General features: G+C 53.3%; 125 protein-coding genes and 1 other annotated feature (2 of these 126 running past the window's edge). Of the genes, 35 read left to right on the top strand and 90 right to left on the bottom strand.

All coding sequences use genetic code 11. The features are described from left to right. The 4 genes from KB235_RS12190 to KB235_RS12205 form a co-directional block, all read left to right on the top strand. Window positions 1-72 carry the 3' portion of a protein adenylyltransferase SelO gene (locus KB235_RS12190; protein ID WP_211779770.1) on the top strand. It extends 1368 nt beyond the left edge of the window, so 72 of the gene's 1440 nt are visible here — the last part of the coding sequence; the start codon falls outside the window, past its left edge; it ends in the stop codon at window positions 70-72. Window positions 73-162: 90 nt separating this feature from the next. After that, window positions 163-339: a hypothetical protein gene (locus KB235_RS12195; protein WP_211779771.1), complete on the top strand. Its 177-nt coding sequence runs from the start codon at window positions 163-165 to the stop codon at window positions 337-339. Further along, complete coding sequence (locus KB235_RS12200) at window positions 336-530, top strand: hypothetical protein (RefSeq protein WP_211779772.1); 195 nt, start codon at window positions 336-338, stop codon at window positions 528-530. Before KB235_RS12195 ends, KB235_RS12200 begins: the two co-directional genes overlap by 4 nt. After that, window positions 527-703, top strand: a complete 177-nt coding sequence (locus KB235_RS12205; RefSeq protein ID WP_156028796.1) for a hypothetical protein — start codon at window positions 527-529, stop codon at window positions 701-703. Before KB235_RS12200 ends, KB235_RS12205 begins: the two co-directional genes overlap by 4 nt. Window positions 704-723: 20 nt before the next feature. Here KB235_RS12205 and KB235_RS12210 read toward each other — a convergent pair whose 3' ends face one another. The 23 genes from KB235_RS12210 to KB235_RS12320 all read right to left on the bottom strand — a co-directional run bounded on the left by KB235_RS12210 (window position 724) and on the right by KB235_RS12320 (window position 25645). Next, window positions 724-933 (bottom strand): hypothetical protein, encoded by a 210-nt coding sequence (locus KB235_RS12210; protein WP_051690303.1) that lies wholly within the window; start codon window positions 931-933, stop codon window positions 724-726. 156 nt (window positions 934-1089) lie between these two features. Next, a complete protein-coding gene (locus KB235_RS12215; protein WP_211779773.1) occupies window positions 1090-1845 on the bottom strand; it encodes a hypothetical protein in 756 nt (251 codons plus the stop codon). Between the two features lie 86 nt (window positions 1846-1931). Continuing rightward, window positions 1932-4583, bottom strand: coding sequence for a valine--tRNA ligase (locus KB235_RS12220; RefSeq protein ID WP_211779774.1), 2652 nt, complete (start codon window positions 4581-4583; stop codon window positions 1932-1934). Window positions 4584-4639: 56 nt separating this feature from the next. Continuing rightward, window positions 4640-4863, bottom strand: a binding site (T-box leader). A 47-nt stretch (window positions 4864-4910) separates the two neighbouring features. Next, window positions 4911-6215 carry a glutamate-1-semialdehyde 2,1-aminomutase gene (hemL, locus tag KB235_RS12225; protein ID WP_034816347.1) on the bottom strand — a complete coding sequence of 435 codons (1305 nt, stop codon included), beginning with the start codon at window positions 6213-6215 and terminating at the stop codon, window positions 4911-4913. Next, on the bottom strand, window positions 6212-7192 hold the full coding sequence (gene hemB, locus KB235_RS12230; protein WP_211779775.1) for a porphobilinogen synthase: 981 nt from the start codon (window positions 7190-7192) through the stop codon (window positions 6212-6214). Before hemB ends, hemL begins: the two co-directional genes overlap by 4 nt. Beyond that, window positions 7189-7875, bottom strand: a complete 687-nt coding sequence (locus KB235_RS12235) for a uroporphyrinogen-III synthase (RefSeq protein ID WP_246514206.1) — start codon at window positions 7873-7875, stop codon at window positions 7189-7191. Before KB235_RS12235 ends, hemB begins: the two co-directional genes overlap by 4 nt. Then, complete coding sequence (gene hemC, locus KB235_RS12240; RefSeq protein ID WP_211779776.1) at window positions 7847-8764, bottom strand: hydroxymethylbilane synthase; 918 nt, start codon at window positions 8762-8764, stop codon at window positions 7847-7849. Before hemC ends, KB235_RS12235 begins: the two co-directional genes overlap by 29 nt. Before the next feature lie 56 nt (window positions 8765-8820). Continuing rightward, window positions 8821-10164: a glutamyl-tRNA reductase gene (hemA, locus tag KB235_RS12245; protein WP_034809755.1), complete on the bottom strand. Its 1344-nt coding sequence runs from the start codon at window positions 10162-10164 to the stop codon at window positions 8821-8823. Window positions 10165-10348: 184 nt separating this feature from the next. Then, complete coding sequence (locus KB235_RS12250) at window positions 10349-11518, bottom strand: AI-2E family transporter (RefSeq protein ID WP_246514208.1); 1170 nt, start codon at window positions 11516-11518, stop codon at window positions 10349-10351. A 116-nt stretch (window positions 11519-11634) separates the two neighbouring features. Then, window positions 11635-12231 (bottom strand): ribosome biogenesis GTP-binding protein YihA/YsxC, encoded by a 597-nt coding sequence (gene yihA / locus KB235_RS12255; protein ID WP_034809760.1) that lies wholly within the window; start codon window positions 12229-12231, stop codon window positions 11635-11637. After that, the gene (gene lon, locus KB235_RS12260; protein WP_211779777.1) at window positions 12231-14531 is read right to left on the bottom strand and encodes an endopeptidase La; all 2301 of its coding nucleotides are present in this window, start codon (window positions 14529-14531) and stop codon (window positions 12231-12233) included. The genes yihA and lon overlap by 1 nt, the downstream gene beginning before the upstream one ends. Window positions 14532-14601: 70 nt before the next feature. Then, window positions 14602-15870, bottom strand: a complete 1269-nt coding sequence (gene clpX / locus KB235_RS12265; RefSeq protein ID WP_034809764.1) for an ATP-dependent protease ATP-binding subunit ClpX — start codon at window positions 15868-15870, stop codon at window positions 14602-14604. A gap of 208 nt (window positions 15871-16078) precedes the next feature. Next, entirely contained in the window at window positions 16079-17371 is a 1293-nt protein-coding gene (gene tig, locus KB235_RS12270) for a trigger factor (protein WP_034809766.1), read from the bottom strand. 88 nt (window positions 17372-17459) lie between these two features. Next, entirely contained in the window at window positions 17460-18362 is a 903-nt protein-coding gene (locus KB235_RS12275; protein WP_211779778.1) for a hypothetical protein, read from the bottom strand. A 543-nt stretch (window positions 18363-18905) separates the two neighbouring features. Then, complete coding sequence (locus KB235_RS12280) at window positions 18906-19418, bottom strand: metallophosphoesterase family protein (RefSeq protein WP_211779779.1); 513 nt, start codon at window positions 19416-19418, stop codon at window positions 18906-18908. Window positions 19419-19423: 5 nt separating this feature from the next. Beyond that, window positions 19424-20014, bottom strand: coding sequence for an XTP/dITP diphosphatase (locus tag KB235_RS12285; protein ID WP_034809770.1), 591 nt, complete (start codon window positions 20012-20014; stop codon window positions 19424-19426). Then, window positions 20011-20760 carry a ribonuclease PH gene (gene rph, locus KB235_RS12290; RefSeq protein ID WP_211779780.1) on the bottom strand — a complete coding sequence of 250 codons (750 nt, stop codon included), beginning with the start codon at window positions 20758-20760 and terminating at the stop codon, window positions 20011-20013. The genes KB235_RS12285 and rph overlap by 4 nt, the downstream gene beginning before the upstream one ends. After that, window positions 20753-21556: a glutamate racemase gene (gene racE, locus KB235_RS12295; RefSeq protein ID WP_211779781.1), complete on the bottom strand. Its 804-nt coding sequence runs from the start codon at window positions 21554-21556 to the stop codon at window positions 20753-20755. Before racE ends, rph begins: the two co-directional genes overlap by 8 nt. Window positions 21557-21672: 116 nt before the next feature. Further along, a complete protein-coding gene (locus tag KB235_RS12300; protein WP_021066838.1) occupies window positions 21673-21936 on the bottom strand; it encodes a phosphocarrier protein HPr in 264 nt (87 codons plus the stop codon). An 89-nt stretch (window positions 21937-22025) separates the two neighbouring features. Next, window positions 22026-22448 carry an acyl-CoA thioesterase gene (locus tag KB235_RS12305; protein ID WP_211779782.1) on the bottom strand — a complete coding sequence of 141 codons (423 nt, stop codon included), beginning with the start codon at window positions 22446-22448 and terminating at the stop codon, window positions 22026-22028. A 9-nt stretch (window positions 22449-22457) separates the two neighbouring features. Continuing rightward, entirely contained in the window at window positions 22458-23246 is a 789-nt protein-coding gene (sdhB, locus tag KB235_RS12310) for a succinate dehydrogenase iron-sulfur subunit (RefSeq protein WP_200871127.1), read from the bottom strand. A gap of 8 nt (window positions 23247-23254) precedes the next feature. Then, complete coding sequence (sdhA, locus tag KB235_RS12315; RefSeq protein WP_034816358.1) at window positions 23255-25012, bottom strand: succinate dehydrogenase flavoprotein subunit; 1758 nt, start codon at window positions 25010-25012, stop codon at window positions 23255-23257. A 15-nt stretch (window positions 25013-25027) separates the two neighbouring features. Continuing rightward, complete coding sequence (locus tag KB235_RS12320) at window positions 25028-25645, bottom strand: succinate dehydrogenase cytochrome b558 subunit (RefSeq protein WP_034816360.1); 618 nt, start codon at window positions 25643-25645, stop codon at window positions 25028-25030. 223 nt (window positions 25646-25868) lie between these two features. On the opposite strand from KB235_RS12320, the gene KB235_RS12325 reads away from it, so the two are divergent. Then, the gene (locus tag KB235_RS12325) at window positions 25869-26258 is read left to right on the top strand and encodes a YslB family protein (RefSeq protein WP_246514209.1); all 390 of its coding nucleotides are present in this window, start codon (window positions 25869-25871) and stop codon (window positions 26256-26258) included. A 39-nt stretch (window positions 26259-26297) separates the two neighbouring features. Here KB235_RS12325 and uvrC read toward each other — a convergent pair whose 3' ends face one another. Beyond that, complete coding sequence (gene uvrC, locus KB235_RS12330; RefSeq protein WP_211779784.1) at window positions 26298-28082, bottom strand: excinuclease ABC subunit UvrC; 1785 nt, start codon at window positions 28080-28082, stop codon at window positions 26298-26300. Between the two features lie 72 nt (window positions 28083-28154). Between uvrC and KB235_RS12335 the strand changes: the two genes are divergently transcribed. Beyond that, window positions 28155-29468, top strand: a complete 1314-nt coding sequence (locus tag KB235_RS12335; protein ID WP_211779785.1) for a dihydrolipoyl dehydrogenase family protein — start codon at window positions 28155-28157, stop codon at window positions 29466-29468. Between the two features lie 262 nt (window positions 29469-29730). On the opposite strand, the gene mnhG is transcribed toward KB235_RS12335, so the two are convergent. From mnhG to KB235_RS12415, 16 genes are all read right to left on the bottom strand, one after another. After that, the gene (gene mnhG, locus KB235_RS12340) at window positions 29731-30090 is read right to left on the bottom strand and encodes a monovalent cation/H(+) antiporter subunit G (RefSeq protein ID WP_034816371.1); all 360 of its coding nucleotides are present in this window, start codon (window positions 30088-30090) and stop codon (window positions 29731-29733) included. Beyond that, the gene (locus tag KB235_RS12345) at window positions 30068-30367 is read right to left on the bottom strand and encodes a Na(+)/H(+) antiporter subunit F1 (protein WP_081825915.1); all 300 of its coding nucleotides are present in this window, start codon (window positions 30365-30367) and stop codon (window positions 30068-30070) included. The genes mnhG and KB235_RS12345 overlap by 23 nt, the downstream gene beginning before the upstream one ends. Continuing rightward, a complete protein-coding gene (locus tag KB235_RS12350) occupies window positions 30364-30849 on the bottom strand; it encodes a Na+/H+ antiporter subunit E (protein WP_211779786.1) in 486 nt (161 codons plus the stop codon). Before KB235_RS12350 ends, KB235_RS12345 begins: the two co-directional genes overlap by 4 nt. A 7-nt stretch (window positions 30850-30856) precedes the next feature. Then, a complete protein-coding gene (locus tag KB235_RS12355) occupies window positions 30857-32341 on the bottom strand; it encodes a Na+/H+ antiporter subunit D (RefSeq protein WP_211779787.1) in 1485 nt (494 codons plus the stop codon). After that, window positions 32334-32675 (bottom strand): Na(+)/H(+) antiporter subunit C, encoded by a 342-nt coding sequence (locus tag KB235_RS12360; protein WP_034816376.1) that lies wholly within the window; start codon window positions 32673-32675, stop codon window positions 32334-32336. The genes KB235_RS12355 and KB235_RS12360 overlap by 8 nt, the downstream gene beginning before the upstream one ends. Then, the gene (locus KB235_RS12365; protein ID WP_034809885.1) at window positions 32675-33115 is read right to left on the bottom strand and encodes a Na(+)/H(+) antiporter subunit B; all 441 of its coding nucleotides are present in this window, start codon (window positions 33113-33115) and stop codon (window positions 32675-32677) included. Before KB235_RS12365 ends, KB235_RS12360 begins: the two co-directional genes overlap by 1 nt. Next, entirely contained in the window at window positions 33099-35537 is a 2439-nt protein-coding gene (locus KB235_RS12370) for a Na+/H+ antiporter subunit A (RefSeq protein ID WP_034816378.1), read from the bottom strand. Before KB235_RS12370 ends, KB235_RS12365 begins: the two co-directional genes overlap by 17 nt. Before the next feature lie 278 nt (window positions 35538-35815). Continuing rightward, the gene (trxA, locus tag KB235_RS12375) at window positions 35816-36130 is read right to left on the bottom strand and encodes a thioredoxin (protein ID WP_211779788.1); all 315 of its coding nucleotides are present in this window, start codon (window positions 36128-36130) and stop codon (window positions 35816-35818) included. A 107-nt stretch (window positions 36131-36237) separates the two neighbouring features. Then, on the bottom strand, window positions 36238-37203 hold the full coding sequence (locus tag KB235_RS12380; RefSeq protein ID WP_034816380.1) for an electron transfer flavoprotein subunit alpha/FixB family protein: 966 nt from the start codon (window positions 37201-37203) through the stop codon (window positions 36238-36240). Window positions 37204-37216: 13 nt separating this feature from the next. Further along, the gene (locus KB235_RS12385) at window positions 37217-37990 is read right to left on the bottom strand and encodes an electron transfer flavoprotein subunit beta/FixA family protein (protein ID WP_034809796.1); all 774 of its coding nucleotides are present in this window, start codon (window positions 37988-37990) and stop codon (window positions 37217-37219) included. A 79-nt stretch (window positions 37991-38069) separates the two neighbouring features. After that, window positions 38070-38648, bottom strand: a complete 579-nt coding sequence (locus KB235_RS12390) for a fatty acid metabolism transcriptional regulator FadR (protein ID WP_211779789.1) — start codon at window positions 38646-38648, stop codon at window positions 38070-38072. Window positions 38649-38727: 79 nt separating this feature from the next. Continuing rightward, complete coding sequence (locus tag KB235_RS12395) at window positions 38728-40401, bottom strand: AMP-binding protein (protein ID WP_211779790.1); 1674 nt, start codon at window positions 40399-40401, stop codon at window positions 38728-38730. Between the two features lie 137 nt (window positions 40402-40538). Beyond that, complete coding sequence (locus KB235_RS12400) at window positions 40539-41012, bottom strand: DUF4825 domain-containing protein (protein ID WP_211779791.1); 474 nt, start codon at window positions 41010-41012, stop codon at window positions 40539-40541. A gap of 12 nt (window positions 41013-41024) precedes the next feature. After that, window positions 41025-42152, bottom strand: coding sequence for an ABC transporter permease subunit (locus KB235_RS12405; RefSeq protein ID WP_211779792.1), 1128 nt, complete (start codon window positions 42150-42152; stop codon window positions 41025-41027). Next, entirely contained in the window at window positions 42142-43023 is an 882-nt protein-coding gene (locus KB235_RS12410) for an ABC transporter ATP-binding protein (RefSeq protein WP_211779793.1), read from the bottom strand. The genes KB235_RS12405 and KB235_RS12410 overlap by 11 nt, the downstream gene beginning before the upstream one ends. Beyond that, window positions 42989-43399 carry a GntR family transcriptional regulator gene (locus KB235_RS12415; protein ID WP_034816390.1) on the bottom strand — a complete coding sequence of 137 codons (411 nt, stop codon included), beginning with the start codon at window positions 43397-43399 and terminating at the stop codon, window positions 42989-42991. The genes KB235_RS12410 and KB235_RS12415 overlap by 35 nt, the downstream gene beginning before the upstream one ends. A 180-nt stretch (window positions 43400-43579) precedes the next feature. On the opposite strand from KB235_RS12415, the gene KB235_RS12420 reads away from it, so the two are divergent. The 4 genes from KB235_RS12420 (at window position 43580) to KB235_RS12435 (ending at window position 45807) form a co-directional block, all read left to right on the top strand. Further along, window positions 43580-44314, top strand: a complete 735-nt coding sequence (locus KB235_RS12420; RefSeq protein ID WP_211779794.1) for a hypothetical protein — start codon at window positions 43580-43582, stop codon at window positions 44312-44314. A gap of 120 nt (window positions 44315-44434) precedes the next feature. Continuing rightward, window positions 44435-44845, top strand: coding sequence for a MarR family winged helix-turn-helix transcriptional regulator (locus tag KB235_RS12425; protein WP_138859783.1), 411 nt, complete (start codon window positions 44435-44437; stop codon window positions 44843-44845). Between the two features lie 23 nt (window positions 44846-44868). Then, on the top strand, window positions 44869-45507 hold the full coding sequence (locus KB235_RS12430) for a nitroreductase family protein (protein WP_211779795.1): 639 nt from the start codon (window positions 44869-44871) through the stop codon (window positions 45505-45507). Window positions 45508-45522: 15 nt separating this feature from the next. Next, on the top strand, window positions 45523-45807 hold the full coding sequence (locus tag KB235_RS12435; RefSeq protein WP_034816396.1) for a putative quinol monooxygenase: 285 nt from the start codon (window positions 45523-45525) through the stop codon (window positions 45805-45807). 42 nt (window positions 45808-45849) lie between these two features. Here KB235_RS12435 and KB235_RS12440 read toward each other — a convergent pair whose 3' ends face one another. From KB235_RS12440 to KB235_RS12460, 5 genes are all read right to left on the bottom strand, one after another. Then, the gene (locus KB235_RS12440) at window positions 45850-47388 is read right to left on the bottom strand and encodes a hypothetical protein (RefSeq protein WP_211779796.1); all 1539 of its coding nucleotides are present in this window, start codon (window positions 47386-47388) and stop codon (window positions 45850-45852) included. Window positions 47389-47515: 127 nt separating this feature from the next. Continuing rightward, window positions 47516-47773, bottom strand: a complete 258-nt coding sequence (locus KB235_RS12445; protein ID WP_211779797.1) for a hypothetical protein — start codon at window positions 47771-47773, stop codon at window positions 47516-47518. Window positions 47774-47781: 8 nt separating this feature from the next. After that, window positions 47782-48225, bottom strand: coding sequence for a hypothetical protein (locus KB235_RS12450; protein ID WP_211779798.1), 444 nt, complete (start codon window positions 48223-48225; stop codon window positions 47782-47784). Window positions 48226-48238: 13 nt separating this feature from the next. Beyond that, window positions 48239-50596 carry a DEAD/DEAH box helicase family protein gene (locus KB235_RS12455; protein WP_211779799.1) on the bottom strand — a complete coding sequence of 786 codons (2358 nt, stop codon included), beginning with the start codon at window positions 50594-50596 and terminating at the stop codon, window positions 48239-48241. Continuing rightward, on the bottom strand, window positions 50589-50918 hold the full coding sequence (locus tag KB235_RS12460; protein WP_211779800.1) for a nucleoside triphosphate pyrophosphohydrolase: 330 nt from the start codon (window positions 50916-50918) through the stop codon (window positions 50589-50591). The genes KB235_RS12455 and KB235_RS12460 overlap by 8 nt, the downstream gene beginning before the upstream one ends. A gap of 113 nt (window positions 50919-51031) precedes the next feature. Here KB235_RS12460 and KB235_RS12465 point away from each other — a divergent pair, with 113 nt between their 5' ends. Beyond that, entirely contained in the window at window positions 51032-52879 is a 1848-nt protein-coding gene (locus tag KB235_RS12465) for a DUF262 domain-containing protein (protein ID WP_211779801.1), read from the top strand. A gap of 48 nt (window positions 52880-52927) precedes the next feature. Here the strand turns inward: KB235_RS12465 and KB235_RS12470 are convergent, their stop codons facing one another. From KB235_RS12470 to zapA, 8 genes are all read right to left on the bottom strand, one after another. Beyond that, window positions 52928-53134, bottom strand: a complete 207-nt coding sequence (locus KB235_RS12470) for a hypothetical protein (protein WP_246514423.1) — start codon at window positions 53132-53134, stop codon at window positions 52928-52930. 66 nt (window positions 53135-53200) lie between these two features. Then, window positions 53201-54139, bottom strand: coding sequence for a sensor domain-containing diguanylate cyclase (locus KB235_RS12475; protein ID WP_211779802.1), 939 nt, complete (start codon window positions 54137-54139; stop codon window positions 53201-53203). 143 nt (window positions 54140-54282) lie between these two features. Next, window positions 54283-54744 (bottom strand): hypothetical protein, encoded by a 462-nt coding sequence (locus tag KB235_RS12480; protein WP_211779803.1) that lies wholly within the window; start codon window positions 54742-54744, stop codon window positions 54283-54285. A gap of 140 nt (window positions 54745-54884) precedes the next feature. Further along, a complete protein-coding gene (locus tag KB235_RS12485; RefSeq protein WP_211779804.1) occupies window positions 54885-55301 on the bottom strand; it encodes a DUF350 domain-containing protein in 417 nt (138 codons plus the stop codon). 7 nt (window positions 55302-55308) lie between these two features. Further along, complete coding sequence (locus tag KB235_RS12490) at window positions 55309-57663, bottom strand: endonuclease MutS2 (RefSeq protein WP_211779805.1); 2355 nt, start codon at window positions 57661-57663, stop codon at window positions 55309-55311. Further along, window positions 57664-59373, bottom strand: a complete 1710-nt coding sequence (gene polX, locus KB235_RS12495; RefSeq protein ID WP_211779806.1) for a DNA polymerase/3'-5' exonuclease PolX — start codon at window positions 59371-59373, stop codon at window positions 57664-57666. It abuts the gene before it with no gap. A 69-nt stretch (window positions 59374-59442) separates the two neighbouring features. Then, the gene (locus KB235_RS12500; RefSeq protein WP_034809848.1) at window positions 59443-59979 is read right to left on the bottom strand and encodes a CvpA family protein; all 537 of its coding nucleotides are present in this window, start codon (window positions 59977-59979) and stop codon (window positions 59443-59445) included. A gap of 8 nt (window positions 59980-59987) precedes the next feature. Next, window positions 59988-60209, bottom strand: coding sequence for a cell division protein ZapA (gene zapA / locus KB235_RS12505; RefSeq protein ID WP_034809849.1), 222 nt, complete (start codon window positions 60207-60209; stop codon window positions 59988-59990). 210 nt (window positions 60210-60419) lie between these two features. Here zapA and KB235_RS12510 point away from each other — a divergent pair, with 210 nt between their 5' ends. The 3 genes from KB235_RS12510 (at window position 60420) to KB235_RS12520 (ending at window position 62782) form a co-directional block, all read left to right on the top strand. Continuing rightward, on the top strand, window positions 60420-61634 hold the full coding sequence (locus KB235_RS12510) for a dicarboxylate/amino acid:cation symporter (RefSeq protein WP_211779807.1): 1215 nt from the start codon (window positions 60420-60422) through the stop codon (window positions 61632-61634). A gap of 62 nt (window positions 61635-61696) precedes the next feature. Continuing rightward, entirely contained in the window at window positions 61697-62542 is an 846-nt protein-coding gene (locus KB235_RS12515; RefSeq protein ID WP_211779808.1) for a GNAT family N-acetyltransferase, read from the top strand. A gap of 42 nt (window positions 62543-62584) precedes the next feature. Beyond that, the gene (locus tag KB235_RS12520) at window positions 62585-62782 is read left to right on the top strand and encodes a hypothetical protein (RefSeq protein ID WP_246514211.1); all 198 of its coding nucleotides are present in this window, start codon (window positions 62585-62587) and stop codon (window positions 62780-62782) included. Window positions 62783-62813: 31 nt separating this feature from the next. Here KB235_RS12520 and KB235_RS12525 read toward each other — a convergent pair whose 3' ends face one another. Both KB235_RS12525 and KB235_RS12530 read right to left on the bottom strand, forming a co-directional pair. Further along, window positions 62814-64109, bottom strand: coding sequence for a murein hydrolase activator EnvC family protein (locus tag KB235_RS12525; RefSeq protein WP_211779810.1), 1296 nt, complete (start codon window positions 64107-64109; stop codon window positions 62814-62816). A gap of 292 nt (window positions 64110-64401) precedes the next feature. Further along, window positions 64402-64917, bottom strand: coding sequence for a VanZ family protein (locus KB235_RS12530; RefSeq protein ID WP_211779811.1), 516 nt, complete (start codon window positions 64915-64917; stop codon window positions 64402-64404). Window positions 64918-65075: 158 nt separating this feature from the next. Here KB235_RS12530 and KB235_RS12535 point away from each other — a divergent pair, with 158 nt between their 5' ends. Both KB235_RS12535 and KB235_RS12540 read left to right on the top strand, forming a co-directional pair. Then, the gene (locus KB235_RS12535; protein ID WP_034816514.1) at window positions 65076-65552 is read left to right on the top strand and encodes a glutathione peroxidase; all 477 of its coding nucleotides are present in this window, start codon (window positions 65076-65078) and stop codon (window positions 65550-65552) included. A 53-nt stretch (window positions 65553-65605) separates the two neighbouring features. Continuing rightward, window positions 65606-66043, top strand: coding sequence for a hypothetical protein (locus tag KB235_RS12540; RefSeq protein WP_211779812.1), 438 nt, complete (start codon window positions 65606-65608; stop codon window positions 66041-66043). A gap of 86 nt (window positions 66044-66129) precedes the next feature. Here the strand turns inward: KB235_RS12540 and tnpB are convergent, their stop codons facing one another. The 4 genes from tnpB to KB235_RS12560 all read right to left on the bottom strand — a co-directional run bounded on the left by tnpB (window position 66130) and on the right by KB235_RS12560 (window position 69237). Next, the gene (gene tnpB / locus KB235_RS12545) at window positions 66130-67221 is read right to left on the bottom strand and encodes an IS200/IS605 family element RNA-guided endonuclease TnpB (RefSeq protein ID WP_211779813.1); all 1092 of its coding nucleotides are present in this window, start codon (window positions 67219-67221) and stop codon (window positions 66130-66132) included. 5 nt (window positions 67222-67226) lie between these two features. After that, complete coding sequence (gene tnpA / locus KB235_RS12550) at window positions 67227-67625, bottom strand: IS200/IS605 family transposase (RefSeq protein ID WP_211779814.1); 399 nt, start codon at window positions 67623-67625, stop codon at window positions 67227-67229. A 201-nt stretch (window positions 67626-67826) separates the two neighbouring features. Continuing rightward, window positions 67827-68768: a CAP domain-containing protein gene (locus KB235_RS12555; protein ID WP_211779815.1), complete on the bottom strand. Its 942-nt coding sequence runs from the start codon at window positions 68766-68768 to the stop codon at window positions 67827-67829. A gap of 22 nt (window positions 68769-68790) precedes the next feature. Further along, window positions 68791-69237 carry a MarR family winged helix-turn-helix transcriptional regulator gene (locus KB235_RS12560; RefSeq protein WP_034816446.1) on the bottom strand — a complete coding sequence of 149 codons (447 nt, stop codon included), beginning with the start codon at window positions 69235-69237 and terminating at the stop codon, window positions 68791-68793. Between the two features lie 117 nt (window positions 69238-69354). Here KB235_RS12560 and KB235_RS12565 point away from each other — a divergent pair, with 117 nt between their 5' ends. The 3 genes from KB235_RS12565 (at window position 69355) to KB235_RS12575 (ending at window position 72007) form a co-directional block, all read left to right on the top strand. After that, window positions 69355-69771 carry an organic hydroperoxide resistance protein gene (locus KB235_RS12565; RefSeq protein ID WP_211779816.1) on the top strand — a complete coding sequence of 139 codons (417 nt, stop codon included), beginning with the start codon at window positions 69355-69357 and terminating at the stop codon, window positions 69769-69771. A 132-nt stretch (window positions 69772-69903) separates the two neighbouring features. Beyond that, entirely contained in the window at window positions 69904-70761 is an 858-nt protein-coding gene (locus KB235_RS12570; protein ID WP_211779817.1) for a metallophosphoesterase, read from the top strand. A 106-nt stretch (window positions 70762-70867) separates the two neighbouring features. Next, window positions 70868-72007, top strand: coding sequence for an alcohol dehydrogenase catalytic domain-containing protein (locus tag KB235_RS12575; protein WP_211779818.1), 1140 nt, complete (start codon window positions 70868-70870; stop codon window positions 72005-72007). A 36-nt stretch (window positions 72008-72043) separates the two neighbouring features. Here KB235_RS12575 and KB235_RS12580 read toward each other — a convergent pair whose 3' ends face one another. From KB235_RS12580 to abc-f, 3 genes are all read right to left on the bottom strand, one after another. Further along, window positions 72044-72952 carry a cation diffusion facilitator family transporter gene (locus tag KB235_RS12580; RefSeq protein ID WP_211779819.1) on the bottom strand — a complete coding sequence of 303 codons (909 nt, stop codon included), beginning with the start codon at window positions 72950-72952 and terminating at the stop codon, window positions 72044-72046. A 111-nt stretch (window positions 72953-73063) separates the two neighbouring features. Then, complete coding sequence (locus tag KB235_RS12585) at window positions 73064-73828, bottom strand: hypothetical protein (RefSeq protein ID WP_246514214.1); 765 nt, start codon at window positions 73826-73828, stop codon at window positions 73064-73066. Between the two features lie 11 nt (window positions 73829-73839). Next, on the bottom strand, window positions 73840-75531 hold the full coding sequence (abc-f, locus tag KB235_RS12590) for a ribosomal protection-like ABC-F family protein (protein WP_211779820.1): 1692 nt from the start codon (window positions 75529-75531) through the stop codon (window positions 73840-73842). A 362-nt stretch (window positions 75532-75893) separates the two neighbouring features. Here abc-f and KB235_RS12595 point away from each other — a divergent pair, with 362 nt between their 5' ends. The 4 genes from KB235_RS12595 (at window position 75894) to KB235_RS12610 (ending at window position 78620) form a co-directional block, all read left to right on the top strand. Continuing rightward, window positions 75894-76805, top strand: a complete 912-nt coding sequence (locus KB235_RS12595) for an MBL fold metallo-hydrolase (protein WP_211779821.1) — start codon at window positions 75894-75896, stop codon at window positions 76803-76805. Window positions 76806-76866: 61 nt separating this feature from the next. After that, window positions 76867-77700: an aldo/keto reductase gene (locus tag KB235_RS12600; protein ID WP_211779822.1), complete on the top strand. Its 834-nt coding sequence runs from the start codon at window positions 76867-76869 to the stop codon at window positions 77698-77700. Between the two features lie 13 nt (window positions 77701-77713). After that, window positions 77714-78328 (top strand): PH domain-containing protein, encoded by a 615-nt coding sequence (locus KB235_RS12605; RefSeq protein ID WP_211779823.1) that lies wholly within the window; start codon window positions 77714-77716, stop codon window positions 78326-78328. A gap of 13 nt (window positions 78329-78341) precedes the next feature. Then, window positions 78342-78620 (top strand): hypothetical protein, encoded by a 279-nt coding sequence (locus KB235_RS12610; RefSeq protein WP_211779824.1) that lies wholly within the window; start codon window positions 78342-78344, stop codon window positions 78618-78620. Window positions 78621-78662: 42 nt separating this feature from the next. On the opposite strand, the gene KB235_RS12615 is transcribed toward KB235_RS12610, so the two are convergent. Beyond that, entirely contained in the window at window positions 78663-79184 is a 522-nt protein-coding gene (locus tag KB235_RS12615; protein ID WP_034816469.1) for a DUF1836 domain-containing protein, read from the bottom strand. Window positions 79185-79310: 126 nt separating this feature from the next. Here KB235_RS12615 and trhA point away from each other — a divergent pair, with 126 nt between their 5' ends. From trhA to KB235_RS12630, 3 genes are all read left to right on the top strand, one after another. After that, on the top strand, window positions 79311-79955 hold the full coding sequence (trhA, locus tag KB235_RS12620; RefSeq protein WP_211779825.1) for a PAQR family membrane homeostasis protein TrhA: 645 nt from the start codon (window positions 79311-79313) through the stop codon (window positions 79953-79955). A gap of 86 nt (window positions 79956-80041) precedes the next feature. Beyond that, the gene (locus KB235_RS12625; RefSeq protein ID WP_211779826.1) at window positions 80042-80737 is read left to right on the top strand and encodes a DsbA family oxidoreductase; all 696 of its coding nucleotides are present in this window, start codon (window positions 80042-80044) and stop codon (window positions 80735-80737) included. A 97-nt stretch (window positions 80738-80834) separates the two neighbouring features. Further along, entirely contained in the window at window positions 80835-82049 is a 1215-nt protein-coding gene (locus tag KB235_RS12630; RefSeq protein WP_211779827.1) for an MFS transporter, read from the top strand. A gap of 21 nt (window positions 82050-82070) precedes the next feature. Here KB235_RS12630 and KB235_RS12635 read toward each other — a convergent pair whose 3' ends face one another. The 7 genes from KB235_RS12635 to KB235_RS12665 all read right to left on the bottom strand — a co-directional run bounded on the left by KB235_RS12635 (window position 82071) and on the right by KB235_RS12665 (window position 89900). Beyond that, the gene (locus tag KB235_RS12635) at window positions 82071-83165 is read right to left on the bottom strand and encodes an MBL fold metallo-hydrolase (protein WP_246514216.1); all 1095 of its coding nucleotides are present in this window, start codon (window positions 83163-83165) and stop codon (window positions 82071-82073) included. Between the two features lie 98 nt (window positions 83166-83263). Next, complete coding sequence (locus KB235_RS12640; RefSeq protein ID WP_211779828.1) at window positions 83264-83824, bottom strand: VanZ family protein; 561 nt, start codon at window positions 83822-83824, stop codon at window positions 83264-83266. 123 nt (window positions 83825-83947) lie between these two features. Next, entirely contained in the window at window positions 83948-84499 is a 552-nt protein-coding gene (locus tag KB235_RS12645) for an SCO family protein (RefSeq protein WP_211780972.1), read from the bottom strand. A gap of 40 nt (window positions 84500-84539) precedes the next feature. Then, window positions 84540-84956 (bottom strand): disulfide oxidoreductase, encoded by a 417-nt coding sequence (locus tag KB235_RS12650; RefSeq protein ID WP_034804358.1) that lies wholly within the window; start codon window positions 84954-84956, stop codon window positions 84540-84542. Further along, window positions 84953-85615 (bottom strand): DsbA family protein, encoded by a 663-nt coding sequence (locus KB235_RS12655; protein ID WP_211779829.1) that lies wholly within the window; start codon window positions 85613-85615, stop codon window positions 84953-84955. Before KB235_RS12655 ends, KB235_RS12650 begins: the two co-directional genes overlap by 4 nt. A gap of 142 nt (window positions 85616-85757) precedes the next feature. Next, entirely contained in the window at window positions 85758-87035 is a 1278-nt protein-coding gene (odhB, locus tag KB235_RS12660; RefSeq protein ID WP_211779830.1) for a 2-oxoglutarate dehydrogenase complex dihydrolipoyllysine-residue succinyltransferase, read from the bottom strand. A gap of 18 nt (window positions 87036-87053) precedes the next feature. Beyond that, on the bottom strand, window positions 87054-89900 hold the full coding sequence (locus KB235_RS12665) for a 2-oxoglutarate dehydrogenase E1 component (RefSeq protein ID WP_211779831.1): 2847 nt from the start codon (window positions 89898-89900) through the stop codon (window positions 87054-87056). Window positions 89901-90237: 337 nt separating this feature from the next. Between KB235_RS12665 and KB235_RS12670 the strand changes: the two genes are divergently transcribed. The 4 genes from KB235_RS12670 to KB235_RS12685 all read left to right on the top strand — a co-directional run bounded on the left by KB235_RS12670 (window position 90238) and on the right by KB235_RS12685 (window position 92797). Next, window positions 90238-91176 (top strand): ABC transporter ATP-binding protein, encoded by a 939-nt coding sequence (locus KB235_RS12670; protein ID WP_034804367.1) that lies wholly within the window; start codon window positions 90238-90240, stop codon window positions 91174-91176. After that, entirely contained in the window at window positions 91154-91882 is a 729-nt protein-coding gene (locus tag KB235_RS12675) for an ABC transporter permease (RefSeq protein ID WP_211779832.1), read from the top strand. The genes KB235_RS12670 and KB235_RS12675 overlap by 23 nt, the downstream gene beginning before the upstream one ends. A 65-nt stretch (window positions 91883-91947) precedes the next feature. Continuing rightward, complete coding sequence (locus KB235_RS12680; RefSeq protein WP_034816492.1) at window positions 91948-92496, top strand: cysteine hydrolase family protein; 549 nt, start codon at window positions 91948-91950, stop codon at window positions 92494-92496. A 106-nt stretch (window positions 92497-92602) separates the two neighbouring features. Beyond that, complete coding sequence (locus KB235_RS12685; RefSeq protein ID WP_211779833.1) at window positions 92603-92797, top strand: hypothetical protein; 195 nt, start codon at window positions 92603-92605, stop codon at window positions 92795-92797. A 25-nt stretch (window positions 92798-92822) separates the two neighbouring features. Here KB235_RS12685 and KB235_RS12690 read toward each other — a convergent pair whose 3' ends face one another. Together KB235_RS12690 and KB235_RS12695 are read right to left on the bottom strand one after the other, a co-directional pair. After that, entirely contained in the window at window positions 92823-93431 is a 609-nt protein-coding gene (locus KB235_RS12690; RefSeq protein ID WP_211779834.1) for a class I SAM-dependent methyltransferase, read from the bottom strand. 100 nt (window positions 93432-93531) lie between these two features. Beyond that, window positions 93532-95442, bottom strand: coding sequence for an LTA synthase family protein (locus tag KB235_RS12695; RefSeq protein WP_211779835.1), 1911 nt, complete (start codon window positions 95440-95442; stop codon window positions 93532-93534). Between the two features lie 354 nt (window positions 95443-95796). On the opposite strand from KB235_RS12695, the gene KB235_RS15780 reads away from it, so the two are divergent. Continuing rightward, window positions 95797-96135 carry a transposase gene (locus tag KB235_RS15780; protein ID WP_276514432.1) on the top strand — a complete coding sequence of 113 codons (339 nt, stop codon included), beginning with the start codon at window positions 95797-95799 and terminating at the stop codon, window positions 96133-96135. Window positions 96136-96562: 427 nt separating this feature from the next. Here KB235_RS15780 and KB235_RS12705 read toward each other — a convergent pair whose 3' ends face one another. Together KB235_RS12705 and KB235_RS12710 are read right to left on the bottom strand one after the other, a co-directional pair. Then, on the bottom strand, window positions 96563-97342 hold the full coding sequence (locus KB235_RS12705; RefSeq protein ID WP_211779836.1) for a sulfite exporter TauE/SafE family protein: 780 nt from the start codon (window positions 97340-97342) through the stop codon (window positions 96563-96565). Between the two features lie 39 nt (window positions 97343-97381). After that, on the bottom strand, window positions 97382-97753 hold the full coding sequence (locus tag KB235_RS12710; RefSeq protein ID WP_246514218.1) for a rhodanese-like domain-containing protein: 372 nt from the start codon (window positions 97751-97753) through the stop codon (window positions 97382-97384). A 112-nt stretch (window positions 97754-97865) separates the two neighbouring features. On the opposite strand from KB235_RS12710, the gene KB235_RS12715 reads away from it, so the two are divergent. From KB235_RS12715 to KB235_RS12725, 3 genes are all read left to right on the top strand, one after another. Then, on the top strand, window positions 97866-98162 hold the full coding sequence (locus KB235_RS12715; protein WP_034804381.1) for a rhodanese-like domain-containing protein: 297 nt from the start codon (window positions 97866-97868) through the stop codon (window positions 98160-98162). 67 nt (window positions 98163-98229) lie between these two features. Next, window positions 98230-99630, top strand: a complete 1401-nt coding sequence (locus KB235_RS12720) for an MBL fold metallo-hydrolase (protein WP_211779837.1) — start codon at window positions 98230-98232, stop codon at window positions 99628-99630. 63 nt (window positions 99631-99693) lie between these two features. Continuing rightward, window positions 99694-100812 (top strand): TlpA family protein disulfide reductase, encoded by a 1119-nt coding sequence (locus tag KB235_RS12725; protein WP_211779838.1) that lies wholly within the window; start codon window positions 99694-99696, stop codon window positions 100810-100812. A 436-nt stretch (window positions 100813-101248) separates the two neighbouring features. Here KB235_RS12725 and nfsA read toward each other — a convergent pair whose 3' ends face one another. From nfsA to KB235_RS12800, 15 genes are all read right to left on the bottom strand, one after another. Then, on the bottom strand, window positions 101249-101998 hold the full coding sequence (gene nfsA, locus KB235_RS12730) for an oxygen-insensitive NADPH nitroreductase (RefSeq protein ID WP_211779839.1): 750 nt from the start codon (window positions 101996-101998) through the stop codon (window positions 101249-101251). A 61-nt stretch (window positions 101999-102059) separates the two neighbouring features. Next, entirely contained in the window at window positions 102060-102746 is a 687-nt protein-coding gene (locus tag KB235_RS12735) for a hypothetical protein (RefSeq protein WP_211779840.1), read from the bottom strand. A gap of 65 nt (window positions 102747-102811) precedes the next feature. Beyond that, a complete protein-coding gene (locus KB235_RS12740; protein WP_034817708.1) occupies window positions 102812-104281 on the bottom strand; it encodes a catalase in 1470 nt (489 codons plus the stop codon). A gap of 110 nt (window positions 104282-104391) precedes the next feature. After that, window positions 104392-104973 carry a DUF2238 domain-containing protein gene (locus KB235_RS12745; protein ID WP_246514219.1) on the bottom strand — a complete coding sequence of 194 codons (582 nt, stop codon included), beginning with the start codon at window positions 104971-104973 and terminating at the stop codon, window positions 104392-104394. A gap of 137 nt (window positions 104974-105110) precedes the next feature. Then, window positions 105111-105836: a class I SAM-dependent DNA methyltransferase gene (locus KB235_RS12750; RefSeq protein ID WP_211779841.1), complete on the bottom strand. Its 726-nt coding sequence runs from the start codon at window positions 105834-105836 to the stop codon at window positions 105111-105113. Then, window positions 105836-106183, bottom strand: a complete 348-nt coding sequence (gene rsfS, locus KB235_RS12755; protein ID WP_211779842.1) for a ribosome silencing factor — start codon at window positions 106181-106183, stop codon at window positions 105836-105838. The genes KB235_RS12750 and rsfS overlap by 1 nt, the downstream gene beginning before the upstream one ends. 10 nt (window positions 106184-106193) lie before the next feature. Then, entirely contained in the window at window positions 106194-106751 is a 558-nt protein-coding gene (gene yqeK / locus KB235_RS12760) for a bis(5'-nucleosyl)-tetraphosphatase (symmetrical) YqeK (RefSeq protein WP_211779843.1), read from the bottom strand. Next, window positions 106741-107310, bottom strand: a complete 570-nt coding sequence (locus tag KB235_RS12765) for a nicotinate-nucleotide adenylyltransferase (RefSeq protein WP_034817717.1) — start codon at window positions 107308-107310, stop codon at window positions 106741-106743. Before KB235_RS12765 ends, yqeK begins: the two co-directional genes overlap by 11 nt. Further along, window positions 107307-107603, bottom strand: a complete 297-nt coding sequence (gene yhbY / locus KB235_RS12770) for a ribosome assembly RNA-binding protein YhbY (protein ID WP_034776635.1) — start codon at window positions 107601-107603, stop codon at window positions 107307-107309. Before yhbY ends, KB235_RS12765 begins: the two co-directional genes overlap by 4 nt. Before the next feature lie 5 nt (window positions 107604-107608). After that, window positions 107609-108394, bottom strand: coding sequence for a shikimate dehydrogenase (gene aroE / locus KB235_RS12775; protein WP_034817720.1), 786 nt, complete (start codon window positions 108392-108394; stop codon window positions 107609-107611). Further along, window positions 108391-109503 (bottom strand): ribosome biogenesis GTPase YqeH, encoded by a 1113-nt coding sequence (yqeH, locus tag KB235_RS12780; RefSeq protein ID WP_034804410.1) that lies wholly within the window; start codon window positions 109501-109503, stop codon window positions 108391-108393. The genes aroE and yqeH overlap by 4 nt, the downstream gene beginning before the upstream one ends. Window positions 109504-109637: 134 nt before the next feature. After that, the gene (locus KB235_RS12785) at window positions 109638-110264 is read right to left on the bottom strand and encodes a YqeG family HAD IIIA-type phosphatase (protein ID WP_024371850.1); all 627 of its coding nucleotides are present in this window, start codon (window positions 110262-110264) and stop codon (window positions 109638-109640) included. A gap of 129 nt (window positions 110265-110393) precedes the next feature. Continuing rightward, a complete protein-coding gene (locus KB235_RS12790; protein WP_211779844.1) occupies window positions 110394-111170 on the bottom strand; it encodes a phosphatidylserine decarboxylase in 777 nt (258 codons plus the stop codon). Further along, window positions 111167-111586, bottom strand: a complete 420-nt coding sequence (locus KB235_RS12795) for a thioredoxin family protein (RefSeq protein WP_034804415.1) — start codon at window positions 111584-111586, stop codon at window positions 111167-111169. The genes KB235_RS12790 and KB235_RS12795 overlap by 4 nt, the downstream gene beginning before the upstream one ends. 68 nt (window positions 111587-111654) lie before the next feature. After that, complete coding sequence (locus tag KB235_RS12800) at window positions 111655-111849, bottom strand: YjzD family protein (protein ID WP_034804417.1); 195 nt, start codon at window positions 111847-111849, stop codon at window positions 111655-111657. Window positions 111850-112012: 163 nt separating this feature from the next. Here KB235_RS12800 and KB235_RS12805 point away from each other — a divergent pair, with 163 nt between their 5' ends. Next, complete coding sequence (locus KB235_RS12805; RefSeq protein WP_211779845.1) at window positions 112013-112825, top strand: Cof-type HAD-IIB family hydrolase; 813 nt, start codon at window positions 112013-112015, stop codon at window positions 112823-112825. Between the two features lie 333 nt (window positions 112826-113158). Here KB235_RS12805 and KB235_RS12810 read toward each other — a convergent pair whose 3' ends face one another. Next, a protein-coding gene (locus KB235_RS12810; RefSeq protein ID WP_034804420.1) for a YitT family protein crosses the window boundary here: on the bottom strand, window positions 113159-113729 show its 3' portion. The gene runs 278 nt beyond the window's last position; the window shows 571 of its 849 coding nt (coding positions 279-849); its start codon lies beyond the right edge, outside the window; its stop codon occupies window positions 113159-113161.

The raw sequence follows: 113729 nt of genomic DNA on the forward strand, positions 1-113729 counted from the left end.
GCAGACTATGGCCGCTACGTCTCACCTGGACCGCCACGAATGGTTCCGTATCAAACGTATTGTGGCACGTGATCCATCCCGCTCTCGCGGGATGGATTTTTTTAGGAACCTTCTCCAATCCATCGACGTATAGGTGAGTATCAATCATTCAGGAGGTTCCTTATGCGTCTACTTGCATCACTCATCTCACTCGGTTTTGCCTGCCTCATCTCGCTCGAACTGTGGCAAGGTCCGTTTTATAGCGGCTGGGTATGGTCCATGCCCGCGTTTTTCTTAATCGTTTCGTTCTTCCAGTTCATGAAACATGTGAATGAGCTTGAATGGGAGGAAACAAAATGAAGGGTACAATCACCGCACTGATTTTTCTCATCGTTTCGGCTTCTTACACGGTATATAGTCTCTACCTCCTATTGATCGGCCAAGCGGTCCAGCCACAATGGACCGGGCTTGCGCTCGGCGCCTTATTCACCTCATCGTACTTCCTGTTGACCAAACAGTTGCCAGCGTGGGACGGAAGTGACCACGAATGAGAGTCGTCTATTTCATTTTGATGCTCATCGCCGCGTTTCTGTACGCGGTCTATCTCGTCCATCTGTATCGGGTCGGGTTGACCGATTCGCTCTACATGCATTTCCTTTGGATCACCGCTATCGGTCTCTACATCACCTGGCTAAAACGAAGAACCTCCAGACGTCAGGACTGATGTCGGGAGGTTCTTCTCGTTTAAATCCCAAAGTGGACCAAGTCTTTCCCCTCGCGCTCAGCACGGACGATTAGGCTCGCTAAATCGCTCAACGCTTCTGATTGAGGGAATGCTCTTGACTGTGTGACGACATTATAGAACATCGACAACGATTCGTTTGGGATTATGGTGATTCCATAATAATCTAACCCGAGTTCAGGACGATGATACGAATGGAAATAGGTACGCATAATCGAACACTCCTCCATAAGCTCTTGGATAAAATCATCATCAACCTCAGTGTATCCATTATAATCTGAATTACGTATAGGTGTTTTCAAGTTTCGATCCCATAAATCAAATTCGTGCACTGGCAAACAAGAACCCATCCTTTCTCCTGATTTAATTTATTCTTTTATTGGAAAGTCTGCCGATGACGCCTCTGGTAACGAGTCCGAGAGGTCGAGCAATGTCTCTTCCGATACGTTCCCTGTCACGACAATCAGTCTCCCTTGGTCGAAGTAATACAAGCCGTTCCCTACCGGTTGATTTAAGCGATACCGCTCATTCGAAACGTCTCGTCGGTCAATCAATTCACCGCCAGTCACACTAAACGAATCGGTCGACAAAATCGTGATGCGCTCCGTCTCATCATACAACGTCCACATCTCGACCGGGCGCTCGAGCTGATTCATCTCAAAGTGGGCGATAAAGAGCTCCGCTTCAGGCAAATCCAATCCGTGTCGGACTTTTTCAGCCGCCTTGGACACGGTGAGGTGTTGAATACCATGCAACATCCACTCCTCGCCCCGTGAATAGTTGAACACGCCGAACGAATCGTCGCGATCAGGCAACCGGATGGCGATGAGTCCAAGATTATCGAGGACCGTTTCGTAGAAAACACCCTCTTTCGAGGGTTGCTCGGACGTGCCATCCGTATATTGAAGTGTGTATTGGGCCGTGACCGCATCGACAAGTCGAACGGTCCCTTTCGGCACATCTTCAATCACGGAGCCGAACACGTCTTTCTCCTCCGATGGTGATTTGGTTGCTTCGTTGATTGTTACTTCGGATTCGGTTCGTTCAATCGGCGCAGGCGTTTCCGCCATACACCCGCTCAAACCGAACACAACAAGGCTGGCGATGACCAATCGTCGCTTCATATCTCATCCACCTTTATCGTATGTAATACCTAATTCTACCAAAAAAACCTTCTTCGGAGAAATTTTCTCCAAAGAAGGTCGATGCATTACTTACGCAACTCTTCCAAACGGGCGCGGACCGCGTCACGCTTGTCGAGGTAGTCTTTTTCTTTCGCTTTTTCTTCGTCGATGACGTGAGCCGGGGCCTTGCCAGTGAAGCCTGGGTTGCCGAGTTTCTTCTGTACGCGTTCGACTTCCTTCTCATACTTCGCCACTTCTTTTTCAAGACGGGCGATCTCTTCTTCGAAGTTGATGAGGTCGGCGAGTGGGATGAACAGTTCTGCTCCCGTCATGATGGCCGACATCGACTTGTCCGGAGCCGTCAAGCCACGCGCGATTTCGAGCTCGGTCGCGTTCGTGAACTTGCCGATTGTCGCCTCGTTCGCGCTCAAGTAGCCTTGTGTCGCCTCATCCGACGTCGAGATGAAGAGTTGAATCGGTTTCGACATCGGGGCGTTCACTTCCGAGCGGATGTTACGGACCGAACGGATGACGTTCATGACCGCCTCGAACGCAGGGACTGACTCCGCGAAGTGGAGGTCGTCACGGCGTGTCGGGTAGCTCGCACGGACGATCGAGTCGCCTTCGTGCGGCAAGTGCTGCCAGATTTCCTCTGTGAGGAACGGCATGAACGGGTGCATGAGACGCATGATCGAGTCGAGCGTATGCGCGAGCACCGAGCGTGTCGTCGCTTTCGCCGCCTCGTCCTCACCGTAGAGCGTGAGTTTCGCCATCTCGATGTACCAGTTACAGAACTCTTCCCAGATGAAGTTGTACAGGTAGCGACCGGCTTCGCCGAACTCGTACTTGTCGACGAGACGCGTCACTTGGTCGACCGTGTCGTTCAAGCGTGTGAGAATCCACTTGTCGGCAAGCGTCTTCTCGCCTGAGAGGTCGATGTCCTCGAACTTCATGCCGTCCATGTTCATGAGAGCGAAACGGCTCGCATTCCAAATCTTGTTCGCGAAGTTCCATGTCGATTCGATTTTCTCCCAATAAAAACGGAGGTCGTTACCTGGCGTTGACCCGGTGAGGAGGAACCAGCGGAGCGAGTCCGCGCCGTAATGGTCGATGACTTCCATCGGGTCGACGCCGTTCCCGAGCGACTTCGACATCTTGCGGCCTTCCGAGTCGCGGATGAGACCGTGGATGAGGACGTCGTTGAACGGTTGCTTCCCTGTGAACTCGAGCGATTGGAAAATCATGCGCGATACCCAGAAGAAGATGATGTCGTAACCCGTGACGAGCGCGCTCGTCGGGAAGTAACGGTTGAAGTCTTTCGCATCCGTGTCCGGCCATCCCATCGTCGAGAACGGCCAAAGCGCTGACGAGAACCACGTGTCGAGCACGTCTTCGTCTTGCGTCCAGTTCTCGCTGTCCGCTGGTGCGTCTTTCCCTACATATACCTCGCCCGTCTCGTTATGGTACCAGGCCGGGATGCGGTGGCCCCACCAGAGCTGACGGCTGATACACCAATCGCGGATGTTCTCCATCCAGCGGAGGTACGTGCCCTCGAACCGCTCTGGGACGAAATTGACTTTCGTATCGTCATGTCCTTGCGCTTCGAGCGCCGCTTTCGCGAGCGGCTCCATGTCGACGAACCACTGTTTCGAAAGATACGGCTCGATGACCGCGCCCGAACGTTCCGAGTGACCGACCGAGTGCGTGTGCGGCTCGATCTTGACGAGCGTGCCGTCCGCTTCTAAATCTTTCACGAGTTGCTTGCGGCATTCGAAGCGGTCGAGCCCTTCGTACTTGCCTGCGTTCTCGTTCATCTTGCCGCCTTCGTCCATGACGAGGACGCGCGGGAGTTCGTGACGGTTCCCAATCTCGAAGTCGTTCGGGTCGTGTGCCGGTGTGATCTTCACGCAGCCTGTACCGAACTCCATGTCGACGTAGTCGTCCGCGACGATTGGAATCTCACGGTTCATGACCGGGAGCATGATCGTCTTGCCGACGAGGTGCGCGTAACGCTCATCTTTCGGGTTGACGGCAACGGCCGTATCGCCGAGCATCGTCTCCGGACGCGTCGTCGCAATCTCGATGTGGCCCGAACCGTCCGCGAGCGGGTACTTCATGTGATAGAACGCGCCTTCCACTTCTTGATAAATGACTTCGATATCCGAGACGGCCGTCTTCTGAGCCGGGTCCCAGTTGACGATATACTCGCCACGGTAAATCAAGCCTTTCTCATACAAGCGGACGAATACTTCCTGAACCGCTTTTGAGAGCCCTTCGTCGAGCGTGAAGCGCTCACGCGAGTAGTCGAGGCCGAGGCCAAGTTTTGACCACTGGGCACGGATCGTGTCCGCGTACTCGTCTTTCCACTCCCACGTCTTCTCGAGGAACTTCTCGCGTCCGAGGTCGTAACGCATGATGCCGTCCTCACGGAGCTTTTGTTCGACTTTCGCTTGTGTCGCGATTCCAGCATGGTCCATCCCTGGGAGCCAGAGGACGTCATAGCCTTGCATGCGCTTCAAGCGCGTCAATAAGTCTTGGAGCGTCGTGTCCCACGCGTGTCCGAGGTGAAGTTTCCCCGTCACGTTCGGTGGCGGGATGACGATCGTGTACGGCTGTTTCGAGTCGTCCTCGTCTGCTTTGAATACGTCGTTCTCTAACCAGTAGTCGTACCATTTCGCTTCCGTCGCACTCGGGTCGTACTTCGTCGGCATGGTGATTTCGTTTGTCTCGTTGGCCATATATAATGCCCCCTCTATAAAATGTAAACACAAAAACGGCTTCTCTCGTCCTATACGCTAAGGACGAAAGAAGCCGAATCTTCCGCGGTACCACCTTAGTTCGCCAAACACGTTGGCGCCCTCAAAATCGAATAACGGTCGATGGACCGGACCTCTCTACTCGCGTTCAAAAGGTCAGCTCCGAGGCGACTTCCGCACCATCCTTCGCGGCCTTGCACCAAGCGGCCGCGTCTCTGGGAAAGGATGGTTGTTGCGTACTATTCCTCATCATAGCTTTTGTTCGTATCTGTTAAACAATTGTAGCGACAGAAGCGGGTTCCGTCAAGATTAGAGTGAAAACTCTTCTTGTAGCTCTTTGAACGTCGCTTCGACCGCTGCGAGCGTCTGCTCGATGTCCTCGTCCGTATGCACGGTCGAGAGGAACAATCCTTCGAACTGTGACGGTGGCAAGAACACGCCGCGCGCCGCCATCTTCTGATAATACGAGCGGAACATCTCGAGATTGGCCGATTTCGCCTTCTCGAAGTTCGTCACTTTCTCGTTCGTGAAGAAGAAGCCGAACATCGACCCGGCACGGTTCGTGTCGTGCGGGATGTTGTACTTCTCGCCCGCTTTCGTGAACCCTTCGGCGAGACGATCCGCTTTGCGTTCGAACTCGGCGTAGTGCTCAGGCTTCAGTTGCGACAGCGTCGTGTAGCCGGCGATCATCGCGAGCGGGTTTCCTGAGAGCGTGCCCGCCTGGTAAATCGGTCCTTGCGGCGCGATTTGTTCCATGATCTCGCGTTTCCCGCCGTATGCACCGACCGGAAGGCCGCCGCCGATGACTTTCCCGAGACACGTCAAGTCCGGCGTCACACCGAAGTAGCCTTGGGCACAGTTGTAGCCGACACGGAAGCCGGTCATGACCTCGTCAAAGATGAGGAGCGCGCCGTTTTGTTCCGTGATCTCACGAAGTCCTTCGAGGAATCCTGGCTGAGGCGGGACGAAGCCCATGTTGCCGGCAGCCGGCTCGACGATGACACCTGCGAGGTCATCGCCGTACTTCTCAAACGCGACGCGGACCGCTTCTAAGTCGTTATACGGCACCGTGAGCGTATGGCTCGCGAGTTCTTTCGGCACGCCCGGTGAGTCCGGGAGACCGAGCGTCGCGACACCGGATCCGGCTTTAATGAGGAGCGAGTCGCCGTGGCCGTGGTAGCAACCTTCGAACTTTAAGATTTTCGTCTTGCCCGTGTAACCGCGTGCGAGGCGGAGCGCCGCCATCGTCGCTTCCGTACCCGAGTTGACCATACGCACCATCTCGATTGACGGGACGCGGTCGATGACGAGTTCCGCCATCTTCGTCTCGAGCTCAGTCGGTGTCCCGAACGTCCAGCCCTTCTCTGCCTGCTCTTGAATCGCTTTCGTCACGACCGGGTCGCGGTGACCTAAGATGAGCGGCCCCCAAGAGAGGACGTAATCGATATATTCGTTGCCGTCGATGTCGTACACACGTGAGCCTTCACCGCGTTCAGCGAAGATTGGTGTCATCCCGACTGATTTATAGGCACGGACCGGGCTGTTTACCCCGCCCGGCATGAGCGGACGTGCTTGTTCGAACGCCGCTTCTGAGCGTGTTTGTTTGTAGGTCATGCGTAGTCTCCTTCCAAATAGCGACAGACGTCTTTTGCGAAATACGTGACGATGAGGTCCGCGCCGGCCCGTTTAAAGCTGACCATCGTCTCCATGACGATGCGTTGCTCATCGACCCAGTCGTTCAAGGCCGCCGCTTTGACCATGGCGTACTCTCCGCTCACGTTGTATGCCACGATCGGCATATCGAGCGAGTCGCGCATGTCACGGATGATGTCCATGAACGCGAGCGCCGGTTTGACGATCATGAAGTCGGCGCCTTGCTCGACGTCCGATTGTGATTCACGGAACGCCTCGCGACGGTTCGCCGGGTCCATCTGATAGCCTTTCCGGTCACCTTCACCTGGTGCCGACTGCGCCGCGTCACGGAACGGTCCATAATACGCCGATGCGTACTTGACGCCGTAACTCATGATCGGGATATGACTGAACCCGTTTTGGTCGAGCCCTTCCCGAATCGACGCGACGAAGCCGTCCATCATCGAGCTCGGCGCGATGATGTCTGCACCCGCTTGCGCTTGCGTGATCGCCGTCTGCACGTGAAGCGGCAGTGACGCGTCGTTATCGACGTCCCCGTTCTTCACGATGCCGCAGTGGCCCGTTGACGTATATTCACAGAGACACGTGTCGGCGATGACCGTGAGTTCTGGCGCCCACGCTTTCACTTGACGGATCGCTTCTTGGACGATGCCGTGGTCGTGATACGCTTCCGAACCTTCCGGGTCTTTATGCTCCGGTACGCCGAACAAGAGCACCGACTGAATACCGAGGTCGACGATCTCCTTGATTTCGTCCTCGAGCCGGTCGAGCGAGAAGTTGAAGACGCCGGGCATCGAACTGACCTCACGCTTAATATTTGTCCCTTCGATGATGAAGAGCGGGTAAATCAAATCTTCTTTCCGAACATGGTTTTCACGTACGAGTGCACGCATCGACTTCGATGAACGAAGGCGACGGTGACGGTCGAACTGGTTCATGAAAAATCCTCCCCTACACACTGTATTAATGCATCCATAGTATAACACTCAGGCACGCGGACCGGTAACGTCGACACTTCCCGGACGGCGCGCTCGGTCACTTCACCGATGGCGTACCACGTCCCGTCGAAACGGTCGAGGTACGGTGTGATCGCCCGAACGGCGGACGGGCTGAGGACGAGAAGTGCGTTGACGCGTTCGAGCGCCTCGACTTCCGCCTCGGTCAAGTCACGACCGACCGTCTCATAGACGACCCAGTCGACGACATGGTGAAGTTGTTTCATATGATCCGTGTTCGCCAAATCGCCCCGGGCGAACACGACGGTCTCGTCCGGTTTGACGACGTGGGCCAACTCGTGGAACAGCGCCTCGCCCGTATACGTCTCCGGCATGAGCGAGACGGTGAAGCCAACTCGTTCGAGCGCTTGTTTCGTCTTCTCGCCGACGGCGGCGACGCGGACGTCGCGCGGGACGTCCGTCAGCGCCGGTACGGCTGTCTGGCTCGTGACGACGAGCCAATCGAATGAACGGGTCGGTAGTGGCGCATCGGTCAATCTCGTCTCGATGAGCGGGACGTGATGAACGGAAAGACCGCTCGCCTCGAGCGTGGCCCGTTGCGAAGCGGTCAATCGTTTTGTCCCTGTGTACCAGACGTCACACATCGACCGAGGCGAGAATCTCACGTCCGCCACGTCCGAGGAGTTCGTTCGCCACGTCTTGACCGAGTGCGATTTCATCCTTCGACGTCTTCGTCACGCGGAGCACTTCTTTGCCGTCGACCGAGGCGATGAGCCCGGTAAGCGTCACATCGTCCCCGTCGACCGTCGCGTAACCACCGACCGGCACGTGGCAGCTCCCTTCGATCGCCTTTAAGAACGTCCGCTCGGCCTTCGCCGCTTTCGCCGTCACGTCATCGTGTAACAGTTGTAAGATCGCCGTCACTTCAGCGTCGTCTTTCCGGCTCTCGATGGCGAGCACACCTTGGCCGACGGCCGGGACCATCATGTCCGGGTCGAGCGCTTCGAAGTCGACACGGTCCGTCCACCCCATGCGCTCAAGCCCGGCTTTGGCGAGCAAGATGGCGTTGAAATTTTCCGCCTCGAGTTTTTTCAGTCGTGTGTCGATGTTGCCGCGAATCCATTGAATCTCGAAGTCCGGGCGCGCCGCGAGCATTTGCGCGCCGCGACGGAGCGAGCTCGTCCCGATAATCGCACCTTCCGGGAGCGTCTCGAGCGTATGGCCGTTCTCACAGATGAGGACGTCACGCGCGTCGACGCGCTTTGGCATACAGCTGATGTAGAGCGCTTCCGGAAGTTCGGCCGGGACGTCTTTCATGCTGTGGACCGCAAAATCGATGTCACCGTCGAGCATCTGTTGTTGAATCTCTTTGACGAACAACCCTTTACCGCCGACTTTGGATAACTGGACGTCGACGATTTGGTCACCTTTCGTCACGATTTCTTTAATCTCGAACTCGTTTTGTGCGCCAGCTTTCTTCAATTGCTCGATGACCCATTTCGTCTGTGTCATCGCGAGTTGGGAACGGCGTGAGCCGACAATGATTTTACGCATGATTGGTCTCCTTCATAGAAAAAGGCGACGAGATTCGCCGCCTGTTTGATTTTGTATTAGCGCATCAAAGCGCGTAGTGGTGCTTTAGCTGACATCGCTTCGGCTTCTTCCGTTTCCGGTTCGGCGTCAGGGATGTCGACATCGAGACCGAACGTCTCGACGAACTGGTTGATGCGTGTGTTCGCATCCGGCTGAGCGGCTGCGTCTTTAATATAGTCAATCGGTTCGCGAAGCATCTGGTTAATGATTGACTTCATATGCTTGCCAATGACCTTTTTGTCACGGTCCGACAAATGGTCGAGCTTACGCTCGAGGCTCTCCATCGTCTCCTCTTGAATCGTGAGCGCGCGGCCGCGCAACTCGTTCATGATCGGCACGACGCCGAGCGTGACGAGCCATGCCTGGAACTCGTGAATCGCCGCGTCAATCTTCACTTCGATCTTCTCGGCTTCGACGAGGCGGGCCGCCAAGTTCTTGTTGACGATGCCGTTCAAGTCGTCGACATCGAACAAGTGGACACCTGGAAGCGCACGTACCGCTGGATCGATATCTCGCGGTACGGCAATGTCAATCAACAAGAGCGGACGCTCACGGCGAAGCAGTTGTGCTGCCGCCACGTCATCATATTCGATGACGGCTTGTTTCGCGCCCGTCGAGCTGATTAAAATGTCCGCATCGAGCAGACCGCAGGCAATCTCACGAATCGAATGGGCCCGGCCTTTGAACTTGTCCGCGACCGCTTTCGCCTTGCTCTCGGTCCGGTTGAAGACGGCGATTTGTTTCGCCCCAGCCTCGAATAAGTTGAGCGTCGTCAACTCGCCCGTCTCACCGGCACCGACGACGACGACTTGCTTGTCGTCGAGTGACGTATACATCTCTTGTGCGAGTGCGACCGCTGCCGAGCTTACCGATACCGACATTTCCCCAATTTGCGTCTCGGTATGAGCCCGTTTGGCGAGCGTGACGGCTTCTTTGAACAGTTTGTTAAATACTGTCCCTGTCGTGCCGTTCTCTTGCGCACGGAAGAAGCTCGACTTCACTTGCCCTAAAATCTGTGTTTCCCCAATGATCATCGAATCGAGCCCAGACGTGACGCGGAACAAGTGGCGAATCGCCTCTTCACCTTCACGAATCGACAAGTATGGCGTGAACTGGTCCATCTCAAGGTCGAACCAGTTGGCCAAAAAACGTTTCGTGTAATAACGTCCCGTATGGAGCTGGTCGGTGACGACGTATAGCTCGGTCCGGTTACACGTAGACAAAATAACCGACTCGAAAATGCTCTTCTCTTCGCGAAGTGCAATCATCGCATCCACGATTTCTTGCTCCCCAAACGAGAACTGCTCCCGAATCGCGACAGGGGCTGTCTTGTTATTCAGTCCAACGACGACAATATGCATGTATCTCTTCCCCTCATCCAAAATCCACCGACGGTTGTCTTTTCTATTTCAATCTCTACCGTACATTATAACAGTTCTTATCTGGGAACTATAATCTTCTGTTTGATTTTCCTGAAATAAAATAAGAACTTTTTGTGACGAAAAAAAGTAGAAACGGACAACGAAGCCATTTCTACTTTTTTCGTCATTTCAACCCGGAAGGATCGGTGATAATCGCACTTTCCGATTTTTCTTCTTCGGCCTCCAAGTATTGCTTATGCTCCCGCAACTTATAGATGCGGACGATGTTTTGGACGACGACTTTCGCCACCGCATACGTCGGCACGGCGATGAGCATCCCGATGATGCCGGCGAGATTCCCCGCGACGAGCAACACGATGATGATCGTGAGCGGGTGCACTTTGAGGGATTTCCCTTGGATGAGCGGCGAGATGACGTTCGACTCGATCTGCTGTACGACGATGATGACGATGATGACCCAGACGGCCATAATCGGCTCTTGGATGAAAGCGACGACGACGGCCGGCGCGGCACCGAGGAACGGACCGATGTACGGGATAATGTTCGTGACCATCATGAAGAGGGCGAGCAGAATCGCGTAATCGACCCCAACGATCCAAAGCCCGATGAGCGACGTGATGCCGACGAAGAACGCGACGAGCAGTTGTGCGTGCACATAGTTCTTCACCGTCGTGTGCATGTCGTTCAAGATTTTGCGCGTCTCGGTCTCATAGCTCTTCGGCAACCATTTGACGATCGAGTCCGGAAGACGCTTCCCGTCAAGGAGCATATAGATGAGCATGAACGGAATGACGACGATGGTGATGACGGCCGACGTGATGAAGCCGACGAGACGACCGACCGATGAGGCGACGTTGCCGAAGATGTCCCCTAGGTACGCCGTGACGTTGTTCGTGAACTCGGTGAACATGTCATCGTTCTCATTGACGAATCGTGACAAGAACTCGTTTTCCATGAGCGAGTCCCGAACGGCGAAGATTTGCACCTGCAACTCTTTCGCGATGCTCGGCAAGGCGTTCACGAGTGACGTCACTTGCTCGACGAGGAGCGGCCCGAGCACGCTGAAGACGATTGTGATGATGAGCAGTAGTGACGTCAAGGTAATGGCGACGGATACGCCGCGTTTCCCGGAACGTCTCTCCAAGTAGTCGACGATGCCGACGAGAAAATAAAAGAATAGTCCAGCAATGATGAGCGGTACCGTGACGAGCGCCAGGATTACTTTCACCGGTTCGAACACAAATGAGATCTGTGTCCCGACCCAGATGACCAAGAAAATCGTCAACGTCCAAAATAATGCGCGGTACCATTTGTTTCCAAACATAATATGCATCCTTCCACCTCGTTCAATATTCTCTTGTCCTAACAATATATGTAGACAATTATACGATAAATACCCGCTCCGGTAACCATGAAAACAAAAAAGACGAGGGAATCCCCTCGCCTCGTTCAGTCGTCTTCGCGTGTCAACAAGTCGTAAATCGCTTTCCACGCCTCGTCTTTTCCTTCTGCCGTCTCCGCCGAGAAGGCGACGAACCGGTCGGACGGGTCGAACTGAAGCTTGCGTTTGACGGCCGACTCGTGTTTTTGACGCTGGCTCTTCTTGATTTTATCGAGCTTCGTCGCGACGACGATGACCGGAATGTCGTAATGCTTCAAGAAGTTGTACATCGTCACATCGTCGCCGGTCGGCTCATGACGGATGTCGACTAAGAGCACGACACCACGGAGTGCCTGTTGCGTCGTCAAATATTGCTCCATCATGACGCCCCACTTCTCGCGTTCGGTCTTCGACACTTTCGCGTAGCCATAGCCCGGGACATCGACGAACATGATTTCGTCGTTGATGTTGAAGAAGTTGAGCGTCTGCGTCTTCCCAGGCTTTGATGACGTCCGCGCGAGCGCCTTACGCTGACAAATCTTGTTGATGAACGACGACTTCCCGACGTTCGAGCGTCCGGCGAGCGCCACTTCTGGCAATTCATGTACCGGGTAATGGTCAGGCGCGACGGCGCTCGTGATAAATTCTGCTTTAGTGATTTTCATTAGTTTCCTCCAAATGCTACGTCTAGTACTTGATCGAGCGTCGTCACAGGCACGAACGTCAGTTTCTCACGGACCGTGTCTTGAATGTCGTCGATGTCGCGCTCGTTGTCGTGCGGAATCACGATGGTCGTGAGTCCGGCCCGATGTGCGGCGAGCGCCTTTTCTTTCAATCCGCCAATTGGCAACACACGGCCCCGGAGCGTAATTTCTCCGGTCATGCCGATATCACGGCGGACTTTCTTGCCAGTCAGTGCCGAGATGAGCGCGGTCGCGATCGTGATGCCGGCCGATGGACCGTCTTTCGGGACGGCACCTTCCGGGACGTGGATATGCACGTCTTGGCGCTCATAGAACGTTGGGTCGATGCCGAACCGCTCGGCGTTGGCACGGACGTAACTATACGCCGTCTGTGCCGATTCTTGCATGACGTCGCCGAGTTTACCCGTCAACTGGAGCTTGCCCTTGCCTGGTGCGAGCGCCACTTCAATCGTGAGCGTATCGCCCCCGAACGCCGTGTACGCGAGGCCCGTGACGGCTCCAATCGAGTCTTCCGTCTCACCTTTCCCGTAGCGATACTTCGGTTTCCCGAGATAGTCACTCAGTTTCTTCAACGAGATCGTGACGCGTTTTTTCTCGCCGATGGCAATCTGTTTCGCTGCTTTCCGGCAGAGCGAACCGATGACGCGTTCTAGGTTCCGGACACCGGCCTCACGCGTGTAGCGACGGACGACCTCATAGAGCGCGTCCTCTTTAATCGTCAGCTGGCTTTTTTTCAACCCGTGCTCTTTATATTGTTTCGGAATCAAGTGGCGCTTCGCAATCTCGACTTTCTCGAGCTCGGTGTAGCCCCCGATTTGAATGAGTTCCATCCGGTCAAGGAGTGGTGCTGGGATTTGCGACACGTCGTTCGCCGTCGCGATAAAGAGGACGTTCGACAAGTCGAACGGCTCCTCGATATAGTGGTCCGAGAACGAGACGTTCTGTTCTGGGTCGAGCACTTCAAGCATCGCTGACGCCGGGTCACCCCGGAAGTCGGACGCCATCTTGTCAATCTCATCGAGCAAGAACACCGGGTTCTTGCTTTCGGCTTGCTTCAAGCCACGAATGATTCGACCCGGCATCGCGCCGATATATGTCCGGCGGTGACCGCGAATCTCGGCCTCATCCCGCACCCCGCCGAGCGAGACACGGACGAAATGCCGTTCGAGCGCCGAAGCAATCGAGCGGGCGAGCGACGTCTTCCCGACCCCGGGAGGTCCAGATAAACAGAGAATCGGGCCACGGAGCGAGTTCGTCAATTGGCGGACGGCCAAGTACTCGAGGATGCGGTCTTTCACCGACTCGAGCCCGTAATGGTCGTCGTCTAAGACGTCGGCCGCGTGTTTGACGTCGAGTTTGTCTTCCGTTTCGATGCCCCACGGGAGCGAGACGACCCAGTCGAGATAGTTGCGAATGACGGCATACTCTGGCGAGGTCGCCGGTACGACGTTCAACCGCTCGGCTTCGCGCATGACGTTCTTCCGTGTCGTCTCAGGCAAGTCGATCGCCTCGAGCTTCTCACGGAGACGGTTCGGTTCTGAGTCTTGCGACTGGTCACCGAGTTCTTGTTGAATCGTCTTCATCTGCTCACGTAAATAGTACTCTTTTTGCGCCTGCTCGATCGTCTTCTTCGTCCGTTCACGCAACTCTTGCTCGAGCTCGATGATCTCGACTTCATGCGTCATGATCTCGAGCAGTTCGAGCCCGCGCTTCACGGCGTCCGGCTCTTCGAGCATCGCTTGGCGGAGGTCGACATCGATGTCGAGCTTCGAAGCGATGTAGTCGGTAAGCGACTCGAGCCGCTCATACATCTCGAAACGGCGCCGTTCGTCCGGCGACAACCCTTTAATCGACCCGACGAGTTTGCCGAACTGTTCTTTCAACAACCGGACGAGTGCCGTCCGTTCGACTTCTTCGCCTTCGACGAGTTCGAGCGGCTCGACGTCGGCGAACCAGCCTTCCTTCGTCTCATCAATCGCATTGATTTTGACGCGTTCTTTCCCGACGAGGCGGACCCGTACCGTCTCGTTCGACAACTCGCTCATCTTGGCGATGTGGACGCGCGTCCCGATCGCATATAAATCTTCCTGCTCAGGTGATTCTTTGCCTGTCTCTTTTTGGGTCACGACAATCAAATCTGTCTCGTGTTCCTTTGCGGCAAGGAGTGCCCGTAAGGAGAGCGGACGACCGACATCGATCGTCACGCCGATCAGCGGATAGACCACGACTCCACGCAAAGGAAGGATTGGTAATTGTTCCATTACAACGCCTCCTGTGCAAAAAGGCCCAAAACTCGGATGTGCCGAGTGTTTGAGCCTTTTACGTTAAAAGTTATGCTGTCTCTTTGTTGTCGCCCGTCTGTTCGACAGTGCCATCGCGGAGGACGTATTTCGGACCGGCAAGACCCGTAATCGTTTCATCCGTGATGATGACTTTCTCGATATCGTCGCGCGATGGGACGGTGAACATCACATCGAGCATCATTTCTTCGATAATCGAGCGGAGACCGCGTGCGCCAGTCTTACGTTTAATCGCAAGTTTGGCAATTTCAATCAACGCCTCGTCTGTGAACGTGAGTTCGACGTCGTCGAGTTCGAGCATTTTCTCGTACTGACGAACGAGGGCGTTCTTCGGCTTCGTCAAAATCTCGACGAGCGCTTCTTCGTCAAGCGTCGTGAGCGTCGCCATGACCGGTAAACGACCGATGAATTCAGGAATCAACCCGAACTTCTGAAGGTCTTCCGGAAGCGCGCGGGCGAGCAAGTCTTCTTGCGTCAACTCGCGGTTCTCTTGGTCGTTCCCAAAACCGATGACTTTCTTCCCGATGCGGCGTTTGACGACCGCTTCGATGCCGGCGAACGCGCCGCCGACGATGAACAAGATGTTCGTCGTATCGATTTGGATGAACTCTTGATGCGGATGCTTGCGACCACCTTGTGGCGGGACACTCGCGACCGTACCTTCCAAGATTTTAAGAAGTGCCTGCTGAACGCCTTCACCCGATACGTCACGCGTGATCGATGGGTTTTCCGACTTGCGGGCAATCTTATCGATTTCATCGATATAGATGATGCCCTTCTCAGCCTTTTCGACGTCGTAGTCGGCCGATTGAATCAACTTGAGCAAGATATTCTCGACGTCTTCCCCGACGTAACCTGCCTCTGTCAAGCTCGTCGCGTCCGCGATTGCGAACGGGACGTTCAAGACGCGTGCCATCGTCTGAGCGAGAAGCGTCTTACCGCTACCAGTCGGTCCGATCATCACGATGTTCGACTTCGAAAGTTCGACATCGTCCGAACGGCCGCCGGCGTTGATGCGTTTATAGTGGTTGTAGACAGCTACCGAAAGCGCACGTTTGGCGCGGTCTTGACCAATGACATACTCATCAAGGATGTTGCGAATCTCTTGTGGTTTCGGGATGTCTTTGAATTCGACTTCTTCCTCCACACCGAGCTCTTCCTCGACGATTTCATTGCACAGTTCGATACATTCGTCACAAATGTATACGCCAGGACCGGCGACTAATTTACGGACTTGTTCTTGCGATTTTCCGCAAAACGAGCACTTGAGTTGCCCCTTTTCCTCGTTAAATTTGAACATTCGGTACACCCCTTCTGAATGGAAATGGATGTAAGTGCGATAAATCGCCTATTTGTATTTTCCGGTGCGACTTGCACCGTGAAAAGACATTTACATCTCTGCGTTGCAATAATTGTAGCATGAACAAATCACTTCATCAAAGATTAACACATGCAAAGTGTCGTGACGAAAAAAGGACGACTGCGCGGCAGCCGTCCTTTCGATCCGATTACTTCGCTTTCCCGTTTTCAACGAGGATGTCGATTGCTTTACGGAACTTGAGGTCACCTTTAAGTGTCTCGATTCCGCCTTGTGGCGCGAGCATCGTGCGGAGTTGGTCTGGTGCGATGTTGTAGAGCTTAGACATTTCTTCGAGCTCTTTTTCAGCATCTTCGTCAGACACTTCGATTGCTTCTTTCTCAGCGATGGCTTTCAAGACGAGACGAGCTTTTACGCGCTCTTCTGCTTGCTCTTTCATCTCTTCGCGCATTGCGTCTTCAGAAGTTCCTGTGAGTTCGAAGTACATGTTGAGGTCGATGCCTTGTGAAGATACACGCGTACCGAACTCTTGAACCATGCGGTCTACTTCTTGCTCGACGAGAACTGCAGGTACGTCGATTGTCGCGTTTGCAGTCGCTTGTTCAACGAGCTGGTCGCGCATCGTGCCGTCTGCTTCTTGCTTCTTGCCAGCTTCTAAACGCTCACGGATTTTCGCTTTCAACTCGTCGAGTGAAGATACTGACTCGTCGATGTCTTTTGCGAACTCGTCGTCGAGCTCAGGTACTTGCTTCGCTTTCACTTCGTGAAGCTTGACTTTGAATGTCGCTGGTTTACCCGCCAAGTTGTCAGCGTGGTACTCTTCAGGGAATGTTACTTCAACGTCTTTTTCTTCACCAGCTGTCATGCCGACCATTTGCTCTTCGAAGCCAGGGATGAATTGGCCTGATCCGATTTCAAGCGTGTAGTTCTCAGCTGTGCCACCTTCGAACTGCTCGCCATCAGCGAAACCTGCGAAATCAAAGACAGCTGTATCGCCGTTTTCGATTGCGCCTTCTTTAACAGCAAGCTCAGCGCCTTGCTGTTGAAGCGCGTCAAGTTCTGCTGTGACTTCTTCGTCAGTGACTGTTGTTTCAACAGCTTCGTACTCGAGACCTTTGTATTCGCCAAGCTCAGCTTCAGGCTCAACAACGAACGTTACTTTGAACGTTACAGGTTTGCCTTTTTCGAGCGTGCCGTCTACATCGATGTTTTCGAGTGCGATTGGTTCGAAACCAGCTTCTTCGACTGCAGATTGAACCGTGTCACGGTAGAGGATGTCGAGTGCGTCTTGGTAGAGCGCCTCTTCCCCGTACATTTTGTTGAACATTGGGCGTGGCAATTTCCCTTTACGGAAGCCAGGCACGTTCAATGATTTGACGACGTCTTTGAATGCTGCGTCGACTGCTTTATCAAAAGCTTCTGCAGGTGCTTCGTACGTGAGTACGCCTTGGCTACCTGATGTTTTTTCCCATTTTGCTGTCATGCTAAGTCCCTCCAACAATTCGTTTATACGTACAAGAATGTACAACAATCCGTATTATAGCATAAATCCGACACGAGCACACAACGATTTAGTCGAGGAGTGACCGTGTGAACGAGGCGTCCGCCTCAAGTATTTCCCCGGCAAGACCGTTCGCTTCCATCGCGTTCAACATCGCCCGTTTCGCCTCGACGATGGCCGGTTCGAGCTCATCGGCGAGATGGGGCACGAACGGGTAATGGACGTAACAATAGTTCGTCGACAGCTGCGTCGCGATCTCGTCCCCATAAAACCGTTTTTGCAAATCACCATACGTGAAGCCCCATTCGCGCGCGAACGTGCTCGCCTCGGTACGGTCATACACGTATCGTTCCCCACGGTCGGTCCATTCAATCGTCTCAAGTTCCGCGATCGCCCGCTCGAGCACCATCACTTTAATCACTTTCGGCCGGTCCTCGAGGAGATACGCCTTCAACACGTTATCAAGCACGTCGTCGATATTGAAATGAACGTGTGCGAGCATCTCGATCTGCTCGGCCGTGCTCCCTTGATGGAGCGTCCGCTTCAACTTCGCGATCGCCGCCGGGAACTCCGTCAGTTTCAACACTTGAAGCACTTGATACGCCTGCGTGTTGACGTTGTCGCCGTCTTGGACACTCAAATATTTTTCAATCCAATGGGACGCCTCGAACGGTTGATCGCGCATGATGTAATATTGGGCGATTTGAAGGCCGCACGTCTCCGGCCGCTCCGACGTCTCCATCTGCGTCGTGACGAGCTCCTCGAGTCGTTCGAGCGTCTCCGGCTCGTCCGGACGTTCCATCAGACATTGAAAGATTTCCATGAACAAGTAGACGTCACCGCTTAACTGTTCATACCATTCCCATAGAATCGGTTCGATGCGTTGCCGCTCCCCGGCCATGTCGGCTTCTTTCACCATCTTTTGAAGTCGTGTCCAGTTCCCCGGAAACGGATACTGCTGGTTTTGATCCATCTCCCCACACCCTTTCTTCCACTCTTCTCCATCTTCCTTAGGATCGAGTGGAATGTCAAATCATTCCCATGAAAAACGAAAAAAGAGACAGCCCCCGTGGAGGCTATCTCTATTTTAAATGGAAGTGTCCCAAGAGGGATTCGAACCCCCGACCGACGCCTTAGCTTACCACCATGGCTTTCGCCACCAACGTGTGTTGTTTGTAGTCTGGACTATATCTTCACCGTTTCAGGTGCGACACGTGTAGTCTCTACGGAACCTCACGAACGAAAACGTTCCTTCACTAGCTCTACCTCTGCAACATGTACAGTCCTTCGAACCAGCTCGACCTTCGAAAAGGTACAAGTTTCCTCGGTATTACCATCAGCATGATCTGTTAAGGCTTCACCGATATAGTGTCGTCCACTTTATAGGTTCTTGTTTCCCTATAAAGGCTCCTATTTGTCTTGAAGGGCGTTGCTCTATCCAGCTGAGCTATTGGGACATTGACAAGAAAACTATAATAGAAAAATGGTTTGCTGTCAATTCCTTCTTTTCATTCCGTCACAGCTTTCCGCTCACGTCGAGGTCCGGTACAGCCGAGCCGTCTTCCGATTGATAGAACCGGACCGAGGCCGCTCCGTTCTCAAGGTCGAGGAGCGCATACGTCTTCTCACTGCGACCGCGCGGCATCCGAATCGAACCCGGGTTGATGTATACAATCCCGTCCTCAATCAACGCCCCGGCGACGTGGGAGTGGCCGAACAAGACGACGTTCGCCCCGACTTCCTCGGCCCGGTAGCGCAATCGGTTCAAGTCGTACTTCACGTCATGGTGATGACCGTGGACGATGAGAATCGTCCCGACCGGCGTCGCCTCGACGCGTTCGAGCGGAAGGTCGCCACCGAAATCGCAGTTGCCGCGTACGGTCCGATACGGGAGCAAGTGCTCATCGACGAGTGCGAGCTGCGAGTCCCCACAATGGAACGCGTCATCAATCTCTTGTTCGTGCCGGTTGAAGATGCTCAATAGTTCTTCTGTCAATCCGTGACTGTCACTGACGATTAGAAAACGCATACGGCTCACCCTTCCATGAACGAAATGATTTCTGCCTCCAACTTCCGTAACGCTTGGCCGCGGTGACTGACCGCCGCCTTCTCGTCCCGCTCGAGTTCCGCCGCCGTCTTATGGAGCGACGGGACGATGAAGAGCGGGTCGTACCCGAAACCGTTCTCGCCATGCGGTGCATAGCCGATCGTCCCTTCGAGCGTCCCGCGTACCGTCAACGTCTCGCCCGACGGTTTCGCTAGGCAAAGGGCACAGACGAAGCGAGCCGTACGATCGGTCGCCCCGTTCAATTTCTCTAACAACAGTGCGTTGTTGGCCGCATCGGATTTCTCCGGTCCGGCGAAGCGGGCCGAGTAAATCCCCGGTGCCCCGTCGAGCGCATCGACTTCAAGTCCTGAATCGTCCGCGAGGACCGCCTGTCCGAAATAACGTGCCGCTTCCGTCGCCTTCAGTTCAGCGTTCGCTTCGAACGTCGTCCCGGTCTCGTCCGTCTCCGGCGCGTCGGGGTAGTCTAAGAGCGACTCGACCTCGAACCCGAGCGGCGTCAACATCGCCTCCAACTCTTTCACTTTTCCTGGGTTATGTGTTGCCACAATCAACTTCATGACGTTTCCTCCATCTGTTCGCCGACGTACCACCATGAGGCGCCGAGGGCGGCTTCTGCCGTTTTGAACAGCTGCTCAATCCCGCCTTGTGCGAGTTGAAGCAGCTCGTTCATCTCTTGTAGGGTGAACGTCGCTTCTTCACCGGTGCCTTGCACTTCGACGAAGCGTCCGCTCGCCGTCATGACGACGTTCATATCGACCTCGGCCGCTGCATCCTCTTCATAGTCCAAGTCGAGCACGAGCGCATCGGTCCGTCCGACCGAGATGGCGGCGACGCCTTCCTTAATCGGCGTGTCCGTCAGTTTCCCTTGGCGGATGAGCGCGTCGACCGCGAGGACGAGCGCACAAAATCCGCCCGTGATGGAAGCGGTCCGCGTCCCGCCGTCGGCTTGGATGACGTCGCAGTCAATCCAAATCGTGCGTTCCCCGAGCCGTTCCAAATCGACGACCGAACGGAGGCTACGGCCGATGAGCCGCTGGATTTCCATCGTCCGCCCTGACTGTTTGCCGCGCACGACTTCCCGGACGGTCCGGTCTCCCGTCGCCCGAGGCAACATCGCATACTCGGCGTTGATCCACCCTTGTCTCTTGCCGCGCAAGAAATTCGGGACACGCTCTTCGACCGTCGCCGTACAGATGACTTTCGTGTCCCCGATTGAGATGAGGACCGAGCCTTCGGCGTGCTTATTGACGTGCGGGATGATTTCGACGTCACGCAATTCATCATATTTTCGTTCACTACGCATTGAGGGACACCTCTACTTTCTCCGCCGTGACGGATAGACCGAGCCATTCGGTCGCGAGCCGGTTGAACATGTCGACGTCCCCCGTCGCATAAAACTGATGCGTCGGGACCGTATCGAGGTCGTTCTCGAGTTCTTGGAAATCGAGGATGGCCGCCACTTCGAGCGCCGTCTCGTCACCAGACGAGATGAGGTGCACGTCCGGCCCGACGACGTCTTGAATGACGGGCGCGAGGAGCGGGTAGTGCGTGCAACCGAGGATGAGCGTATCCATCTCGGACGGCTGGAGCGGACGAAGCGTCTCTTCGACGATCGTTCGGACGCACTCCCCCTCGAGCTCGCCCGCTTCGACGAGCGGGACGAACGGCGGACAGGCGAGCGAATAGACGTCGACCTCGCCCGCCACGTGACGGAGGGCCGTCTCGTACGAGTTGCTTTCGACCGTCATCTTCGTTCCGATGACGCCGATATGTTTATTGCGCGTGCCTTTGACGGCGGCCCGGGCACCCGGGTCGATGACACCGATGACCGGGATATGGAGACGTTTACGCGCTTCCTTCAAGACGACGGCCGTCGCCGTGTTGCAGGCGATGACGATCATCTTCACGTTCTTGCTGAGCAGGAACTCAATCAGTTCCCATGTATAGGCTTCAATCTCGTCGTGCGGGCGCGGGCCGTACGGGCACCGCTCCGTGTCGCCGATGTAGATGATTTCTTCTTTCGGTAGTTGGCGCATCAATTCTTTGACTACGGTCAAGCCGCCAACACCTGAATCGAGTACTCCAATCGCTCGTTTCATGTGATCACTTCCATTCCCATCTATCTTACCAAAAAAGCCGTTCCGGCAAAAGAAACGGTCATGTGACAAACAAAAAAGACGAGGTAGCCGATTGGCCGCCTCGTCCGTTGCCCGAATTACTGAGCAAGACCTTCGCTTGTGAGCATGTCAGAAAGCGTGTTAACCGCTTCTTCTGCATCGTCACCAGCTGCAGTGATTTTGATTGTCGAATCTTTCGCGATTCCGAGTGAAAGTACACCCATGATCGACTTAAGGTTTACCGTTTTACCGTTGTACTCAAGGTTGATATCTGATTGGAACTTAGAAGCTGTGTTAACCAACTGTGTAGCTGGACGAGCGTGAATTCCTGAATCTGCAACGACTGTGAACGTTTTTTCCATGACGTGATAGTCTCCCTTCAAATTTCAATTCTACAGGCGGACCTGCAAAATAATTGTTTGTGAACTCATTATCAAATGATAGCGGATTCTCAAAAATTCTGCAAGCGGTTTTTATATTCTGGAGTCCATTCGACCGGACGACCGGATTTCGACAAGTGCACGAGGCTCGTGCGCCCCGCGAACATGAGCTGTTCTCCATCATATGCCCCGTAATGAATATCACATGAAGTGTTTCCGACCGTCAAGACATTGGCATATACCTTGATCGATTGGCGCGGCATCACTTGGCGGACGTAATCGCACTGCGCGTCCGCCACGACGACGAACCCATCTTTCAATGAAAAACCTGTCGCCTCAAGCAACTCGATTCGCGCATCTTCGAAATAGATGAACGGAATCGTGTTATTCATGTGACCGTACGGGTCGCACTCCGAGAATCGGACTTTGACGTCTAGTGCGACCCCTGCTCTGACACGTGTTTCCCAATCGGCTTCGCGGAAGTATTTCGTCATCCGCTCCCCTTACGCCTCGACCGCAGAGCCGGTACGGCCCTTGTCGCTACCGAAGAACGATTTGAACGAGTGAAGCGTCGTCTGGCGGTTCATCGCGGCGATTGACGTCGTGAGCGGGATGCCTTTCGGGCAAACTTCGACACAGTTTTGTGCGTTCCCGCACTGCATGATGCCGCCGTCTTCCATGAGCGCCTCGAGACGTTCTTCCGCGTGGAAGGCGCCGGTCGGGTGCGAGTTGAAGAGGCGGACTTGCGAGATGGCGGCCGGACCGATGAAGTTCGTCTTATCGTTGACGTTCGGGCACGCCTCGAGGCAGACACCGCACGTCATACATTTCGACAACTCATACGCCCATTGACGCTTGTTCTCTGGCATCCGCGGTCCTGGACCGAGGTCGTACGTGCCATCGATTGGGACCCATGCCTTCACTTTTTTCAACGCGTCAAACATGCGCTGACGGTCGACTTGAAGGTCACGGACGACCGGGAACGTCTTCATCGGTGATAAACGGATCGGTTGCTCGAGCTTATCGACGAGTGCCGTACACGATTGGCGCGGTTTCCCGTTGATGATCATCGAGCAGGCGCCACATACTTCCTCGAGACAGTTCATGTCCCAGTTGATTGGCGTCGTCTTTTGGCCTTCGGCGTTCACCGGGTTCCGGCGAATCTCCATGAGCGCCGAGATGACGTTCATGTTCGGTCGGTAAGGTACCGTGAACTCTTCTGTATACGTCGGTTGATCCGGTCCATCTTGGCGTTCGATGATGAAGCGGATGTCTTTTTGGTCTGATTGCATTGGCGTCGTCATTTCGTCTTCGCCCCTTTCTTCGAGTAATCCCGTTTACGCGGCGGGATTAACGAAACGTCGATCTCTTCATACGAGATATCGACTTCCCCATTGTCATAGCGTGCCATCGTCGTCTTCATGAACTGCTCGTCATTCCGTTCCGGGAAGTCCGGCTTGTAATGGGCCCCACGGCTCTCGTCCCGCTTCAAAGCGCCGAGTGTGATGACGCGCGCGAGATCGAGCATGTGGTCGAGCTGTCGGATGAACGAGGCACCTTGGTTGCTCCAGCGGGCCGTATCGGTCGCGGAGATGTTATTGAAGCGTGCACGGAGTTCTTGAATCTTTTGGTCCGTCGCGATGAGCTTGTCGTTATAGCGGACGACCGTGACGTTGTCCGTCATGAGCTCACCGAGTTCACGGTGAATCTGATACGCGTTTTCCGTACCGTCCATCGCGAGGATGTTGTTGAAGCGTTCAATCTCTTCGCGCTCGTTGAAGTTGAAGAGGGCTTCCGGTACGCTCTCGGTCGCTTGGTCGAGGCCACGCATGTAGCTGACCGCTGCCGGACCGGCTTCCATCCCGCCGTATACGGCCGAAAGAAGCGAGTTCGCGCCGAGACGGTTCGCACCGTGCATCGAGTAGTCGCATTCCCCTGCCGCGAACAGTCCAGGGATGTTCGTCATCTGGTCGTAATCGACCCAGAGTCCGCCCATCGAGTAGTGGACGGCCGGGAAGATTTTCATCGGCACTTTCCGTGGGTCGTCGCCGACGAACTTCTCATAAATCTCGAGGATGCCGCCGAGCTTAATGTCGAGCTCTTTCGAGTCTTTGTGCGACAAGTCGAGGTACACCATGTTCTCGCCGTTGACGCCGAGCTTCTGGTTGACGCAGACGTCAAAGATCTCACGCGTCGCGATATCACGCGGCACGAGGTTTCCGTAGGCCGGATACTTCTCTTCAAGGAAGTACCAAGGCTTCCCGTCTTTATACGTCCAGACACGTCCACCTTCACCGCGCGCCGACTCACTCATGAGACGAAGCTTGTCGTCCCCTGGAATCGCCGTCGGGTGGATTTGGATGAACTCGCCGTTCGCATAGACCGCGCCTTGACGATACACCGCCCCGGCCGCTTGCCCGGTGTTGATGACCGAGTTCGTCGATTTGCCGAAGATAACACCCGGGCCGCCTGTCGCGAGGATGACCGCATCCGACGGGAACGCTTTAATCTCCATCGAACGAAGATCTTGACAGACCGCACCGCGGCAGACGCCCGCCTCGTCGATGATGGCCCGGAGGAACTCCCAGCCTTCATACTTCTCGACGAGCCCTTGCGCCTCATAGCGACGAACCTGCTCGTCTAGTGCATACAAGAGCTGTTGCCCCGTCGTCGCACCGGCATACGCCGTGCGGTGGTGGAGCGTGCCGCCGAAGCGACGGAAGTCAAGAAGACCTTCCGGCGTCCGGTTGAACATGACGCCCATCCGGTCGAACATGTGGATGATTTTCGGTGCCGCTTCTGCCATCTTTTGGACAGGCGGTTGGTTGGCAAGGAAGTCGCCCCCATAAACCGTGTCATCGAAGTGTTGCCAAGGAGAATCCCCTTCCCCTTTCGTGTTGACGGCCCCGTTGATGCCGCCCTGTGCACAAACCGAATGTGAACGCTTGACCGGTACAAGCGAGAATAATTTAACCGGAACACCCATCTCAGCCGACTTGATCGTCGCCATGAGTCCAGCCAGACCGCCACCGATGACGATCAAACTTTGATTTGCCATGTAAAATTCCCCCTATTACAAGATGCCGGCGAACGTCAAGATTGAACGAAGTCCGACAAAAGATAGTGCCAAGAACACGGCACCTGACACGTAGCTCATGAAACGTTGCGAGCGCGGTGACTGTGTGATGCCCCACGTGATTGCAAACGACCAAAGTCCGTTCGCGAAGTGGAACGTAGCCGAGAGAATCCCGACTATGTAGAAGATGAGCATGAGCGGGTTGTCGACGATGTTTTGCATCATCTCCGCGTTGACCTCGACGCCGCGCATCTTCGCCAAGCGCGTTTCCCAAACGTGCCACGCGATGAAGATGACGAGGAAGACGCCTGTGAAGCGTTGTAGAATATACATCCAGTTGCGGGCGTATGAGTATCGGTTCGAGTTGATCGACCCGAGGAACGCATAATAGACGCCGTACACACCGTGGAAAATCATCGGCAAGGCGATGATCGTCACTTCAAGGAAGTATAAATACGGTAAGCTCTCCATGAATTTTGCTGCCTTGTTGAACGACTCCACCCCATCGACGATATAGTAGTTGACCGACAAGTGAACGATCAAAAACAAGCCGATTGGGATGACCCCAAGTAGCGAATGGACTTTACGACTGAAATAGTCACGACGCGTTGCCATTCTAGTTCCCCCTTTGTCCGAGCACTTGGCTCGTTTTGTAAATAAAAGCGTTTTCAAATCTAAATATAGCTTTCTGACTCCTATTCTACTCTTGTGAAAATTGTATGACAAGACAACCGGACGGATTTCCGGCACATTCTTTTCGAAAAATCCCGGTGACCAAATCCCAATTCGTCGTTATAATGGTATAGAGAGATTGGAGTGATGGAAGAAGATGGAAACTATGAGCCAACCCACTTTCGCGATTGAATTGTTGCGCGATTATGTGTTGACAGACTTGCTTGGTGAAGACTACGGCCAAGTCATCTATTGGGCCGGTAAACGGGTCGCCCGAAAGTTCCCCGTTATGCCAGACGATGAGCTCGTCGCATTTTTCGAGGAAGCCGGATGGGGGCAATTGACGCTTGTGAAAGAAAAAGGAAGTAAGTTCTCGTTCGAACTCGTTCCGCCTCCTTCGACACAGCAAAAAGCGACCGGTTATTATCAGCTCGAGGCGGGCTTTTTAGCCGAACAGATCGCCGGGCGTCTCCAATGTGTCGCTGAAGGCTTCGCCGAGCCGGCACGCCAAACCGTCCACATCACCGTCCAATTAGACCGAAAAGATTCGTACTAATGACGAAGAGCCGATGCGATTTTCCGCATCGGCTCTTTCTTATTCATCGGTCTCCTCATGCACATGCTCGAGCACTTTCTCTGCCAACTTCTCCGGCAGTCCCGCTTCTTTTAACTGTTCGAGTGAGGCGAGGCGAATCTGTTTCATCGACCCGAAATGTCGAATCAATTGTTGGCGCCGTTTCGGCCCGACCCCCGGAATATCGTCGAGCACCGATTTCGTCATCTTTTTCGTCCGCAGGCTGCGGTGGAACGTGATGGCGAAACGGTGGACCTCGTCTTGCATCCGCTGCAACAGATAGAACGCGCTCGAGCGCGAGTTCAGTTCGACGATGCCGCCACCCTCCCCGAACAAGAGTTGGCTCGTCCGGTGTCGGTCGTCTTTTTTAAGCGAACCGACCGGTAAGTCGAGTCCGAACTCGTTCTGGAGCACATCGAGGGCGGCGTTCAACTGTCCGATGCCCCCATCAATCAACAGCAAGTCCGGCAAGCGCTTCTCCTCGGTCAACAGCCGACGGAACCGGCGGCGAACGACTTCACGCATCGTCTCGTAGTCATCCGGCCCTTGGACGGTGCGAATCTTGTACTTCCGGTACTCTTTCTTGAGCGGCTTGCCGTCCTCGAAGACGACGAGCGCCGAGACGGCGTCGCTTCCTTGGATGTTGGCGTTGTCGATGATGTCGACGCGCGACAAGTTCGGGATGCCAATCGCCTCACCGAGCTCGCGCATCGCCAGGAGCGTCCGCTCTTCGTCGCGGGCGAGCAACTCGAACTTCTCGTTCAACGCGATTTCCGCGTTCTTCGTCGCCAAGGCGAGCAGTTGCCGTTTCGCTCCCCGTTTCGGCTGCATCACTTTCGTGCCGATCGCATCAACCAACAAGTCGACGCGGACGATTTCAGGGACGAGCACTTCTTTTGGCACGACGTTCTGTTCGTAGAATTGGACGATGAAACTCTCGAGCTCTTCGGACGGTTCCCCGTGGAGCGGGAAGAGGGAGACGTCACGCTCAATCATCTTGCCGCCACGCATATAGAACACTTGGACACACATCCAGCCCCGGTCGAGCGTGTAGCCGAACACGTCGCGCGCGGTCGGGTCGGCCGTGATCATATTCTGTTTGTTCATAATCGATTCGACGGCCCGGATTTGGTCACGGAGCTCGGCGGCACGCTCGAACTGCATCTCCTCGGCGGCCTTGCCCATATCGACCTCGAGCTTGGCGAGCGTCTCGGCCGTCTCCCCGTTCAAGAACCGGCGAATCTCTTGGACGATCGCTTTCTGGTCGTCCGTATCGACGGCGAGCTCACACGGCCCGAGGCATTGTCCGATATGGTAATACAGGCAGAGCTTACGTGGCATCGGCTGACACTTCCTTAGCGGGTACAGCTTGTCGAGAAGACGCTTCGTCTCGTTCGCGGCATAGGCGTTCGGATACGGGCCGAAATAATAGCCGCCGTCCTTCTTCAACTTCCGTGTCGTCAGTAGGCGCGGGTACGGCTCGTTCGTGATTTTGATGTACGGGTATGTCTTATCGTCTTTCAACCGGATGTTGTATTTCGGGTCGTGCTTTTTGATGAGCGTCATCTCGAGCAGGAGCGCCTCGAGTTCGCTTGCCGTGACGATGTATTCAAAGTCGCGAATCTCAGCGACGAGACGCATCGTCTTGATGTCGTGCGCCCCCGTGAAGTAGGAACGGACCCGGTTCTTCAAGTTCTTCGCTTTCCCGACGTAGATGACCTCGCCGTACTCGTTCTTATGCAAGTAACAGCCGGGGTCGTCCGGGAGGAGCGCTAATTTATGTTTAATGTGGTCTGTTTGACTCAAGTTCGGTCACCTCAGTTTAGCTTCCTCGAGGACGGGAAAAATATGGTGAAGTCTTCGAGGGAGGGAATGGTTATGAAACGGTATGACGTCATCATTATTGGGAGCGGCTCGGCCGCGAGCCAAGCGGCAAATATTTTACGTGACGCCGGTAAAGAGATTGCCATCGTCGAGAATTGGACGTTCGGCGGGACGTGCCCGCAACGCGGCTGCGACCCGAAAAAGATGCTCGCGGAAGGCGCGGAACTCGTAGCCCGGGTCGACCAGATGAAGACGCTCGGCGTCAACGGTGAGATCACACTCGACTGGGCGACGTTCAAGCGTCGCGTCGATGAATATCGTTTTGCGGTCCCGACGACGAAGACGCACAACTGGAGAGAGCACGGCATCGATTTATTCGAAGGCGAACCCCACTTCATCGATGAGGACTCAATTGTCATCAACGGACATGAGATTTCGGCTCATCATTTTATCATCGCGACCGGTCTCATTCCCCGCCCGCTCGACATCCCGGGCGGGGAGCACGCCATCACGAGCGACGATGTTTTCGACCTCGCGTCGTTGCCTGCGCACGTGAGTATCGTCGGGGCCGGTTATATCGCGTTCGAGTTCGCCCATATTCTGCGGCGGTTCGGTTGCGACGTCACGCTACTCGTCCGCTCACGCGCCTTAAAGGCGTTCGACCGGAACGTCGTGAAGCGGCTCATCGATGAGACCGAGCGCATCGGGATTGACGTCCGTTATGGTGTCGAGCCGAGCGCGCTCGACGGGGACGTATTGACGTTGTCTGATGACTCTACCCTTCACGGGCTCGTCCTTAACGCGTCGGGCCGCATCCCGAGCATCGAGCGGCTCCATCTCGAGGCGGCCGGCGTCAGAGCCGACCACGACGGGATTCGCGTCAACGCCTATTTGCAGACATCGAACCCGAACATCTACGCCGCCGGGGACGTCAGCGCGAGCGACAACCCGCCGCTCACACCGTTCGCCGGGCAAGAAGGACGGATCGCCGCCTTGAACCTCTTGCGAGGAAACACCCGCCCGTTTCCGGAGCGGCCGGCGCCGACGGTCGTGTTCACATCGCCGCCGATCGCCAAGGTCGGTCTGACGGTCGAGGAGGCGAAAGCGAACGGAATCGATTTCGAATTCAAAGACATCGACTTGTCCCACTTTTTGACGTATGAACGCATCCATGACGAGACGGCGTTCTCGCGCGTCCTGCTCAGCCGTGACGGCCATGTACTCGGCGCCCACTTAATTGGCCAGCACGCGCCGGAACTGATTAACCTGTTCTCTTTCATTATACAGAACAACATGACCCATCAACACGTCAAACACTTGCAGTTCGCCTATCCGACGTCAGCGTCCGACTTGAGCTTCTTACTATGAGACCACGTAAAAAAGACTCGCCGCGGCGAGTCTTAAATCGGTTGACGAATCCATTCGCACATCGCGACCTGATTCGTCTTTTTTTGTAAACACATCAAAGCGTCCTGTCCCCTGCAGGAGAGCAATCCAACGGAGACCCAGCAGTGACGTTAGTCGCGATGCGGCTCCGGGATTGCCTGCGGAAAGCATGGGCGCCGGAAGGACGAGCGCTTCGATCGATGTTCGCCAACAAGCAAAAGACTCGCCGCGGCGAGTCTTTTCGTTATTCCAATCCTTTGTCCTTGTCTTCCTTCAATGCGTCTTGGAGTGAGTCCTTCCAGAGCGGCACGCCTTTCGTATGCGCCGCCCGGGCAATCAAATGTCCGCCGACGGGAGCCGTCAACAAGACGAAGAACAACCCGAGCAAGAGCCGTGCATCGAAGACGCGTTGGTCGACCCAGACGTGGAGCACGGCCGCGAACAAGACGAACATGACACCGAGCGTCGCCGACTTCGACGCCGCGTGTGTACGCGAGTAGATGTCAGGCAGACGGAGAAGGCCGATCGCCGCGACGACCGTGAAGAACACCCCGATGACCGTGAAGACGCCGGTCAAAATATCAAAGATCATTGTCGCGGTCATGATGGATGATTGCTCCTCTCTCTAGGTATTTCGAGAACGCCACCGTCCCGATGAAAGCAAGGATACTCAGTAAGAGGATAACCTCGAAGAACATCGTCGTGTCGAGCAAAATCGACAATAACGCGACGACCGAGATGAGCGCGATCCCGATCGAGTCGAGGGCGATGACGCGGTCCGGCGTCGTCGGCCCTTTCACGACCCGATACAGCATGAACAACATCGCGATGACAAGGATGGCGAGTGAGATGTAGATTAAGATGTCTAACCAATGCATCATTCCGTCGCCTCCTTAATGCTAGATTCAAAGTTTTCGTAAATGTCTCGTTTGAGTGCCTCTTTATCCGGCATATGGAGCGCATGGATATAGAGGATCTTACTATCTTGCGACACTTGGACGACGAGCGTCCCTGGCGTCAATGAGATGAGCATCGACAACAGGCTGATCTTCCAGCCCGATTTGAGCGACGTCTCGTACCGGAAAATCCCGGGTTGAATCTCGAGCTTCGGACTGAGGACGAGGCGCAACACCTCGAAGTTCGCCATGACGAGCTCACGTGAGAAGATGAGGAGTAGCTTAAACAGCTTAATCACTCGGATGAAATAAAAGTTTGTCCCTGTTTCACGGAAGAAGCGGCGCATCATGAAGATGACGAGCAATCCGAGAATATATCCAATCAGGAACCCATACGTCGTGAACGATCCCGTGAGGAACATCCAGATGAACGCCAAGAAAAAGTTAATCAATATTTGATAGGCCATCTTACAGTCACTCCTTTAACACGGCATCGATATAAAGTTCTGGTTGCGTGAGCGGTTCGATTGCCTGGGTAATATACGGATGCATCAACTCAGCACCGAACCCATAGGCGACCGCCACAGCGAGCAACAAGCAGACCGGGACGAGCAGACGACTTGCGTAAGGGACGAGTGGGCCGTCATACGTGCCGCGCTCTTCGCCCCAAAATCCGTTCAAGAAAATCTTGATGACCGAGAAGAGGACGAACAAGCTCGAGACGAGGACGAGAATCGGACCGAACAAGTCCCCTTCTCCGACCCCACCTTGGATGATGAGAAGCTTCCCGAAGAAGCCACTGAGCGGTGGGATTCCGGCGAGCGAGAGCGCCGCGATGAAGAACGTCCAACCGAACAGCGGGAAGCGGGTGATGAGCCCGCCCATGCCTCGGAGCTGCCCGGACCTCGTGATGCCAATCATCATCCCGACGAGCATGAATAAGACGGCTTTAATCATCATGTCGTGAATCAAGTAGTAGAGCGCCCCTTCGAGCGACGTCTGCGTGTTGACCGCGATTCCGTACAAGATGACCCCGACGGCAATCATGATGTTATAGATGATAATGAGCTTGACGTCGTTATAGGCGATCGCCCCGACCATCCCGGTCACGATTGTGAGCACGGCGAGGACGATGAGTAACGTCTGTAAGAACGTCCCGTTCACGTCAAACAGGAGCGTATACGTCCGGAGAATCGAGTAGACCCCGACTTTCGTCAAAAGTGCTCCGAACAACGCGAGAATCGGCGTCGGTGCGACGACGTACGATCCCGGTAACCAGTAGTGAAGTGGCACGAGCGCCCCTTTCAACCCGAAGACGATGATGAACAACACCCCGATGACCGAGATGACGTTCGGATTGTCGACGAGCGGAATCTTTTGGGCAAGGTCGGCCAAACTGAGCGTCCCGACGGCACCGTATAAATACGCGACCGCCATGACGAACAGGGCCGAGGCGAGGACGTTGACGAGCAAGTATTTAATCGACTCGCGCAACTGCACGCCCTTGCCGCCGAGGACGATCAAGACGTAAGACGAGATCAAGAACACTTCAAAGAAGACGAACAAGTTAAAAATATCGCCAGTCGTGAAGGCGCCGTTTACCCCGACGAGCAAGAACAGCATCGCCACGTATAAGTAGTTCTCTTCATACGCCGTCGAAAAGTAATGGACAGCGAACCAGACGATGAAGAACGTGAGGAGCGTCGACGTCGTGACGAGGAGCGCAGACAACATGTCCGAGACGAGCGTGATCGAGAACGGCGCCGGCCAGTTCCCGAGGTTGAGGGTCATGATGCCCTCGTTCGAGACCGTGTGCACCAACAAGAGCGACACGAGCAACGTGATAAAGATCGATCCAAGTGCCAGTCCGCGCTGCAGACGCACGTTCTTTGGCAGGAACATCATGATGATCGCCGCGAGCGCCGGGATGACAATCGGAAACACAGGTAAGTTAATCATTCGATTCCGTTCCTTTCATTTCCTCCATATTATCCGTGTTCAGCTCTTGGTAGGCGCGGTAGGCGAGCACCAAGAAGAACGCGGTCACCCCGAAACTGATGACGATCGCCGTCAAGACGAGCGCTTGCGGTAACGGGTCGGTATAGTCGGTCACACCGTCGACGAGGACAGGTGCGGCGCCTGTTTTCAATCCTGACATCGTCAAGACGAGCAAGTGGGCGGCGTGACTGAACAGTGACGTGCCGATGATGATGCGTAACAAACTCTTTGAGAGAATCATATAGACTGCACACATCGTCAAGACACCGATAATGATGCTAACGAAGATTTCCATTACTCACTCTCTCCAATCGTTTGAATGATCGTCATCGTGACGCCGATGACGACGAAATAGACGCCGAGGTCGAAGGCGATCGCCGTATGGAGCGTCTCTTCACCAAGAAGCGGCAAGTAGAACTTGTCATAGGCGTGCGTGAAGAACGGCAAGTCGAAGAAAATCGAATGCATCGCCGTCAACACCGCGATGAGTGCCCCGAGCGCCGTCAGACGGCGATAGTCGAACGGTAGCACCGTCGCGAGCGTCTTCGAGTCGAACGCGAGGAGGAGCAGCACGAGTGCCGCTGCCGTCATCAATCCCCCGATGAATCCACCGCCCGGCGAGTAGTGACCCGAGAAGAACAAGTGAATCGAGAAAACGATGATGATGAAGAAGATGATCACCGCGGCCGTCTGCAAAATGACGTCATTGACGCGTTTATCACTTTTTGGCTTCATGTCCATGTTCACCTTCTCCTTTCGTACGTTGTGCTGTCGTTCTGAACTTGATCATCGTGTAAATCCCGAGACCGGCGACCGCGAGGACGATAATCTCGAACAATGTATCAAAGCCACGGAAGTCGACGAGGACGACGTTGACCATGTTCTTCCCGGCAGCCAATTCATAGACGTTTTCTTTATAGTATTCCGAGATCGAGCTGAGCGACTTGTTCGACAGCGTCATGAAGCTGAGCATCATGACCGTCACACCGACAAGGACCGACACGATCGCATTGCCGACTTTAAAGCGCATCCGCACTTCTTTCTTGCTGATTTCCGGCATGTGGTAGAACACGAGCAGGAAGAGCGCGACCGAAACCGTCTCGATGACGAGCTGTGTGAGCGCGAGGTCCGGCGCTTCGAAGAAGACGAAGAAGAGCGCGACACCATAGCCGACGACACCGAGCAAGATGATTGCCGGGAGACGCGAACGCATGAACAGAATCGCGAACGCGCTCAAGACGACGACCGCACCGAGCACATACTCATATGGCGCAATCTCGGCCATCTCGTCGAACGAGAAGTTGAACATCTCATACCACCACATCGAGAACAAGAGCATCCCCGACATGAAGACGAAGATGTAAATCAAATACGAGCGAATGAAGCCCGTCATGTAGTTGTCTTTGAAGCGGTACGCCGCCTTGTTCGACCAGACGAGCGAACCGTCGTACATGCCGTTGAGCGTCAAGCGGTACGGCACACGGTTGTAGATGCCCATCCATTTGTTGAGCGTGAAGAAGAGCACCGTCCCGAGCGCGACAATCCCGATTGTCATGAGCAACTCAGGCGTGATCCCGTGCCAGAAATACAAATCGACTTCGACCGCCTGCCCACCTTCGACGAGCGACGGGTAAATCGATTCGACAGCCGGACGGATGAGCGTGTTCGATAACACGTTCGGGATGAAGCCGAGCACGACGACGAGCACGGCGAGAATCGCTGGCGGGATGAGCATCCCGATTGGCGCCTCGTGCGGCTGTTTCGGCAACTTGTCGAACTGGGCTTTGCCCATGAACGTCCGCGTGAAGATGATCAAGCTATAGACGAACGTGAACACGCTCGCGATGAACGCGACGACCGGGATGAGCAGGCCGATCGTGTCGAGCGCGAAGAAGTCGGCCGAGAACACTTTCGTCGTCGCCTTCAAGAACATCTCTTTACTGAGGAAGCCGTTGAACGGCGGTAGACCGGCCATCGACAGCGAACCGATGACGGCGATCGTGAACGTGATCGGCATGACGGTCATCAAGCCGCCGAGCTTACGAATGTCACGCGTCCCGGTCTCGTGGTCGACGATTCCGACCATCATGAAGAGCGAGCCTTTGAACGTCGCGTGGTTAATCAAATGGAAGATCGCTGCAATCGTCGCGACCATGAAGATGTTGTCATCGACCCCGTCATAATGAAGCGCCGCAGCCCCAAGACCAAGGAGCGACATGATGAGACCGAGCTGACTGACGGTCGAATACGCGAGAATCCCTTTCAAATCGGTCTGTTTGACCGCATTGAACGACCCCCAGAAGAGGGTGAACGTCCCGAACGAGACGATGATCCATAGCCAGAGCGACGACTCTTGGAACACCGGACTCATCCGCGCGACCAAATAGAGCCCCGCCTTGACCATCGTCGCCGAGTGGAGGTATGCACTGACCGGAGTCGGTGCCTCCATCGCATCCGGTAACCAGATGTGGAACGGGAACTGCGCCGACTTCGTGAACGCCCCGAGCAAGATGAGAATCATCGCCGGGATGAAGAACGGGCTATCGACGATGACCGCTTGGTTCGCGACCATCTCTCGAATACTGAACGAGCCGACCATCGACTCGAGGAGGACGATTCCCCCAAGCATCGACAGACCCCCGAACACGGTGATGAGCATCGATTTTTGCGCCCCGTAACGGGAACGCTCTTTCTCGTACCAGTAGCCGATCAAGAGGAACGACGAAATCGACGTCAACTCCCAGAACATGTACATGACGACCATGTTGTCGGACAAGACGACCCCGAGCATCGCCCCCATGAAGAGGAGCAAGTACACGTAAAAGTGGCCGAGTGATTCTTTGTCTTTATTCAAGTAATAAATCGAATACAAGACAACGAGCGCACCGATCCCCGTGATCAGGAGCGCGAACAAGAGGCCGAGCCCATCGACGTACGCCGTGAAGTTGATGCCGAGCGACGGCATCCAGCGGACCGTCTCCGTGACGACACCCCCATCACTCGTGATACCGATGTATCGGAAGAAGTACACGAATAGAAGCGTAGGGACGATTAATACGAACCACCCCGTATGTATTCGCTTCACTGCCCGAAACAGAAACGGGATAAACGGTGCCGCGAGGAGCGGCAATAAAATAGCGAGATGTAACACCGACAAGAAAATTCCTCCTTCGAACAGAGTCGTACAAGCGATATAGCGTGCCCAAACTAAAAGTAGGGTCATCTGACTACATCACGTCTCTACATGAGTATAGCGCAATTTTTCCGTTCTTAGCCATGATTAAAACTTCCCTGTTTCTTCACAAATTCAAACTATTTCTAAACTTTTAAATATGAAGGAACGCGTCGGAAAATGTAAAAAAAAATCTCATAGTTCGTCTGTCGGGTGACATACAAAAAACAACCGACCGGAGACCCGATCGGCTGTTTTGGACATTATTGTGCTGTCGCGATGAACTCTTTCAACGCTTCTTTTGGTTGGAAGCCCATTGTCTTCGAGACAGGTTGACCGTCTTTGAACATCATGAGCGTCGGGATGCTTTGGATTTGGAAAGCGCCCGCGACTTCTGGGTTCTCATCCACGTCGAGTTTGATGATTTGGACTTGGTCGCCCATCTCTTGGTCGAGCTCTTCGAGTACCGGTGCGATCATGCGGCACGGTCCACACCATGTTGCCCAAAAATCAACGAGGACGACGCCCTCTTGCACATCTTGTTCAAACGATTGAGTCGTTGCGTGTTTAATAGCCATTTGGTAAATACCTCCCCAATAAGATGTGAGAATCCACTCAGGAACCCTCATGCATTTCATGTTCAGAGTATACCACGGAGGGTAAGTTTCCCCAAACGTTCTGCACTTTAGCTACTGACGAGGTGCTTGCGGAACTCTTCTGTCAACAACGGGACGACGTCGAACAAGTCGCCGACGATGCCATAATCCGCCACCGTGAAGATGTTCGCCTCCGGGTCTTTGTTGATGGCGACGATCACTTTGGCGTTGCTCATGCCGGCCAAGTGCTGGATTGCCCCGGAAATACCGCACGCGATGTACAGGTCTGGCGTGACGACTTTCCCGGTCTGACCGATTTGGAGAGCGTAATCACAATAGTCAGCGTCACATGCTCCACGTGAAGCACCGACCGCCCCACCGAGCAGTTCCGCGAGTTCTTCGAGCGGCTTGAAGCCGTCCTCGCTCTTGACGCCACGGCCACCGGCGACGATGACTTTCGCCTCGGCGAGGTCGACTTTGCCGGTCGCTTTGCGGACGACTTCTTTGACGATCATCGCGAGGTCTTTCAGTTCGACGCTCGGCGTCTCGACCGATGCGCTCGCACCAGCCGTACGTGGTAACGCATCGATGTTGTTCGGTCGAATCGTGAAGAACATGACCGAGTCTTTGAACTTCACTTTCTCGAACGCTTTCCCTGAATAGATTGGACGGACGAACTCGGCGTCTTTACCAGATCCTTCAATCGAGACGACGTCACTGATGAGACCGGCGTCAAGACGGGCCGCGAGTTTCGGTGCGATGTCTTTGCCGAGCGCGGTATGGCCGAGGACGATTAAATCCGGTGACTCTTGATCGATGAGCTGTCGGAGCACTTGCCCGTAACCGTCCGGCGTGTAATGTTTGAGACGCGCGTCTTCGACGACGAGGACACGTCCGGCGCCATATTCCCCGAGTTCGTTCGCAAGTGCTTTGACGTCTTCCCCGATGACGACAGCCGTCACGTCATCCGTCAATTGTTTCGCCGCAGCGATGGCTTCAAATGATACGTTCCGTAACGCGCCTTCACGCGCCTCTGCGAGTACTAAAGCTTTCATATGTGTGTCCCCCTTAAATGACTTTTGCTTCCGTGCGAAGTAATTGGACGAGCTCGCTCACTTGTGACGCCGTGTCCCCTTCAAGGATGCGTCCGGCTTTCTTCTCTTCCGGCAAGAACCGTTCAATCGTCTCGATTTTCGCTTCAATCTCATCTTCATCGAGGTCGATGTCCGAGAGGTCAAGCTCTTCGAGCGGCTTCTTCTTCGCCTTCATGATTCCTGGAAGGCTCGGGTAGCGTGGCTCGTTCAATCCTTGCTGCGCTGTGACGAGAAGCGGGAGCGCCACTTCAATCACTTCCGTGTCCCCTTCGACGTCACGCGTGACCGTCGCCGTCGTCCCGTCAATTTGAAGCTCGGTGATTGTCGTCACATAGTTCATGTCGAGCAGTTCCGCCACACGTGGGGCGACTTGTCCACTTCCTCCATCGATGGCGACGTTACCGGCGAAGATGAGGTCCGGCGCTTGTTCTTTCAAATAGGTCGCGAGCACCTTCGAGATCGTCACATGGTCCGCGTCCTCGACGTCGTCCTCGATTGAGATGCGGACCGCCTTGTCCGCTCCCATCGCGAGGGCCGTGCGTAACTCTTTATCCGCATCGTCCGGACCGACCGTCACGACCGTGACTTCTCCCCCGAGATCGTCACGTTTGCGAATGGCTTCTTCGACCGCATATTCATCGTATGGGTTGATGATGAACTCGGCACCGTCTTCTTGAATTTCCCCGTTCTCGAGCTGAATCGCTTCCTCCGTATCGAACGTCCGTTTCAGCAATACAAAAATATTCATCGTAGTTCCCCCTTTAAGTTGTTCGCACCATCACTCATGAATCAGCATTCATTTTTTGGGCCAATGAGAGGGCTTACGGTTAAGCAAGCCCTTTTTTCAACATATGGTGTACTTTCGGCAGCGTCGACATCAAGTCGTACTTGAAGCCGCTCGCCATCCAACTCGTGACCACTTCATCGATCGTACCGAAAATCATCTGCCGCGCGAGCCGATAGTCGAGCTGTTTGTCGAACTCACCCGTCTCGATTCCGTGTGCGACGACCGCATCGATCAAGTTCAAATATGGTTTCAACACATTGCTAATCTTTTGACGCAATGCCAAGTTCGACTGCCGGAGCTCGATTTGCGTGACGACGGCGAGGTCGTAATCGGCCGACAGCTGTTTCAGATGTGACTCAATCAAGCGGTAAAGCTTGTCGGCGGCTGTCGCCTCTCGTTCAATCTGTTGCTTCGAATAGTCGATGAACAGCCCCATCTTCGTCTCGAACAACTCGATTAAGAGATGTTCTTTGTTCTTAAAGTACAGATAAATCGTCCCATCGGCGACACCCGCCTCTTTGGCGATGGCCGTCACTTTCGCACCGTGATACCCGTGGTCCGCAATCACTTTCACTGCCGCATCGATAATGCGGTCACTCTTTGATCCATTCTTTGTCATAAACCCCAAGCTCCTTACCGCTACTGAAAAATGAATGATGGTTCATTCATTTATTATTCTATCACGTGTGAAGGCCGTGTCAACTGCTTTGTTTCACTTGTTTCGCCTTCTCTTCATCGACGAGGACACGACGCAAAATCTTACCGACGAACGTCTTCGGCAACTCTTCGCGGAACTCGTACAGTTTCGGCACCTTATAGGCAGCAAGCTTCTCGCGGCAATGCTTGTCGAGCTCTTCTTCCGTCACGTCGACGCCGTCGCGCTTGACGATGAACGCCTTGACCGTCTCCCCGCGATACGGGTCCGGAACGCCGATACAGACCGCTTCTTTGACGGCCGGATGCTCATAGAGCACTTCCTCGATTTCACGCGGATAGACGTTGAAGCCACCGGCGATAATCATGTCTTTCTTCCGATCGACGATATAGAAGAACCCGTCCTCACCCATGTAGCCGAGGTCGCCCGTCGCCAGCCATCCGTCTTTCAAGACGGCCGCCGTCTCTTCCGGCTTCTGCCAGTAGCCTTTCATCACTTGCGGACCGTGGAGCAAGACTTCACCAATCTCTCCGATTTCGGCCGGCGTCTCGCCGTCTGCCTTTACAATTTTAGCAGAAGTGTCCGACAGCGGCGCACCAATCGAGCCGACGATGCGCTTATCCCACAAGAAGTTCGCATGCGTCACCGGTGACGTCTCCGACAATCCGTACCCTTCGACGATCCGTCCGCCCGTGATTTTCTCGAACTGTTCTTGCACCTCGACCGGGAGCGGGGCCGAACCCGAGATACAGGCCTCGATGGACGATAGGTCATATTTCGACAGTTTCGGGTCGTTCAGGATGGCGACATACATCGTCGGTGCACCCGGGAAGAAGTGCGGTTTTTTCTTGTTGATCGTCTTCAGGACGTCGGTCACGTCGAAGCGCGGGACAAGGACGAGCTCATAGCCGTTCGCCACCCCGAAGTTTAGGCAGCACGTCATGCCGTAGACGTGGAAGAACGGGACGACGCTCAAGACGCGCTTCTCGTCCCCGCGGTTATATTTATAGAAGAAGTTCGAAATCTGATCGACGTTCGCCGACAAGTTGAAGTGCGTCAACATGACACCTTTCGGAAGACCGGTCGTCCCACCCGTATATTGCAAGACGGCGACATCTTCTTTCGGATCGACTTCAATCGGCTTCACCGGTCCAAAGTTTTTAAAGTCTTTGAACAAGACCGATCCTGTCGTGTCGATGACGATATTGTTTTCGCGCTTCACTTTAATCGGGTAGAGCTTGTTCTTTGGGAATGGGAGGTAATCGGCGATGCTCGTCGTAATAATCGTCTGGATATCCGTCTTCTCTTTGACGCGAAGCGATTTCGGATAGAGGAGGTCGAGCGTGATGACAATCTTGGCGCCCGAGTCGGTGATCAAATTTTCGAGCTCGTGCTCGGTATAGAGCGGGTTCGTCTGGACGACCGTGCCTCCGGCGTACAAGACGGCGTAGAACGAGATGACGTATTGCGGGCAGTTGGGAAGCATCAGGCTGACGCGGTCCCCTTTCTGCAGTCCCTTCGACTGCAACATCGTCGCGAGACGGTGCGCTGCATCGTCGATTTGGGCGTAGGTCAGCTCTTTTCCGATAAACGAGACGGCCTTCCGGTCCGGGAAATCTTTCGCGGCGCGGCTGAGCGCCTCATAAAGCGGCTTCACCTCATAGTCAATCGTCTCGAGCATGTCGGCTGGGTAATCTTGTAACCATGGTTTGTTCATCGCTTTTCCTCCTTGGAATGAATGATGGTTCAGTTAACTCCATTATATGACGAAGAAAACGCTTTCATCTACCCTTTACCCGATAATTTTCAGAAAATATCGAAAAAACGTGATTGGATGATGAAATCCAATCACGTTCAAATGCGTTTGAAGTAGTCTTCCGTCTGCACCTCGTTACCGATTTTCTCATCGAGGCGAAGCACCAAGTCTTTCTCCCATTTGATTGTTGAGAAATCGATGCCGAGCCACGCCTCCATCTCCGGCCGTGAGAACGCGTACGTCCGGTTCGGGAAGGCGAAGCGGACGATTTCGGCGTTCTTGACGAGCGTGAAGTACGTCGCGGCGTTCCGGATGGCGAGCCGCTCTTGTTCAATCCGTTCGAGCTCCGGATCGTCATAGCGCACGGTCAGACCGTACGGACGCTTCTTCGTCTGCAGCTCGATCGACTTGTAACAGTCATGCATCGGCAAGTTTTGGGCAATCCCGATGACGGCGCTATTGTCGCCAACGTATGAACCTTTGTATTGGAACGGATTCGGGCGACCTGTCGACGAATCCGCACAACCCGTTAAGACGAGGAGCAGGGCGAGCAATAGACTGAACCGTTTCATCGGAATGCCTCCTTATGATTTGAGCTGCAAGTTGAAGCGGTAAAGCAGACGTCTCGCGAGTAAGTGCGCGAGGAAGCCGCCGATCAAGAAGCCAATAATATACAGCGTCACACTCGTCGGGTACGAGAATGCCGAGAAAATGATGCCCCCGAGCATGGCGAAACAAATGACCATCACGACATGGACGAGCCAGAGCCAGCCTGTGAACATGAAGAAGCGGCCGTTGTTCTCCTGCGGGGCCCGGTTGAACGTGAGAAGACCGAGCGTGAACGTCAACCCGATGAAAAGGAGCGAACTGAATAGCCCGACCGTCGTGAAGTCACGCCACACCGAATTGTCGGTAAACAAGTTATACGTGTCGACATTTGCGATGTTCACAAGCGGTGACACGATGCGCATCGGAAGGCTTTCCATTGCTGCCGAGTACCAGTCGTACGAGACATATCCTGCAGTCGCTTGAATCGACCCGTACACCAATGACAAAATTCCAACCGGGAACAAGAAAGCAACAATCGACCAGAGCACTTGAGAAATTGCTTCGCCTCCGAACGAGCCCATCCAAAGCGACAACGTGAAGACGGAGATGCCAATCAAGATGACTAAACCAATGACCGCAAACACTTTCAACGTTTCCCCTTCAATCAAGAACGCATAGCGTGACGTGTGAATCACGACGAGCATGATTGCCCCGCCAATCAGTGATGAGAGGATGATGCCACTGACGCCGATCAACCATTTTGATATGTACAGCTGGTTGCGGCTGAATGGGAGTGACATCGAAAAGTCGGACATTTGGCTGTTGCGCTCACTGCCAATCAAGACGGACGCCATTAAAAATCCGAACACGACGTAGAGGAAGAAGACCGTCTCGAGCGGTAAGAGCGACCCTAAGTCACCAATCCAATAGCCAGCCCCGGCTGTCGTATTGAAAAAGTCTTCTGTCGTGAGCGTGGCGATGTCTTTCTGCGTCCCTTCCTGATACTGCGACGGGTTCTGTCGGACATCTTGAATCTGTTCATCATAAAATTGCATCTCGTTGAACACTGGAACCGTATAAGCAAGAATCCCGAGCGCGATGAGTAAGATCCATAAGAGCGATACTTGTTTCCAATCTTTTTTAAGTAACACGTTAGACAACATTCGCCTCACCTCCTAATTGGACGCGGAACACGTCTTCTAGCGACATCGGAATCTCTTCGACGAGCATCGGCTTGTAGCTGTCGACGAACGCCTCGAGCTCATCCGACCGCTCCCGGGCCATGAACAAGACGACACGCCCGGTCACGCTTAAAATTTCGATGTCTTTTCGTTCGAGCAGCGCGACCGGCACCTCGTCTTGGAAGACGACTTGCCACTTCACGCTCAAGGCACGCGCCTCTTCGAGCGTCATGACGGCTTTGACCCGTCCCTTTTCAATCATGATGACACGGTCGGCGATTCGCTCGAGCTCGTGCAACTGGTGACTCGAGACGATGATTGAGCAATCACGCTGCTCGATTTGTGCGATCATGAGCTTCAAGACGTCCGCTTTGGCGACGACATCGAGTCCGTCGGTCGGTTCGTCGAGAAGATAGTACTTCGCCTGGACAGCGAACGCGAGCGATAGCGTCACCATCGCCTTCTGTCCTTTCGAGAGCTGGCGAATCTTCTTGTTGTCGATGTTGTAGCGCGTGAGCGTCTCACGGAACGTCGAGCGGTTGAACGACGGATAGATCGACTCGTATAAGGCAGCTGCTTCGTTCACCGTGTAATGTTTGAGCGCGTCGGCCGAGTCGGGCACGAAGATGACGTCCCGTTTCAATTCCGGCGTGTTGAAGATACTCGTCTTCCCATATAAGACATCGCCTGCGTCCGGTCGGATGATGCCGACCATCGTCCGGAGGAGCGTCGTCTTGCCGGCCCCGTTCCGTCCGACGAGCGCGACGATCTCGCCGCGATGGACCGTGAAGTCGACCCCGTCGAGCACGGTCTGTCGATCAATTTTCTTCGTTAGTTGCTGGACTGTCAGCATGACTCTCCCCTACTTTCTTATATTCGGTCTCGAACAACGTCACCGCTTCGTCGAACGAGACGTTCGCGTAATGGCAATCGATGGCGAGTTTTTGAATGGCTTCAATCACCGGTCCGCGTGAAGCGTCCTGGTCGACCCAATCTTTTGACACGAACGTGCCACGGCCACGATGCATCTCGAGCAGTCCGAGACGCTCGAGCTCTTGGTAGGCCTTACTGACCGTATTCGGGTTGATGACGAGGTCGGTCGCGAGTTCGCGTACCGACATGACCTTGTCCCCGGGCCGTAAAATGCCACGGATGACGAGCGCTTTCGTCTGGTTGACGATCTGTTCGTATAATGGTTCCGAACTTTTCATATCCATATTGTAAAGCAATGGCTCACACCCTCTCCTTAAATCCGTTATAAGTGTATTATATGTACTAGTACACGTAAATGCAATAGTTCTTCGATGGCATCTTTAGTTTACAGGTAATTGGAAATAATTTGTATACGCCTTTAGACCGAGACGTGGGTGGGACTTTTCGGGTACATTGGAGGAGAGGTGACAGCAGACATGAAAAAGAGATTATTGATTGGCGCAGCTGGCCTCGTTTTAATCGGTTCGATGTATGGGCGTGGCGAAGCGACCGAGCGGTATGAGACGTATATTTACGACACGTATGGAGAGAACGTCGAAGTGGACGTGTCGCGCGATTGGAAAATGGCGAACTTCAAAGCGACGTTCGAACTCGAACGTCCCCCGCTCCAAGGCACGTATCACGCCCGGACGTACGGTGACGGGACGATCCATGACGACGTGATGCCGACGTACTGGGTGAACGAAGCAGAGTCGACGTTGCGCACCCGGCTCGTCGACGCGAATGCCTTGACGGAAGCAGAGACGGTGCGCGCGACCGTGTCCGATGGCGCCGGACGAGGACAGACGATCGAGACGATGCCGGCGACGTCCATCTTTGAACTGAATCCTGAACGATTTTTAGGTGTCGCGATCATGTTGCACGAGGCGTGGGACAATACGGACGAGCAAAAGCGACGCGTCCTCGACATCATCCGTCTGCTCGAGGACGATGTGAGGTCGATTCACTTCTCGTTCGACGGGACGCCGGACGAGGATGACGACTTCACGGAACGTTATTTGAACGTGACGCAGAACGGGCGCGACGGCGAGCCCTCGTTCGCCTCGCTCCAAACGATCGACGACTTGAACGACCACGACCGGCTTTACGGGTTCGACGAGACGACGTTCATCACGGAATACCGTTTTGACGGGACGGCATATGAGGAGTGATCACCATTCGCAAAAGCGGATGGTTTTTTGTGAGCATTCTCCTTTACAGGACATCGTGAATGTTTTACATTTGACGAGTCAACAATTGACTTATCAAATGAGAGGGGTGAGACACCACAGATGGAGTTACGAGACATCAGCCGACTGCTGTACCAAATCAAACTGGCGGACCAACGCGTCGCGACCTCGTTCGAGAAAGAGACGGGGTTCAGCCTGACCCGTTATGAGATGCTCATGATCGTGCATGACAAGGGCGTCTGTTCGCAAAGCGAGATTCAGCAGGCGATGAAAATCGACAATGCGGCCATCACCCGCCATTTGAAGATCCTTGAAGAAAAAGGCTACGTCCGACGGGAACGGAACACGGCGAACCATCGCGAAGTGTTCGTCCATTTGACCGACGAAGCCAAACATGACTTGACGAGCTGTGAACAAGACCACGACCGTGGCAAGCATTTGATCACGAGAGTGCTGTCCGAGTCAGAAATCAATCAGCTGTCGAGTCTGCTGCAAAAGCTGAACCAACTATAACAAGAGAGAAAGAGGTAATATCCATGGCAACTACATTCGAAAACAACACATTCACTGACGTGATGCTCGGTCGCAAATCGATCCGCGTCTACGACGAGAACGTCAAAATCTCACAACTTGAAATGCTTCAAATGATCGAGGAAGCGACAACAGCCCCGTCTTCAGTCAACATGCAACCATGGCGCTTCGTCGTCGTCGAGAGCCCAGAGGCGAAAGAGACGCTCAAGCCGCTCATCCGCTTCAACGTCCGTCAAAACGATACGTCGGCTGCGATGGTGCTCATCTTCGGTGACATGGAATGTTACGAATATGGCGAACAGATTTACGACCAAGCCGTCGCGGAAGGCAAAATGCCAAAAGACGTGCGCGACCAACAGCTCGCTGCCATACTCCCGTACTATAAGAACTTGTCAAAACAAGAGATGAACGACATCGTCAAAATCGACTCGAGCCTAGCCGCGATGCAATTCATGCTCGTCGCTCGTGCGCACGGTTACGACACGAACCCGATCGGCGGTTTCGAGAAAGACCAACTTGCGGAAGCGTTCGGTTTAGACAAAGACCGCTACGTGCCGGTCATGATTCTCTCAGTCGGGAAAGCGGCAGAAGAAGGCTACCAATCGGTCCGCCTCGACGCTGAAACAATCACGAACTTCAAATAATCGGAGGAACCCCACATGATCCTAATCAATGCCATCTTCGACGTGAAAGAAGACGCGTTTGACAGCTTCTTAGCGGACATCAACAAGCTCATCGATTCGTCGAAACAAGAAGCCGGTTGCTTGAGCTATGAGCTGTTCCAATCGACGACGTCAGAGAACCGGTTCGTCATGATCGAGAACTGGGCCGACCAAGCGGCCGTCGAGCAACACAACCAAAACCCGGACCTCATCGCGTTCGCTCAAAACGTAGGCAACTACGTGACGGCGAAACCGGTGCTCCATGTGACGGAAGTGAACTGAACAAAAAACTCCGCCCTACATGATGTAGGAGCGGAGTTTTGCTTATAGTCCGATGATCGCGACCGACACACCGAGGACACCGATGAGCGCCATCGCGTAAACCGGTACGCGTGGCATCTCGCCGTTGTTATCGAGCGCCTTCCCGAACATGAAGAACACGAGCGGGTGGACGAGGAACGGCATCGAGAAGATGAGCGGGATGAGAAGCGAAGCTTCCGTCCCGAACATGCCGCCTTGAATCGCCGCGAAGAGACCGAAGTGCGAGATCGCCGACGACTGGGCCATTGCCGAGTAGTCGAATGCGATCGTGCTGAAGCTGAGGAGCACGAGTCCGCCGAAGACGGCCATGATCTGCCAGCCGAACGAGAACTGCATGAGCGCCTTGACTTCTTTGAAGTCTTCGCCGTTCGCAGCGCGCAAGTTTTTGAGCGCGAGGAACGTGAGCGTGAGACCGACCAAGGCGATGATCGCCGTCGGCCAAATCCAGAGCGCCCCGTTATCGGCACTGACTGCCAAAATCGAGAAGACGAAGATGTGACCGAAGAACGGGATGTTGATCATGATCGGGGCACGTTTCGCTGCGACTTTCCCGAAGTCACCAGCCGTACATGCGCCTGTGAGACCACTGTGCGACAGTGATCCGGCCATACCTGGTGCGAGGTTACGGATATGCGCCGTGCGGGCGAACCACATGAGAAGCGCAATCCCACCGAACATCCAGAACAATTGACCGAAGAATCCGTAGAAGAGGACCGAGTTCATACCTTCGATGGCGAACGCGTCACTGATGCGTGACCCCCCGACCATGAAGTTCGCTGCCAAGACGACCGGGATCCCGGCGAAGAGGAGCGCACGAACCGTCGGGCCATACGTCCAGTTTTGGCAGATGGCACCGAGTGCTGACGAGACGATCATCGCGAAGAAAATCTGCGGGAGCGCGATGACGGGTTGGACGAGCATGGCAATCGCGTACGAGATGAACAAGATGGCGAGAAGAATCACCGTCTCAATCAAACCTTTACGCATATACACCTGCTTGTCGTCGATTTGCGCCTTGTGGTCGATCAAGAGGAACGACGCCGCGAGACCGATTAACGCGAGAATCGGGTAGTAGAGCATGATCCCTTCCACCGTACCCGGTTGAATCATCATACGGAAGAACCCTTCTAGTCCGACGAGCAAGAAGAACGAACGGAGGATGAAGATGAACTGCGTCCGTCCCGTTCCGAGGAACATCTCTTCTTTTGACGGCACGACGATGTCTTTTACGTCGAGCGCTTGCTTGCTTAAGATTTTACGAAGCTCTTGTCCCCCGACGAAGAACGAGACGACGAGCGCGATAATCGTCGTTCGTGACATAAAGTCGACGAGCGGGAATTCTGGGAGACCCGGCGTCGCGATGCCCATCTCGACCATGACGAAGCCGAGACCGAGGCCGAAGATGACGATGACGAGGATTGGCGAGAACCGTGAACCGGCCACGACCATCCGTGACAAGATGACCATCGGGATGACGAAGGCCATTAACAACCAAAACTGGTTGAGTAATTGAACTTGAGATAACTGCTGAACAATTTCCATGGATAAACCCCTTATACATTTTTTTCACACTGTCTCGAAGTGTAACGTATTGTCGATTTTGTGACAAGGGGGTGTGACGTATTGTAAAGATTGAAAGCGGAACCAAATGAATTGGTCCCGCTTTCGGTCAATTATTCGGTTGGCGAAGACCCCAAATGCCTTTATTTCCTGTGGCATAAAACAAGTCTTCTTTCCCGGCGAAACTTGCGGAATCACTCGAGTGGGCACGAATTTGTTTGTTGACGTGCGCCTTCCAATCTTTGTACCGATCGAGTTCGAGTTGATAGTACGACTTCTCGATGTAGTCATAAATTTCTTTCAAAGATGCCTTCCCGCCATGATGCTGGAGGGCGAATTGGATTTTGCGAAGTAGTGCGCGCTTCAAGTTATCCCTCACCTTTCACTAAATACTTCTAAATACTCTTCAAACTTTTGTTCAACCGCTCTGACGATTCTTTCATGAGCAAATTCGCTCTCAATACAAAATTCTTCCTTAACACAGAATATATCATCAACTAACTTAAAAGGCGGAGAAATATTGCTCACTCTTGTAGGAGTAGTCGATAGGTACTTCAATGGCAGTGTTTTTAAGTGCCGTTTCATTTTCGCTTCGGAGAAAGGAGCTTTAAATTCCTCGCTTATATTTTTGAGAGCGTAAAAGCGGTGTTGGCTACTAACTAAGTCATAATAAGGTCTTGCTAGTTCAGTTATTGAAATTGGAGCATGCCAATCATGAGGACCCCGCTCTAACATAATCTTCAGTACATTCATTTTATAAGGTCCCTGCCTATCGAACTCATCTATGTACTGAATTAACTGCTTAAGCCGTTCTTCCATAATTACGCCACCCTCATTCTGAAGCTTTGCGACTGAAGTAATGATGCAACCGCACTTCAACGATTTGACTGACCCATTCGTAAATCAAAGGATGAGCATATGCTTCGATAGGCTCGATATGTAACGACTCCTCTGACACGAAAAACGGTCCTTTCGCTATCTTATCAAACGGCATCCGTAACAGTAACTTTTCAATCCGTTTCTGCTGGTACGGGGATTGGAAGTCTTTCGTTTGCCCGTCAATTTGTTGCCGATATGGGAATGTATTGATGAACTCATAGAATGGTCGAGCCGCCTCGCTCGCCGGAAGTGGTTGAAGCCATTCATCGATTCCACGGCTTAGCATGATTGATAGCACAATCATCTTATAGCTCTTCGTCATGTCCGTGTATTCCACTTCAAGCAACAACGATTTCGACTCTTCAAACAGATGACTCTCTTCATCATCTAGCTCACCCATCCGGTCGAGAAACCCGTAAAAGCCGCTATCTTTCTTCCATTCAGAACGATAGGCATCGATTGAGTATTCTCCTCGTTGAATCAACTCTAGGTAACTCGGTCTTCTCCCCAACTCTTCTTTTACCATGTAGTAGTTCCGCTCCAACTGTTGTCGGCGCGTCGAAGACCGTGTCACCATCCGCTTCAACAAATCGATGGCGTGTAAATCAAATTCAATCGTACATCCTTTTGGTAGATCCACTCCTGTCGGAAGTGACTTGACGACCGGTTGTCGTTTTGTCGTCAACAGCGCCAACTTCTTATCGATGTTCTTGTAGTTCCCAATCAAATCGATAATAGTGCAATGCGTCTTCCCGCTCAGTAAGCGGAGTCCACGACCAATCTGTTGGGTGAAAACCGTCAACGATTCGGTCGGACGACAAAACAAGAGTGTATCGATTTCTGGAATATCGACACCTTCATTGAACAAGTTCACCGCAAAGATGATATCGAGATGTCCTTCTTTCAATTGACGGATGACTTCCGCTCGGTCATATTCGGTCTGGCTATGTAACGCGACAGCCTGCACGCCTTGCATCCGGAAATAGTCAGCCAAATATTCAGCCTGAGTGACCGACGAGCAGAACCCGAGCGCTCGCGTTTGGTGATGCATTCGCCAGGCATCAAAGATTTTTTGAGCGACACTTTCCTTTAACTGCTCCGCCAACAGTTCGTCCTGATCATAGCGACGACCATTGATCAATCGAATCTGGGAATAGTCAATTTCATCATAAACACCGACATAATGGAACGGTGTCAAATATGACTCTTCAATTGCTTCAGTGAAGTGCATCTGATAGGCAACATTGTCATCGCACAATGCGTAGACGTCTCCCCCATCCAACCGATCCGGCGTCGCTGTCAATCCGAGCAAGAATTTCGGCTCGAAGTAGTCCAAGACACGCCGATAAGACGGTGCCGCCGAGTGATGGAACTCGTCGACGATAATCAAATCGAACTGACCTGGTTCGAACTGTTCCATTCGGTGTTTCGAGGCCAACGTTTGAATCGATGCGAACAAGACGTCTGCCGATTCCTCGTTTCTCGAGTCACCACCAAGGAGTAGCCCTGTCTTCCATTCATTCGAGACCCTTTTAAAAGAGTTCTCTGCTTGAAGCAAAATCTCTTTCTGATGGGCGATGAAGAGTACTCGTTTGAACTGGCGGGCGAAGAAGGCGCTCAAGTACGTCTTCCCGAGTCCGGTAGCGAGCACGAGCATCGCTTTACGTCTACCTTCGTCCATCGTCTCCCGTAACGACGTCAACGCAGCATCTTGAACCGTATTCGGTGTGATTGTATCGTCCTCGATATAGACCGGCGTCGGTTCTGCGATTTGCTCCGCTTCCTTCATCCGGTCTTGACGGGCATTGTACTCTTCACGATAAGGCTGTATCGAGACGGCATTCATGATTTGGGCGTAATCACTGTAAAACAAATCATGAAACGCATCGACCGATTGCTCGAACACGTCCTCCGAGACACTTGCTGGAATCTCGACGTTCCATTCGACGCCTCGATTCAAGGCACTATGCGACAGATTGGAAGAACCGACAAAGAACGTTCCGCCATCTTCTGTTCGGAACAAGTATGCCTTCGGATGGAATGACTGACCTTTGGATCGATAGAGTCGCAGTTCCACGCCTTGAATGTTCATTAACATTTCCAGCGCATCCGGGTTCGTCAAATAGAGATAATCGCCAATTAGAATCCGGACTTGCGCACCGCGTTTAACTGCGTCCTTAAGGGAAGTTGCAATTTCTTGCACGCCCGATACTTGCGCAAACGCGACGACCATATAAATTTCAGTCGCCGCGTTGATTTGGTGTTGTAATGGAATTCGTAAGTGGCTCGTATGCAGACGTAACTCACTCATGATCAAGGACCTCTTCCAAGAAGAGACCTTTTTCAAACCCGCCTCGCTTCTCACGCTTCTCCTCACGGATGCGATTCAATTCTTCGAAGCTCGCACCATGCATCTTCCCGAGCGTATAGACGAGTTCCAAAATATCAGCAAGTTCTTCGAGTGACTCTTCATCAATGTTCGTCTCTTCGTACTCTTTGATTTCCTCATAAAGTTTTAAGCGCGCTTGTTCGAAATGTTCGGCTTGATTCAAGTGTTTGACGACAGGAATTCGTCCTGCTTCATGAATGATTTCAGGGATGCGGTCGCGAATCAGTTTGTTATAATGCTTCATTATTTGTTCATCCTTTCTATAAGGCGCAATGGTAGATCCGCATTCAATAAAACATTATACTTTCATTATATCCAATTAATTGGAATAGCGCTTTAAGTGCAGGGAGGTATTTTATGATAACGTCAGAAATTCAATCTATTTTTAATGTATTTAACAACAACTATGTATATGAAATACCTGATTTTCAACGAGACTTTGTTTGGGGTGAGAATGAAGTCACCCAATTATTTAAAGACTTTAATGAGGATACAGAAGAATTTACAAAAGAAAGCTCTTCGTTAGATGGATACTTATTGGGAAATATCGTTTTAATAAATAATGATGCAACCACAACGAGCAAAATTGTAATCGATGGTCAACAACGACTGACTACACTTTCTTTATTATACAAAGTTCTAGAAGAAACAATTGATTATCGTCTTCACCGAAAAGACAATAGTATTGAAACTATGCAAAAGTGGATGAATATGCGTGGAGAATTAAACAAAGGGTATGGCTTATTTGATGATGAAGCGAATTTTAAAAACTCCAAAATACAACACCATAAGAGCCTAGAGTTCGGAAGTGTTTACCGACACATCATTCGTCCAGATTCAAGCTCAAAAAATAATCAACAACAATCTAGTCAGATTGAAGAAGTCTATGAAGTTTTAAAAGAAGAGCTCTCAAAGTTAAGTGACCAAGAACTACCTAAATTTGTGAATTACATCAAACATAAAGTGATGCTTATCGTAACTACCGCTCCTACGCTATCTAAAGCTTTTCAGCTATTTGAAATCTTAAATAATCGCGGAAAAGATTTAGAACCTTTAGATTTAATAAAAAATATGCTCCTTAAAAATTTGGCAAAAGAACATTATAGTGAAGATGAACGTGATAAATTTACAGAATTATGGAGAAAGTTTAATGATAACCTTGCACTAAATTCTAAGAAAAAGATTGAGTCTTCGACTTTCTTAAAACACTACTTAGTTGGAACAACTGGAGAGAATATTCGAAAAGATAAGTTGTTTAATTATTATTCTGAATTAAACCCATCAAAAGAAAATGTGTTAATGATGGTTTCAGAAATGCATGACGTTTCTTATACTTACGGAAAACTTGAACGAAAAGAATTTGATGGATTTATCAAAAACACACATCTGTTAGATATTTTGTTCAAACTTTTAAGTCTGAAACAAGCACAAACTATACTAATCCCATTCTACAACGAATCGGAGCAACGTAAGTCAGAAGTCGTTGACCTAGCAATTCGCTTAGGAGCTAGTGTTATCTTCTCTTATACTCAAACAAACTACATTGAAGCTGAGATACCCTCACTAATCAAAAAATATTACGCCACTTTGGATAGAGAAGGTTCAGATCGAGCATACTTCCAGTTTACAAATGAATTAGAGCGTCGCATTCAAGAAAAAGCAAAACTGGCTAGGGATGCTGTAGCTTCACGAAGGTTTGAGAATACTCGTGGAAATTATAACAAGAAGGGGTATGACCTTCTACGTTTTATCGAATCGTATGGTCATTTAGACAGTGCCGTGCTATTAACATCAAATCGAAGTAAGAAAATCACATTAGAACATATCATGCCGAGGACACCTGTTAATGAAGAATTTATAATCGATTCGGGTTTCTCAGATATTGATGAATATAAAGAATACGTGAATCGAATCGGTAATTTTGCTCTAATACACAACGATGAAAACTCCGCTCTCTCGAATAAAAGTTTTGATCAAAAACGTCTCGTATACGCTCGCTCGTCAATTTGGACAACTCAAGTACTAAACAATATGCTAGTTTCGACAATGAAATCCGGAAAAGAAGTACATCAGTACGAAGTAATCAATAAATCGTTGTTTGTCGATGCCGAAGAAGGAATATGGACAAAAGAGAACATTCATGCACGTTCAGAGAAAGTTGCACTGTACTTGGAATTGATTCTTACTAAGGGCGGTAGTAAATAATTTAGCTACTCAATACATAAAAGAAGCGACCGTTAAGAGTCGCTTCTTTTATTCCACAATCTCAAACGCCTTCACATACGCCACGTGATCGAGGAACAAAATTATTTCCTCATCGAACTGGACGAACCCGTCCGACGCGTGTCGGAACGATTGATAAATCGATTCGAGCGCCGCATAGCGGCTCTCCGCCTCGACCGTATACGTCAAAATCTCTTCGTTGATCAAATGAAACTCAATCTCGTACGATTTCATCATCTTCACTCCCTTTCCCCTTGCTCCATACGCCCTCTTAACACCTTTACCCGATTCCACTCATTTCCCCTATAATTTGAACGTTCGTTTCCCTGAAGATTTCGCTCGGTACAAGGCATCGTCTGCTTGTTTCAACAGCGTGTCTAATCTCGTCTGTTCGTCTCGTGTATACGTGACGATGCCGATGCTCGCCGAGACGTGATACGCTGTCTCCCACGTGCTCAGCGTTTCGATGATTTGATTGGCGATGCGTCCCCATTCATCAAGACTCGCGGAACGCGAAAAGTGAAGCACGAACTCATCGCCACCTAGCCGTACGGCGAACGCCTCTTTTTGTTCGTTTACAATCGTTTCGAGTCTACACGCAACTTCCTGTAAGACAACGTCTCCTACGTCATGGCCGTATGTATCGTTCACGTTTTTAAATCCGTCCAAGTCGAGGAAGAACAGCGCCCCGTGCTCGTTCGAGCGGTCTTCGAAGTACTTCGTCAAATAGCGCCGATTGTAAAGCTCCGTCAGCATGTCCCGCCATACGAATCGTTCTAATTCTAAATAGTACGAGAACAGTTTCACGATTCGTTGCAACAACGTGATACTCCTAGGGTCTAACAGACTCGCCTCGTCATTGACGGCACACAGCGTACCGAACTTTTCACCGTTCGTCAGCGAAATCGGGATGCCTAAATAAGAGCGGATGTTCACATCGTCGAGTAGACGCTCCACTTCCTCCACATCACAGTCTCGTTTGACGTCTTCATATCGTAACGGTTGATTGTTCTCGAAATCGATGCGACCACAGACAGAATTGCTCAAATCCACGACCATATTTTCTGTGATTTGAATCGATGATTTTTGATTAGACAGTTTCAAGATGACCTGTTGCGAATCCGTAAACGCCGTCAGATAGAACATTTGCTCGGGCAAAATTTCATTCGCGAGATCAAGAACATCGTTGGCCAGCTCGTCAAAGCTCTCGTACATCTTTAATTCTTCAAATTGCGTTCTCATACAGCGCCCCCACCCAATCCATTTCAACCTTCAATATAACTTTGAAAGCTTCTGTTTTCTTTATCTTTTACTAATTTTAACATAGCAAAAGTGAAATTTATCAGAGAGGATGGATTCAGTGTACGAAGCTTCACACTATAAACTCATGCCTCGTCAACGATTTCAACAACGACACCCGTATCCCCGACTTTCCCCAAGTCTTCAACGATTGGGTCTTCGTAAGCCAAGACATGAAATTCTTGCTCGAACGTGCGGATGACGTAATGCGCAAGCGTCCCCCGCTCCGTGTTGACACGTTCTGTCCCCATATGCTCTGCTGCGAACCGTGTGAATCGGGACGTCTTCAGCTTCACGATTGGGTAGGTATTGCGTAGCCCTTCTTCGTGCATACTATGGTCCTCAATCGTCCCGAGAAACACCGCATATTGCTCGAAACGGATGAGGATCCGGTCCCGTCCTGCGTCCCACGTCAAGAGCATCGTCGGGTTATTTGCCCCGAAGAACGTCCACTCGAGCGGATAATAGTCGACGCCTTTCATCTGAAATGCTTCCGTCTCAAGCACATAGTCTTCGGTCGTCATCAAAAATTTCAAATCGATGGCCAAACCGTTTCCCCCTTTCAAAAAAAGCGACGTTCGAAAACGTCGCTTTCCCTCAATAAAAGATAAACCACAGTGCCGCGGCCACTAAAAACAGGCCGGCCCCGATGAAGAGAATCTTCGCTAATCGTTCATATACCATGTCTTCACCTCACTAACGCCGCACCGACGATGAGCGAGACACCGATTGAGAGGAGGAAGGCCAAAAGTCCGACGGCGATGTTCCCTCTCCCGATCTCTTCGTTCACCTTCAAGGACGGGGTCAAAAATTCAAACAACCAATACGTGACGAGGAGCAAGAAGAAGCCGAAGCCCCCGCCGACCAAAATGTCGACCAACCGATCGTGATGGCTCTCAACGACGCGGAAGATATTGGCGAGACCGACGATTTTTCCGCCGGTCGCGAGTGCGACGGCGATATTGCCTTTCTGAACCTCGCGCCAATTGCTGTACGGCGTCGTCACCTCGAAGATGGCGAGACCGACGACAATCATGAGCCCGGCAATCGTATAAAGACCGAACGACTCAAGCAAGACGTTCACGTTCACATTCCCCATTACCATGTTCCCCTCACTTCAGTTCGACGACCGTGACTCCGAGTCCGCCTTCCCCCATCCCACCGGGGCGCTGACTCTTCACGTGACGATGTCCTTTTAGGTACTCTTGCGTCGCTTGTCGCATCGCGCCGGTCCCAAGACCATGGATGATGCGGACGTTGTCGTACCCGGACACGAGCGCCTCGTCGATATATTTGTCTAGGCGCGAGAGTCCTTCCTCGACGCGAACCCCGCGCAAGTCGAGCTCCGACTTCGTCGTGCTCTGACGCTTCAACGAGCTGCCTTTCGCTTTGAGCGGCTGCTCTTTCGACGGTCCGATCTTCTGAAGGTCGTCCGCTTTGACGTTCACTTTCATGATCCCGACCTGGACGTTGTACTCGTTGTCGTTGATCTGGTTCACGATATAGCCTTTTTGGTTGAACGTCGTCACTTTCACTTCTTCGCCTTTACTGAACGTACGTTTCTGTTGCGCTTTTTGTTTCACTTTTTGGATCTTTTTCTCTTGGAGCGTCGGTTTCGCCGATTCGAGTTCTTTCTTCGCGGCGATAATCTCGTGCTCTTTGACGATGCCCTGCTCGCGCAGCTTCTTCAGGCGGTCGATGACTTCGTTCGCTTGACGTTTCGCCTGCTCGACCGCTTTGTCGGCTTTCGCCTCGGCTTCGCTATACATCGTGTCGCGTTCTTTCTCGAACTCCGTCATCTTCGCCTCGAACGCCGCCTGCTCTTCTTCGAGGTCGTGGCGCTTGACGATCAACTCTTGTTCGAGTTGCTCGGCGCGTTGTTTCGCCGACTCGAGCTCGTTAATCATCGATTCGACCGACTCGGCGTCGGTGCCGACGTGGCTCCGCGCCTTGTCGATGACGTCCTCGGACAACCCGAGGCGACGGCTAATCTCGAACGCGTTCGAACGTCCCGGCACACCGATCAACAGACGGTACGTCGGGCTGAGCGACTCGATATCAAACTCCATCGAGGCGTTCATGACGCCCTCCCGGTTATAGGCGTACGCCTTCAGTTCCGAGTAGTGCGTCGTCGCGGCCACACGGGCGCCACGGCGCTTCACTTCGTCGAGGATGGCGATGGCGAGTGCGGCCCCTTCTTGTGGGTCGGTCCCGGCCCCGAGCTCATCGAACAAGACGAGTGACATGAAGTCGATCTTGTCGAGCATGCTGACGATATTCGTCATGTGCGAGCTGAACGTCGAGAGACTCTGCTCGATGGACTGCTCGTCCCCGATATCGGCGTAGACGGCGTCAAAGACGGACAGCTCCGTCCCGAACTCGGCCGGTACGTAGAGACCGGACTGCACCATGAGCTGAAGCAGACCGATCGTCTTGAGTGTGACCGTCTTCCCACCGGTGTTCGGCCCGGTGATGACGAGCGAGGTGAATGCTTCGCCGAGCTCGACCGTGATCGGCACGACCTCGTCGCGAGGGATGAACGGGTGACGCGCCTGATTCAGCTTAATTTCCCGGGCGTCGTTCAACTTCGGCTCGGTCGCCTTCAACTCATGGCCGTACGCGACTTTCGCGAACACGAAGTCGAGCGTGGCGAGCACGTCGAGGTTCGTCACGATCGAATCGGCAACACCGCCGACGAGGTTCGACAGCTCGCTCAAGATGCGGTCAATCTCGGCGCGCTCTTTCAAGCGCACTTCTTGAATCTCGTTGTTGATCGAGACAATCGCCTGCGGCTCGATGAAGAGCGTCTGACCCGAAGCCGACTGGTCGTGGACGATTCCGCCGAACGCTTGGCGGTACTCTTGTTTCACCGGGACAACGTAACGGTCGTTCCGAATCGTGACGATGGCGTCCGACAACATCTTGGCGTTGTTGCGAAGGATGTTGTCGATGCGCGACCGGACGCTCCCTTCATAGCTACGGAGCTGCGTCCGGAGACCGCGCAGTTGTGAGCTCGCCGAGTCTTGGACCGTGCCTTGGTCGTCGATGGCGTGGCGAATCGACTGCTCGACTTCAATCAGTTTCGTCAAGCGCTCCGCATACTCGTCGAGACGCGGGATACGGAGGTCTTCGTTGTCTTCGTGGAGCTTTTCAAAGAAGTTCTTCACTTGGCGGCCGCTGTACATGACGGCGGCGACGGCGAGCAGTTCACTCGTCGAGAGCACCGAGCCGATGGCGGCCCGTTTCACTTCGGCGCGGACGTCGGTCAAGCCACCGAGCGGGAGTCGGTCACGGAGACGGACGACCTCGGTCGCCTCTTTCGTGACGTTCAAATTCGCGAGCACCCGGTCGTACGAGTAATCCGGTTGCATCGAAAGCGCCCGGTCTTTCCCGAGCGAGCTCGCAGCGTGAGCGGCGAGCTGTTGGCGCAATTTTTCATATTCTAAAACGCGTAACGCGTGATCCATCTAGCATGTTCCTTTCTGTCGCTTCGCGTCAAAGAACGCCTTAGCGTCCTTAAACGAGAGGCAGTTGATGATATCGGACGGTTCGAGATAGGCTTTACGGGCGTGCAAGACGCCGAGCGCCATATCTTCCATCATGTCCGGGTGGTGTGTGTCGGTGTTGATCATCAGCTTGACGCCGGCCGCCTTCGCTTTCTTCAGCGTCGCGGCCGTCAAGTCGAGTCGGTTCGGGTTGGCGTTCAACTCAAGCGCCGTGCCCGTCTCTTTCGCGAGGGCGATCAAGCGCTCCTCGTCAATCGGATACCCGTCACGACGTCCGATGAGTCGACCCGTCGGATGGGCGATGACGTTGACGTACGGCGAACGACAGGCGTTCTCGAGCCGGGCCATAATCTCGTCGACCGATTGGTCCATCTTCGAGTGAATCGAGGCGACGACGTAGTCGAGCGTCGCTAAGAATTCCGGCTCGTAGTCGAGCGTGCCGTCTGGCCGGATATCCATCTCGACGCCGCGCAGCACGTGCATGTCGTGCTTCTTCGCGGCTTCGAGAATCTCTTCCCCTTGCGCCTCGAGCCGTTCCTCAGTCAAGCCGTTGACGAACGTCATATACTTACCGTGGTCGGTGATGGCGATCCATTCATAGCCGCGGGCCTTCATCGCCGCGACGAGCTCGTCGACCGTGAGCTTCCCGTCCGACCAGACCGTATGCATGTGGGCGTCGGCCTTGATGTCGTCGAGGGTCACGAGTTTCGAGAGGTCATGCTCAAATTCAGGATGTCCTTCTCGTAACTCAGGCGGGATGAACGGCAGACCGTAGCGCTCGAACAGCTCCGCTTCCGTCTCCGGTTGCCAGAGGCCGTCCGCCGTCTCGACGCCGTACTCGGAGATCGACTCGCCTTTTGCTTTGGCGAGCTGGCGCATGCGGACGTTATGGTCTTTCGAGCCAGTGAAGTGGTGGAGCGTCGCGGCGAATGCGCCCGGCTCGACCATCCGGAAGTCGACCGACACCATCTCTTCACGTTCGAGGACGAGTGACACTTTCGTCTCCCCGGCCGCGATGACTTCATTGATGAACGGGAGCTCGAGCAGTTTGTCCCGGAGTGCGACCGGTTCCTCGGTCGCGATGATGAAGTCCAAGTCCTTACACGTCTCCTCGGCGCGGCGGAAGCTGCCGCCGACCGAATGGCGGAGCACGAGCGCCTCAGCTTCAAGCACGGTCTCGATTTCTTCGACGACCGGGCGCATCATCGCGTACGATAGGCGCTCCGGGCGCGACTCGAGGTTCTTCGCCGCGGCGAGCAACTTATCGACGCTCTTCGCACCAAAGCGCGGCAGCTCGGACGCCGTCCCATCTTCCAAGACGCGGATGAGCGACTCCAAGTCGACGACGCCAATCTCGCGGAGCTGCGCGAGCTTCTTGCCGCCGAGCCCTTGGATCTTGAGCAGCTTCATCAAGCCGAACGGAATCTCTGCTTGGAGCGACTCGAGTACTTCGCTCCGGCCCGTGTCCCGCCATTCTTCGAGGACGGCCGCCGTCCCTTTGCCGATCCCTGGGATCGTCGTCAAATCCTCGATCTCGTCGAGTTCAAGTTCTGAGTTTTCTAATGCCGTTGCGGCTTTTCGGAAGGCGTTGATTTTGAACGGATTCTCACCCTTGATTTCCATGTATTGCGCAATCTTTTCGAGCAGCATCATCGCTTCTACTTTATTCATGAGTTTTCCCCCTTATCCATACAGAAAAGGCCGAGACACAAGCGCTTGCTTGCATTCCGGCCTGTCGTGTCACAGCATCTTATTCGAGAACCATTCCGAAAGATACGGTGTATCTTGAATGATGAACGTCGCAAGCGACGAGTTGTCGACGGCGTTTTGGACACCGGCCATCGGGACGAACGCGATCACCCAAAGGATGAAGAACGTGATGACGTACGACTCGAGGAATCCGAGCACCGCGCCGATAATCCCTTTCAATTGACGCAAAATCGGCAAGTCCGTCAAGAAGTCGAGCATCGACAAGATCAGATGCAAGACGAGCTTCGTGATAACGAACAAGACGACGAACCAGAAGACGTTGTAGAACGTCATCTCGATCCCTGAGAGCGAGTTCAAGTCGAGCACACCGCCCGGGAGCGTCCCGTCAAGTTGCGACGGATAAGGAATCCATAGCTTGAACGCTTCAGCCAAGTCCCGGTAATAGGCGTTGGCGACGAAGAAACTGATGATGAGCGCGACCCAATGACCGAGCTGCAGAATCGCCCCACGGCGGAAACCGTTGACAATCCCGATAAACAAGAAAAACAGTATAAGTAGAGTAACCATAAAGTGATTTATTCTCCCATATTTCGTTTAGATTTGACGTGATCGCTCGCGATTTGAATGGCGGCGAGAACGGCCGCCTGACGAGCGTCTAGATGAGGGGACTGTTCACGAATCTCACGGATTTTACTATCGACGAGAAAGCCCACTTCCCTCACATGATCAGCTGGCTCTTCGCTCACAATCGTATAGTCTTGACCCGCGATGTGGATCGTTGTTCGTTGTACCTGCACGTGTCACCCCTCCTTTTCGTCTATTCAAAATTAATCATAACATCGATTGTATATTAGGAAAAGAAGAAGCCCCTCCCTTTTGTACGACAACAATTTATGTTACCCTATTCGAAAGTTGTTAAACGTCAATCTTCTCTCAATTATGAAAGATAGGGTGGCAACCGAGCGGGAAATGTGCGAAAATAGCAACAATTCACACATTTAGAAAGGATGATTTTTTTGAAATTACGAATTGGCCTTCTTGGTCGCATCATCATCGCGATCGCATTTGGTATTTTAATCGGGAGCCTCGTACCAGAAAGTCAGAACTGGATTGTACGGACGTTCGTCACGTTCAACACGATCTTCGGGCAGTTCTTAGGCTTCGCCATCCCACTCATCATTCTCGCCTTTATCATTCCGGGCATCGGGGAGCTCGGAAAAGGGGCAGGCAAACTCGTCGGTTTGACGGCCGTCATCGCGTACTTGTCGACAATCGTCGCCGGTACACTCGCTTACTTCGCGACAAGCAACTTGTTCCCGCAAATCTTGGCTCGCGATACGGCGTCAGCTGAAAACCCAGAAGAAGCACTACTTAGCGGATTCTTGAACTTCGAGATTCCACCCGTGTTCGGTGTCATGACCGCGCTCGTCCTCGCTTTCGTGATCGGAATCGGGATTGCCGCGATTGAAAGCAAGCGCTCACTCGACCTTGCCATGGACTTCCGCGATATCATTGAACTTGTCATCAGCAAAGTCATCATTCCACTCTTACCGATTCACATCGCCGGAATTTTCATGAACATGACGTACGCCGGTCAAGTCGCCGAGATCCTCTCGGTGTTCTCGCTCGTCTTCGTCACGATTATCGTTCTTCACTTGACGATTCTCTTGATTCAATACTCGATCGCAGGCGGCCTCAACAAAGAGAACCCGCTTCGTCTCTTGAAGACGATGATGCCGGCTTACTTCACAGCCATCGGGACGCAATCATCGGCAGCAACAATCCCGGTCACGCTTCGCCAAGCGAAAGCGAACAACGTCGACGAAGGCGTCGCCAACTTCGTCGTTCCACTCTGTGCGACGATCCACTTGTCTGGTTCGACGATCACGCTCACGTCGGTCGGTGTCGCGCTCATGTACTTGAACGGCATGCCGATGTCATACGCGATCGTACTCCCGTTCATCCTCGCCCTAGGCGTGACGATGATCGCGGCACCAGGTGTCCCTGGTGGAGCCGTCATGGCCTCACTCGGACTGTTCGGTTCAATCCTCGGCTTCGACGCGACGATGCAAAGCTTGGTCATCGCGCTCTACTTGGCGCAAGATAGCTTCGGTACAGCGACGAACGTCACAGGTGACGGTGCCATCGCGAAAATCGTCCACTACTTCAAACGTCATACGAAACTTCTTGACGATCCAAAAGCTCGAGAAGAAATCGCATAACGTGCTCAACGGGCAAGCCTCACGGTTTGCCCGTTTTTCTTACATAAAAAGGAGGAAGCTATATGGAATTTACGATTTGGGACAATCCCGACGCGTTCGCGGAACGCGTCTTGCCGGAATTGATGAAGCGAGAAGCTGAGCACAGTCTGATGATTGGCATCCTCGGGAACATCCAGCGCGGCGTCTATTCCACGTACCACCAATTGACGGTCGAGGACGACGGGCAATTGCTCGCCATCATACAAGTCACGCCCCCGCATCCGCTCAACTATGTCATCGTGGACGCTTCACGGGCACACGACGTACATGAGACGGCTATCCCGGCATTACTAGAACGGGATATCCCGTTCACCGAAATCGTGTCGGAACGCGTCCACGCTGAGACGTTCGCCAAGCTCTGGCGCGAACATACCGGACAAAACGTCTCGCCTTTCATGGCACAAGGCCTATATCGGCTCGACCGCGTGAACGATATCGAGATGGCGGACGGGTCGATGCGTCACGCGACGACACGCGATCAAGCGCTCCTAGAGAACTGGTTTCGTGCCTTCGAACGAGATTCGGGACTCGACCCGTCCGAGGCAGAAAAAGTGGTCCGTACCGTCACCATGTTGATCGAGAACGATGACGCCGTCATTTGGGAAGTCGACGGTATGCCCGTCTCATGCGCGAAACGTTCAAGGCCGACGGAGAACGGCGTCACCGTCTCGTTCGTTTATACCGTACCTGGGCAACGGGGGAACGGCTATGGACGCTCCATCGTCGCCGCGCTCAGCCGTGAGCTGTTGAAGACGAAACGCTTCTGTACGCTCTACACCGATTTGACCAATCCGACGTCAAATAAGATTTATCAAGAGGTCGGGTACGAACCGATCATGGAATCTTCATGGATCCGACTCGCTAGATGAATCGTCCCGCCTCCCCTATACTGATAGGTGGAGGCGATTTTTATGAGGCATTGGTGGAATCAAATCCCGAAACGGGTCCGTCACGTCGTAGCGACCGTCCTCATCGGCTCGGTCGTCGCTTATATGATGATTGTCGGCGGCATGAGCGTCCTTGTCGACCCGAATTGGGATACGCTCTGGTTGAGCGTCATCGGGGCCGCGCTGTTGACGTTCATCAGTTACCGGGCAACAAAAAAGTGATCGACGCGTTTGTCGATCACTGTCTTTATGTTTAGAAGAATAATGCTGGGTTGACTGTGCTTCCCGCGCTCGATGAAGAGTACGAGTAGCCACCACGGTGAATCTCGAAGTGAAGGTGTGAACCTGTCGAGTTCCCTGTGCTACCCATGCCGCCAATGTTTTGTCCTTGTGACACGCGTTGACCCGCAGAAACGGATATTGAGTTCATGTGAGCATATACTGTCGTCCATACTTGTCCGTTGATCACGTGTGCGATCATGACCTGGTTTCCGTATGCGCCACTCCAACCTGCACGGAGGACCGTACCTGTTTGTGCTGCATAGATCGGTGTACCGACTGGACCTGCGATATCAAGAGCGTTGTGGAACGAGTAGCCGTTCGCTCCGCTTGCTGGACCCCATCCTTGTGTGAGGCGACCGCTTGCTGGACGTTGGAACATGCCACCGCTTGCTGGTGCAGACGCTACCGGTGCTGTTGAAGCACTTGAACCGCTATTCGAGCTTGAACCTTGTTGTTTTTTCGCCGCAGCAGTTGCTGCCGCTGCACGACGTGCTTCTTCTTCAGCACGACGTTGCGCTTCGATTTCTGATTGGATCGCTTGTTCTTGAGCTTTGAGCGTATCTTCCATCTCTTGAAGGCTCATGAGTTTCGATTCAAACTTGACTTTTTCAGCTTCAAGTTTCTTGATTTTCGCAGCGCGCTCTTTCATTTTTTGATCGAGCTCTTTCTGACGTTTTTCAAGTTCTTCTTTTTGCTTCACGAGTGAATCGCGTTCCGCTTTCAAATCAGCTTGCGCTTTCGCGAGTTTTTCTTTCGTTGCTTCGTATTCTTCGAAGATCTGTTGGTCGTTCTCTTGAATCGTACCAGCTGTGATCATACGTGTGATCAAATCACCGAAGTCTTTAGAACCGAAGATGAACTCAGCCCAGTTGACTGACGAGCCACCATTCTTTTGCATCGTCGCCATCCGCTCTTTCATGAGCTCTTCTTGGGCTTTCATTTTTGCTTCGTACTTTTTAATTTGTGCTTGAAGCTTTTTAATTTTTTCTTCAGTGGCACGAATCTCAGCTTTTTTCTGAGCGACATCGTTGATGACGTCTTGGAGTTCAGCATCTAACTTGTTGATCTCTTGCTGCTCTTTGCTGATTGCTTGCTCACGCGATTGAATCGATGCGTTCGCTTTTGACTGTTCAGAACTATTCTGTTGTTGTTGCTGCTGGACTTTCTTTTGCTTGTCTGTGAGTGACGCCGCAAAACCAGGAGTCGTGCCGCTGATGAGAAGAGTCCCTAAAGTGACGGTTGCCGCAAGTTTCTTCAAGTTAACCAATGTGCTTCCCTCCGCTGAGTCGTGTGTATTTCTATCTATAATAGATTCGTTAGTTTGTCGAATTTTGACGAGATTTCGTTCTCGCTCTGAGACTCATTATAGCAATCTAAACCTGAAATTATTTTACACTTATATTTCATTCGCGTTACATTGACCTGATTTAGGTTTTATCGCTTAAAAAACGTGGGTATATAGGCAGACTTGCTCATTTTTCTGTCACAAGTTCTCCGTATAAAAAAAGAAAAGCGCTTCTAGATGCGCTTTTCACATAACAACCTTATACATTTTTGTTTTACCTTGTCATCATGTAGCCTGATCGCGATTTACGCTTTCGCCGTTTCACTAAATAGAGGCCACCGAGGAGCACGACCCCACATAGCGCACCGAAGCTGTCTAAGACGACGTCTTGGATGAGCGGCGTCCGCTCCGGCGTCAAGCTCTGATGGAACTCGTCATATACGCCGACCGTGGTCGCAAGCGCCCAAGCGAACAAGAGCGTAAGCCCGGCATGAATACGAGTACGCGAGACGGCTTTGACGAAAAGCGCGCCGAGGACGAAGAAGACCGTGAAGTGCGCGGCTTTTCGAATCAAAAATTCAATCAAGCCGACCGTTCCTTTCGTCTCGAGTGAGACCGGGTCTCCCGCGTAATCGAAATCCACGTTTCCGAGCATCGGCTCGGCCCATCCCCATTCGAACCGTTCGAGCGGTGAAACGATGCTCTGCTCCGAATAAGGTGTCGCGCTCGAGAAGAATAAGCCGACGAGAATGAGAGTGATCCAAATAAATTCATTTTTCAATATGTACATAACATCGATCCTTTCTGTCTGCGAGCTTCATTATACGAGTTTCCTCCCATTACATTGTAACAAGGGCATCATCGTTTCGTGACAATTTGATTGCGGACAACCGATTTAAAGTCGTACATGGGAAACGCGCTTGCTATACTAGAGGCAAAGGGGGAAACATAATGATCTATCAATACGAAGCGACAGACATGAGCGGTAAGCTCCAACCATTATCGAAATATGAGGGAGACGTACTATTAATCGTCAACACGGCAAGCAAGTGCGGCTTCACGCCGCAACTCGACGGCCTCGAGACGTTGTACGCGCAATATAAAGACCAAGGACTCCAAGTGCTCGGCTTCCCGTGCAATCAGTTCGGCCATCAAGACCCAGGGACGAACGAAGAGATTAACGAGTTTTGTCAGTTGAACTATGGTGTGTCGTTCCCGATGTTCGCCAAAGTCGACGTCAACGGGAAAGACGCGCATCCACTCTTCCAATACTTAGCGAAGGAAGCACCGGGACTACTCGGCTCGAAGGCAATCAAATGGAACTTTACGAAGTTCCTCGTCGACCGCCAAGGAAACGTCATCGAACGGTTCTCCCCGCAGACGACGCCGGCCGAGATCGAATCCGCCATTAAAAAGTTAATTTAAGTGAAACTTGTCCCATCCTCCGTTCGTACGATAAATAAAGGAGGATGGGATTCATGTTTCATGCATATACACGGCAGCGGAACGTCGTGCGCACGACTGCGTTTCTTACTGTCTTGTTTCTCGGCCTCGAACTCACCTTTCAAGGGGCGGACCAGACGGTGGGCTATGCCGAGACGAATCCGAGCTGGTTGCCTGAGGCGTGGACGGCAAACCCGCTGCTCACCCTGTATCTCGGTGTGCTATTGATTTTATTCATCGACCTTGTCGTGTCGAGTATCGTTTATCGAAAGCATAGTTCGCCTACCTACGTCCGTCGTTTCATCGCGTTGCAGTTCTTCGGCGCGCTCGTCGCCACGTCCGCCTACTTGACGGCCGTCTATGTTGAGCCACGTTGGCCGTTCACGTTTCTCGTCTCATTCGGGATTATGATGTCGTTCGGCTTGACGGACAAGTTTGTGAACTACTCGCCACTTATTCGCTTCGCAAATTGAAGTGGGAGCTTCTTGGGAAGACCGCACGTTTACTAGCCACGATTGTTTACCAAGCTCGTCGGGCAAGTCCCTGCCCTGAAGGTATTTCAGTCTGCCAACATCAACAGGTTGATGCTCGCATTGATGTCGCGGTCATGATGAGCGCCACACGTACACGTCCATTCACGGACATCCACTGTTTTCTTCTCGCCTTTTGATCCACAGGAAGAGCAGATTTGCGTCGATGCAAACCACTGATCCGCTTTGATAAGAGTCCGTCCGTAGAACTTGCATTTGTATTCTAGCTGTCGAACAAACTCGTACCAACTGACATCTGCGATCGATTTGGCGATCCTGTGGTTCTTCATCATATTTTGCGACTTCAGCGTCTCCACGACGATGACTTGGTTCTCGTCAACGATTTGTTTCGACAGTTTATGAAGGAAGTCTTTGCGTTGGTTTGCGATTTTCTCGTGTTTCTTGGCGAGGATCAGCTTGGCCTTCTCTCTGTTCTTGCTTCCGATCTTCTTTCGTGACAGAGCGCGCTGCGCCTTCTTGACCTTCTCTTCTGACTTGCGAAGGAAACGAGGATTGTCAATCTTCTCAGAAACCATCTCGTCATTTGTCATGATGGCGAAGTGCTCAAGACCAAGATCGATCCCAATCTTGTTCTTGGCAGGAACCCATTTTTCCTCGCCTTGATTGACAAGGATGGAGACGAAGAACTTGCCCGTCTTCGTCATCGAGACCGTCGCGGACTTGATGATCCCCTCGAAAGGACGATGTTGGTTGAACCGCACGAACCCCACCTTAGGGAGTCTCACCTTCCCGTCCTCGATCCGGACGCTCCCGTTCTGATTGTTGGTCGTGTAGGAGGCGCGGTCGCCGTGCTTCGATTTGAACTTCGGGAACCCGACAGACTTGTCGCGGAAGAAGTTGGCATACGCCTTGTTCAAGTCCATCTGGGCGTTCGCCAGGGATAGACTGTCGACCTCTTTCAAGAAAGGGAACTCGGGCTTGTACTTCGCCGGGGTCGGGAGCTTCTGCTTCGCGTCAGGGTTCAGCCTCGACTCTTCATATAACCGGATCCGTTCCTCGAGCATCTTGTTGTAGACGAAACGGACGCAACCGAACGTCTTCATGAAGTGTTCTCGTTGTGGCTTTGTCGGGTATAGTCGAAACTTGTACGCCTTCAGCAAAGTGATCACTCCTCTCCTTGTTTTTCGATGTATTGCCTGATGACGTCGATCGTCGCACCGCCGGTCGTCACGAGGCAGTAGCTCCGGGACCAGAACATTTCTTTCCACAGTCGTCTCTTGACGTGTGGAAAGTCTCGTTTGATCAGTCGGCTGCTGGCGCTCTTGTAGGCGTTCAGAAACTTCGACATCTCTGTGTTCGGGTGAGCTTTGAACAACACATGGATATGATCACCGTCATGATTCCATTCGCTCAGTGTGATATGGTATGACGCGCCGATCCGTTCGAACGTCTGTCTCGCGAACCCCGAGATGGCGTCATCGATCACCTTGCGTCTATATTTGACCACCAGGACGAGGTGGTAGTTCAGGAGGAAGACTGAATGTTTGTTTGTATCCATTTTCATTGATAGTCCAGTCCTTTTGATTGGTTACATCCATTATACCAAGCGCATACAATCTTGCTAACACAGGCGATTCATCTCCCACCTACGCTGGGCTTCGCCCCGAGACGCTTAGAGGAGGGAGAATTCTCGCCTGATTTAGTTAAAACCGCTTCAACCAGAAAAACAGGAAGGTGTGCCGAATGAACGATGACCTTCCTGTTTTTAGCGTGGCGTGATGAAATTAATTGTATAGAACGGGCTATTGTCGTCGTTATGCACAAGTCCGACCGACGCATGGGTGAACTCAGGCTTCAAGATATTCTCGCGGTGACCGAGCGAGTTCATGAGCCCCCAGTGGGCGTGAAAGACGCTCATCTGGCCCATCGCCAAGTTCTCTCCGGCGACCGAATATGTGAGCCCGTACTCGTTCATCCGCTCGAACGGGTCCCGTCCTTCTGGGTCCGTATGGCTGAAGAAATTGTTCTCCGCCATATTCTCGCTATGTGCCCGAACGACGGGAAGGAGCGGCTCAAAGTCGGCGAGCGCTGACAGGTTAAACTTTTGGCGGTCCCAATTCATGAGCAACCGCATGAGCGTCTCGTTCCCGACCGTACTTACGGCTGAGATGTCGCCGTAATACCCGTCACTCGCCTCTTCGACGCGACGGTCGACGGAAAGCACGGCTTTCAGCTTGTCGTCGTCGTGTTGATCGAAGAAGAACGTGACGTAATTGCCGTTAATCGCATACACCGAAAACGACGGGTCGTCGGGAATCAAATAGCGGCGCATCCCTTTATCGTACGAACGGACGGCGTCGAAACCGATTTGCTCGACGTCTTGCCGCGTCGTCTCATCCACAATCAGACCTTCATACGTGCTCCCCGTCTCGAATTGATAGAACCCTTTCTTCGCGCCGTCCGCATCGATCAATTCGAGCGTCCGATCGCCGTTTCGTTCGAGCAAGTACCAATCATTCCCGGCATATTGGCTAGCAAAGCGCGGGGCATCGGTGACTTCAGTTGTCTCCTCATCGGTCCCTTCCACTTCCTCCGCCACGTCCGATTTTACTTGAACACTCGTCGGCGCCGAAACGTTCGGCACTTCATATTTCCAAGCGGCATAGCCACCAATCGCCATCAAAATGATGATTAATTTGCGAATCATGTCGACTCCTTTCGCAAAACGCTTACCCTTGTTGCTCACCGAACGCCTTCAAACGCGCTTTGATGTCGATGAGCATCTCCATATAGGCGACATATGTCGCTTCATCTATTTTCAGCATACCACTCACTTGACGCGGAACGTCCTCCGCCTGCTCACGCAGTGCGCGACCTGAATCGGTGAGCGTCAGTACAATGCGGCGCTCGTCATCTTGTGCCCGTACTTTTTCAACATAGCCGATTTGCATCAAGCGTTTGACGAGTGGCGACAGCGTACCCGAGTCGAGCGTCAGCCGTTCTCCGACTTGTTTCAAATCGATTCCTTCCTCTTCCCACAAGACGAGCATAACCAGGTACTGGCTATAGGTCAGGTTTAACGGAGCCAAAATCGGGCGATATAAACGTGTCAGCTCTTTTGAGGCAGTATAGAGCTGAAAACAGATTTGATGTTCTAATGTTAGCGAACTTTTCATGGTTTGTCCTCCGGCTGTAGTCTTAGGACAAGCATATCACTTGCACATTCATTTGACTGCCTTATAATTAAATTGTGCACAATACAATTGTTAAAAACGAAACGGAGGAAATGAATCATGAAACCATTATTCACAGCTTCTGCAACAGCCACTGGTGGCCGCGAAGGTCGCGTCACATCAACGGACGGTGTTATCGACTTGAACGTCGCGATGCCAGGCTCGAAACAAGCGGACGAGTCGACGAACCCGGAGCAACTGTTCGCAGCCGGCTACGCGGCTTGCTTCGGTAGCGCCTTGAACCTCGTCATCGGCAAAGAACGTGTCAAGACGGACGGGACGAGCGTCACAGGCCACGTCACGCTCAACCAGGATGACGAAGGCGGCTTCTTCATTTCCGTTGAACTCGAAGTCGAAATCAAAGGCGTCGACCAAGAGACAGCCGAGCGCCTCGTCGAAGCGGCACACCAAGTGTGTCCGTATTCGAAAGCGACACGCGGCAACGTCGACGTCAAATTGACAGCAAAAGCAGCATAATCACGCTCCCGCTCCCCATCGAGCGGGATTTTTTTTGTAACGAAACGATGATCACTCGTTTTCTCAACATTCTTTGCTTCCTTACGACAGTCCGAGTAGAATGAAAGAACCGACGACACGAGGAGGGACGACATGTTCAAAGGAAGACGTAAATACATCACGTTCGGCGCCATCGTCACATTTTTATTTGTCGCCCTTTATAACGGACTCGTCGTCCGCACGTACAACGTGTCGACCGATAAACTTGAGGTGGGTCAATCCCTCCGCATCGTCCTTTTGTCCGACTTGCATGGCTACTCGTACGGAGAAAAACAAAGCGTTTTAATTGAGAAAGTGAAAGCGCAACAACCTGACCTCATCGCCTTGCCAGGTGACATGCTCGACCGGTACCGTTCACCGAACGCCGCCTTCGACTTAATCAAAGGGCTCGAAGGTGTTGCCCCGATGTATTTCGTGACCGGCAACCACGAGATTGATGACTCAGACGATTATGTCCGGCACGACGTGAAAGACGTGTTCCGCTCGTACGGGGTAATCGTCCTCGAGAATGAGGCACAAAAGCTGACAATCAACGGCATCGACCTCGTCATCGGCGGACTCGAAGACCCGCTCCGTACATACGCGGAAAACTGGCATAGGATATGGGAAGAAGACGCCCTCGTCGCGCTCGAGGATACGGAAACGGACGAGGCGTTCAGCGTCTTGTTGTCGCACCGGGCCGAGCGGGTCGAGACGTATGCCGCCCTTCCGTTCGACCTCGTCTTGTCGGGTCACACTCACGGCGGACAAGTGCGGATCCCTTACCTCATGAACGGGCTGTACGCGCCCGACCAAGGGTTTTTCCCGAAGTATGCCGGTGGGCTATATGAACACGAGACGTTCGATCACGTCATCGGGCGTGGATTCAACTACAGCATCAGCGTACCACGCGTCTTCAATCCCCCGGAAATCGTTGTCATCGATGTGACCGGGACAGGGGCTCCTCTGTGAGTTCCTTTTCCTCTTTTCTCCATATTTCAGGTTCGAACGCGATCGAAGCGGGTACAGTACACGTGTTGTGACTTACCTGTTTTCGAAAAAAAGGAGGAATGAACGCATGCGCGCAGTAACGTATCAAGGGGCAAAGAACATCGAAGTGAAAGACGTGAAAGACCCAGAGATTGAGAGCCGGGAAGAGATTATCGTCAAAATCACCTCGACGGCGATTTGCGGCTCGGACTTGCATATTTACTTAGGCAACATGCCGACTCGCCACGGCTACGTCATCGGGCACGAGCCAATGGGAATCGTCGAAGAAGTCGGACCGGACGTGACGAAAGTGAAAAAAGGCGACCGGGTTGTCTTGCCGTTCAACGTCTCGTGCGGCCACTGTTATTATTGTGAGCACGAGATGGAGAGCCAATGCGACAACTCGAACCATGCACCGCATACCGATGCGGGCGGTTACTTCGGCTTCACCGAACAGTTCGGGAATCATCCAGGCGGTCAGGCCGAATATTTGAAAGTGCCGTACGGAAACTTCATGCCGCTCGTCATTCCAGAATCATGTGAGCTCGAGGATGAGGCGCTCCTCTTCCTATCCGACGTCATCCCGACTGCCTGGTGGAGCCTCGAGAGCGCCGGCATGAAAGCCGGCGACACCGTCGTCGTCCTCGGTTCAGGACCGGTCGGACTCATGACGCAAAAACTCGCCTGGGTCCGCGGAGCGAAACGCGTCATCGCCGTCGACCCCGAGCTCTATCGTTTAAACCGGGCGAAACTATCGAACAACGTCGAGACGGTGCTCATGAAAGACCCGATCGATACAGGTAAATACATTTACGAGATCACGAACGGCGGCGCCGACGTCGTCATCGACTGCGTCGGATTCGACGGTAAAATGTCACCAATCGAGAAAGTCGAACAGAAACTGATGGTCCAGGGCGGGACGCTCAGCGCCATCAAAGTCGCGAAAGAAGCAGTCCGGAAATTCGGGACAGTCCAACTGACGGGAATTTACGCAATGAACTATAATCAATTCCCGCTCGGCGACTTTTTCACACGGAACGTCAGCATTAAGACGGGTCAAGCGCCGGTCATCCACTATATGCCGGAGCTGTTCCAGATGATTGTCGACAACAAGTTCGACCCGACCGATATCATCACGCACCGGATGCCGCTCGACCAGGCCGCCGATGCGTATAAAATCTTCAACGACCACCTCGACGACTGCGTCAAAGTCGTCTTGAAGCCATGACGAAAGCGGTCCCCGATTTTACTGGGGACCGCTTTTTTACCATATGGTTCGTTCCTTACAGCAGGCGGGTGCCCGCTCGATTTGGACGGTCGAGCGTTCGAATGCACCGAACCGGTTGATTCGATTCGTCACGTCATGGAGCACGGCCTGATCGTCCGTCGTCTCATCAATCAAGACATGGCACGTCACCGCGTACTCGTTCGACGTGATCGACCAGACGTGTAAATCGTGCACTTCGTTCACTCCGGTAACGGTCAACAAATCGCGTTGCATCGCCACGACATCGACTTCATGCGGCGCCCCTTCCATCAAGATGTGGACAGCATCCCGCGTGACCCGGAAGCCGCTAATCAAGATGAGCACGGCGACAAACAGGCTCGCGATGGCATCAGCGAGCGTCCATCCGAACAACAAGATAAGAAGCGCGGCCGTGATGGCCCCGACCGAACCGAGCAAGTCTCCAAATACGTGTAACAGCGCACTCCGGACGTTCAAGTTGTCCTGCTCCCCACGCATCAAAATCCATGCCGCGAGTATGTTCACAATTAAACCGACGACTGCGATGACGAGCATACCTTCACTCATAATTTCCGGTGGTGCGAAGAGACGCTTGTACGCCTCGATGATGATATAAATCGAGATGACGAGTAACGTCAACCCGTTCACGAACGCAGCTAAAATCTCGAAACGTCGATAGCCGAACGTTCGGTCCGGCGTCGCCTGTCTCGCCCCGAAGCGGACGGCGAGAAAACTGAGTCCGAGTGCCGCGGCATCACTAAGCATATGCCCAGCGTCCGACAGCAAGGCGAGGCTATTCGTCCACAGCCCGCCGACGACCTCGACGATCATGAACGTCGCAATCAACAGGAACGCCCAAAATAGCGCCCGTTGGTTCGTCGTATGATGGTGATGATGGTCGTGTTCGTGATGGTCATGCCCAGCCATAACATCCCCTCTTCTTCCCTCATTATATTCCACCTCCCCTATACAATCAAACGTTCATTTGAATGTAAGGCGAAAAAGAAAGCCGAAAGGTTTCCCTTTCAGCTGTCTCGCTTATTTCTGTTCGACCCGGACGCGCATGATGCCGCTATACGGGAACAGTTTCAACTGCATCGTCTCCCCTTCGTACCAGCTTCCGGAAGCTTGGTCGCTCGACGCCGTCAACTCGGGTGATGCGACCGGTTGTTTGTCCCAATCGATCGCCTTCACTTTACCGTCGCGCATCATGAGGAAGAAGCCGTCGTAGAAGTGATATTCGTTCACTTGGTCACGCTGCACGGCTTTCGGGGCACCGAGCTCCGCTCGGACCGACTCACGGTCCTTCCCGAGAAGCTCGAGCGTGGATGCGGACGCGGCAGGCATGACGCTTTGCCACGCGGAAGTGATTTCCTCATCCCTCGCCGCGGACGTCTCCGTCGTCACCCGTTCCTCGGTCACCCAGCCCGTCAATCGCTCGTTCAGTTGGAGCTTGACGAACCCGCTCACCGTCTCGAGCCGCTCATAGCGGTCCCCGAGGTCGGCCTCATAAACGACGGTTACCCGGTCGTCCGCATACACTTTCGTATAAGGCGACCCGATATAGACGACGTCTTTCGTCTCCTCGGCCACCGGCTCATCTTCCGACTCAGAACCGACCATCTCGGTGGCGATGTCATCGGTTTCCGGCAACGCCGTCTTCGTATCTTTCGAATCCATCAGTGCCGCCAAGGCGATGACACCGACGAGCGAGGCGATCAATACGAGTGCCATCAGCGTGCGCATCAACCGTTTTCGTTTCCGGGACGCGGCCCGCGACGTCCGAACTTCTTCCTTCATCATGCTCTCCACTCCTACTCGTTTCGTTTCCTCTGTTCGGATTCGTCAAACGGTAAAAGGTTTCCTGCCTCGTCGACAAAAATTTGTTCGTCACGTTGGAGCGCCTCAATCGTACGAAGCGTCGCCTCGACGTCCGGCGCCGGACGCACATCCCGGTCCCGCACCGTCACCGGATTCCCGAGCTCGATGATTCGGTCGGTCAAGCGATGGAACGTCCGGTCATGCGAGATGAGGAGGAGGCCGCCTGGATACAGTTCGAGTGCAGCCTCGATTTGTTCGCGTGTTGCCACGTCTAAATAGTTCGTCGGTTCATCCAGGGCGAGCAGGTGTGCATCCGAGAAATAAAGGATGAGGAAAGCGATGCGGCATTTCTCGCCCATGCTCGCGTCGCGCATCGGTTTATACACTTCATCACGTCGAAACAAGAAGTGGGCAAGCAGCGTCCGGGCAGCTGTCTCGGACAAGTCGCTTTCTGCTAAGAGTGCCTCGAGAAGCGTCCCTTCCTGTGGGAGACGTTCGAGCGTCTGTGAGAAGTAGCCGATCTTCAGGCGCGGATGTCGCCTGACGACTCCTGATGTCGGCTCGAGATCTCCGAGGATGAGCTTCAACAGTGTCGTTTTCCCCGAGCCGTTCGGCCCGACAATCGAGATGCGATCGTTTCGCTCGATTGCGAACGAGACGTCCGTGAACAACGGTTCGTCATAGCCGAACGAGACCGCCTCACACGTCAGCCACGTCTTCGCTTCGAGCGGTTCGGTGTGGAATTGGACGTGCACGTGGGCCGTTTCTTTCGGTCGGTTCGGACGAGACGCCTCGAGCTGTTCGAGCTTTCGAACGCGTGCCTTCATCTTGACGGCCAAGTTTGCCGCGCCTTTTTGGGCACCGGGGTTGCGGACACTCGCCGTCGCTTTCGCTTTCAAGTGCCAGCCCTTATATTGGGCAATCATGTCGAGCAACTCCGACTTCCTTGCCACATAGCGGGCATGGGCTCGCTCGTCCCGTCGCGCTTCGTCGCGTTTTTGTGTCGTGTACGTCGTGTAATTTCCCGGGTAACGCGTGACGCGCCCCTCCTCAAGCTCGAGGATGACGTCGGCCACGTCGTCGATGAACTGCCGGTCATGCGAGATGGCGAGCACCGTCCCGGGAAATTGCCGGACCCAAGCGGTCAACCATTCGATGGACGCGACATCGAGATGGTTCGTCGGTTCGTCGAGCAAGACGATGTCGACTTGTTGTAACGTCAACCGTGCCAGTTGGGCCCGCGTCTGTTCACCGCCGCTCAACTCGGACAGTCGCCTCGCTCCATGGGAGAGGCCGAGCCGTTTCAATGCGCGTTTCGCTTCTGCCTCGAGCTCATACGCCCCTCGCTCTATCGCCGCGTCATACGCTCGCATGACGCGGTCCGTCTCACCAGACATGACGTCCTCATATAATTGTAAACGCAATTGATCTCCACTCATGACGTACGAGAGGAGCGTCTCGTCTGAGGTTTCAAGTGCCTGTTCGACGATTCCGACCTTACCATGACGCTCAATTATGCCTGCTTCGGGCGTCAGCGTCCCGACAATCAAGTTGAATAACGTCGTCTTCCCCGACCCGTTCTGTCCGAACAAGACGGCGTGCTCCCCAGTCGCGACGTCAAAAGAAACATTTTGAAATAAAGGTTGCCGGTCGTAATCGAACCGGACTTGTTTGATGGATAACATATGTCTCACCTCGCGAATTGTTCCGTTACGCGATGAAACAAAAAACACCATCCGCAATAAGCGGTGGTGTGAAGATCTCCGGTCAAGCGGAAAGAAGGGTTACCCCCGTCGCCTGAAATTGGACACACTTCACCCGTGACTGTTCGTGCGAACAGTGCTGACTTGTTTCATCAGTTGAGTGTGTGTGACTTTTTCATGGCACGGTGTACCTTCCTTTCTTAAGTTATGTCCACCGTACCAAATTGGAAGCGGATTCGCAACCTCCCCCACAATCTCCCATCGTTTCTACGGCTTTGGGCTGATGCAGGTTCGGCGTCTGAGCGGTATGATGAAGCCATCTTAGAATGAATGAGGAGACTGACATGAGACTACGAACCCTACTCGTCCCGAGCGCCGTCCTCGCGAGCGTCGGCACGTTCCTTTATACACGTTTGAAACGAAGACTGCCTCGACCGACCTACAAAGTCCCAACGGCTAAGCCGGATCTCGCCACGTTCGACGAGACGACGGTGAGCGCCACGTGGGTCGGCCATTCGACCGTCCTCATCCATTGGTATGGGTTGAAGATTTTGACCGACCCGGTGTTCTCGAAGCGAATTGGCGTCCATCTTGGCCCCGTCACGATCGGGATGAAGCGGCATACCGCGCCCGCCCTCTCCATTGAAGAAGTCGGCCCTGTCGACGTGATTTTACTTAGTCACGCCCATATGGACCATTTCGACCATAATAGTTTGAAGCGGCTCATCACGCGCGACACGGTCGTCGTCTCGGCACCGGGGACGAGCAAGCTGCTCCGCAAGTACCCGAGCCTACAGACGCTCGAGATGCATCCGCACGATAAGTTGACGCTCGCGAACGGGCTTCACGTCCAAGCGATTCCGGTCGCCCACTGGGGCAACCGTTTCCCGTGGGACAAACATATGGGCTATAACGGTTACGTCCTGAAATATAAAGGCGTCCGCATGCTGTTCGCCGGCGATACGGCTTACACCGAGTCGTTCAACGGACTCGCCAGCAAAGAGCCGATCGACCTCGCCTTCTTCCCGATCGGCGCCTATCAGCCGGACTCGTTCCAAGAAGCACACTGCACGCCGGAACAGGCGTGGACGATGTTCAAACAGAGTGGCGCGAAACGATTCTTCCCGATGCATTGGGACACGTTCGTCTTGTCGTACGAGCCGGTCGAAGAGCCTTACGCGCGACTCGTCGCCGCCGCGAAACTCGAACGTGACCAAATCGTGATTAAAACGCACGGCGAAAGCATTACGCTGTAGCTTTCACTTCCACTTTCGAACAAATTTCGGTAACGTTAGAGGTGATAGGGAGGGAATCAAAATGGAATGGACAACGCTCAACAATGATGTCAACATGCCGATGCTCGGGCTCGGCGTGTACAAAGTCGAAGACGGCTCGGTGACGTTCGATACGGTGAAAGCGGCGCTTGACGCCGGTTACCGATTGATCGACACGGCCGCCATCTATCAGAACGAAGAAAGCGTCGGACGCGCGATTCGGGAATCGAACGTCCCGCGCGAAGAGATATTCGTGACGACGAAACTGTGGAACGAGTTCCACGGCTTCGACGAGGCGCTCCAAGCGTTCGAGGACAGCCTCGACCGGCTCGGGCTCGACTATGTCGACTTGTTCCTGATTCATTGGCCGATGCCACGCTTCGGCAAGTTCGTCGAGACGTATAAGGCGCTCGAGCAACTGTACGAGGAAGGCAAGGTCCGGGCCATCGGCGTCTCGAACTTCGAGGTCAGCCACCTCGAGCAAATCATCCAGTCATGCTCCATCGTCCCGGCCGTGAACCAAGTCGAGATTCACCCCTACTTGTCTCAAAAAGAGTTGATTGCGTTCTGCAAACGATATGACATCCAAATCCAGGCGTGGAGCCCGCTCATGAAAGGCCGCGAGGCGCTCACAGACCCGGTCATTACGGACATCGCGGCGAGACACGGCAAGTCACCGGCCCAAGTCATCTTGCGCTGGCACTTGCAAAACGGCGTCGCCGTCATCCCGAAATCGGTCACACCGAGCCGGATTCAAGAGAACATCCAGGTGTTTGACTTCACGTTGACGAAAGAAGAGATGGCCGCCATCGACGGGCTGAACCGGAACGAACGGACCGGCTCCGACCCGAACGAGATGCACAAAATCCATTACTAAGGAGCGACGCCACATGTTCAAAAAATTAGCCTCTGATTTGACCGGTTTCAGCGATATCGGTGAAGTGATCGATCCGCAAGACTTCGACAAAGCGGACTCGGATGATTATGTGTTGCATGAGGACAATGAGAAGATTTACTTCTTAATCAAATCGAAATCAGACGAATACTGTTTCACGAACCTGGCGATGATTCACCTCGACGGGACGAGCGCGATGAGCTCAAAGCGCGTCTTATATCGCTATCCGTACGTCCAATTCCCGCTCCACGACGTCATGTTCGAGACGGCCGGCACGGTCGACTTAGACGTCGAGATCAAGTTCACGATTGGCGACAAACCGTACTCCATCGACGTGAACAAGAAACAGATTGAGCATGTGAAAGACTTGTACAAATCACTCCTCGCCATCGCCGAGAAACAGCGCGAAGGCCGAAAGATGATGGAGTTCGCCAACACGTCGCTCACCCACTCGGTGTCGATTTTGAGCGGGCTGCGCCAAGGCGACATGAACGTCGCGTCGACGTTCAAACAGTTGAACGAACAGAGCTTCGACTGGCTCCAAGGTCACTATCATGAGTGGAACCGAAAAGATTTCGGTGACGTGTTCGAGAAGTATATTAACAACTAATAGGCGGTGACGTATGGACCTCATGTGGCTGTTGATTCTGTTCGGCTTGTTCATGCTTTCGATTTTGACCGTATTCATCAGCAGTGTGCTCAATGCGCTGGTTAGACAGCTTCATCCGCTCGTCCACGTCGTCATCGTCGCAGCAATCAGTTATGTGTTCTCGAACCTTTTTTATGACCAACATACCGTTTGGCCAGTGGTCTTCGTCGTCGCCATCAGTTACGTAGCGCCACTACTCGTCGTAACGCTTTACAACAAAGGTGTACGCGTCGAACGCGAGCGCCAGACGTGAAAACGTCCGCTAGACTCCCGACCTGGGTTCTAGCGGACGTTTTCATTTACCTTCGTCAATCAGCCGCTCGGCGAGTCTTTGGTACAAGTGGCTCATGTGAACGGCCGAGGCGATGGCGAGCGCGCGCTGGATGTCACTGTCCTTTGAAAGGACGTTATCGAGCATCGTCTCGGCCTGCGTCTCGAACGCCTGCATGTTCTCCACCTTCTGAACTTGATACGCATCATAGAAGTCCTCGAGCGAGAAACCTTCGTCCGATTCATTTAGCGGACGGAGCGTCTCTTTGATGTCGTTGATTGAAAGTAAGCCCTTCATCTCATAAATCAGGCTGAGTAGCATCAAGTGCTCGTTCGTGTACTTCTTATTTTTGACGGGATGAAACAGCTTGCCTTTGGCATAGTTGTTGATCATCGTCTTCGTCAAAATCGTCTCGGTCTCGTCGCGTTTCATCTTCTCATAATGTTGCTCGAACAGTTGGATGACTTGGTCCATATACAAGTCGATCGTCGGGAGCACCTGCTTCGGGAGCGTCCCTTCCGTCTGGACGATATCGGTCGGCTTCATCTACATCACCTCTCCTTCAGTATACGAATAAACCCGGTTTGTCGAAACAAAAACCTTGTTGTTTTCATGTGTTCAGCTTATCATGTAGTTATGAATACTACATGATGTGATAAGGAGTGTTTTTACATGAATTCGATTTTTCGGGAACCGATTAACGCACTGACCCATTTGGCCGGGGCCGTGCTCGCGTTCGTCGCGTTGATTGCGATGACGGTGAAAGCGTCACTGCTCGGGGAGCCGCTTGCCATCATGGCTGCGATCTTGTTTGGCATTAGCCTCGTCTTCCTCTATTTGTCGTCTGGCCTGTACCATAGCATCATCGCCTCTCCGAACGTCATCGCCTTCTTCCGAAGAATCGATCATGCGATGATTTATGCGTTGATTGCCGGGACGTATGCCCCACTCACGTTGCTCGCACTCGAAGGCCCGACGCGTTGGGTATTGTTTGGCACCGTCCACGCCCTCGCCTTGTTCGGGATCGTCTTTAAACTCGTCTGGTTCCATGCCCCGCGCTTCCTTTCAACGGCGCTCTATATCGGCATGGGCTGGCTATCCGTGTTCTTCATCGGGCCGCTCCATAGTGTGATCGGTAACGCCGGCATTTTCTGGCTCGTCCTCGGTGGCATCATGTACACGGTCGGCGGCCTCATTTACGGCTTCAAACCGAAATTCGTCAATTGGCGCGGTTGGGGCTTCCACGAGGTATTCCACTTGTTCATCTTGTTCGGTAGCTTCGCCCACTTCGTCTGCGTGTTCTGGTATGTGTTTTAAGTCCTCCTCGTGAGGGCTTTTTTGTTGAGCACATTCATTTACTTCGAATTCAAGACATCTTACACTGACGATAGGAGGGATTGAATATGAAAATTGAAGTTTGGTCAGACTACGTTTGCCCGTTCTGTTATATCGGCAAGCGCCGTTTAGAAGAAGCGCTTGAACAGTTCCCGCACGCGGACAACGTCGAGGTAGAGTTCAAGAGCTTTGAGCTCGACCCGAACGCCCCGACAAACGATTCGCGCTCGATTTATGAAGTGCTCGCCAAAAAATACAGCATGCCGCTCGAGCAGGCGAAAACGACGACGCTGCAAGTCGCCGCGCAGGCCCGCACGGTCGGTCTCGACTACGACTTCGACAACATGGTCGTCACGGGCACGCTCGACTCGCACCGGTTGACGCACTACGCGAAGACGGTCGGGAAAGAGAAAGAACTGTCGGAAGCACTGCTCAAGGCGTACTTCGTCGACGCGAAACATATCGGTGACCACGACGTCCTCGTCGAGATCGCGACGAGTGTCGGACTCGATGCGAACGCCGTGAAAGACGTGCTCGCGTCAGACGTGTACACGGAAGACGTCCGTGCCGAAGAGAAACGCGCGAGCGATCTTGGCATCACTGGCGTCCCGTTCTTCGTCTTCGACGGTAAATACGGTGTATCGGGCGCTCAACCGACCGAGGCGTTCACACAAGTGCTTGAGAAGACGTGGGCCGAATCGGCACCGACGCTTCAAGTGATTTCGGGCGGTGCGACATGTACGGACGACAACTGTGATATTTAATTTGTAAGAAGCCGAATCCCGGCTTCTTTTTTGTAGCTTTCTAAATCGTTCTGAAGGATAATTATTATTAGCTAATAAGAATCGAGGACTTAACCATATGTGGAAAAATCGCAACGTCTGGATCATCTTGACCGGCGAGTTCGTCGCCGGTCTCGGGCTTTGGCTCGGCATCATCGGCAACTTAGAGTTCATGCAGGAGAAAGTGCCGTCTGATTTCGTCAAGGCGCTCATCTTAGCCGGTGGATTGCTCGCCGGGGTCGCCATCGGGCCGCTCGCGGGTCGACTCACCGATCAAGGCTCGAAAAAGAAAATCATGCTCATCTCAAGCGTCGTCCGGGCGCTGAGCGTCCTGTTCATGTTCGTCGCCATCGAGACGGGCAGCGTCCTCTGGATGGTCGTCTTCCTCGTCTTCCTGCAAGGGTCGGCCGCGTTCTACTTCCCGGCGCTTCAGGCGGCCATCCCACTCATCGTCAAAGAACGAGAACTGCTCGCATTGAACGGTATCCATATGAACGTGTCGACGCTGTCGCGCGTCATCGGGACGGCCATCGCCGGGATTTTGCTCACGCTCATCTCGCTCCGGGACGTGTATGCACTCTCGCTCGTCGCCTATTTGCTCCTCGCTGTGGCGACATGGTTCCTGAAGATTGACGAGACGGCCGTCCCGTCCGCGAAGAAAGTCGACAAGTCGTCCGGCGGCTTCAGGGACGTCTTCCCAATCATCAAGTCAATCCCGGTCATCTTCATGACGCTCGTCATGACGCTCATCCCGCTCCTCTTCATCGGCGGGTTCAACTTGCTCGTCATCAACATCAGTGAACTGCAAGATTCGACGGCGATTAAAGGCTGGATTTACACGGCGGAAGGGATCGCCTTCATGGCTGGCGCTTTCCTCATTAAACGAATCGGGGAGAAGTTCTCCGTCTTCTCGATTCTGTTCACGTTCTCGTTCTTGATTGGGGTCGCACAACTCATGCTCTACTTCGCCGATATCCCGGCCGTCTCCATCGCGGCCTTCGTCCTGTTCGGCTTCTCGGTCGGCTGCTTCTTCCCGACCGCGGTGACGATCTTCCAGACACGGATGCCAAAGGACTATCACGGTCGCTTCTTCTCGTTTCGGAACATGCTCGATCGGATCGTCTTCCAAGTCGTCTTGCTCGTCACGGGCTTCTTCCTCGACTTGATCGGCTTACAGCTCATGGTCGTCTTGTTCGGAATTAGCTCCATCCTCATGACGGGGGCGTTCCTCGTCTATACACGGAAACACGAACTCCATATCGAGAAAGAGGAGGCCGAACGCCTCTCTTCGTAAGAAAAGCGGTGACCGAGTCGGTCACCGCTTGTTCGTGTCTTCGATTTCCCGCCACCACGTTTTCGTGTCGTTCCGTCCGTCGAGCGTGATGCGCTCCCCGATCACCGGCGTCAAGACGTCGTCTTTCGGTAAGAGCGTGACCATCTGCTCAGCTGGGTCGAACCAGTCATGGAACGACAAGGTGAACGCGCCCCAATGAATCGGGAGTACTTTGTCGGCCCGCACGTCATGAAACGCCTGCGCCGTCTCATGCGGCTGCATGTGCACGTCCGGCCAGCGTTCATCGTATTGGCCACACTCGAGCGCGGCGAAGTCGAACGGGCCATAAGTATCACCAATCTCTTTGAAGTGCGGACCGTAGCCACCGTCCCCGCTGAAGAACAGACGGTCCGTCTCGCCGATGACGACCCATGACGCCCAAAGCGTCGCGTTGCGGTCCGTGAGCGAACGGCCGGAGAAGTGACGGGCCGGTGTACAGACGAACGTCCATGACCCGAACGTATACGAATCGCCCCAATCACGTTCGACGATGCGTTCGGCCCCGATGCCCCACCGCTTCAAGTGACTGCCGACGCCGAGCGGGACGATGAACGTCGCGACTCGGTCTTGAATCGCTTGAATCGATGCGTAATCCAAATGGTCGTAATGGTCGTGCGTGAGTAAGACGACATCGATGTCCGGCAAGTCATCGAGTTCGAACGGCAAGTCTTCACTGAACCGCTCGTTCTTCGCAAATGGGAGCGGCGACGGGCTACGGCCGAACATCGGGTCGACGAGCATCGTCTTCCCGTCCATTTGAACGAGTAGCGCCGAATGGCCGAGCCAGTAGACGCGCGTGAAGCTCGAACCGAGCTTCTCCTTGAAATCGATTGGAACAATCGGAAGCGGCTCGCTCGGTTTGCGTCGCGAGTTCACGTTCACATAATCTCGCGACATCGAAATCATGTCATCTGTCGAGAAGCGCATCGGCGTATCAAGCAAGTTGCGGAACTTGCCGTTCACCAGATGCGGTGACTCGAGTGCCTTCGGTTTTCGCCCGAGCGGTTTATACTGCGTGAGCACGGTGCCTGTCACGGCGGCCATGCCAATCAATGAAAACAATAGCGTCTTTTTCACACTGATCCTCTTCTCCATATGAATTCGTTTGTCTCATTATACGACGAAGAAAGGGAATGCGCATGATTCTTCATTCACTAAACGTGTCGATGCTTCACTTACGCCGCTTTTCGTTTATGTTCAATCGCTCGTGTCTTGTTTAAAATCACAGAGCCTATCCACAGTCCGAACCAGCCACCTAAGGAATTCAACAGTAGATCATCGACATTGAACCCTCGGTATAGGAAGCCGAACTCAGTTAAGACAAGTTGAGTCAGTTCAATGACGATCGTTGTCAGAATGACAAGCACGAGTCCCCGTCTAGGTCGAAGTTTATAAAGTGAGGTGAGATATACGCCAAGCGGGATCAGTAACAGGAAATTATACGTAGTCAACTTGACCGAGTTCCAAAAGAACCACGACCCGTGCATACTCGCCATGTACCAATCGTAGACAAACCGGAACGGGACAAATTGAACGCGATCAATCATCAGCGTTTGTGCTGGAAATTGAAGATAACCGATGGTGAGGTGAACGACTACAATCATATAGACGATTGAACTATGAATGAATGCGCGACGCCATAGGTTTGTGAATCGATGTTTGTACAGATCGATGAGGAAGTAGATTCCCCATCCGATGATACCGATGAGCGTGAAGACGGGTATGGCGATATACATTGCTTGTTCTCCATTCTAAAGTTTAATTGGTAATAAGAAGAAAAAGTTAATTACTTTTATTACTATAATAGCTTTAAACTTACAATTCAATCGGACATCCAAAAAAATCCTGATGCTCATGCATCAGGACTTCTGCAAAATTTTAATATCGTTGATGATGTCTTCATATGGCACGTCTTGGAATCCAGGATACGCCTTTACGATCTTCCCGTCCTGGTCGACGAGATAGAACCACGTCGCATGATCGACTTGCGTCCCTTCTTCCGGTTTCCGGACGAGCGCCTTGAAGTTCTCTTGCGCGAACGTCTCAATCTCTTCTTGCGAATAGCCCGTCAAGAACTGCCAGTCGGCGTTTGCCAGGTCATAGTCCGCCATGAACGCTTTGATTTTCTCCGGTGTGTCGACAGTCGGGTCGACGCTGAATGAGACGAATTGGACGTCCTCGACCCCTTCCTCGACGAGTGCGTCACTCAACTTCGACATATTGAACGTCATCGGCGGACAGACCGTCTCACAGCTCGTGAACACGAAGTCGGCCATCCACACTTTGCCATTTAAGTCGGCAAGACTCACTTGTTCTTCCTCTTGGTTCATATAATCGAACGATTCGATGTCCCAGTTGAGCGGGTCTTCGATTTCGTTACTACAGGCGGCGAGCACGACGAACAGGCTCATGAATGCCACGAGAATTCCTTTTTTCAATCTAGCCAACTCCTTAACGTTTTTTTACGAAAAGCAACAGGAGCGTGATGATCGTGAACGCTGTCAACGCGAGGAACGGGATCGTCACGAAGCCGAACCAGTTGATGTATTGCACGTTACACGGCACCCCTTGGACACACGGTTTGATATCGGCAAAACCCGGTACTTTTTGGACCAGATAATGATAAAACGAGACCGAGCCGCCGACAATCGCCAATGGCAACACATATTTTTTGACGGCGCGGTCGTCCGTGAAGACGGCCATGCCGAGCAGAAACGTGAGCGGATACATAAAGATGCGTTGCACCCAACAAAGTTCACATGGGACGAACTCCCGAATCTCGCTGAAATACAGGCTCCCAAGCGTCGCTGTCAGCGAGACGAGCCAAGCTGCGTAAAGCCCATACCGATTAAAGAACGATCTCATCATAAGTCATTCTCAATCAATCGCGTGATCGCCTCATAATCGAACGGGTTATCGAGGACGACCCCGTTAATCATAATCGTCGGCGTGAGGCGCACGTCGTTCTCTTTGACGAGCCCGTCATCGTGGCTCACTTTTTCGAGCACGCTCGAGTTCTCACTCAAGTCCGTCTTGAGCTGCTCGATGTCGACCGACGTCGTCGCTTCGGCAATCTCGGTCAAACGCTCGACCGTCACCCACGCCTCATCGTGGTGCTGACTCGCGGGTTGGGCGTCATATACCGCCTTATGGAAGTCCCAGAACGCATCCGGGTCCTGAACGTATACCGATTCCGAGGCGAGTGCTGCTAAAATCGACTCTTGCCCGTGGAAGAGGACGTTTATGTAGCTGAAGCTCACCTTGCCCGTGTCGATGTAGTCTTCTTTTAACTTTGGATAGACCGTCTCGCCCCACTGCTTACACGACGGACACTTATAATCCCCGAACTCGACGACCGATACCGGCGCATCCGCTACCCCAATCGTTGGCTGTCCGGTCGTCGCCACGTGTTCTCCCTTCACGGCCGTCTCGGCTTGGTCAGCCGGCCGGTTCAACAGCACGACGACGATTGCAATTAAAGCAACGGCGACGAGCGTCAGGAGGACCAATACTTTATTTTGTTTCACTGTCTTCACCTCTATGTCTTTATGTCGTCTCCATTATATCGAAAGCGCTATCCTAATCCACAAAAATCGACTCACACTTTTTTCATGGCCTAAGGGAAGGACGCATCGCTCTGGATGCATCCTTCCCTTAGGCGTTATCCCCTTACGCTTCGAACAACAACTGCTCTGGGTCTTCAATCATGTCTTTGATGTGTTTGAGGAACGTCACGGCCTCACGACCGTCGACGATCCGGTGGTCATACGAGAGCGCCACGTACATCATCGGGCGGTTCTCCATCGTGTCCGCGTCGATGGCGATCGGACGGAGTTGAATCGAGTGCATCCCGAGGATGGCGACTTGTGGGCCGTTCAAGATCGGTGTCGACAAGAGCGAGCCGAACACGCCACCGTTCGTGATCGTGAACGTGCCGCCTGTGAGGTCACTAAGCCCAAGCTTATTGTTACGGGCCTTGTCGGCGAGGTGAAGGATATCCTTCTCAATCTCCCCGAAGTTTTTACGGTCCGCTTCACGGACGACCGGGACGACGAGGCCGTCTGGTGCCGACACGGCGATGCCGATGTCATAGTACTTCTTCAAGACGATCTCGTTTCCTTGAATCTCGGCGTTCAAGTACGGCATCCGTTTGAGGGCCGCGACGGCCGCTTTCGTGAAGAATGACATGAAACCGAGTTTGACGTCGTTGTCTTTGACGAACTTCTCTTGACGGCGTTTGCGGAGCGCCATGACGGCTGACATGTCGATCTCGTTGAACGTCGTCAGCATTGCCGCCGTCTGTTGCACTTCGACGAGGCGGTTCGCGATCGTCTGGCGACGGCGCGTCATCTTGATGCGCTCTTCTTCCTTCCCACTCGCTGCCGGTTGTGGTGCCGCCGCTGGTGCTTTCGGCGCTTCTTGCTTCGGCGCAGGCGCAGGTTTCGATTCGTGGCTCGTCACGTCATGGACGTTGATGCGACCCATCGGATCATTCGTTTGAATCGCCGTGAGGTCGATGCCTTTCTCACGGGCGAGCTTACGCGCTGCCGGTGTCGCGATTGGCCCTTTGCCCGGGCTCGCGACGTGCTCTTCACGTCGTTCGACTTTTTTCGCTTCCCCGACCGTTTCGACTTTCGGCTCAGCCGGAGCTGGAGCCGTTTCGGCCGGTGCTTCCGTCTTCGTCTTCGTCGCGACAGCCGTGCCGCCGCCTGACCCCGAACCGAGACGGGCGATGACTTGGCCGACTTGGACCGTGTCGCCTTCCCCGGCGAGTTTTTCTTCTAACACACCCGATTCATCGGCCGGTACCTCGATGTTGACTTTGTCTGTCTCGAGCTCGACGATGGCTTCCCCTTTTTCGACATGGTCGCCTGGCTGTTTGAGCCATGAGGCGACCGTTCCTTCCGTAATGGACTCTGCTAACTCCGGTACTTTGATTTCGATCACAATGAGTTCCCCCTTAACTTATTTACGATCTTTTTGGTATGTGCTCGTGCCGGCAGCAGCCGAGACGGCGTCACGCGAGATGGCTTCGCGGATGATGCGCGCTTGTTCTTGTTTATGGGCTGTCGGATTCCCTTCGGCCGGACTCGAACGACGGCGACGGCCGATGTAACGGACGTTCAACCGGTTCGTTGTAACCGCTTCGAGACGTGGCTCGATATACGTCCAGGCACCCATGTTCTTCGGCTCTTCCTGGACCCAGACGATTTCCTTCGCGTTCGGATAGCGGCTGACGACTTCACGGATTTCACGGACCGGGAACGGGTAAATCTCTTCGACCCGGATGATATGAAGGAAATCGAGCGACTCCTCGGACTTCATCGTCGCTTCTTGCAAATCAATCGCCATCTTCCCGGAACAGAAGACGAGCCGTTCGACTTTGTCCGTCTGTTCACCTAACCCTGGCTGTTCGACGATCGGGCAGAACGTGCCGTCTGACAATTCTTCAACCGACGAGGCTGCAAGCGGATGACGAAGCAGGCTCTTCGGCGTCATGATAATCATCGGACGAACTTGTTCGGTGCCGAGCATCAACGCTTGGCGGCGTAAAATGTGGAAGTATTGCGCGGCGGTCGAGAGGTTCGCGACCGTCCAGTTCTTCTCGCCGGCGAGCGTCAAGTAACGCTCCATCCGTGCGCTCGAGTGCTCCGGCCCTTGACCTTCGTACCCGTGCGGCAACAGCATGACGAGACCTGACTTTTGTCCCCATTTGGCCCGTCCGGCCGAGATGAACTGGTCGAACATGACTTGCGCCGAGTTGGCGAAGTCGCCATATTGCGCTTCCCACAAGACGAGCGTGTCTTGGGCGAAGACGTTGTAGCCGTATTCGAAGCCGAGCACCGAGCCTTCTGAGAGCGGGCTGTTGAATACCGAGAACGACGCGTTCGCTGTCGATAGATGATGCAGTGGCGAGAACTTCTTCCCGGTCTCCGCATCGTTCAACATGATGTTACGCTGCGCGAACGTCCCACGCTCCGAGTCTTGACCGCTCAAGCGGACCGGTGTGCCGTCCGAGATGATGGACGCATAGGCGAGTGTCTCGGCATGGCCCCAATCGACTTTTCCGTTCTCCCCGAACGCCTCACGGCGACGGTCGAGCACTTTTTGCAGTTTGTGGAACACGCCGAACCCTTCCGGCCATTCGAGCAGCTCGTCGTTGATTTGTTTCAAGACTTCTCGTTTCACACCCGTCTCGACCGACGGGAACCCTTTGAAGACGGCTTCCGGCATGACGATGTCCGAATCCTCTTCTTCTGAAGGGACGAGGTCACGGGCCGACTTGAGTCGGTCTTCAATCGACTGTTCAATCGTCGCTTTGTCCTCTTTCGTCATGACGCCCTCGGCGATGAGTGCGTCGGCGTAGACGTGGCGGACCGATTGGTGGCCTTTGATCGCTTTATAGAGGACCGGGTTCGTGTTCATCGGCTCATCCATCTCGTTATGACCGTAGCGGCGGTAACCGACGAGGTCGACGAGGATGTCTTTATGGAACTTGGCACGGTATTCACTGCATAGCTTGGCGACGGCGATACACGCTTCCGGGTCGTCCGCGTTCACGTGGAAGACCGGGATTTCATATCCTTTGGCGATATCGCTCGCATAACGCGTCGAACGCGAATCGCTCGGGTCGGTCGTGAAGCCGATCGTGTTGTTGGCGATGACGTGGACTGTGCCGGCCGTGCGATAGCCGTTCAAGTTCGTCATGTTGAGCGTCTCGGCGACGATGCCTTGGCCCGGGAAGGCGGCATCCCCGTGAATGAGAATCGATGCCGCTTTGTCGTCGTGTTGGACGGCCATCCCTTTTTCCGAGCGGTCGTCTTGTGCGGCACGTGTGTACCCTTCGACGACGGCACCGACGAACTCGAGGTGACTCGGGTTGTTCGCGAGGTTCAATCGTACCTCTTTCTTCTCTTCGAGCACTCTGCGGTCGAGACCGAGGTGATACTTCACGTCACCCGACCAACCGAAGTTGATTCCGATTGAACCTTCCGACGGGATCAGCTCTTTATTCGGCGCGTGTTGGAACTCGGCGAAAATCATCTCGTACGGCTTCCCGAGCACGTGCGCGAGCACGTTCAAACGTCCGCGGTGCGCCATACCGATGTTGATGTGTTCCGAACCGCTTGAAATGAGTCCTCCAACCATCGCGTCAAGGAGCGGGACCATCGCGTCAAGTCCTTCGATCGAGAACCGTTTTTGACCGACGTACGTCTTATGAAGGAACGATTCGAACAACTCGGTCTCCGCGAGTCGCTCGAACAATTCGATTTTCTCATTTTTGGATAGTTTCGCTTTGAGCGCGCCTTGTTCAATCCGGCGACGAATCCAGCGTTTCTCTTCCATATCGTCTAAGTGACGAAGTTCGATGGCGACCGTGTCCGTGTACACGTCGAGCAAGTGGCGGACGAGCTCGAGAGCGGTCGCTCCTTGTTTTGGCACGTCTTCTGACAACAAGTGGGCCGGGATCTGTTTGAGGTCCGCTTCTTCTAACCCGTAGCGGTCAAACGCAAACAAGCCGTGCTCGCGCGGATGGTCTTTGAGCGGGTAAATGTCAGCCGCCTTATGGCCGAGTGCCCGGATGTCATTGACCAGCCGTGTCGCTGCCACGACTTTCTCTAAATCAAACGACGCGACCGGCGTTTCCGGCACCGCCGTTTCCGGTGCGCCATGCTCGTCGAAATAGCGACGCGTCTCCGCATCGACTGATTCTGGGTCTTCCAAATATTGCTCGTACAATTCAACGATATAGCCTAAGTTTGGACCGTAAAATGATTGTAACGCCTCATGACCGTTCGACGACTCTCCCATTGAATAAATCCCCCTATCCGTTCCTAAACGCCCTTATGTGTGAACGCTTTCATTTTAACATTAAGCACGAAGCAGTTCATCCTTCTGATTCGTACTAGATAAAGAGCCAAATCTTGCCTCTTACTCTCCCCTCCATACTACACCTTTCCAACTCGAAAGACCCATTCAAATTCACAATTCGTCCATACTATTTCAATAAGTTTTCCTTATCAATAAATTGTGAACCGACTCGTCCGTTTCATCGATTTCAAAAAAAGGTGAAACCTTGTTTCAGGCTGCTCCGTAATACCGTTGTAAGCAAGTTGGTAAATACTCTCAACGAAAGCTAGGTGACAGCATGTTAACCGTACAAAACGTACACAAAAAAATGGGGAAAGCGAACGTATTGACGAACGTCAGCTTTGAAGTCGTCCCGGGTGAGATTTTCGGATTCCTTGGGCCAAACGGAGCTGGAAAGACGACAACGATTCGCATCATCACGGGTCTGATGCCCGCAACACATGGGACGGTGACCGTCGACGGGTTCGACGTCGCGACCGATCGTCAACAAGCGCTCAGTCGCATCGGAGCCATCGTCGAGAACCCGGCCTTCTATCCGTATTTGACGGGTCGGGAAAACTTGATTCACGCGATGAATCTCATCCCGGGACTTAAAAAAGTCGATTTGAACGCCCTCGGCGCACTCGTCGGGCTCGAGACGAAACTCGATATGAAAGTGAAGCAATACTCGCTCGGGATGAAGCAACGACTCGGGATTGCCCGCGCCCTCCTCCATAACCCGAAAGTGCTCATCTTGGACGAGCCGACGAACGGGCTCGATCCGGCCGGAATCGCCGACTTGCGTCAATACTTACGGCACCTCGCCGATCACCGTGGCATCGCCATTTTAATTTCGAGCCATTTGCTCAGTGAGATGGAGATGATCACGGACCGTTTCGCCATCATCGACCAAGGTCAAATCAAGTCGGTCCAAGGTGGCGACGGGGAACTCCAGACGGAAAGTGTCATTTTATGCAAAGTGGACCGGGCTCACATGAACGATGCGCTCGACGTGGCGGCGCTCGCCTTCGACGACGTCAAGATTGTCCAACAGTCGGCGGAGACGTTCCTCGTTCCGCGCCCAGAGCGCGACATTCCGCATCTATTGAAACAGCTCGTCGACCGTGGCTTGTCCGTCTATCAAATCGGCATGAAGCACGAGACGCTCGAGGAGCAATTCTTGAAAGTGACGAAAAAAGAAGGAGGTACGAACAATGCGTTCATTACTAGCCAATGAATTTATGAAATGGCGCCGAACGATTAAACCGTTCATCGCCCTCGGTATGTATACGGCCATCATCATCTTGACGTACGTCCTCGTCCGCGGTGACGGAGATGCCGAGACGTTCGTCAACTTCGCCGCGATGGCCGCGATGACGTTCCTCGGCATCTTCACGATCGTCTTCACCGCCGAGATGATCGGGAATGAGCTGAAGTACGACACGTTGAAACATTTGCTCATGAGCCCGTATTCGCGGGACCGGATCCTCTTATCAAAACTGTTGGCGGCCCTTCTCATCATGCTCGCCCAGTTCATCTTCATCTTGGCCGTGACGTACGGATTCGCGCTCACGCTCGATGGGAACTTGACGTTCGAACAGTTCCGTAACTTGTTGCTCAGCGTGTCGAGCGGCGTGTTCGTCATCTTTCTGACGCTCATGTTCTCGGTCGTCTTCAAATCGACCGGCGTCGTCATCGGCTTCACCGTGCTCGCGAACTTCCTGTCGACGATGATCGGCGGTCTCCTCATCACGTGGAAGCCGGCCATCGCCAAATGGATCGTCTTCTTGCACACCGATTTGTCCGTCTATTACCAAAGTCCAGGCTTCATGGAAACGATGGACGTGACGATTTGGTTCTCCGCCCTCTACGTTCTCATCCATGTCGTCGCCTTCTACATCATCACGGCGTTTATGTTCCGTAGTAAAACGTTCGCCGAATAACGGTTAAACGGTCGGATGGAGTGGTACTCCCCTACTATAAAGAAACTTCATTAGGAGGGAGACGTATGCGAAAGACGGCACTGCTCATCATCGACATGTTCAACGACTTCGACTTTGTCGGCGGGGACGACCTGCTGCGCCACACTGAACCGATTGTCGAACCGATTTTACAGTTGAAACGTCACTTCAAAGACAATGACTTACCGGTCATCTACTGTAACGACAACTTCGGACAGTGGAAAGACAGTACGGAGGACATCGTCCGTCACGTCGAATCATCGAACGGACGCGACATCGCAAAACGCATCGCGCCGGAAGACAAAGAGTATTTCATCATCAAGCCGCGCCATTCCGCCTTTTACGGGACGCAGCTTGACATTTTGCTGCGGCAACTCGATGTCGAAAAGATTGTCATGACCGGTGTCGCCTCAGACATCTGCATCCTCTTCTCGGCGAATGACGGGTACATGCGCGAGTATGAGCTCCACGTACCGCAAGATTGTGTCGCCGCCGAAACAGACAAGCGGAATGAGAGCGCGTTAACCGTCATCCATGAGACGCTCGGCATTCCAATCGATGCGGCCGAAGCATATATCGAACAGACGAAATCGTGACAAAAGCCTCTGACTGTTGGACACACAATCCCAACATTTCAGAGGCTTTTCCGGTTTGTTTTCAGCTATGCTAAACGTATGAAGAATTTATGAAGGATGTGACAACATGTACCTCACAATTGGATTAGCGCTCCTCGTCTGCCTGATTGCCCTCGTCTTCACGATCATGGTCGGGCTCAGGAAAGACACGTCCGAGTACAGTCAGAAAAAGAGTTGGTCGATGGTGTCCTGGATTTATATCATTTTATTGCCGCTCGCCTTTCTCGGGCTCGGGCTACTCTACTATTTCATTACCCGATGACCTGTTCATCGGGCTTTTTGTTTCATCATTTTATCGCGACCGCAATCCCAAACGGATAATGTCGGCTCGGGCGTTTCGGTTCCACGAGGACACCTCGTTGATAGTAGTAGTCGACCGATGTGAACGGTTCGAACAGCGCCTCAAACTCCGCTTCTGTGAACTGATGGGCATGAAACGGCTCATTCGTCGGCTGCCCAATTCCTTGTCCGAACGGCGTCGACAAGACGAGCGTCCCACCCGGTTTCAACATCGTCCAGACGTTTTCCATGAAGCACTCAAAGTCCGCGACATGTTCAATCGTCTCAAAACTGACGATGCAGTCGAATTGACCGAGCCACTCCGGTAGCGTCCGGTCGAGCACGTCCCCGACGAGATAGGTGACGTTCGGATGATGGTACCGCCCTCTCGCATAAGCAATCGAGGTCTCGGATACGTCGACGCCGACGACTTCCTGCACGGTCCCTTTCAACGTCTTCGCAATCAATTGACCGCCGTAGCCGCTCCCGGTCGCGAAGTCGAGCACGCGCCCGTTCAAATACAATAATGAAAACTGATAGCGGGCAATGTGTTCGAGCAACATCCCGTTCATCGGACTCATCCGATCGGGAATGACCCGTTCTCCCGTATACTCCATTCGCTTCACTCTCTCCTGTTATGACTCTTGTCATCTTACCACGTTCGTCCGCATCTTGATTCAAGACCACAAAAAAAGAGAGATGGGACTCTCTCTTTTTTCATTCATTCTGTTCTCTGAATCGGAGCAAATCGGAGTAGATGATCGCATCATTCATCTCGAGGACGCGATTCGCCTCTTCTTCGAGTGGCTCACATGCTTCCGGTTCGGCTGCGAGTTCGCCCGTCTCCGCTTCATAGCACATCGACTGCGTGAAGACGTGCTCTTTCGTGATCATCGTCCCGTCTCGGAAGATGGCGCGATCGTTCCGCTCTGGGGCGAACAAGTCGTTCCCGAAGCCGATTTGGTCCGACGTATCGATTCCGAGCAAATGCTGGATTGTCGGGTTCATGTCGATTTGGCTACCAATCCCGTCATGGACGACCCCTTCTTCTTGTCCCGGCAAGTGAATCGCGAACGGTACTTGCTGTAACTTCGCGACGTCATAAGGGGTGATCTCTTCTTTCCCGAGCAGGTCGGCCATCGCGGCGTTATGGTTCGTCGAGATGCCGTTATGGTCGCCGTAAACGATGAAGATCGTGTCGTCCCACATGCCGTTCGCCTTCAACTCGTCGATGAACAATCCGAGCGCATAGTCCTGATAGGCGAGCGCCTGCGGGAAGTTGTTGAGCGTCGTCGAGTTCGTCTCGAACTTCGGTACGAGCTCATGCTCCTCACTCGGCATCGTGAACGGGAAATGGTTCGTGAGCGTGATGAGCTTCGCGAAGAACGGCTCCGGGAGCTCTTCAATCATCGGCACTGACTGTAAGAAAAACTCATCGTCGAGCAGTCCCCATTCCGTCATATCGGCCGGGTCGCCTAAGTCGTAATAGTCTTGGTCATAGAACGAATCGACGCCGATGTTGGCGTACATTTGGTCACGGTTCCAGAACGATTTGTTGTTCGCATGGAACACGGCCGAATGGTACCCTTCTTGCTTGATTCGCTCCGGCAACGCGTTGTACTCGTTGTCGGCGTTCGTGAAGTAGACCCCGCCGCGCGGCAACCCGAAGAGCGAGTTGTCGAGGGCGAACTCAGAGTCCGACGTCTTCCCTTGGCCGGTCGTATGGTAGAAGTTCGGCCAGAAGTGCGATTCTTCAATCAGTTTGTTCAAGTTCGGCGTGATGTATTCGCCGTTCGGTGCTTTCATATGGTTCGTGAAGTTTTGGGCCGACTCGAACGAGACGGCGATGACGTTCTTGCCTTTATACTTCCCGAACAGCTCCGGGTCCGGCGCAGCGTAGTTTTGTCGCGTGTATTGCTCGACTTCCGCCAACTCCGACCCGTCCGCCATCGCTTTTTGGGCCGACGTCTTCGTCTGGAGCATCGCGTCGTACACGTGGAAGTTGAACGTCCCAAGATTTTTGACGAGCAGTTCGCGGTCGAACGAGCGCGTCAAGAGTTCCGGACGTTCCGTCTCGGCGAGCGCCAAGTTGAAACCGAACATGGCCGCTGCCGCGACGAACGTGGCGATGACGCGTTTACGCGACGCCTTGCCCGTCTCATTCAATTTCCAAAGCAAGAACGGCAAGACGATCAAGTCACCGACGATGAGCAAGTCCTTCCACTGGAGCAGTGAGAAGAACGAAGACGACAACGTCTCCATGTTCGACGATTGGAACAAGACCGGCACGGTCAAGAAATCCGTGAACTCTCGGTAATATGTCGTATCGGCGAACAAGATGAGCGACGAGGCCGCGTATAAGATGTAGAGGGCCCACTTGCGTTTGTTCCCGCTGAAGAAGAAGCTGAACGCGAACAAGAACAGCGTCGAGCTGAGCGGGTTGATAAGCAGGATGAACGACTGCATCGCGTTATCGATTGGGATGTTAAAGAAGAACTGATAGGCGATCGTCGATTTCGTCCACAACAGTAGCGTGAATAGCCAGAACAGACGATGCGTCCGGAACGAGTTCGCTGCCGCCTGACGGAATCGCGCCATCCTCCCTTTCGGTGGATTCATATGATTCATTGAAAAACACTCCTTCATCATGATTCTTACATGTATCCACATAAGCATTTATATTGTTCAAATCGTGAACTCACGATTGAATGCACGGACGTATGAATCGTATTTTAACGTTCTCTTGAACTTAATTCAACTGAACAGACTGTGTGAAATCGTTGTACACCTTCCACATGTATGTAAAAAGGCTACCGAACAAAGCTCGGTAGCCTCAGATTGTTGACAAAAGAATGTTTTCGCTCATCCTCTTGGCGCCTCCGCTTTCCTAGGGCGAGCAGGGAGCCGCATTGCTTAACGCTGCTGGGTCTCCCTCCGCTCGCTGATCCCTTAGGAGTCTACGGCGCCGTCGGATGAGCACCGCTGTACTGGAACACCGGACAGCCCGGCACCGACCCCGAGATCCTCATCAAGATCATCCTCCTCGGCCCGCTGTTCAACATCCGTTCCGTGCGACAAACGGTGGAGCGCTCGTTCGCCGACGGGAAGAAGCTCCACGGTCTCCGCTTCACGTTCTATCGGGGGAATGAGGCGGTGGACCGCGCCAACCTGTTGGCCGAAAACGACAGTCTACATAGCATTTTTTCAATTTTATGTCGGGCAGAGCGCCTCGAGCTCGTGGGGCACAAAAAAAGACGAACCCATCCGCTTTTTGCGAATGGGTTCGTCAACAGCCTGAGGCTACCGAACAAAGTTCGATAGCCTCAGATTGTTGAAAAAGTCACGTTTCAGGCGAACTGAAACGTGACTTTTTCGTTTTCTGGCCTTGAGGCGCTCTGCCCGAGACCCTGTTCAGGCGAGCTGGGCTTTCTTCCATGCCAAGCCTGCCATCTTCTTGAGATTGAGGGCGGCAAAGGGTAGCATCGCCTCCATGACGGGTTCTCCACTTCTCATTATAAAAAAGGGGCGAGGGTACGAAATGAGGGATGGATGCGTGGACCGACCAAGGGCACGGCGAGACTTCTAGGGGAATAGCAAGCAAAGGGAGACCCAGCAGCGTTAAGCGATGCGGCTCCCTGCTTGCCCCCAGAAAAGCGAGCTGTGCCCGGTCGGACAAATAAAAAAACTGCAGACAATGTTTTGTCTACAGTCTGAGGCTACCGAACAAAGTTCGACAGCCTGACTTCAATTACCCGACGATGTCGAGCCAAATCTTGACCGTGCTCGCCAAAATGAGGAGCGCCAAGATGAGCTGGAGCGACTTCGTCTTCATGTTTTTCCCGACGTTCGCCCCGAGCGGCGCAGCGATTAAGCTGGCGATAATCATGATGACAGCCGGCTCCCACACGATTTGGTCGGTAATAATCTTGCCGGCCGTCGACCCGATGGACGAGATGAACGTGATCGCAAGCGAGCTCGCGATCGCCATCTTCGTCGGGATGCGCAAGACGACGAGCATGATCGGCATCAAGATGAACGCTCCGGCGGCCCCGACGATGCCTGAGGCGATCCCGACGACGAACGCCGAGCCGGCCGCGATGACTTTGTCGAACGTCACTTCATCGAGCAGTAAATCTTCGACATTCTTTTTCGGCATGAACATCATGACGGTCGCAATCGTCGCGAGCACCGCATAGACGACGTTAATCAAGTTCTCCGACAAGAGTGTCGACCCGTATCCGCCGATAAAGCTACCGATCAAGACAGCCACACCCATGAAAAGAATGAGCTGTTTGTTTAGATAGCCGCCTTTTCGGTATGCGTAAATGCCTCCGATTGTCGCGAAGAACACTTGAATCGCGCTAATTCCGGACACCTCATGCGCGCTGAACGCCGCAAAGCCGAGGAGCGGCGGAATGTACAACAACATCGGATATTTGATAATCGAACCGCCGATACCGACCATCCCCGAGATGAACGACCCGATGAACCCGATTAAAAAGATAGTGATGATAAACCCTAACTCCATAAAACAATCCTCCAGTTCCCTACTTACGAAAAGTAAGTTCTATTTCTGTTCCCAGGCGATCATGCCCCCGGTGACGTCATACACTTCCGTATAGCCGCGGTCGCTCAAAATCTGAGCGGCTTGGGCGCTTCGGTTTCCGCTACGACAGATGATGTAAATCGGTTCGTCTTTCACATGAGGTAATTCGGTCGCATTTAATGAAGAAAGTGGTGCGTTCACCGCCCCCTCAATATGCCCCCCCTCGTATTCTCCCACTTCTCGTACGTCAATCAACGTTATATCTTCGTTTTCCAATCTGTTTTGTAATGTTTCAACGTCAATTTTAGTAATTTTTCCCTTATTAGATGTGAATAGTACGATTAAAAGGGTGCCAACTACTAAAAATGACACCAACATCACGAGTTTATGCATTTTTTTAGCCTCCAATCTTTCTACTTGCACTCAGTATACCTTAGGGGGTATATTAAAGCCAACGAAAGATTCTCGTTGCCAAACCTGATTTAAAAAAGGAGACGATCACCACATGAAGACGATTACGACAACTGAACTTGAAACGTTGCTCAAGGCCGATGAGACGATCAACTTGATTGACGTTCGCGAGACCGATGAATATGCAGGGGGCCATATCAAGCAGGCAAAAAATGTTCCACTGTCTGAATTTGGGGAACACGTCGAAGCGCTCGACCGTTCAAAACCGATTCACGTCATCTGCGCAGCAGGCGGTCGTAGCATGAACGCCTCCGCTTATCTCGACTCGCTCGGATTTGACGTCGTCAACGTCGACGGCGGCATGATGAGCTGGACGGGCGAAACGGTCTAACGCTCTTTTCGATCCATTTCAAGAACCACAATCATTCACAGTCAACTATTCTTAGGGGGTATTTCATATGTTATTACGTTATTTCTATGATCAAAAATTAGCACAGGCCTCATATATGGTCGGTTGCCAAATGACAGGCGAGGCCGTCGTCATCGACCCGGCACGTAACATCACACCTTATTTGCAGGAAGCCGAAAAAGAAGGCATGAAAATCGTCGCCACGGCCGAGACACACATTCACGCCGACTTCGTCTCAGGCTCACTCGAGCTCGCCAAGCGCACTGGTTCGAAAGCGTACTTGTCAGATGAAGGCGACGCTTCGTGGAAATACGCGTTCGCGAAAGACATCGACTCACAACTCGTCAAAGAAGGCGACACGTTCAAAGTCGGTTACGTGACGCTCGAAGTCATGCACACACCAGGTCACACGCCGGAACATATCTCATTCTTGCTCTACGACCGCAACCAGACGCAACCGATGGGAATCTTCACAGGCGACTTCGTCTTCGTCGGCGACATCGGTCGCCCTGACCTTCTCGAAGAGGCAGCCGGTGTGAAAGGCACGACCGCAATCGGCGCCGAGCAAATGTTCGATTCGCTCAAGAAATTCAAAGCTCTCCCTGACTTCGTCCAAGTCTGGCCGGGCCACGGTGCCGGCAGCGCTTGCGGAAAAGCGCTCGGCGCCATCCCGACGTCGACGGTCGGTTACGAGAAAGCGACGAACTGGGCGCTTCAAATGACAGACAAAGACGCGTTCATCAAAGAGTTGACGACGGACCAACCAGAGCCGCCGAACTACTTCGCGATGATGAAGAAAGTGAACAAAGAAGGCATCCAAGTGACGAACATGATTGCTCGTCCAGAAGTCGTCGGCACGGACCGCCTCGACACACTCGTCGAAGAGACGCAAGTCGTCGATACACGTAAAGGGGAAGAGTTTGCCAAAGGACACATCCCAGGCACAATCAACATCCCATACAACACGAAATTCGTCTCATGGGCCGGCTGGCTCGTCAACTTCGACAAAGACATCACGCTCATCGCGAGCGCGGAAGACGTCGATCAAGTGCAGACAGATCTCCAATCGATCGGTCTCGACCGCCTCCGCTTCGTCGTCCCAGTCGAAGAGCTCGGTCAAGAGCTATTGACGGAAACGTACACGGATGTGACAGCGGAGCAAGCCATCGAATCTGCAGAAAAAGGCGATGTGTTCGTCCTCGACGTCCGGAATGCGACGGAATGGAACGCGAGCCACTACGAGAAAGCCGAACGCATCTTGCTCGGTAAATTGGCACGCGACCACGAAGGTCTCCCGACAGACCAAACGATTGCCGTTCACTGTGCGTCCGGTGTCCGTTCACGGATGGCTGCGAGCGTCCTTCAATCGCTCGGCTACAAGGATATCCAAAACATCCTCGGTGGCTACGGTGCGATGAAGACGGTCCTCAATGCAGAACAAATTCGCTAATGCTATACTACAAACAAAGAAAGCGCCCACTCGTCTGGGCGCTTTTTCTCTAGGAGGGATGATGTGATTGCAATCGGTCCATTGAATATCCGGCTCGACCTGCTCGTCTTCATGGTCAGCCTGCTCTTGTTATACATCGGCTTTAGAAAAATCGGGTTGACGGAAAAAGAACGGGACGCCGTCCTCGGCACATGGTTCGTCGGCTTCCTCGCTTGGAAAGGCAGCGCCGTCTTGATTGGCCTCGTCTCGACCGGCAGCCTGTCACTCGCCTTATACGCCACTGGTGGGAATTGGTCGATCGCCATCGCCGCATTCGTCATCGGACTGTTCGTCTTTCGGCTCGACAAGCAGCTTTACGGCTATTGGGCGTTGTCCGGTCTCGTCTTATGGCTCGGGATGACGCTCGCCGTCCCGCGTTATGCCGCGTTCCCCCTTTTTGCTTCACTCCAACCGCTCCACCTATACACGGCCGGGCTCATTGTCGTGTTGATGCTGTTGACGTGGCGTTGGATGCGGACGCCGTCGCGCGGTTCGCTCGTCTGGACGATCACCGGCGCGATGTTCATCTGGGTGTTACGTGAGGGCGCGACCGGGACGTGGCACATGTGGGCGCTCGGATTGTTTATCGGTCTAGTCGTGCTTGCGACGACCCTCGCCCGCCCCACGCGAAAAGCCGTTCAACTCACACTCGGCATCGTCGTCGCGCTCGCCATCATCAATGCGAGTCTGCCCGACCAGACACCGACGCTCGAGGCGACCGCAACGTCCGGATTGAACATCGGTCAAGTGCCCCCGGACTTCGAGTTGAAGCGAACAGACGGCAGTACGTTCCGATTGGAAGATTTGCGCGGACAACGCGTCGTCATCAACTTCTGGGCGTCGTGGTGCCCCCCATGTCGCGCCGAGATGCCCGATATGGCCGCGTTCGCCCGCTCGACCGATGAGGTGACGATCGTCGCTGTGAATACGACGACGAGTGAACGGGATGTCGAAGACGCCACATCGTTCGTCGCCCCGTATGAAGATGCGTTCGAAGTCGTCTATGATCGAGACGGGGCCGTTGCGAACGGATACCGCATCCAAGCGATGCCGACGACGTACGTGCTCGATGAGTCTGGCGTCATCACCGCGAAACAGTTCGGTGCCATCGACAGAGCGTGGCTCGATGCCCGGACAAGATAAAAACCGTCGAAGTTTCGGCGGTTCAGACTGTAGACAAAACATTGTCTGCAGTTTTTTTATTTGTCCGACCGGGCACAGCTCGCTTTTCTGGGGGCAAGCAGGGAGCCGCATCGCTTAACGCTGCTGGGTCTCCCTTTGCTTGCTACTCCCCTAGAAGTCTCGCCATGCCCTTGGTCGGTCCACGCATCCATCCCTCTTTTCGTACCCTCGCCCCTTTTTTATAATGAGAGGTAGAGAACCAGTCATGGAGACGACGCTACCCTTTGCCGCCCTCAATCTCAAGAAGATGGCAGTCTTGGCATGGAAGGACGTCCAATCCACCTGAAAAGTGGCTCGGGCAGAGCGCCTCAAGGCCAGAAAACGAAAAAGTCACGTTTCAGTTCGCCTGAAACGTGACTTTTTCTACAATCTGAACCGCCGAAGTTTCGGCGGTTTTTTAGTGCTTCAAATAACCTTGTGCCTTCAAGAAATCTTTGACGTCGAGCCGAGTCGGCTTCGACAGCAACCGTCCCATCTGAGCAGTCCACGTGTCGTCCCGGCGATTCGCCCCCCGCGCCGCATAGTAGCCATGAATCGTCTCGTCATAATGCGACAGTTGGCGCTTCAGCTCGTTCGGGTCGAGTTCATATGTATTCTCGTGATAGACGTGTTCGAACGGCAAGCGCGGCTTCTGGTCCTCGACGTGGTCTGGGACACCAACCGCGAGCCCGAAGAGCGGCAACACACGTTCCGGCAGGCCGAGCAATTCCTTCACCGCGAACATGTCGTTTCGAATGCCCCCGATGTAACAAATGCCGAGTCCCATCGACTCCGCAGCGACGACGGCGTTTTGTGAGGCGAGCGCCGCATCAATGACGGCGACGAGGAGCTTCTCATCCGTCTCGAGCGTCCCGGTCACATCGGCGTCACGCATGTCTCCAATCACTTCATGGCGATACAAGTCGGCGCAAAAGACGAAGAAGTGCCCGTTGTCGGCGACGTAGCTTTGGTTACCGGCAATCTCGGCGAGCCGTGCTTTCTTGTCCGAATCGGTCACACCGATGATGGAATAGGCTTGGATGAAGCTCGACGTCGAGGCACGTTGGGCACTCTCGACGATGAGCCGAATTTGTTCTTCGGTCAAACGCTCGTCCGTGAAGGAGCGGACGGAGCGGTGGTTCAATAACGTTTCGATGACTTGGTTCATGCAGCTTCCCCCTTTTGTCTAATCTTGACATAGCGGAACGTTCCCGACAATTTTAGAGACTTCACTCTACTTTCGAAATGATCCATGGTAACCATAAGACAGGCTCCGTCCCCACATCTTCTTGATTGCTGTATGCGCAATACCGTTCCGCTTCTTCGAGCGTCGCAATAAAGCCATGGTCGTTCAACCGAAACGTGAATCGTTCGGCGAAGTCACGCTCTAGCCCATTACATAAGTATGAGTGGAACGTGCCGTACTCATACCCGAGCACTTCATAACCGAGAGGTCGTCCAAGCGGTTCGTCGTGTTCGTGTCGCAAAATGAACCGCTCGACGCCGTACTGCTCGGGATGGTCCCCAACTTGTCCTTCTGCTAAAAAGTCCGCGACATAGGATACAGGCAGTTTCAGCTCGATGATGTCGAGTTCGATGTGGGTGAAGAAGCGGTCCCGAAACGTCTTGGCGAGTTCAATCGTCTGAAACGTTTGGGGATATCCGAGTTCTCCACTCTCGTGAAACACCTCCACCCATTCCATGAGCAGGAGGAAGTCTTCCTCGCTGAGTCGCAATCGTTCTCGATACGCCTCCTGACGACGTTTCGATGTCCCCCAAAGTACATCAAGCGTGGGGTGTTGCTCACAAATGCATGCACTCGCTGACTGCACGACCTCCGGAATCCGTTGCTCGTCCATATAGTCCGCTCGTTTGGTCCGTTCGATCAGCAAGTATCCTCCACTTCGTACATTCATCTCAACACCTCCTTCTCTAGTATACGCAAAAAAAGCAGAGCGCAAACGCGCCCTGCTCCTCCTGCTTATTCTGTCACTTGGCTCAAGAACGGTGTGATGTCGACGTTCAACTCTTTCGAGAGACGCTCGCCGAGGTCACGGTCGGCCCGATAGAAGTTGCAAATCAAGAGAAGGACGGTCTTCTCGTGACGGACTTCTTTGATGTGGGCGACGAGGTTACGGACGAGGCCATCTTTCTCTTCTTGCGAGTAACGACGGTACACTTCGCCTGCTTGACCGAAGTCGTTCGTCTTCTCAATCTTTTGACGACCGGCTACGCCATTGAGCGGTTGCTCCTGTTCAATATACGCAGCATCCGGTCGCGGTGTGTCTTCATAACGGTTCGGTTCATAGTTCACAGTGCTCGTCTGTTGCTTGAACGGCATCGCCCCATCACGCTGGTTGTTCGACACTTGGGCGAACGGGCAGTTGATCGGGAGTTGGAGATAGTTCGCGCCGATGCGGTACCGTTGCGTGTCCGAATACGAGAAGAGACGCCCTTGAAGCATCTTATCTTCAGACGGTTGAATCCCCGGGACGAGAACGCCCGGGTTAAAGCCGACCGATTCCGTCTCAGCAAAGTAGTTGTCGACGTTTTTGTTCAATGTCATCGTTCCGACGAGTTGATACGGGATGACGTCTTCGAACCAATCTTTTGTCGCGTCGAGCGGATCGAAGTCGAAGTTGTCCATATCGGCCGGGTCGAGGATTTGAACGTAAAGATCCCACTCTGGGAAGTCGCCTTCTTCGATGGCGTTGAACAAGTCGCGTGTCGCGTGGTTGAAGTCCTCAGCCTGTACTTTGGCCGCTTCTTCCATCGACAAGTTCTTGATGCCCTGTTTCGGAACCCAACGGAGTTTTATGTACACCGTGTTCCCGTATTCGTTGACCCATTTGAATGAGTGGACCGATGAACCGCGCATATGACGGTATGAGGCCGGGATTCCTTCATCACTGAACAAGTGGATGAGCATGCTCGTCGATTCCGGCGTGAGCGACATGAAGTCGAAGAAACGGTCCGGGTCTTGTAGGTTCGTGCGTGGGTCCGGTTTGAGTGAGTGAATCACGTCTGGGAATTTGATAGCGTCACGGATAAAGAATACCGGCAAGTTGTTTCCGACGAAATCGTAGTTCCCTTCTTCCGTGTAAAACTTGACGGAGAATCCACGTGGGTCACGGAGCGTCTCCGGTGAGCCGAGACCATGGATGACAGTCGAGAAGCGAGCGAAAACCGGTGTCTCTTGTCCTTCTTCCTGCAAAAATTTGGCTTTTGTATATCGTTTCATGCTATTTTTAACTTTGAAGACACCGTGTGCTCCGGCACCACGGGCATGCACGACCCGCTCCGGCACGCGCTCACGGTCAAAGTGGGCGAGTTTCTCAATTAGCTGATAATCTTCGAGAAGCGTTGGGCCGCGGCGACCCGCTGTGATGGAGTTGGCGTTATCCCCGATTGGGACGCCTTGGTTAGTAGTTAGACGACGATGTTGATCCATTAATATAGCCTCCTCTTAATAATCATTATTACAAGATTAATAATATTAAAAGATAATAATTATTACAAATAAAACGCTCGAGGCAAACTCGGGCGTTTTTGAAATCGCTCTCAGTTTTTTCGTTTTTCGTGCTGCTCTTTCCGGTGAATCTCCGTCACGAGCAAGGCTGCGATGATACCCCCGAGCGACCCCGCGACGATGTCGACCATTGTGTCGTCATTTCCGTTACCTTGCATCGTCGTGTTCAACACCAAGTCCGACGTGAATTCATACATTTCCCAAAGCGCGGCCCCGGCCATCGCAAAGACGACGATATAGACGAAGACGAATCGCTTCGGCATCTCGAGCCGGATGTCGTCATCGAGTCGGCTAAAGAAGTCATACCCGAGAAACGCGATGAATATGCCGCTTAATACGTGAAGGAATGTGTCCCACCACCCGTTCGAATACAATCCGACGATCGAACCCAAATATTGTGAGGCGAACAGGAACAAGATATAGGCGACTTTCATTTTGGCGTCAAATTCGGTTTTGAACACTTTTTCTAATATGAACGGAATCAATCCAGACACGATGCCGGCAGCGGCGACGCTTGCGTCAAACCACGCCTCTTCAATCACCGAAGCGACGAGAATGATTGCCATGAACAACACAAAACCGAACTCTAGCATCCGTCCACGCGTCAGTTTCATCTCGAATCCCTTCTTTCTATCATTCACTCCTTATCCGATTCCCGTTTTGACGTGAATCGCAACGATGCCTTCAAACAATTCACTCTTTTGTCGGATTGTACACAAAAGGCCCCATCGCGTTCGCGATGGGGCCAAGTTCATTTCTCGGCAACGAAGAAGATTCGTTCAGCGTTCGGTCCTGGCGCCTTGTCCGTGAAGTCGGCCGTGACCGACTTCACATGAAAGCCCGCACCGATGAGCCATTGCATGTATTGCCCCGGCTCATACGTCCGTTGCTCGTGCGTCTCTTCGACCCGCTCGTACGTCCCGTCCTCTAGGGCGACGAAAAACGTCAAGTCGTGGACGACCGAGAGCGGGGCTTCGCCCGGGTCGGCGAACCAAATATACGAGCAATCCTCGCCGTTCGACGCGTACGTCTTCTGGTTGAAGAGCGTCTGCATCTTGTTCGGCGAGTGTACGTCGAAGAGGAACGTGCCGCCCGGTTTGAGTTGCTCATAGACAGCTTCGAACGTATCGATGACGTCGGCCTCATCCGCTAAATAGCAGAGCGAGTCACACAGAATCGTCACGACATCGACCGGTTGCGGCAACTCGAGTTCCCGCATGTCCTGTTGCCATAGCGGCAAGTTGACACCTGCCTCGAGCGCTTTTTCTTGCGCGACTTCAAGCATCGACTCCGACAAGTCGAGTCCGATCGTATCGTAGTGTGCGGCAAGTTGAATCGTCGCAGAACCCGTCCCGCATCCGACGTCGGCGAGCGATGCCCCGTCCGGCACGTGGCGTCGCACGAAGGCGACCCACTCTCCGTACGGTGCATCTTTCATCAACTCATCGTATACGTAGGCGAACCCTTCGTACGCCATTAGCCGACTTCCACTTCGACTTGCGGCGCGTCAGCCCAAAGTTTTTCGAGGTTGTAGTAGTCACGGTCGTCACGGTGGAAGATGTGGACGACGACGTTCTCGAGGTCAGCGAGCACCCAACGTGCCGTGTCCATTCCTTCGAACTTGTGGAGCGGGAGATCGTTCTCGCCTGCGACGTCTTTGATTTCACGCGCGATTGCTTCGACTTGCTTCTCTGAGTTCCCGTGGCAGATGACGAAGTAATCCGCAATCGGCGAGATGCCTTCCATGTCGAGGACGACGATTTCTTCGGCGCGCTTATCATCGGCAGCCTTCACAATCAATTCAAGTTGTTCTTTTACAGTCATATTGACCCTCCTAAGGTGTTTTCACAAAATCGTTATATGTCGCAATCGTCAGTGGGAAAATCCGCACCGACTTGTTCAATAGATGTTGAATCGATTGACGTAACGTCGCGACGACAGCCAATTCGAGTGACTGCTCGGCGACGTCCCGCAACGCTTCAACGCCAGGATAACGCCGGTTCGGTTCAATCGCATCGGCCACGAAGATGACTTGGTCGAGGCGCGACATACCAGGGGAACCGGTCGTATGGTTCTTGATGGCGGAGACGACCGCTGCATCGAGGTCGTAGGCCCGGTCTAACAAGACCGCCCCGACTGGCGCATGCAGGAGCTCGTCATCAAATTCGAGTAAAGCAAGGTCGAGCTGTTCGGCGCGGACGACTTGACGCATCTCGTCACGGTCCATATATTTCGCATAATCATGTAACATCGCGGCCAGACGGGCCTGTTCGACGTTCACGCCATATGTCTTCGCCAAGTGTTCCGCCGTCTCGACGACACCGAGCGTATGAATGAACCGTTTCTCAGGCAACGTCTGTTCAATCAACGTTCTCGCTTGTTCATACGTCATACAATCCATGCTCCTTGATATAAGTTTCCACTTCCGCCGGCACGAGATAGGTGATCGAACGATTCCGTTTCGCCCGCTCGCGGATATCGGTCGACGAGATTTCGAGTTGTGGCATGTCGATCGTCCGGACATCGGCCCGTCTCGGGATACGATAACGGCTCCCTGGGCGAGCGACGGCTCCGAACGTGACGAGCGTGATGAGCGTCTCGTAGTCATACCACTTCTCGAGCGCATCGAGCGAGTCGGCCCCAATCAAGAAATAGAACGCATCGTCCGGATAGCGCTCGCGCAACCGTCGCATCGTCTCCACCGTATAAGACGGCTCGGTCCGTTCGAACTCAATCAAATCGAGCTTGAACGCCGGGTTCGACGCGATCGCGCGTCGCGTCATCTCGATTCGGTCTTCCGCTTGACTGAACCCGGACTTATGGGGCGGGATGGCCGCCGGCAAAAACCAGACTTCGTCGAGTTCAAGCTGTTCACGCGCCTGCTCGGCAATCAACAAATGACCGAGGTGCGGCGGGTCGAACGTTCCTCCCATCAGTCCGATGCGGCTCATGGGAGTTTGATTTGGCGGTTTTCTTTCTCTGTCGCCTGTTTGTACAAGACGATGACTTTGCCGATGACTTGAACGACTTCTGCCTTCGTCCCTTCCGCAAGCTCTCCTGCCACGTCTTTCGGCGTGTCGGCACAGTTTTGAAGCACTTGAACCTTCAACAACTCACGCTTCTCGAGCGCGTCACTGATATCTTTGCACATCGCTTCGCTGACACCATTTTTTCCGACTTGATAAATCGGCGAGAGGTGGTGTGCCTCTGCACGTAAAAAACGTTTTTGTTTACCTGATAACATTATTTCTATTCCTCCAATAAGCTCTCAATTAACTTCATTCCAACAAATCGATCCGGTTTCACACCTGTCCAAAATTCAAACGCCAAAGCACCTTGTCCGACGAACATGGCTGTTCCGTTGACGATGATCGCCCCTTTTTTAGCGGCTTCTTTTAAAAACGGTGTGACGAGTGGACGATATATGATATCACAAACGACCGTGTTTTGTCGTAACCCATTTAACGATTGCGGCGAATGCACCCCGTCCATCCCGACCGAAGTCGTCTGAATGATGACGTCGTATCGCGCGATGTCAACGTCTACAAAGGCTTTTGCTTCGATGCCGAACCTTTCGGCAAGACGCTCCGCCCGTTCCATCGTCCGGTTCGTGATGGTGACGTCACGGGTCGGTAGCGCACTGATAATCCCGCGCGCCGCACCACCTGCTCCGATGACGAGCACACGACCGGACCAGTCTGTCAGAGGAGACAGGGCGGCGACGAGACCGGCACCGTCCGTGTTCGTCCCAATCAATTTGCCGTCCCGCTTATACACCGTATTGACCGCACCGGCATCCGTAGCCGCCAAATCGAGTTCGTCAAGGTACGGGATGACGGTTTCTTTATACGGAATCGTGACGTTGAAGCCGTCCCATTCGCCATCGCGCATCGCCTGAAACAATCCGCTCAAGTCTTCTTCGGCGACGTCGAGCGCCTCATAACGCCCGAAAAGCCCAGACGCCCTCAGCCACTGCTCGTGCAGGACGGGAGAGAGCGAATGAGCAATCGGGTGACCGATGACGGCCAGTCTCATACGAGTGCCTCACGCAATGTGACGGCGACTCCTTTTGGTGCCCAGGCAGCGATGCGGCCGCCTTTGCCGTGAATGGCGACCCAACCGAGACCGCTGAAGACGATGTCCGTCTTCACGCCGTCCCGGAGACTGAACTCGTGACGGACGAGCGGCGGCAACTTCTCGAGCGTCTTCTCGTTCGGCGGGTTGAGCATTTGACCGATGTGATTCTCGTACAACTCGTCCGCTTTATCGAGTTTCGTACGGTGCGTCTTCAACTCGTTTGACATGTAGACGACGAATGAGCGCTTGTTGCCTTCCATGTAGTCGAGACGAGCGAGACCACCGAAGAAGAGCGTCTGCTGCGGGTTCAACTGGAACACGTGTGGCTTGATCTCTTTTTTCGGCGTGATCGTCTTCAAGTCTTTGGCGTCGACGTAGTGGGCCATCTGATGGCGGTTGATGATCCCTGGTGTGTCATACAAGTTCGCGTCATCATCGAGCGGGACGTCAATCAAGTCGAGCGTCGTTCCCGGGAAATGGCTGACCGTAATGATCGCCTCGTCCGCTTCGCCGAAACGTTTGATGATTTGGTTGATGAGCGTCGATTTCCCGACGTTCGTACAACCGACGACGTAGACGTCCTTGCCTTTCCGATAATATTCAATCTTCTCGGCTAGCTCGTCGATGCCGTGCCCTTTCTTCGCACTAATCAAATGGACGTCGACCGGGTTCAAGCCGAGTTCTTTCGCCTCGCTCTTCATCCAGTTCGCCATCCGGTTCGGGTTGACGGATTTCGGTAACAAGTCGACTTTGTTCCCGACTAAAAGGACCGGGTTCGACCCGACTGACCGTTGCAGTCCCGGGAGCCAGCTCCCGTTAAAGTCAAAGATGTCGACGATTTTAATGACGAGCGCTTCGCGCGAACCGATTCCGTTCAAGATGCGCAAGAAGTCGTCATCTGTCAGTTCGACGTCTTGAATCTGATTGTAGTGTTTCAGTTTGAAGCAACGTTGGCAAATGACGATTTCGCGATCAAGTGCCGATTTCGGAGCATACCCGACACCAGCCGGGTCTTCCGTTTGAATGAGAACGCCGCAACCGGCGCAATAACGTTTTGTTTCTTCCATAGCATGATTTGCTGTCATTTGAGTTTCCTCTTCTTCATTCACTGTAGCGCCTCGCCGCTACTCCTGAAGCGTTAATTCCGACGCCTTACGCGCCGTACAAGGACAGCCTCCTTCTTCCTTTGCGTTCGAGGTCCTTATTCATCTTTTTTATGTGAATCTTCGGAACGCGAGTGCATCGCTTCCCCGATTTTCTCAGCGACGGCCACTTTGGCCCGCTTCGCATCGACGGCGATTTCCTCGACTTTCTTCGTGATCAATACGTACTTCCCGCGACGTTTCATATGCGCGAACACGACTTTCTCGAGCATGCGATTGAACTTCGTGACGAGTCCATCCGTCTTGACGACCGGTTCGACGTGAATGACGTGGATGCCGGCCATGTTCGCGCCGAGCACGTCCGTGAACAACTGGTCGCCTAAGAAAATCGCTTCTTTCGTCGAGTAGCCGTATTTCGCGAGCGCTTGCTTGAAGCCGGACGGCAACGGTTTTTTCGCACGCGATACGTAATGGAGTCCGAGCGGTTCCGTGAACGTCCGGACGCGGTTTTCATTGTTATTCGACACGACGATGACGTCAAGTCCATGTGATTTCACTTTTTCAAGCCAGAGCAAAAGAAGCTCCGGTGCGTGCGGGACGTCCCAAGCCACGAGTGTATTATCAAGGTCCGTCAAAATGACGCGGACACCACGGTCTTTTAATTCTTCAAGGTCGATGTCAAAGACTGACGCGACGAACTGTTTCGGATAAAGTCGATTAAACACGTTTGAATTCCTCCAATTATCTAAAGCGATTCAACTACTCTTATAAGTATTGATATCCCTTCTATGGTAAACGAAAACCGACCAAACGACTAGTGTATCGTTTGGCCGGAATGAAAAAGTTTGAAATTTTCATTGAATCGTGCCGATGGCTTCACCGAGCCGGACCGGACCGATTTTAGACGAATCGATATGGACGCGCCCTTTTTCGAAGCAAAGCACGACGGTCGAGCCGAACGAGAAGTAGCCGACTTCGTCTCCCTTTTCCACGTACGACCCGTCATGGGTCCACTCGATCGTGTTGACGTTCAAGGCGCCGACCATGATGTGTTCATAGACACCGGCAGGGCTATCCAATCGCGTGATGCGGCGATAGTTGCGCGAGAGCGGACGAACCGTCTCCGTCAAGCCGATCTCGTTGACCGGTGCCGAGCGGTCGCCTAGCTCGTAGTGGCTGAGGACACGCCCGGCGAGCGGGACGTGGACGCGGTGATAATCGCGCGGGCTCAAGTAGAGCACGCAGACGGTGCCGCCTGCATAGCGACGTGCCTCTTGTTGCGAACCGAGCATCTCAGCGAGCGTGTACGATTGGCCCTTCACTTCAAAGCGGCTATCGTCTGTGATATCGGTGACGATGGATAACTTCCCGTCACACGGAGAGACGATCGATTGTGCATCTACGTCAATCAATCGGGCCCCTTCTTTCAGATGTCGAGTGAAGAACGCGTGCAGACTCGGATACGCATCCATTGGGTCTTTCGCTTCTTCAACGTCAATCTTGTACGTTTTCGCGAACGAGGCGATGAGCGGACGGCTATAGTTCGATTCAGCGAACCACCGGAGCCGTTTGGCGATGAACGGGGAGGCGTTCAATTCAAACAACGTCTGGTAGAAACGGCTTTTAATCACTGTTCGCCCTCCTCATTTTTAAAAAATGTCTCATACTGCTGTTCCGATACGGCTCCTTCGATGCGGCCCGTCTCTTGACCGTCCTCAAACCGGATGACCGTCGGCGTGCCGTTGATGCCGTACGTCGTCCAGACGTTATGGTCGGCCAAGTTGATTGAGACAGCATCATATTCTTCAACGAGCGGCTCGATATACGGCTTCACCTGCTCACAGTACTCACAGCCTGTCTGCCAGAAGTAGACCACGACTTCATCTTCTTCTGAGATTTTCGTCTCCAACTCTTCGGCATTGACCGCGTTGACACCCTCTTCTTCATTGGCGTTGTTCAAGAAGAACAAGAGCCCGATGCCGATTACGATGATGGCAGCGATAATGGCAAACGTAATAAAGTTCGCGCGTTTTGCATCATTTTTCATAGTAAGTCCCTCCTAAAATGATATAAAAAGAACTGACTCGACTGTGAGCCAGTTTGATTGTGAACGCCTTACTTCTCTTGGGCGACGTCGCTGATCCCCATATCTTGGTTCACGACATCCAAGAGCACGATAAAGATTGTGATGACCACGCCAAACGCTGTCGCGAGCACCGCATTGAATGGCACGCCGTCGACAGCAGAAATGATAAAGATTGCTGTGTTCGAAAGCAAAATTGCCCAGAACAATGTGACTAAATATCGCATCGAAAGTCCCCTCCATCTCACAGATGATGCATGAATTGCTCATACGAGATTAGTATAGCATTGTTCCTGATAAATGTGCGACCTCGATTGTATATTCTTTCCGTTGAAACCGGAAATGTGATACCGTCAGAGAAACAGCACATCGTAGAAAAGAGGATGACTAATGTCACGTTATTTAATCGCAGTAGATTTGGACGGCACGTTGTTACGAGATGACAAGACGATTAGCGACCGAAACATTCGTGCGCTCCAAGCGGCGCGAGATGCCGGTCATGAAGTCATGATTGCGACCGGACGACCGCATCGCCACTCCATCATGTACTATGACCAGCTCGACTTGACGACGCCGCTCATCAACTTCAACGGCGCGCTCGTCCACCATCCGAAAGACTCGTCATACGCCGTGACGCACCGACCAATCCCACTCAAGACGGCGCACGAGATCATCGAGGAAGTGTCGGAGACGAAAGCACACAACATCGTCGTCGAAGTGACGGACCACGTCTACTTCCAAAAAGAACCGCAAGAATTTTATAGCCCCTACACCGAGCGCGCGCTCAGCGTCACATCGGGCAACTTGCTCAAACACTTACAAGAAGAGCCGACGTCACTCCTCATCCATGCGACGAAAGAGCACGTCGACAACGTCCGTGCACGTTTGAATAAAGTTCACGCCGAGGCCGTCTTGAACCGCCAATGGCGCATGCCGGAGCACATGATCGAAGTCATGAGCCAAAACACATCGAAGGCGCTCGGATTGCGTGAAGTGTCGAAACATCTCGGCATCAACCGCAAAAACATCATCGCGTTCGGCGACGAGGAGAACGATCTCGAGATGCTCGACTATGTCGGCACCGGCGTCGCGATGGGGAACGCCATCAGCCAGTTGAAAGCCGTCGCGAACGAAGTGACCGCGTCGAACATGGAAGACGGCATCGCCATCTACCTCGAAGAAAAACTCGGCATCAAGGCATAATCAACACACCGACTGAATGCAGTCGGTGTGTTTTGATTATTGACTACCACGATGTTTCGCGCGCTTCCTTTTGGTGCCTCCCGAATGTTTTGCGCTCTTCCTTCTGGCGCCTCCGCTTTCCTAGGGGCGAGCAGGGAGCCGCATCGCTTAACGCTGCTGGGTCTCCCCTTGCTCGCTAATCCCTTAGGAGTCTCCGGCGCCATCGGATGAGCGAAGCAGCAGGTTCTCGTCATTTTCCTGAGGTCTGGACGGCCGATCGATTACGTCATCCAGAGTACCAACTTGACCTCTATCTATGCAATAACCCCTGCTGAGTGTTCAGCGGGGGTTATTTTAGCGTCGAAACGCACCTTCGACATCTTCGGTCGGAACCATGTTGATGAAGACGGTCGGATCGGCATCCTTACAGATGCGCGTGATTTCACGAACTTCGTGGCGCTGGGCGACCATCATGAGCGTCGCCTTTTCGACTTTTGAGTACGTGCCGATCGACGGCATGAGCGTGATGCCGCGGAAGACGTGTTGATGCAACTCTTTCGTCACTTCGTCCGGATGGCTCGTGACGATGAAGAGTGTTTGACGCTGCGTGTTCGTATAAATCTCGTCGATGACTTTCGACGTCACGTACAAGAAGACGATTGTATAAAGCGCAGTCTGCCAACCAAATAACGCACCGGCCCAAAGTGCGATCATCATGTTCATGAGGAACAAGTAGACGCCGACCGAATTGTTCGTGAATTTCGCCAAGATGAGCGCGACGATATCGAATCCGCCGGTCGAGGCGCCGAAGCGAATCGTGATCCCTGAACCGATTGCGAGCAAAACCCCGCCGAACACGGCGTTCAAGAGCGGGTCGTCCGAGAGGAGCTGCGATTGTGGAAGCACACGAATGAACACGGTGACT

The organism is Exiguobacterium alkaliphilum (assembly GCF_018138125.1).
Lineage (GTDB): Bacteria > Bacillota > Bacilli > Exiguobacteriales > Exiguobacteriaceae > Exiguobacterium > Exiguobacterium alkaliphilum.

Excerpts from the sequence above, each read along its gene's own strand:
- clpX (WP_034809764.1), bottom strand. The coding sequence starts at position 15,870 with ATGTTCAAATTTAACGAGGAAAAGGGGCAACTCAAGTGCTCGTTTTGC.
- KB235_RS12350 (WP_211779786.1), bottom strand. The coding sequence starts at position 30,849 with ATGGCCTATCAAATATTGATTAACTTTTTCTTGGCGTTCATCTGGATG.
- KB235_RS12195 (WP_211779771.1), top strand. The coding sequence starts at position 163 with ATGCGTCTACTTGCATCACTCATCTCACTCGGTTTTGCCTGCCTCATC.
- KB235_RS12530 (WP_211779811.1), bottom strand. The coding sequence starts at position 64,917 with ATGTACATATTGAAAAATGAATTTATTTGGATCACTCTCATTCTCGTC.
- rsfS (WP_211779842.1), bottom strand. The coding sequence starts at position 106,183 with ATGACTGTAAAAGAACAACTTGAATTGATTGTGAAGGCTGCCGATGAT.
- sdhA (WP_034816358.1), bottom strand. The coding sequence starts at position 25,012 with ATGGCAAATCAAAGTTTGATCGTCATCGGTGGCGGTCTGGCTGGACTC.
- hemB (WP_211779775.1), bottom strand. The coding sequence starts at position 7,192 with ATGAACCAGTTCGACCGTCACCGTCGCCTTCGTTCATCGAAGTCGATG.
- aroE (WP_034817720.1), bottom strand. The coding sequence starts at position 108,394 with ATGAGACTGGCCGTCATCGGTCACCCGATTGCTCATTCGCTCTCTCCC.
- abc-f (WP_211779820.1), bottom strand. The coding sequence starts at position 75,531 with ATGTTATCCATCAAACAAGTCCGGTTCGATTACGACCGGCAACCTTTA.
- KB235_RS12695 (WP_211779835.1), bottom strand. The coding sequence starts at position 95,442 with ATGAATCATATGAATCCACCGAAAGGGAGGATGGCGCGATTCCGTCAG.
- KB235_RS12215 (WP_211779773.1), bottom strand. The coding sequence starts at position 1,845 with ATGAAGCGACGATTGGTCATCGCCAGCCTTGTTGTGTTCGGTTTGAGC.
- yihA (WP_034809760.1), bottom strand. The coding sequence starts at position 12,231 with ATGAAAATCACTAAAGCAGAATTTATCACGAGCGCCGTCGCGCCTGAC.
- KB235_RS12430 (WP_211779795.1), top strand. The coding sequence starts at position 44,869 with ATGGCAACTACATTCGAAAACAACACATTCACTGACGTGATGCTCGGT.
- KB235_RS12475 (WP_211779802.1), bottom strand. The coding sequence starts at position 54,139 with ATGAGAACGCAATTTGAAGAATTAAAGATGTACGAGAGCTTTGACGAG.
- KB235_RS12250 (WP_246514208.1), bottom strand. The coding sequence starts at position 11,518 with ATGCATATTATGTTTGGAAACAAATGGTACCGCGCATTATTTTGGACG.
- tig (WP_034809766.1), bottom strand. The coding sequence starts at position 17,371 with ATGACAGCAAAATGGGAAAAAACATCAGGTAGCCAAGGCGTACTCACG.
- KB235_RS12365 (WP_034809885.1), bottom strand. The coding sequence starts at position 33,115 with ATGAAGCCAAAAAGTGATAAACGCGTCAATGACGTCATTTTGCAGACG.
- KB235_RS12440 (WP_211779796.1), bottom strand. The coding sequence starts at position 47,388 with ATGGAAATTGTTCAGCAGTTATCTCAAGTTCAATTACTCAACCAGTTT.
- KB235_RS12705 (WP_211779836.1), bottom strand. The coding sequence starts at position 97,342 with ATGGAGTTAGGGTTTATCATCACTATCTTTTTAATCGGGTTCATCGGG.
- yqeH (WP_034804410.1), bottom strand. The coding sequence starts at position 109,503 with ATGGAAGAAACAAAACGTTATTGCGCCGGTTGCGGCGTTCTCATTCAA.
- KB235_RS12450 (WP_211779798.1), bottom strand. The coding sequence starts at position 48,225 with ATGGAAGAACGGCTTAAGCAGTTAATTCAGTACATAGATGAGTTCGAT.
- nfsA (WP_211779839.1), bottom strand. The coding sequence starts at position 101,998 with ATGAACCAAGTCATCGAAACGTTATTGAACCACCGCTCCGTCCGCTCC.
- KB235_RS12600 (WP_211779822.1), top strand. The coding sequence starts at position 76,867 with ATGGAATGGACAACGCTCAACAATGATGTCAACATGCCGATGCTCGGG.
- KB235_RS12575 (WP_211779818.1), top strand. The coding sequence starts at position 70,868 with ATGCGCGCAGTAACGTATCAAGGGGCAAAGAACATCGAAGTGAAAGAC.
- KB235_RS12280 (WP_211779779.1), bottom strand. The coding sequence starts at position 19,418 with ATGCGTTTTCTAATCGTCAGTGACAGTCACGGATTGACAGAAGAACTA.
- KB235_RS12305 (WP_211779782.1), bottom strand. The coding sequence starts at position 22,448 with ATGACGAAATACTTCCGCGAAGCCGATTGGGAAACACGTGTCAGAGCA.
- KB235_RS12540 (WP_211779812.1), top strand. The coding sequence starts at position 65,606 with ATGTTTCATGCATATACACGGCAGCGGAACGTCGTGCGCACGACTGCG.
- KB235_RS12630 (WP_211779827.1), top strand. The coding sequence starts at position 80,835 with ATGTGGAAAAATCGCAACGTCTGGATCATCTTGACCGGCGAGTTCGTC.
- KB235_RS12715 (WP_034804381.1), top strand. The coding sequence starts at position 97,866 with ATGAAGACGATTACGACAACTGAACTTGAAACGTTGCTCAAGGCCGAT.
- KB235_RS12555 (WP_211779815.1), bottom strand. The coding sequence starts at position 68,768 with ATGATTCGCAAATTAATCATCATTTTGATGGCGATTGGTGGCTATGCC.
- KB235_RS12300 (WP_021066838.1), bottom strand. The coding sequence starts at position 21,936 with ATGGAAAAAACGTTCACAGTCGTTGCAGATTCAGGAATTCACGCTCGT.
- KB235_RS12685 (WP_211779833.1), top strand. The coding sequence starts at position 92,603 with ATGTACCTCACAATTGGATTAGCGCTCCTCGTCTGCCTGATTGCCCTC.
- yqeK (WP_211779843.1), bottom strand. The coding sequence starts at position 106,751 with ATGACGTATGAACAAGCGAGAACGTTGATTGAACAGACGTTGCCTGAG.
- KB235_RS12595 (WP_211779821.1), top strand. The coding sequence starts at position 75,894 with ATGAGACTACGAACCCTACTCGTCCCGAGCGCCGTCCTCGCGAGCGTC.
- KB235_RS12805 (WP_211779845.1), top strand. The coding sequence starts at position 112,013 with ATGTCACGTTATTTAATCGCAGTAGATTTGGACGGCACGTTGTTACGA.
- KB235_RS12200 (WP_211779772.1), top strand. The coding sequence starts at position 336 with ATGAAGGGTACAATCACCGCACTGATTTTTCTCATCGTTTCGGCTTCT.
- KB235_RS12470 (WP_246514423.1), bottom strand. The coding sequence starts at position 53,134 with ATGATGAAATCGTACGAGATTGAGTTTCATTTGATCAACGAAGAGATT.
- KB235_RS12360 (WP_034816376.1), bottom strand. The coding sequence starts at position 32,675 with ATGGAAATCTTCGTTAGCATCATTATCGGTGTCTTGACGATGTGTGCA.
- hemC (WP_211779776.1), bottom strand. The coding sequence starts at position 8,764 with ATGCGTAAAATCATTGTCGGCTCACGCCGTTCCCAACTCGCGATGACA.
- KB235_RS12650 (WP_034804358.1), bottom strand. The coding sequence starts at position 84,956 with ATGATGAGATCGTTCTTTAATCGGTATGGGCTTTACGCAGCTTGGCTC.
- KB235_RS12425 (WP_138859783.1), top strand. The coding sequence starts at position 44,435 with ATGGAGTTACGAGACATCAGCCGACTGCTGTACCAAATCAAACTGGCG.
- KB235_RS12565 (WP_211779816.1), top strand. The coding sequence starts at position 69,355 with ATGAAACCATTATTCACAGCTTCTGCAACAGCCACTGGTGGCCGCGAA.
- KB235_RS12610 (WP_211779824.1), top strand. The coding sequence starts at position 78,342 with ATGGACCTCATGTGGCTGTTGATTCTGTTCGGCTTGTTCATGCTTTCG.
- lon (WP_211779777.1), bottom strand. The coding sequence starts at position 14,531 with ATGGAACAATTACCAATCCTTCCTTTGCGTGGAGTCGTGGTCTATCCG.
- KB235_RS12675 (WP_211779832.1), top strand. The coding sequence starts at position 91,154 with ATGCGTTCATTACTAGCCAATGAATTTATGAAATGGCGCCGAACGATT.
- KB235_RS12220 (WP_211779774.1), bottom strand. The coding sequence starts at position 4,583 with ATGGCCAACGAGACAAACGAAATCACCATGCCGACGAAGTACGACCCG.
- KB235_RS12605 (WP_211779823.1), top strand. The coding sequence starts at position 77,714 with ATGTTCAAAAAATTAGCCTCTGATTTGACCGGTTTCAGCGATATCGGT.
- KB235_RS12515 (WP_211779808.1), top strand. The coding sequence starts at position 61,697 with ATGGAATTTACGATTTGGGACAATCCCGACGCGTTCGCGGAACGCGTC.
- KB235_RS12745 (WP_246514219.1), bottom strand. The coding sequence starts at position 104,973 with ATGAAACTGACGCGTGGACGGATGCTAGAGTTCGGTTTTGTGTTGTTC.
- KB235_RS12765 (WP_034817717.1), bottom strand. The coding sequence starts at position 107,310 with ATGAGCCGCATCGGACTGATGGGAGGAACGTTCGACCCGCCGCACCTC.
- KB235_RS12335 (WP_211779785.1), top strand. The coding sequence starts at position 28,155 with ATGAAACGGTATGACGTCATCATTATTGGGAGCGGCTCGGCCGCGAGC.
- KB235_RS12465 (WP_211779801.1), top strand. The coding sequence starts at position 51,032 with ATGATAACGTCAGAAATTCAATCTATTTTTAATGTATTTAACAACAAC.
- rph (WP_211779780.1), bottom strand. The coding sequence starts at position 20,760 with ATGCGTAGTGAACGAAAATATGATGAATTGCGTGACGTCGAAATCATC.
- KB235_RS12640 (WP_211779828.1), bottom strand. The coding sequence starts at position 83,824 with ATGTATATCGCCATACCCGTCTTCACGCTCATCGGTATCATCGGATGG.
- mnhG (WP_034816371.1), bottom strand. The coding sequence starts at position 30,090 with ATGACCGCGACAATGATCTTTGATATTTTGACCGGCGTCTTCACGGTC.
- KB235_RS12320 (WP_034816360.1), bottom strand. The coding sequence starts at position 25,645 with ATGGCAACGCGTCGTGACTATTTCAGTCGTAAAGTCCATTCGCTACTT.
- hemA (WP_034809755.1), bottom strand. The coding sequence starts at position 10,164 with ATGCATATTGTCGTCGTTGGACTGAATAACAAGACAGCCCCTGTCGCG.
- KB235_RS12500 (WP_034809848.1), bottom strand. The coding sequence starts at position 59,979 with ATGGTTACTCTACTTATACTGTTTTTCTTGTTTATCGGGATTGTCAAC.
- KB235_RS12720 (WP_211779837.1), top strand. The coding sequence starts at position 98,230 with ATGTTATTACGTTATTTCTATGATCAAAAATTAGCACAGGCCTCATAT.
- KB235_RS12455 (WP_211779799.1), bottom strand. The coding sequence starts at position 50,596 with ATGAGTGAGTTACGTCTGCATACGAGCCACTTACGAATTCCATTACAA.
- KB235_RS12670 (WP_034804367.1), top strand. The coding sequence starts at position 90,238 with ATGTTAACCGTACAAAACGTACACAAAAAAATGGGGAAAGCGAACGTA.
- KB235_RS12275 (WP_211779778.1), bottom strand. The coding sequence starts at position 18,362 with ATGGATCAAAACCAGCAGTATCCGTTTCCGGGGAACTGGACACGACTT.
- tnpA (WP_211779814.1), bottom strand. The coding sequence starts at position 67,625 with ATGAAAATGGATACAAACAAACATTCAGTCTTCCTCCTGAACTACCAC.
- KB235_RS12510 (WP_211779807.1), top strand. The coding sequence starts at position 60,420 with ATGATTTTTTTGAAATTACGAATTGGCCTTCTTGGTCGCATCATCATC.
- KB235_RS12645 (WP_211780972.1), bottom strand. The coding sequence starts at position 84,499 with ATGAGCCTGTTCGTCGTGCTCGCCGCCTGTAGTAACGAAATCGAAGAC.
- KB235_RS12800 (WP_034804417.1), bottom strand. The coding sequence starts at position 111,849 with ATGCGATATTTAGTCACATTGTTCTGGGCAATTTTGCTTTCGAACACA.
- KB235_RS12560 (WP_034816446.1), bottom strand. The coding sequence starts at position 69,237 with ATGAAAAGTTCGCTAACATTAGAACATCAAATCTGTTTTCAGCTCTAT.
- KB235_RS12710 (WP_246514218.1), bottom strand. The coding sequence starts at position 97,753 with ATGCATAAACTCGTGATGTTGGTGTCATTTTTAGTAGTTGGCACCCTT.
- KB235_RS12285 (WP_034809770.1), bottom strand. The coding sequence starts at position 20,014 with ATGAAGTTGATTGTGGCAACACATAACCCAGGAAAAGTGAAAGAGTTG.
- KB235_RS12355 (WP_211779787.1), bottom strand. The coding sequence starts at position 32,341 with ATGATTAACTTACCTGTGTTTCCGATTGTCATCCCGGCGCTCGCGGCG.
- KB235_RS12420 (WP_211779794.1), top strand. The coding sequence starts at position 43,580 with ATGAAAAAGAGATTATTGATTGGCGCAGCTGGCCTCGTTTTAATCGGT.
- sdhB (WP_200871127.1), bottom strand. The coding sequence starts at position 23,246 with ATGCAATCAGACCAAAAAGACATCCGCTTCATCATCGAACGCCAAGAT.
- KB235_RS12410 (WP_211779793.1), bottom strand. The coding sequence starts at position 43,023 with ATGCTGACAGTCCAGCAACTAACGAAGAAAATTGATCGACAGACCGTG.
- KB235_RS12750 (WP_211779841.1), bottom strand. The coding sequence starts at position 105,836 with ATGGCGTACGAAGGGTTCGCCTACGTATACGATGAGTTGATGAAAGAT.
- KB235_RS12740 (WP_034817708.1), bottom strand. The coding sequence starts at position 104,281 with ATGGATCAACATCGTCGTCTAACTACTAACCAAGGCGTCCCAATCGGG.
- KB235_RS12485 (WP_211779804.1), bottom strand. The coding sequence starts at position 55,301 with ATGGTAATGGGGAATGTGAACGTGAACGTCTTGCTTGAGTCGTTCGGT.
- KB235_RS12680 (WP_034816492.1), top strand. The coding sequence starts at position 91,948 with ATGCGAAAGACGGCACTGCTCATCATCGACATGTTCAACGACTTCGAC.
- KB235_RS12400 (WP_211779791.1), bottom strand. The coding sequence starts at position 41,012 with ATGAAACGGTTCAGTCTATTGCTCGCCCTGCTCCTCGTCTTAACGGGT.
- KB235_RS12395 (WP_211779790.1), bottom strand. The coding sequence starts at position 40,401 with ATGAACAAACCATGGTTACAAGATTACCCAGCCGACATGCTCGAGACG.
- trxA (WP_211779788.1), bottom strand. The coding sequence starts at position 36,130 with ATGGCTATTAAACACGCAACGACTCAATCGTTTGAACAAGATGTGCAA.
- KB235_RS12210 (WP_051690303.1), bottom strand. The coding sequence starts at position 933 with ATGCGTACCTATTTCCATTCGTATCATCGTCCTGAACTCGGGTTAGAT.
- KB235_RS12460 (WP_211779800.1), bottom strand. The coding sequence starts at position 50,918 with ATGAAGCATTATAACAAACTGATTCGCGACCGCATCCCTGAAATCATT.
- KB235_RS12625 (WP_211779826.1), top strand. The coding sequence starts at position 80,042 with ATGAAAATTGAAGTTTGGTCAGACTACGTTTGCCCGTTCTGTTATATC.
- KB235_RS12520 (WP_246514211.1), top strand. The coding sequence starts at position 62,585 with ATGAGGCATTGGTGGAATCAAATCCCGAAACGGGTCCGTCACGTCGTA.
- KB235_RS12795 (WP_034804415.1), bottom strand. The coding sequence starts at position 111,586 with ATGAAAAATGATGCAAAACGCGCGAACTTTATTACGTTTGCCATTATC.
- KB235_RS12665 (WP_211779831.1), bottom strand. The coding sequence starts at position 89,900 with ATGGGAGAGTCGTCGAACGGTCATGAGGCGTTACAATCATTTTACGGT.
- KB235_RS12615 (WP_034816469.1), bottom strand. The coding sequence starts at position 79,184 with ATGAAGCCGACCGATATCGTCCAGACGGAAGGGACGCTCCCGAAGCAG.
- KB235_RS12345 (WP_081825915.1), bottom strand. The coding sequence starts at position 30,367 with ATGATGCATTGGTTAGACATCTTAATCTACATCTCACTCGCCATCCTT.
- KB235_RS12405 (WP_211779792.1), bottom strand. The coding sequence starts at position 42,152 with ATGTTGTCTAACGTGTTACTTAAAAAAGATTGGAAACAAGTATCGCTC.
- polX (WP_211779806.1), bottom strand. The coding sequence starts at position 59,373 with ATGAATAAAGTAGAAGCGATGATGCTGCTCGAAAAGATTGCGCAATAC.
- KB235_RS12325 (WP_246514209.1), top strand. The coding sequence starts at position 25,869 with ATGAGCCAACCCACTTTCGCGATTGAATTGTTGCGCGATTATGTGTTG.
- racE (WP_211779781.1), bottom strand. The coding sequence starts at position 21,556 with ATGAAACGAGCGATTGGAGTACTCGATTCAGGTGTTGGCGGCTTGACC.
- KB235_RS12690 (WP_211779834.1), bottom strand. The coding sequence starts at position 93,431 with ATGGAGTATACGGGAGAACGGGTCATTCCCGATCGGATGAGTCCGATG.
- KB235_RS12385 (WP_034809796.1), bottom strand. The coding sequence starts at position 37,990 with ATGAATATTTTTGTATTGCTGAAACGGACGTTCGATACGGAGGAAGCG.
- KB235_RS12735 (WP_211779840.1), bottom strand. The coding sequence starts at position 102,746 with ATGAATGTACGAAGTGGAGGATACTTGCTGATCGAACGGACCAAACGA.
- hemL (WP_034816347.1), bottom strand. The coding sequence starts at position 6,215 with ATGACCTACAAACAAACACGCTCAGAAGCGGCGTTCGAACAAGCACGT.
- KB235_RS12570 (WP_211779817.1), top strand. The coding sequence starts at position 69,904 with ATGTTCAAAGGAAGACGTAAATACATCACGTTCGGCGCCATCGTCACA.
- trhA (WP_211779825.1), top strand. The coding sequence starts at position 79,311 with ATGAATTCGATTTTTCGGGAACCGATTAACGCACTGACCCATTTGGCC.
- KB235_RS12390 (WP_211779789.1), bottom strand. The coding sequence starts at position 38,648 with ATGACAAAGAATGGATCAAAGAGTGACCGCATTATCGATGCGGCAGTG.
- yhbY (WP_034776635.1), bottom strand. The coding sequence starts at position 107,603 with ATGTTATCAGGTAAACAAAAACGTTTTTTACGTGCAGAGGCACACCAC.
- KB235_RS12435 (WP_034816396.1), top strand. The coding sequence starts at position 45,523 with ATGATCCTAATCAATGCCATCTTCGACGTGAAAGAAGACGCGTTTGAC.
- KB235_RS12380 (WP_034816380.1), bottom strand. The coding sequence starts at position 37,203 with ATGAAAGCTTTAGTACTCGCAGAGGCGCGTGAAGGCGCGTTACGGAAC.
- KB235_RS12580 (WP_211779819.1), bottom strand. The coding sequence starts at position 72,952 with ATGGCTGGGCATGACCATCACGAACACGACCATCATCACCATCATACG.
- KB235_RS12490 (WP_211779805.1), bottom strand. The coding sequence starts at position 57,663 with ATGGATCACGCGTTACGCGTTTTAGAATATGAAAAATTGCGCCAACAG.
- KB235_RS12585 (WP_246514214.1), bottom strand. The coding sequence starts at position 73,828 with ATGATGAAGGAAGAAGTTCGGACGTCGCGGGCCGCGTCCCGGAAACGA.
- KB235_RS12205 (WP_156028796.1), top strand. The coding sequence starts at position 527 with ATGAGAGTCGTCTATTTCATTTTGATGCTCATCGCCGCGTTTCTGTAC.